The organism is Nocardiopsis sp. iso_186 (assembly GCF_056173365.1).
Window position 1 is genome coordinate 1091605 of record NZ_CM149670.1, and the last position, 114982, is coordinate 1206586.

Genomic DNA, 114982 nt, shown 5'->3' on the forward strand with positions numbered 1-114982 from the left:
GCGTTCGTGCAGCGTCATCTCGGCAACCAGAGCAAGCTCACACTCAGCCGCAACCCTGCCGGTTCGGTCCAGGCTCTGCTCGACGACTGTGTCTCGGCCGGAGTGGACTCCCTGGTCGCCGAGGCGGGAGGCCCGGTCTGGGACGCCGATGCGTACGCCAGGTTGCACGAACACGTACGCACGGGCCTGGTGGAGCGCACGATGGCCATCGTCGCGGTGGTCGAGAAGATTCTGGCTGCTGCGCAGACCCTGGAACGGGGACTCAAGGGCACCACGAGTCTTGCGGTGCTGCCGTCGTTGGCCGACATCCAGGCCCAGTTGGCCCGACTGGTTCGACCGGGGTTCGTCACGACCACCGGTTACCCGAGGCTGGCGGACCTGGTGCGCTACCTCAGGGCAGCCGACCGCCGGCTCGCCAAACTGCCGGAGAACCCGCGGCGCGACCAGGTCGGTATGGCCAAGGTCGAGCAGATGCGCCAGGCGTATCAGCGACTGGTGGACGGGCTCGCACCGGGAGTACCTCCCGGTCCTGCCCACGAGGACATTCGTTGGATGCTGGAGGAGTTGCGGGTCAGCTATTTCGCCCAAGAGGTGGGGACGGCCTACACGGTGTCGGAGAAGCGCATTCTCAAGGCCATCGAGCAGGTCCGGTAGATCTTTGGGCCGTGCGGGGGCGAGGTGCCGCGCGGCCTCGGCCGGACCTCGAACACCGGATGCCGTAGGCGTCACCAGGCTCCCACCGTTCGTGACATCGCAGGTGAAGGAGCGGTTGTCCGTTGTACCGGAAAATTCGCCGGTCGGACCGCGGTAGGGATTTTCCGAAGCGCCGACGTGATTGCGTGTCGGGTTGCGAAGGGGCGCCGAACCGCTTCGGAAGAATGCACCAAAAGACGGATGATGTTTTTTCGGAAAGATGAAGAGTGATTCGGCCTCACGATCCGCGTCGGTCGAATGGTAGAAAAAAGCCGTCCGGGGATTCGGGGGCCAAGGATCGGCGGGAGTGACGATCGTCACTCTTCATGAAAACCTAGAGTCCCTGCGGAGTGGGGCTTGCGTGGGCGACCCGCTCGGCGGCGGTGCGGAGGTTGCGCTTCGAGAGATGCGGGGCAAAGATGGCAAAAAGGAAGTTTAGGGGCTTTTGGTCGTTGTCTGCCCGGTACTTCGGAAAGCGTGCACTTCCCTGACCGGCTAAGGGTTTTTGTGCTAGTGTGACCGCCGATTCGGTTGTATATCGGCGGTTAAAGTCGGCGTTTTACCGACTGAGTGGTGGCGATCACCGTATGATCGTTAGTCCATTCCCGGTTCGGCGAACGTTCTCTACGTGGCCGGTGCACACCATCCCGGCTGATCGGGTGGGTCGTACCTGCGTGGAGACGGTGCCGTACCGCCGATTCACCGTCGTTGGTCAGCCCCCCTGTTAACTAACGAGGAGATGTGCTGTGGCACAGGCGCCATCACCGGCTCAGCGCACCGATCATCCACTGTCGCACCTGATGAAGGCCGAGTCTGGCGCCTCCAACGGTTTTCGAGGCAAGGCGCTGCGTCTTCTGCGCAGACTCGGTGCTCGCTCAGGTGGACCCTCGGCCGCCCCTCAGCCGCGGGAGCCGGAGCTGAAGGAAACACCGGCTTCGATCGGTATCGCCGAGCCCGTCGCACCGGAGCCTGCTGAGCCCGCCCTGGCGGCGCCCGGCGTTCCCAGTCGCGACCTGATCAGTGAGGCCCTCGCCAGCCTTGCGATGCGCGACCTCACCCTGGTCAACTCGTTGCTGGCAGTCGTCGAGAAACTCGAGGACACCACCGAGGACCCCGAACTGCTCGAACAGCTGTTCAAGATCGACAACCTCGCCACCCGTATGCGGCGAAACGGCGAGAACCTGTTGGTCCTCGCCGGGCAGGACACCGGTGACCCGAGCCTGGAGCCGGTTCCGCTGCTGGACGTCTCCCGTGCCGCGATCTCCGAGATCAGCGACTACGACCGGGTTCGCCTGGGGCGGCTGCCCGAGATCTTCATCTCGGGCCGCATCGCCGACGACCTCAGCCACCTGCTCGCAGAGCTGATGGACAATGCCACGGCGAAGTCCCCCGACCACGCGCAGGTCGTCATCAGTGCCCAGGCCATGGCCGGCGAGCGCCTGCTGCTCACGGTCGAGGACGAGGGGATCGGAATTCCCGAGGCCAACCTGGAGGTTCTCAACAAGCGTCTCAGCGGCAGCCCGGTCCTCGACGAGCAGACCATCCGACACATGGGCCTCTACGTGGTCAGCCGCATCGCGCACCGCTACGGGCTCGAAGTCCAGTTGCAGGCGCGGGCGTTCCGCGGAATGAGTGCCCACGTCGTCGTTCCCGCGGAACTGCTCAGTGAGACCGGTCCCGTACCCGTCGCCGAGCCCGAGGAGCAGGCCCCAGTGGTGGTTCCCGACCCGATCCGGCCCGCCCAGCCGCCGCGGATGAGCCAGCGCGCCAACCCCGATGACGCGTCCGCCACGACCTCGGCCGGCCTCCCGCGCCGTGGGTCCAACCGGCCCACCGGGCCGGTCCCGGTTCTGCCGACACCGGGCTCCGCAGATGACACCGCGCGGGAGCCCGAGGACGCGGAGAGCCGAGCCGAACGCATTCGCGCCGACCTCGAGGGCTTCCTCGAGGGCGAGCGCGCCGCAACCAAAGACGAGTAGCGGGAGCCGGTAAAACCGGGCCCTGCGACCTCCCTCGCCACAACCAGAAGCTGGACGGACATGGACAACCGCTTGAGTGAGAGCGCTGAGAACTTCACCTGGCTCATCTCCAACTTCGTCTCTGAGGTGCCAGGCGTCGAGCACGCGGTCGTCGTTTCCTCCGACGGGCTGCTCCTCACCGCCTCCCGAGACTTTCCCGAGGAACACGCCGAACAGCTCGCCGCTATTGCCAGCGGCCTGCAGAGCCTTGCCGACGGAACGGCTCGGATGTTCGGGAAAGGAGACTCGGAGCAGCTCATCCTGCGCATGAGACACGGCTATCTGTTCGTCATGTCCATCAGTGACGGTTCCTCGCTGGCCGTCCTGACCTCGGCAGAGGCCGACATGAAGATCGTCGCTTACCAGATGACGCTGCTCGTGGAGAGCGCCGGCCACGTCCTGACCCCGCAGTTGCGTACACAGCTGCGTGAGGTCGTCGTCCGTTGACCGCGCTTTTCAACGGTCTCCCCATCCCGGAGCGAATCATGAAGAGGTTGCACACCCTATGAGGAGCCATCGCAGGAGGCGGGGCACGCGGATCCGCCCCTACACCTTCACCGGCGGGCGAACCCGTTCGCGTCATCCGCTGATGGTGCAGACCCTTGTCTCCACCGCCGATCCCGCAAACGAGCCGCCGGCCAACCTGATGCCGGAGTCGCAGCGCATCTATGTGCTGTGCGCGGAAGCCCGCTCCGTTGCCGAAGTCGCCGCGGAGCTCAAGATTCCCTTGGGGGTGACCCAGGTGCTCCTGAGCGACCTGGCCGACCAGGGACTCGTTTACATTCACCCGACCATCACCGGGCACAGCCCGTCTGAGAACCAAGTTCTGGAAAGGGCGCTCCGTGGCCTCGAACGTCTCTTCCAATAGCGCTTCGTCGATGATGTCAACCAAGATCGTCATCGCGGGCGGCTTCGGCGCGGGCAAGACCACCCTGGTCGGCTCGGTGTCGGAGATCCCACCGGTCACCACCGAGGCGGTGATGACCGAGGCCAGCGTCAAGCACGACGACACGTCCAGTACGCCGGAGAAGGTCACCACCACCGTCGCCATGGACTTCGGTCGGCTCACGCTCGACCGCGAGCTGATCATGTACATGTTCGGCACGCCGGGCCAGGCGCGGTTCTGGTTCATGTGGGACGACCTGGTACGCGGTGCCGTCGGCGCGGTCGTCGTCGTGGACACCCGAAGACTGGCCGACTGCTTCGACGCGGTCAACTACTTCGAACGCAACCAGAACATCCCCTACGTCATCGCCTTGAACAAGTTCGACGGTGAGATCGGCTACACCATCGAGGAGATCCGCGAGGCCGTCGAGGTCGGGCCCGAGGTCCCCATCCTGGAGTTCGACGCCCGGGACCGCGCCTCCAGCGGCAACGTCCTCAAGACCCTGCTCTCCTACACGCTGTCGCGTCCGGCCCAGCCCGAACCCGTCGGCTGAGCCGTCCCGACCGGTATCCCCGGCCCCGAGGTCCGTTCCACGGCCTCGGGGCCGTTGCTCGTCCGGGAGGCGGGCCGCGCGTGTCGTCCGACGGCACGGAAGCAGGTGCCCGTGGGGGAGGGACTGGTGGCGGCGGTCGCGGTTCAGAGAAGATGTCCTGGCACGGAACCCGTTCTCACCCCCGAGGTTGACGAATGCCCCAGGCGTACACCATGAGCACCCAGCCCGGTCTCTACCGTTTCACCGGAGCCTCTGCCGGCGCGAACGCGAATCTCGTCTGCTTCTGCCATGCGGGAGGCGCACCCAACACCTACCAGTCCTGGGCGGCTCCCCTCGCCGGTCGTTTCCAGGTGTGGGCGGCCAGACTGAATCCGCGCGACTTCGCCGAACTGGGCTCTACCGGCTGGGACCGCTACGCCGAGCTCCAGGCCCAGGCGCTGCTCGCCGTCAACGGGCCGATCACGCTGTACGGGCACAGCATGGGTTCGATCGCGGCTTATGAGACCGCCCGCGCGTTGCGTCGGCTCGGCAGGGACATCGACCGGCTCGTGGTCAGTGGGAGGAACGCCCCGGATGCAGAGCACGACCACGACTTCCCCGATGACCCCATCGCCATGGTGCGGGCCGTGCACGACCGGTACGGCGGTATCCCGGAGCAGTTGTTCGACGAGCCCGAACTGATGAAGCTGTTCGGTACCGCGATGGTCGCCGACTTCCAAACGATCCGGGCCTACACCCATGTCCCGGGAGCTCCTCTTGCCGTGCCGCTCACCGTCGTCGCCGGCGAGTCCGACCCCGCGGTCACCGAGGAGGGACTACAGGCATGGTCGGCTCACACCAACGCGGAGTTTCGCCTGGAACGGGTTCAGGGCGGCCATTTCCTCACCGATATCGAACGGCCCGCGCTACTGGCCCTGCTGGACTGATCCTTCGCTGAAGGGGCGCCCGTTCCGGGGCGCCCGGGGCGACATACAGTGTCGCTGACGCCCCGGGACACCGGGGGACAGCGACGTGAAAGGCCCCCATGACCCAGCGGCTGCTTCTGTGGATCGGTTCCTACACCTCGGGCTCGGCCGCTGCGGCCACCGGTGTGCAGCGAGTATGGCTGGATCCTGCCGACGGACGGTTGAGCGGAGCCGGAACGGCCGCACCGGCAGTGGATCCCTCGTTCCTGGCGACCGACGGCGCTGGATGCGTCTTTGCCGTCAACGAAACGATGGAGGGAGGAGTCACCGGCTTCGTGCGGACAGGGGAGGCCGCCCTGGCCGAGTCGGGTGCGACGCACACCGGAGGCTCCTCGCCGTGCCATCTGCTCGTCCATCCGGCCGGGCGCCATGTGATCACCGCCAACTACGGTGACGGCAGTCTGAGCGTCCACCCGATCACCGCCGACGGTGTGCCCGGCACGTCCATCCAGCGTGTCGAGCACACCGGCAGTGGCCCCGACCGGCAGCGGCAGGAGGGGTCGCATGCGCACAGCGTCTGCCTCGCGCCGGGCGGCACCCACCTGCTCGTGGCCGACCTCGGCACCGACGAACTTCGCTGCCACCCCTTCGACCCCCGGTCGGACCAACCGTTGGGGGCCGGCCACCTAGCCGCACAGCTGGAGCCTGGGACCGGCCCCCGGCATCTGGCCGTGCACCGGTCGGGACACATCTACGTCGCCGGGGAGTTGGACGCGCGTGTCCACATCCTGCGCTGGGACCCCGACACGGCAACGGCGCAGCCCCTCGCCGCCCTGCCGGCAACCGAGGATGCCCCGGACGTCAACTACCCGGCCGAGATCGCGCTCTCCGCGGACGGATCGCGCCTCTACTTGAGCAACCGGGGCCCCGACTCCATCACGACCTTCGCCGTCACCGAGGACGGCGCCATGTTGACCAGGCTCGCACAAACCCCCACCGGTGGTACGTGGCCGAGGCACTTCGCCCAGGTCGGCGACTACATTGTGGTGGCCAACCAGAACTCCGCCACGGTCACCGTCCTTCCGGTCGATCCGGCGAACGGGATTCCCGGTCCGGTCCGGCACAGTCTGGAGTTGCCCTCGCCCGTGTGCGTCCTGCCCGCGGTGTAGTGCCGCGTCGGCGGTGCGCGCTCGGGGCCGTGCGCACCGCCTTTTGGCTGGTTCCCACAACTCCCGGTGGGGGAAAGCTGTCGTCTCGAACCCGGTCGCCCAACGCCGGCGTCCAGCAGAATTGGCGCGGACACTTCACCGCAAAATGGGCACTCACACAAGGACTGGATCCATGACCGACTCCCCCCGGCCGCGCTATCGTGGGCTCACCACCCGCGACCTCGCGCTGATCGCCCTGTTTGCTGCGCTGCTGGCGGCGCTGAGCATCGTTCCCGGAATCCCGGTCGGGCCCGCCCCGGTCACGCTCCAGACCCTCGGTGTCGTTCTCGCCCCCAGCATCTTGGGCGCCAAACGCGGGACGTTGGCGATCCTCACGTTCTTGGTGCTCGCCATCGCGGGACTGCCGATCCTCTCCGGCGGGCAGAGCGGACTGGCGGGTCTCGCCGGCAGCACCGGCGGTTTTCTGATCAGCTGGATCTTTGTCGCGCTGTTCATCGGCCTGCTCACCGACCGGATGCTTCCGCGCTACCGGTTGGTACCGGGACTGGCCGTCAATATCGCCGGGGGACTGGTGGTGTGCTATCTGATCGGCGTTCCGTGGATGGCAGTCGTGGCCGAGACGGGTGTTCTGGGCGCTTTGAAGATCATGCTCGTCTTCGTCCCCGGAGACATCGCCAAGATCGTCGTCGCGACCATGATCGCCTCCGGCGTGCACCGCGCCTACCCCGTCCCTCCGGCCGGCAACCGGGTCCCGTGACCACCGGCGATTCCATCGAGGTCCCCGTATGATCCAGCTTGAGAACGTGACCCACGCCTATGACGGCCGCGTGGTCCTGAACGATGTCTCGGCCACGCTCGCCGAACGCAGGATCGGTCTCATCGGTGCCAACGGATCGGGCAAGTCCACCCTGGCGCGCACCCTGAACGGCCTGGTCGTCCCCGACTCGGGGCGGGTGCTGGTCAACGGGGCGGACACCCGTGAGGATGTCCGGACGATTCGGCGCAGGGTCGGCTTCGTCTTCTCCAACGCCGACACCCAGATCATCATGCCCACGGTTGCCGAGGACGTCGCGATCGGCCTGCGCGGCAACGGACTGAACAGGGAAGAGACGGCCGACCTGGTCGATGCGATCCTGCGGCGCCATGGGCTGGCCGCGCACCGCGACCATCCCGCACACCTGCTCTCCGGCGGGCAGAAGCAGATGCTGGCGTTGGCGTCCGTGTTGGTCACCGAGCCGGAGGTGCTGGTCTGCGACGAACCGACCACTCTGCTGGACCTGCGCAACGTCGGAATCGTCACCGAAACGCTGCGGGCCCTGGAGCAGCAGGTCATCCTCCTCACCCACCACCTGGACACCCTTGTCGGCTTCGACCGGGTGCTGGTCATGGACGACGGACGGATCGTGTTCGACGGGGAGCCCAAGGCTGCCATCAGCCACTACGTGGATCTGATCGGGGCGCGACCGTGAGCATGATCGGTCTCTACGTCCCGGGGACCTCCCTCCCGTACCGGATGGGCGCCGGTACCAAGCTGCTCCTGCTGGTCGTGGTGGTCACCACGCTGCTGGCCCTGCGCGACCCGTGGGTCTCCCTCGGGACCGCTCTCGTCGTCCCGCTGCTCTACCTGGCCTTCGGCCTCTGGTCCCACTTGCGACACGCATTTCGCCCGGTCCTGCTCTTCCTGGTCCTGGTGGCGCTGTTTCACCTTCTGTTCACCGGATGGGAGGTGGCCGTCCGGGTCTGCGCCCAACTGGCAGCCGCGGTGCTGTTGGCGGGGCTGGTCACCCGCACGACCCCGGTCACCGAAATGCTCGACCTCTTCGCCCGCCTGGCCCGGCCGCTGCGGTTCGTCGGGGTGCGGCCCGACCGGGTGGCCCTGGTGCTGGCGCTGACCATCCGGTGCATCCCCATGGTGGCGACCGCGTGGACCACCTCCCGCGAGGCGTATCTGGCCCGGGGCCTGCGGGGCGGGCCCCACCGGATGGTGGTCCCGGTGATCGTCAACCTGATCCGCTCCGCCGAGGCACTGGGGGAGGCGATGAGCGCACGCGGGATGGACTAGTCCTTGTTCGGGCAGGTATGCGGACGGCGAGCGATCGTGGGCCTCTTCCGTCCGGGGAACACGCTCCGCCCGACGGGGCCACCGTGTTGACGGCCCGCTGCGGCTTAATATGAGATGTGACCGAATGGGGTTTTCGGCGGCTGCTCCTGAACATGTCCCGGTCATGGGCTGCCCGTGCTCCCCACCGCCGTCGCCGCTCGTCCTCTCCCGGTCACCACGGCGGCGAAAGGCGCCGGATCCGTGCGGCAGGTGTCCGCACACCGCGAGAGCACCATCGCGCAGGAGGCCCGAGAAGGGCGTTCGTCGCGGCACTGCTGTCCACGTTTCTCCTGACGGTGACCGCGCTCACCGCTCCTGTCCCGGGGGCCGGCCCGTACCCGGGAGGTCCCGATCGCTACCTCGATCAAGACCCCCGGTTTCTCGATCCCCGCCCGACCGAAGAGCCGCGTCCGCCGACCCTGCCGCTGGAGGAGGCCGAACGGCTCACCCGGGTAATCGACGCCTACCTCGCCGACCAGGAAGGGCGGTTGGCCATCTCGGTGCACGATCTCGCTTCGGGGGCGACCTATTCCTACGGCCCCCAGACGACGTTTCACACCGCCAGCCTGGCCAAGCTCAACATTCTCGTCCTGCTCCTGCTCCACGCCCAGGACGAGGGCCGTGTGCTCGCCGCCGACGAGCGTTCCCTGGCGGCCGACATGATCCGCTACAGCGACAACGATGCCGCCGATGCCCTCTACGCGCGCATCGGTTTCGAAGAAGGCCTCACCGAAGGAAACGATCGCCTTGGCCTGCACGCAACGGAGCCCGGGGCCCGCGGTGTCTGGGGCGCGACCCGGACCACCACTGCGGACCAGCTTCGGTTGCTGCGCGTTGTCTTCACCGGCCGCGGACCACTGTCGCGGAGCAACCGGTCCTACGTCCGTGAACTCATGGGTTCGGTCGCCCCCGAGCAGGCGTGGGGGGTCTCCGCCGCGGCGGGGCCGGTGGACGCCGTCGCACTCAAGAACGGCTGGATGCCGCGTGACGCCGACGGAGGCCGGTGGACGGTCAACAGCTCGGGACACGTTCTCGGCGCCGACCACGAATACTTGATCACTGTGCTCTCCGACCACCATCTCGACTCCTGGACCGGGATCCAGTGCGTCGAGCACGTGGTCGCCGAAGTGGTGGCCGCCATCGAGGACGGCCCTGTCTAGGCTGGGGCGCGGCAGTCACGACGGAAACGGGGAACTCCATGATCGACCTGAGGTCGGACACCATCACCAGACCCACCGCCCGGATGCGTCGGGCGATGGCCGAGGCCGAGGTCGGGGACGATGTCTTCGGGGAGGACCCGACGGTTCGCCGGTTGGAGGAGGAGACCGCCCGACTGTTGGGCAAGGAGGCCGCGCTCTACGTGCCGTCGGGACACATGTCCAACCAGCTCGCCATCTACGCCCAGGTCAACAGCGGCGACGAGATCTGGGCCCATCGATCCAGCCATATCCTGGCCAACGAGCAGGGGGCTACCTCGGTCCTGGCCAGGGCGCTGCCCCGCGCCTACGACGATCCGCGCGGCTACCCGGACCACGATCTCCTGGAGCAGTGGGCGGCGGGCAGCAACGACGTGCACCGTGCGAGGCCGCGGCTCATCTGCCTGGAGAACACCTTCACCGGTCGGGTGGTTCCTCTCACCGAACAGCAACGGGTAGCCGACTTCGCCCACGCACTGGGGATGTCCCTGCACATCGACGGAGCGCGACTGTGGAACGCGTCCGTCGAGCTCGGTGTCCCCCCTTCCGAGGCCGCGTCAGGCGCGGACACCGTCTCGGTCTGCTTCTCCAAAGGACTGGGCGCACCGGTCGGTTCGGCCCTTGCCGGTAGCGCCGAAACGGTCGATCGTGCCCGGCGTGCCCGCAAGCTTCTCGGTGGCGGGATGCGTCAGGCCGGGATCATCGCGGCGGGCGCCCTCCACGCCCTGCACCACCACCGGGACCGCCTAGCCGAGGACCACCGGCGTGCCGCCGAGCTGGCCGTGGCCCTGGACGCGCTGCCGGGAATGTCGGCACTGGCCCGAACCAACATGGTGGTGGTGACGACTCCGCCCGACGAGGCTGCCCGCTGGGCCCGCGCCTTCACCGAGCACGGGGTGGGTTGTGTCCCCATCGGCCCCGACCTGATCAGGCTCGTACTCCATCTGGAAGTCAACGACGCGATGCTCGACCAGGCGATCAAGCGGATTGCCGAGGCCGCGGCCGCTGCTCGGCGCTGAGAAGGGGGTCGTGTCCCGGCGGCGCGGCCGGGACACGGGACTCTGCGCCGGAGGAAGGTCCACCAGGTCCGCGATGCGGGCTCGGTGCCGGTCGGCCGCGCCCGGGGCGATCGCAACGCGGGGGGGGCATGGGGCCCTCCAGAAAGGGACGACATGTGGCGTGTGCCACATGTTCGGGCAATCCTGGTCGTCTCATACCGACCAGGTGGTAGGCAGGGCGGGTTCTTTCCGGTCAAATCCCGTACTCCACCCGTCCCGGAGGACCGCGCGGTACCGTTGCAGGGCGCCGTCCCTGAGTCGGTCCGAGCTGTCATGGGCAGGGGCGTCCCCCACTCCCCGATGGAGGAGAAGGCGTTGTTCGACGCTCACCTGCACATCATCGACCCCCGTTTTCCGCTGGTCCCCGATGCAGGCTTCCTGCCCGAGCCCTTCACCGTGGCCGACTATCGAGCGGTGGCCCACGAACTCGGTGTCACCGGCGGTGCCGTTGTCTCCGGCTCCTTCCAGGCATACGACCAGACCTACCTCGTCGAGGCGCTCCGCGAACTGGGCCCGGGATTCGTCGGGGTGGCGCAACTGCCTGCCGACACCTCCGACTCGCTGCTGCGCGACCTCCACGCCGCAGGGGTCCGGGGCCTGCGGCTCAACCTGAGGCGCGGTGTCGTCGGTGATGTCAACGCCATCGTGCAACTGGGGAGGCGTGCCGCCGACCTGCTGGGCTGGCACACCGAGCTCTACGTTGACTCCCGCGACCTGTCGGGACTGCGCGCCGCTCTGGCGCCCCTCCCGCGAATCAGCATCGACCACCTCGGCCTCTCCGGAGCGGGGCTGCCGGCGGTGCTCGACCTGGTCGCCACCGGAGCCCGGGTCAAGGCCACCGGATTCGGCCGTTTCGACGGCGACCTTGCGGCCGCGCTGCGTGCGGTCGCCGCGGTGAACCCCGGAGCGCTCATGTTCGGCACCGACCTTCCTTCCACCCGTGCGCCGCGTCCCTTCGCGCTGACCGATCGTGATCTCGTCGCCGGAATTCTCGGCCCCGACCTCGCCCGGCGCGCTCTCCGGTCGAACGCGGCGGACTTCTACGGGGTCCCGGAACCGGCACCCGCCGGGGGCGGCACGTGCGGTGCGGTGCAGGGGCCCGTGCGAGAAGTCGGTGCCGGTAACCGTTCGGAGCAGGGGTAGGGGGGCGGTGTCCTGGGAAGTCGGAGTGCCTGGGGAGGTCGATGTGCGTGAGCACCACCGTCGGGCCCGGGCAGTTGGCCGGAGGCACGGCACCGGATCGGGAGCGCGTTCCCATCCGACCGGCCACGGACGTGCGCCAGTGCGCGGTCGTGCCGCCGGTCTGGTACGGGTACGTCGTGTTTCGCATGGCTGGCCCCCGCGTGGTCGTTTCGGGGGGAAGGGGGCGCCGGCCGCGAGTGGACTCGCCAGTGTGGCCCTACTGCCAGACGGCGGATCCCCGTTGCCGGACGCATACCGGGCGAAGGGGGAGAAGGGCGATGCCCGGCGAGTCGCGAACGCCGGCCGTGTATCGACTCGAACCGGTCGGGTCGCACTCTGTGTAGCCGATTTCCCCCCTTGGGCACGGTATGGTGACGCTACGAGAACGTCCGCGTCTGCGTGCCGTCCGCTTTCGGCGTGGTCGCGCGCCGTCCCGTTTTCCGGCACTGCCTGCTCGTCCCGCCGTCACCGTACGTTGTTCGGGATCAGCCACAGTGATACCGGATGCGTCTGGAGAGCGGGGCCGCAGATCGCCCGCGCACTGCAGGAGGGATCAGCGGCGATGCCGAATCCGGGGAGCCAGAGGTGATCGTCGTCGCGCATCGCGGCGCTTCCGCCTATGCGCCTGAGAACACCCTCGCGGCGTTGCGCGAGGCGCACCGCCGCGGTGCTCACATGGCCGAACTGGACGTACGCCAGACCGCCGACGGGGAGTTCGTGGTCATGCACGACCCGACGCTGCGCCGTACCACCAACGTGGCCGAGGTGTATCCGAACCGTCGGTCCTGGCGGGTCGCGGATTTCACGCTCGCCGAGATCCGTCGCCTCGACGCAGGATCCTGGTTCGGTCCGGAGTTCGCCGGGGAGCAGGTCCCCACGTTTCTTGAGGCCCTGGCCGTGCTGGAGCGCGCCGGACTCGGCGCGCTGGTGGAGTTGAAGGTACGCCGCCGCGATCCGGCCACGGCCGACCGGCTGGCGGCCCTGATCGGTGCCGACCCTTATTGGCACGGTCATGGCGAAGCAGGACGGCTCATCCTGCAGAGTTTCGAGTGGACGACGCTCAAGCGGCTGGCCAGGCGACTGCCGGACGTGCGCACCGCAGTGCTGGGCAAGACCTACGGCAGCTTCGGTCTGCGCAGGGTCGCTCGGTACGCCCACCAGGTCAACCCGCACCACCTGCGCGTCAGCGCACCCTACGTGCGTCACGTCCACGAGCACGGACTCACCATGTTCAGTTGGACGGTCAACTCGCACTCGGCTATCCGGCGGGCCATCCGCGACGGTGTCAACGGAATCATCTCCGACTACCCGGACCGCGTCACCGGCCATCTGACCGTCGCTGCCTGACGTTTCCTGGCGAAAAGTACCCCTCCTTTACAGGATGGACGCAGAAACTGCGTCTTTTTTGTCCAGACTTCAACTGATGGATGGGCCTACATGTTCTAGGATTACCTCCATAGGACGCGTGCACGTGCATCCGGACCTTGCATTTGCATAATCCTCGAAGAACATCCGGCGTTGTGGCGCCGGCAGACCTGTGAGCGATCGAGACGACTGCAAGGGGATCGCGGTGACCGGACATTTTGCCCAGGAGTCCATAAGGGGGGTGCCCGGTTCGCAGTGGGCACCGGCAGCCACTCTTGAGGCAGGGGCAGTGCACTCCTGGTGGCTTCCCGCCCTCGAACACGGTGCGTCCCGCTGGGACGCCCATCCCGGCTCTGCAAGCCACGACAGCGTCTCCTGGGGGCTCGACCCCGACTACGGGGCGGTCAAGACCGCGCGCGAGCTCGTCATGGGCGTTCTGCGCGACTGGGGGATGGCCAGGTTGGCCGGAGACGTCGAACTGGTCGTGTCCGAGCTCGTCACCAATGCCCTGCGCCACGCCGAGACAAGTGCCTTCGACTCGCCCGGATGTGAAAGTGTTATCCAGATCAGTGTCATGCGCCGCGGAGGCGAGCTGATCTGTGCGGTTCGGGACTGCAGCGACGTGCTTCCGGCGCGGCGCGATCCCGACTTCATGGCCGAAACGGGGCGAGGGCTGCATCTTGTTTCCTGTTTCAGTCGCAGCTGGGGGACGGTTCCCGCCATCGCCGGCGGAAAGTTCGTCTGGGCCCTCTTTACCTGAGCCGGTCCGTCGTACCAGGGCCCGATAAGCTCACCGTTGCGGCCTCCGACAGTCGAATCGGGCTCTCCCATTGCCTTTTCGGAACCCACCGGGCCGATTGGCGGTCCGCTTCGGCTATATCGTGTAGGCGTCGGTACACGACGCGCGCCGGACGGAGCCCAGGGGAGGGGAACCGGGCCCGGCACGATAAAAGCGGGTTAGGGGAGGCAGCAGCGGTGAGCGTGGCTCAACCAGAGCCGGGCAGCGGCCCGACCGTGCGTCGAATCCTGCTCGGGTACCAACTTCGCAAGCTTCGCGAGGCCAAGGGAATCACCCGCGCTGACGCTGCTTACAAGATCCGCGGTTCGGAATCCAAGATCAGCCGGGTCGAACTCGGTCGGGTCGGTTTCAAGATCCGCGATGTCGAAGACCTGCTCACCTTCTACGGTGTCACGGACCAGTCCTTGCGCGAGGCGTATGTCAGCCTGGCCAAGGAGGCCAACGAACCCGGTTGGTGGCAGAAGTACGGCGACGCCCTGCCCGGCTGGTTCCAGTCCTACGTCGGGCTGGAAGAGGCCGCCACCCAGCTCCGCGTCTACGAGAGCCAGTTCGTGCCCGGCCTGTTGCAGACCGAGGACTACGCGCGTCAGGTCATCACGCGCGCGGGCAAAGTGCGCCTCGACCACGTGGCCCACGGCCGGATCGCCACCCGTATGCGGCGACAGCACAGGATTCGGGACAACTCCAAGGTCAAACTCTGGGTCATCATCGACGAGCCGGCGGTCCGTCGTCCCGTCGGCGATGCCGAGGTGATGCGCGGTCAGTTGGAGCACCTGAAGAAGCTCAGTCAGGAACCCAACATCACGTTGCAGATCGTGCCGTTCAGCCAGGGAGTGTTCGCCGCGGAGACCGGGTCGTTCACCATCCTGCGCTATCCCGAGTACGACCTGCCCGACGCCGTGTACCTGGAGCAGCTCACCGGGGGCAATCTCCAGGACCGGCGCGACGACGTAGAGGCCTACACCATGGCCTTCGAGTGGCTCGCCGTGGTGGCCGACCATCCCGAGCTGAGCCGGGCGCGGCTCGATCAGTTCATCGCTGAACTGGGCTGACCTCAAAGCGGGACAGCGTTCTCGCCAGCCGATCGGGAAGGGCCCCGTCGTTGTCAATGGCGGAGCCCGGTGTCGGCGTTAACCCAGCAGGTTGTCGAAGTCGCCGTCTTTGGCGCCGAGGATGAGGGCGTCGATCTCGGCCTGTGTGTAGACCAGTGCCGGGCCGTTGGGGAAGCGCGAGTTGCGCATCGCGATCGCGCCGTCGGGCAGCTTCGCCATCTCGACGCAGTTGCCGATCGAGTTGCTGCGGCGGCTCTTCTGCCAGGCCACGTCACCGAGCTCAGTGGCCGAAATGCCGTTGTACGTGCTCATGTACAAGCTCCCTCTTGCAGCCCTGTGTGGAACAGTACTTCGCGCGTGCTTTTGCATTCTCGAATGCACGTGCATGCGCACTGTAGTTTGGAGGATAGCGTATGTCTCTGGGAAAAATCCGAGAGGGCGGGAGCATGTAGGCGCTATGTAAGCAAGGCGGATTGATCCGACGCACGTACGCGAAAGGGTCCCGCCGAAAAACATCCGGGCGGGACCCTTCGGGCGGACTCAGGAGCAGTCGAGGGCGCTCCGCAGCGTTTCCAGGTTGGCGCGCATGACCGAGGGGTAATCCGTTCCGGACGACTCGTCGGTGATGCCTTCCAGTGGATCCAGTACCGCCGTCTGCACCCCTGCCTCCTCGGCGATGGTCTGTGCAACGGCCGGACTGACCAGCGTCTCGGTGAAGACGGTCGAGACGTCGCGTTCCTTGACCAGGCGGGCGACCTCGGCCATGCGGGCCGGAGAAGGTTCGGTATCGGGTTCGATCCCGGTGATAGCGGTCTGCTGAAGGTCGTAGTTGTCGGCCAGGTAGCCGAACGCCGCGTGGCTGACGACCATGTCCCGGGTCGCGCACTGTGCGAGGCCGCTCCGGTAGTCCGCGTCTATTTCGGTCAGTTCGGTCGCCACGCCGGCCGCGTTGGAGCGGTAGGTGTCAGCGTTGTCCGGGTCCACCTCTGCCAGCCGCTCGCCCAGTCCTTCGGCCACGGTTGACAGTCGATTCGGATCCAACCACATGTGCGGGTCGAGGCCGCCGCCGTTCTCCTCCGGGACCTCGCGCAACTCCACCAGATCGTTGACCGCCAAAGCGGCGTCGGCCGCTTGTTGGTGTACCGCGTCGTCCACTGCCGGCTGCATACCGTCGATGAAGAAGACGATGTCGGCCGAGCCCAATGAGCCGACCTGGCGGGCGGTCAGCTCCAGATCGTGCGGGTTGACCCCCGGCTGGGTGAGGTTGCTCAGCGCCACGGAGTCGCCGCCCACCCGCTCGGCCAGCCATTCCAGCGGATAGACGGTCGTGATCACGGACACGCCGTCGGAAGATTCTCCGCCGGTGGCCGAACAGCCGCCGACCGTACCGGCGGCCAGTATTCCGACCGCGCCGACCGCGGCCGCCCTCAATATCCCAGATCGCATGCCGTCCATCATGTGGACGGTGAAAACGATTGTCAATTCAGGATGGTTCGTCCGCTACCGCCCGTTCCCGGCGGTGGCGTTCAGCCCAACTCGGCAAAGCGTTCCACGGCGTCGGTCTTTCCGGCCACGATGATGATGTCGCCCTTCTGGGGAACCGTGTCCGTCGTCGCGTAGGTGAACGCCTCGCCGTGGCGCTTGATGGAGACCACGGTGATGCCGTGGGCCGAGCGCACCCTCGTCTCGCCGAGCCTGCGTCCGATGATCTCCTTGGGGGCGCGTGTCTTCCCCAGGGCGAAGTTCTCCTCGATCTCCACGTAGTCGAGCATGCGACCGGAGACCAGGTGTGCTACGCGCTCGCCCATGTCGTGCTCGGGCAGCACCACGTTGTGGGCCCCGATCTGCTGCAGGATCCGCCCGTGGCGTCGGCTGATCGCCTTCGCCCAGATGTGCGGCACGCCCATGTCCACCAGCAGGGAAGTGGTGAGGATGCTCTCCTCCAGGTGAGTGCCGATGGCCACTACCGCGCGGGTGAATTCGTGCGCACCCAATTGGCGCAGGGCCTCGTCGTCAGTGGTGTCGGCGACCACGGTGTGGGTCAGTGAGTCGGCGTACGCCTGGACCCGGCGCGGATTGTTGTCCACCCCCAGTACCTCCCAGCCGTGGGTGACCAATTCTTCCGACAGGGAGCCACCGAACCGGCCGAGCCCGATCACCAGGACCCGTTTGTCATTTGTCTTGTTACGCGGCACTGCGTCCTCCTGGCGGGGCGGGGTCACCCGATGATCGGTCGGGCCTCGGGCAGGTCATAGCGCCGGGTCCGCTCGCGCAGGGCCAGGGCGGAGGCAAAGGTGATGGGGCCGATCCGGCCGGCGAACATCAGTATCACGAGCAGTACCTGGACGTCTTCTGGAAGGTGGGGGGTGATGCCGGTTGACAGGCCCACCACTCCCGAGGCCGAGACCACCTCGAACATTACTTGTTCGAGTCCGTAGGAGGTCCGGATCAGCAGGTAGATGGTGGCGGTGGCGATCACGGTCATGGACAGGAAGGTCAGGCTGAGTGCCTGGCGGATCGCCCCGGAGGAGACCCGGCGTCCGAAGGCGTGCACGTTCGGGTGGCCGCGGATCTCGGCCCACACCACCAGTCCGATCACCGCGAAAGTGGCGGCCTTGATGCCGCCCGCCGTTCCGGCGCTGCCACCGCCCACGAACATCAGCATGATGGTGCAGAAGAGGGTGGAGCTCTCCATCGCGCCCACGTTGACCACGTTGAAGCCCCCACTGCGCGGCATGATTCCGTGGAAGGCCCCGTCGAGGAGCTTCTGCTGCCAGGGCATCGGTCCCAAGGTGTGCGGATTGCTCCACTCCAGCGCGGTCACCGCGATCATGCCGCCACCGAACAGGAGGGCGGAGGCGCAGACGGTCATCTTGGCGTGCAGGCTCCAGCGCTGCGGTGACGTCAGGTGCCGCCGCAGTTCCAACAGGACGGGGAAGCCCAGCCCGCCCAGCACGCTGGCCACAGCGGTGGGGACGAGGATCAGAGGATCCCCCGCGAACCGCGTCAGGCTGTCGCCGTAGAGGGACAGCCCCGCGTTGTTGAAGGCCGAGACCGCGTGAAAGGTTCCGCTGTACAGCGCGGTGTCCAGCGCCATATCGTGGCCCAGCCACATCCGCGGTACGAGGATCGCCGCGGTGACCGCCTCGCACGCCAGGCTCACCTTGAGAATGCGCACGACTATGCCGCGGGCGTCGCCGACGTTGAGCGTGCGCGACTCGGTCTGCACGCTCAATTGCATTCGCAGGCCGAACCGCCGAATGACCACGAGCCCCAGAACCGAGGCCAGCGTCATGATTCCCAACCCGCCGATCTGGATCAGCGTCAGGATGACGAGCTCGCCGAAGACCGACCAGTGCGCGCCGATGTCCACCACCGCCAGTCCCGCGACGCACAGGGCGGACACGGCGGTGAACAGCGCCTGCACCACGGTGGCGCCGTTCTCCTCCCCGTGGGCGATCGGCAGCAGCAACAGTCCGGTGCCGATGAGGGCGACGGTACCGAAGAGCATCACGAAGACCCGTCCCGGTTTGCTCCAGGACGAGCGGTGCCCCACGATTCCGGGCGGGGTCTCCGCACGCTCTCGGTGCAGTAATCGCATCAGCCAGCTGCGCAGGCCGTGCAGTCGGTCCCGCATGATCAGTCCGCCATCCCTCGTGTCGCGGCCCCCCGGCCAACCGGTCCACGGATGTCGAAGTTAGCGTCGGGGCGTTCGACACGCGAGCCGAACTGCGGAACCGAGTCGCTCTCGGGAGATCATCGCGGGTGCGAGGTGAAGATTCGGTCAGCCGGTCGGTGTGTGCGCGGTGCCGGCGTGCTTCCTGCGGTAGTGGGCGTTGCGGGTCAGAAGTACGCCGGAGGCGAGAACGGTGGCGATCAGCGAAGCGATCAACACCCCGCTCTTGGCGTGTTCCAGCACTGCTCCATCGGTGAAGGAAAGCTCGGTGATCAGCAGGGAGACGGTGAAGCCGATTCCGGCGAGCAGCGACATCCCGGCCAGGTCGATCCAGCTCAGAGCGGGGTTCAGTTCGGCCCGGGTGACCTTCGTGGTGATCCAGGATCCGCCGAGGATACCGATGAGTTTGCCCAACACCAGCCCGAGGATGATCCCGATGGCCGCGGTGTCGGTGAACACCGTGCCCAGTCCGTTGAAGACGACTCCGGCGGACATGAGCGCGAAGACCGGCAGGGCGATCCCGGCCGACCACGGGCGCAGCAGGTGCTCCACCCGATGACTCGGCGACTCGGAGGCTCCGTCGAGTGGCACGGTACGCATCAGCATGCCCATGGCCACACCCGCGATGGTGGCGTGCACGCCACTGGCGTGCATGAGCGCCCAGATGGTGAAGGCGAGAGGGAGATAGACGACCCAGTTGGGCAGCACCGAACGGTCGAGGGCTGCGGCCAGGCCCCGGCCCCGTTGGAGGTAACCGAACACCGCCAGAAGCGCGAGGGCGCCCAACAACGGGAGAAAGGAGAGGCCGCTGGTGTAGAAGACAGCGATGACGACGATAGCGCCGAGGTCGTTGACGATGGCAAGGGTGAGGAGGAAGGTGCGCAGCGCGGGAGGCAGGTGTCGTCCGATCACCGCGAGGATCGCAACAGCGAAGGCGATGTCGGTCGCCATGGGGATCCCCCACCCCTGAAGCGTCTCGGGGCGGTTGATGTTGACCAGGGCGTAGATGATCGCGGGGACGGCCATTCCGCAGATCGCGGCGATGATGGGGAGCATGGCCCGGCGGGGGTCGCGCAGCTCCCCGTGGGTGAACTCCTGTTTGAGCTCGTTGCCCACGATGAAGAAGAAGACCGCCAGCAGCCCGTCGGCCGCCCACGCCTGTACCGACAGGTTCAGGTGCAGTGAATCGGGTCCGAAGGTGAAGGACCGTACGGCCTCGTAGGTCGCGCCGAACGCGGAGTTGGCCCAGAGGAGGGCGACCACTGCGGCGGCGATGAGGAGGAATCCGCCGACCACGTCCCTGCGCAGCAGGTCGGGGATCGTACGAAGGCCGTACTGCTTGTGCTCGGTCATGGTGCTCCTGGAGAAGGGCATGGGCGATCCAATCGCCGACCAGACTTCCCGGCACACCAGGTGCGTGATGGCACGATCGCGGCCACCTGCGCAAAGGTCCGTGATCGGACCCTCAGGAGACTATGCCAGGCGTGCTCCTCGCTGTCCACGTCGGCCCCGGACCGACGGCATTCCGTGGTGCGTGACGCCGGATCACGTGTGCCGGGCGCCCTCGTGCGCATCGTGCCCGGCGGGCTCCAGCTGGAGGGTGGAGTGTTCGACGTCGAAGTGCCCGGAAAGGCACTCGTGCAACTCGTCCAGGATGCGGCCGGTGTCGGTGAGCCGTTCGTCCTCGACCACGACGTGTGCGGAGAGCACCGGCACGCCCGAGGTGATCGTCCAGGCGTGCAGGTCGTGCACGCCCAGCACTCCCGGCTGCTTCAGCAGATGGTCGCGCACCTCGTCGAGGTTCATGCCGCGCGGCACGGCTTCCAACAGGATGTGCAGCGCCTCGTTCAGCAGGTTCCAGGCGCGCGGCACGATGAAGGCGGCGATGGCCAGCGACACGACGGAGTCCGCCCGCTCCCAGCCGGTGGTCCAGATGATGGCGCCGGCGACGAGGACACCCACCGACGACAGCATGTCGCTGAACACCTCCAGGTAGGCGCCGCGCATGTTGAGGCTCTCGCCCTGCGCCCGTTGGAGCACGACCAGGCCCACCACGTTCACCGCGAGACCCAGCGCGGCCACGACCAGCACGATCGGTCCGGACACGGGGTGCGGGTCGAGGAGACGGTTGATCGCCTCGTAGGCGATGTAACCGCAAAGGACGAAGAGCAGGATCGCGTTGGCCGCCGCGGCCAGGATCTCCGCGCGCTGGAAACCGAAGGTGCGCGTGGAATTGGAGGGCCGGGCGGCGATCCACACGGCGAACAGCGCCAGCACGATACCGAACGAGTCGGCCGCCATGTGCCCGGCGTCGGCCAGCAGCGCCAGACTGCCCGCGCTCACCCCACCGATGACCTGGACGACCATCACGCTGACAGTCAGGCACAGGACGAGTACGAGTCGTCCGCGATGTTTGGCCGCGGCTGTCTGGTGCCCGTGTCCGTGGTCGCCCATGGGTCCTCCCGAAGTGGCCGCCGGGAACGTCCTGTACCCGTGACTGTTCAGCCTCCACTGTTTATACAGCCCCGACTGTCAATACAGCAATTCGTGTACAATGATTTTCATGTTGACCTCCGAGCAGCGTCTCTCCGCGATCCAGCGTCTCGGCCGGGCCCTGGCCGATCCCACGCGGTGTCGTCTGTTGTTGGCGCTCTTGGACGGGCCCGCCTACCCGGCCCAGCTGGCGGACCAGCTCGGCCTCACCCGCCAGAACGTCTCCAACCACCTCGCCTGTCTGCGTGAATGCGGGCTGGTCAGCACGGCGGCGCACGGCCGGCAGACGAGTTATACCCTCGTGGACGATTCGTTGCGCCACGCGTTGGATGATCTGCTTCGCGTGGTCTGGGGCGTGGCGGCCGAGCACGTGCCGCCGGGGGAGGCGGAACCGGTCGTCACCGGTTGAACGGTCCGCCCGGCTCCGGCGTGCGGCAAGGATGCGGCGACCCGCTTCGGTACCGTCTGCCCGCTCCGCGTGGCCTGGCCTTTCCGCCGGGCCGGTAGTCGCCGGACGCGTCGGGAAAGACCTCAGGACGGCAGGTCGTCCCCGGTGCACTGGGCCTCCATGGCAGCGTGCAGCGCCGCTACGCCGCGGACCAGTCCGCGCAGCGTCTCCACGTCGAGCGCACTGAGCGCGCTCCAACTCCGTTCCTGGCCGGTGCCCCACATCTCCGCGATCAGTGCGCGTCCCTCCTCGGTCAGGTCGATGCGGCGCACCCGTCGGTCCCTGGCATCCTCGCGTCGGACGACCAGCGACCGTGCGGCGAGCCTGTTGACTATCCCGGTCAGTGTGGCGACCCCCACACCGATGCCCTCGGCGAGTTCGTGTGCGGGCATGTCCCCGTCGATGGAGAGCAGGACCAGCACCTTCAGCTGCTGGATGGTCAGGGTCGTGGTCAGCAGGGGAAGCGACCGGTCCCGTGCGAACCTGCGGACCTGACGCAGCTCCAAGTCCCTGAGCTGGGAAATCAGCTCGTTCTTGATTGCAGCGGCGTCGTTGCCCGTGGTCATCTTTGTCGCGCTCATCCCTGATATGTCGGCGGTTGTCCCTGACTTACCCCTGATTTCTATCATTCAGGTCAGAAGTTCAATGTGACACGAAGTATTCTGAGTGATGCGTGCCCGGCAAATCACCACGAACATCCGTAAAAGGACTGCGTGGAACGCGGCGTTCCCCACCGCTCTGCCGCTCGTCGAAGCGGCGCCGCGTCCACCGCGAACACTCTTGTTGAGGAGCACACTCTCATGTCCAGATTGGCCAAGCTCAGCCTTGGCAACCGGGCGCTCATCCTGTTGATCACCCTCTCCTCGATCGTCTTCGGCGTCATCGCCGCGGGATCGATGAAGCGTGAGCTGCTGCCGTCGCTCGAACTGCCCATGGCCGTCGTGGCCGCCCAGTACCAGGGCGCCTCGCCCGAGGTCGTGGAAACCGAGATCACCCAGACACTGGAACAAGCGGTCAAGGGCGTCTCCGGGGTCACCGGCTACACCTCGACCTCCAGCACCGGGTCGGCCCAGGTGATCGCCGAGTTCGACTACGGAGATTCCACCGACGACGTCATCCGCTCCCTGCAGCAGGCCGTCAACCAGGTCCAGCCGATGCTGCCCGACGACGTGGACCCCGTCGTCCGCGCCTTCAGCATCGACGACTTCCCGGTCGTCACCCTGGCCGCAGGGGCGGGGGACGGTGATGAACAGGCCCTCGCCGAGCCGATCCAGGAACAACTCGTCCCCGAGCTCGAGTCCATCCCCGGCGTGCGCGGCGTCAACGTCTCCGGTGTGCGCGACTCCACCGTCGTCATCACCCCCGACGAAGACGAGTTGACCGACGCGGGTTACACCGTCAACGACCTCACTTCTGCTCTCCAGGCCAGCGGTTCGCTCTCTCCGGGCGGGCAGCTGACCGAGGACGGCAGCACCCTCAGCGTCACCACAGGGGGGAAACTGAACTCGGTCGAGGACGTCGAGAACATTTGGTTGGCCCCCACGTCCGCACCCGCACCCGCGATGCCCGGAGCGCCTCCCGCAGCGGCTCCCGACCCGGTCCGGCTCGCCGACGTCGCCGACATCGACCTCGTTCTCGACGAGGTCACCAGCATCACCAGGACCGACGGGCAGCCCAGCCTGGGTGTGTCCATCACGAAAACCCCCGAAGGCAACACCGTCGAGATCTCCGAGGCGGTCCGGGATAAGATCGACCAGCTTCAGGAGCAACTCGGTTCCGAGGCGACCATCACCGTCGTCTTCGACCAGGCCCCGTTCATCAACGACTCCATCGTCGCCATGGCAGAGGAAGGGCTCCTGGGCCTGGCCTTCGCGGTCATCGTCATCCTGGTGTTCCTGCTGTCGATCCGTTCCACGGTCGTGACGGCAGTGTCCATCCCGGTTTCGCTGCTGATGGCGCTGCTGGGGATGCAGTTGTTCGGCTACAGCCTCAACATCTTCACCCTGGGCGCGCTCACCGTCGCCGTGGGGCGGGTCGTGGATGACTCGATCGTCGTTCTGGAGAACATCAAACGCCACCTCGGCTACGGCGAGGAAAAGTACACAGCGGTGTTCACCGGCGTGCGCGAGGTCGCGGTGGCCATTACCTCGGCCACGCTGACCACGATCGCCGTCTTCCTGCCGGTCGGCTTCGTGGGCGGTCAGGTCGGTGAGCTGTTCCGACCCTTCGCGGTCACCGTGAGCATCGCACTCGCCGCCTCCCTGCTGGTCTCGCTCACCATCATCCCGGTGCTGGCCTACTGGTTCATGCGTCCCAAGGTCGTTCCGCCCGAGGATCTGGAGCGGGTCAAGGCCGAGGAGTACCAGCGCGAACTGCGCAGCCCGATGCAGCGCGCCTACCTCCCGGTGATCCGATGGGTCACCCGCCACCGGGTCGTCACCCTGGCGGTCTCGGTGCTGCTGCTCGCAGGAACGCTGGCGATGGTCCCCTATCTCAAGACCAGCTTCCTGGACGACCAGGGCGAGAACTCCATCAACGTGACACAGGAGCTCCCGGTCGGCACGTCGCTGGACGACGCCGACGCCGAGGCCGCCAAGGTCGAGGAGCAACTGGCCGAACTCCCCTGGATCGAGTCCTACCAGGCGTCCTTCGGCGCGGGGGACTCCGTCGCAGCGATGTTCGGTGGCGGGGGATCGGACTCGGTCTCCTACACGGTCACCACGGACCCCGACGGCGACCAGGAGGAGTACCGCACCAAGCTGCGCGAGACCCTCGACGGTATCGACACCGACTCCGAACTGCAGTTGCAGAGTGCACAGGGAATGGGCGGGACGTCCCTGTCGGTCGAAGTCCGGGCCGACGACCCCGCGACCCTTCAGGATGCCGCGGTCCTGGTCGAAGAAGCCGTCCGCGACGTTCCCGGCGCGGCCGACGTGACGAGCAGCGTTGCCGCCGAGCAGCCCGCCGTCGAAGTCCGGGTTGACGGTGAGAAAGCCGCGGACGAGGGAATGAGCGAGGGCCAGGTCGCACAGGCCGTGACCGCTGCCTTCCAGGGCTCCAACGTGGGCACTGCCACGATCGACAGTGTCGAGCGCGACATGGTGGTCCGTGTGGAGGACGCCCCCGGCAGCCTCAAGGCACTGCGCGAACTCGCCATTGCCACTCCCATGGGTGACGAGGTCGAACTCGCCGACATCGCCGACGTCGAGAAGGTGCTCCAGGCGCCCTCCCTGAGCCGTGACGGAGGGTTCCGCAGCGCCACGATCTCGGCCGTGCCGACCGAGGGCGACCTCGGCCAGGTCACCAGGGACCTCACCACGACAGTGGAGGAACTCGACCTGCCCGACGGTGCCACCGCCTCCATCGGTGGTGTCAGCCAGGAGCAGAACGAGGCGTTCGTGCAGATGGGCATCGCGATGCTGGTGGCCATCGCGATCGTCTACCTCGTCATGGTGGCGACCTTCAAGAGCCTCATGCAGCCCCTGGTCCTGCTGGTCTCCATCCCGTTCGCGGCGACCGGAGCGCTGGGACTGCTGCTGGTGACCGGGATCGCGCTGAGCCTTCCCGCGCTGATCGGCATGCTCATGCTGATCGGGGTGGTGGTGACGAACGCGATCGTCCTGATCGACCTGATCAACCAGTACCGCGAGGAGGGGATGGGCCTGAGCGAGGCCGTCGTCGAGGGATCTCGGCACCGGCTCCGTCCGATCCTGATGACCGCCCTGGCCACGATCGGCGCGCTCACACCGATGGCGTTGGGCGTCACCGGTGGCGGTGCGTTCATCTCCCAGCCGCTGGCAGTGGTGGTCATCGGTGGCCTGGTCAGCTCCACGCTGCTCACCCTGATCCTGGTCCCGGTGCTCTACACCATGACCGAAAGCGCCAAGGAACGCCGAGGCGCGCGCCGCAACGCCAAGCGCGAGGCCAAGTTGGCACAGGCGCGCAAGCAGCAGTCCGCGGTCGGCGATGGGGAGAAGGACTCCGCCGAGGTCCAATAGCGAAGAAACGAATCACGGTGCCGTGTCCGCTTCCCAGCGGGCACGGCACCGCCGTTCCCGGGCGCGGTGCCCGAATCGTTCTCATGAACGCTGCCCGACGACCGTGCTTTGACGCACGACGGTGGGCGCGCCGATTTGTTAGAAGCAGGTAACGGAGGGCAAGCTTCGCCATATGGATAGTAACCATACTGACCTTGACGAGCTGGTTCGCGAGGAGCTCGGCGAGGAGCCGTCGCAGGAAGCCAAGGACTACGCCCGCCGGCTCTACGAGAAGTACCGCCTGCCCGACGGTCCGGTCGTCCCGGCGCCGCCGGGTGAGACAGCCGGCTGACACCCTGTGGTCCTCAATGGGGCCTCCCGCCGGGAGGTCCCATTCCTGTCCTGTCCTGTCCGGGAGACGGTCAGGGCGGGGAAGAGGAGATCTCCCAGATGAGCTCGAACCAGACCATCCTGCCCATGCCGTCCCTGCGGGGTTCGGTGCCCCACTTGGCGGCCAGCGCCTCGACGAGGTCCAGACCTCGGCCGTGCTCGTTGGTGTCGTAGGGGTCGCGGTGCTGCGGACACGGCAGCTCGGGGCTTCCCAGATCCCGAACCTCCACGCGGCTCCAGCCGACAGCGGTATACACCGTCACCTCGAATTTTCCGCCAGGAGTGCCCGAGGAGCTGTGTGTGACGGCGTTCGTGGCGATTTCGCTGGTCAACAAGGTGGCGGTGGGGGTCTCGGGTGAGGTGCCCAACTGTCGTTCCACGAAGCGCCGGGCGTGCTTGATCTGACTCGCCCGACCGGGGAATCGACGCCGCACCGGATCGCCACGGGAGTCGGAGTGTTGCGGTGCGCTGTGCTCGTTCATGGGACTCGCCGGGACTTCGGAGGGCGGATGGGCGGCAGTGGCCGCGCGTGACGGGGGGACCGGGGCAAGCACAAGGGGCCTGGCCGGGTACCGCGCAGGAGGGGCATCGGTCATGGTGATCACTCCCCGGCGGGATGAGTGAGGACTCATTTCCGCCGATCAAGCCGCTGTGACGTACGAGGAGACCAGCCGCCATGGTGTCCATGCCCTGCCAGGGTCACGGCGCGGGAAACACGGCGGATCTCTTCGGGGCAGTGCGTGCGCTTGCGGTGGTGAGTGTCGCGGCTGTCGGAATCGGGTTGTCCACGGCAAGGATACGCGCGCCGACAAGTCTTCGACCAGGTGGGGGGCGAACTGTGCCGAAACTGTGGAAAACCTGCCGGACCTGCTTTTTCGGCATCCCGGTTGCCCAGAGGCCCCACGCGATTGGCCGCAGAGCGGATTCGCCGTGTTCACCATGCATTCACGGCGTGGTCGAGCTGCTCCGGGAAGGTCGCGGGACCAGGCCGCCCCGTTGCCCGCGAATCCAGAGGCCAGGCCCCCTTTCGCCTGATACCGCGCCCCGCTCGGGAGCGGCACGACCGCCGCTTCCAGCTCACGTTCAGGAGGACCAGTGACCGACCCCGCACGCCGACGCCTGCTCCCGCTCATCGGGCACCCCGGTGGCCGCTCCCGTGCCACCTGCCGGTTCCGCTGCGGCGACGCCTGCTTCCACGACGCCCCCAACACCAGCGACAACCCCTACTTCGGGGACGTCTATTCGGGCGTGCTCTCCAGGCGCGGCGCCCTCGCAGCGGGCCTCGTGACCGCGGGCGTCTCCGCACTCGTCGCCGTCCCGGCCGCTCCGGTCCTCGCCGGAGCCGACCGGGGTGCGTCCCGGGGCCGTCCCGGTTTCGTCCCGGTCGCCCCCAACATCGACGACGTCGTGACCGTCCCCGCCGGATACGACCAACGCGTGGTCGTCCGCTGGGGCGACCCCGTCGTCCCGGGAGCACCGGCCTTCGACTTCACCGCGCAGACCGCCGAGGCGCAGGCCAAGCAGTTCGGCTACAACGCCGACTACGTGACCTTCGTCAAGATCGACGGGCGTCGCGGCCTGCTGTGGGTCAACCACGAGTACACCAATGAGAACCTGATGTTCTCCGGTTACACCGACGGGGCCGACGCGGACTTGGAACAGATCAAGATCGCCATGGCCGCGCACGGCGGCTCCGTCGTGGAGGTCGAGCGGGTCGGGCGCACCGGTGCCTGGAAGCTGGTCACCAAGGGGCGCCGCCCCTTCAACCGGCGCATCACCGCCACCACCCGCATGCAACTGACCGGTCCGGCCGCGGGGGACCGTCTGCTGCGCACCCACGCCGACCCCAGGGGCACCACGGTGCTCGGCATGCTCAACAACTGCTCGGGCGGTACGACACCGTGGGGCACCATCCTGACCGCGGAAGAGAACTTCAACCAGTACTTCGTCGGTGGCGAGGGGGTCGCGGAGCAGGCCAAGCCCGCGCTGAAGCGGTACGGCATCGCCACGTCGGGAGACACCCGCTCCCACAACCGTCGCTTCGACCGGGTGGACGAGCGCTTCGACCTGTCCAAGCATCCCAACGAGGCCAACCGGTTCGGCTACATCGTCGAGATCGACCCCTTCGACGCCTCCTACGTCCCCCGCAAGCGCACCATGCTCGGCCGCTTCAAGCACGAGGCCGCCAACACCAGGACCACCACCGATGGCCGGGTCGCGGTCTACATGGGGGACGACGAGCGTTTCGACTACATCTACAAGTTCGTCACCGCGAAGAAGCCCCGCAAGGGATCGCGTCGGCACAACGACACCCTGCTCGACTCGGGAACCCTCTACGTCGCCCGGCTCACCGGGAACAGTCCGGCCGAGGAGATCGACGGCTCGGGTGCGCTTCCCTTTGACGGAGACTTCGACGGCTCGGGGGAGTGGGTGCGGCTCTGCGACTCCACCCGCAGTTACGTGAAGGGCTTCACCGTCGCCGAAGTGCTGGTGCACACGCGTCTGGCCGCCGATGCCGTCGGCGCGACCAAGATGGACCGTCCCGAGGACTTCGAGGCCAGCCCGGTGACCGGCAAGGTGTACTGCGCACTCACCAACAACTCTGCCCGCACCCCCGAACAGGCCGATGAGCCCAATCCCCGTGCGGCCAACAAGTTCGGCCACATCCTGGAGCTCACCGAGCGCAGGGGCGACGCCGGTGCCACCAGCTTCGGCTGGAAGGTCCCCCTGGTCTGCGGTGACCCCGAAGACCCGGCCACCTACTACGCCGGCTACGACAAGTCCGAGGTCGCGGCCATCTCCTCCCCGGACAACCTCACCTTCGACCGGCACGGCAACCTCTGGATCTCCACGGACGGACAGCCCGGCACCATCGGTACCAACGACGCCCTGCACGTGATGCCGGTGGAAGGACACGCCCGCGGCGCGCTCACGACCTTCGCGACCGTCCCGGTCGAAGCGGAGTGCTGTGGCCCCTTCATCACCCCCGACCAGAAGACCGTGTTCCTGGCTCCCCAGCACCCGGGGGAGGACGGAACGGTCGAGGCGCCGACCAGCACCTGGCCGGACGGGGACTTCCCCCGCCCGGCGGTGGTCTCGATCTGGCACAAGGGCGGCAAGGACATCGGTTCCCGGTAGCCGGCCGACCCCCGGCGGCACCCCGGCCCGGGGTGCCGCCCCACCGCACCGACGCCCTGTTCCGTCCCTGTCGTGCCGTGTGCGAGGATCACGTTCATGGTGCACAGAGGCGATGTTCCCCGGATCGACGTCCCAGCGGCGGGGGTCTACGCGGCCGATCCCGACCGCTACGACCAGCGGATGCCCTACCGCAGGACCGGACGCAGCGGGCTGCTCCTTCCGGCGGTCTCGCTGGGGCTGTGGCACAACTTCGGCGACGATCGCGCACTGTCCACCCAGCGCGCCATCCTGCGCCGCGCCTTCGACCTCGGCCTGACCCACTTCGACCTGGCCAACAACTACGGCCCGCCCGCCGGATCGGCGGAGTTGAACTTCGGCCGGATCATGCGCGAGGACTTCCGGGCCCACCGCGACGAATTGGTGATCTCCACCAAGGCCGGCTGGACGATGGCACCCGGTCCCTACGGCAGCGGCGGGTCGCGCAAGTACCTGCTGGCCAGTCTCGACCAGTCGCTCGCCCGGATGGGCCTCGACCACGTCGATATCTTCTACAGCCACCGTTTCGACCCCGACACCCCCGTCGAAGAGACAATGTCGGCACTGGACCAGGCGGTGCGATCGGGCAAGGCGCTGTACGCGGGGATCTCCTCCTACTCCCCGGAGAACACCCGAAAGGCCGCCGCCATCCTGCGGGAGATGGGCACGCCGCTGCTCATCCACCAGCCTTCCTACTCCATGGTCAACCGGTGGATCGAAGAGGACGGTCTGCTGGACGTCCTGGCGGACGAGGGCGCGGGGTGCATCGCCTTCTCCCCGTTGGCCCAGGGCATGCTGACCGACAAGTACCTGGACGGGATCCCCGAGGGTTCCAGGGCCGGTGCCGGCAAGTCGCTGTCGCCGGCCTGGCTCAACGAGGACAACCTGGCCCGCATCCGTTCCCTTGACGGGGTGGCCCAGCGGCGTGGCCAGTCCCTGGCCCAACTCGCCCTGACCTGGGCACTGCGTGATCCCCGGGTCACCTCTGTGCTCATCGGGGCCAGCAGTGTCGCCCAATTGGAGGACAGCCTGGCAGCCACGCGCGCCCAGCAGCTGACCGACGAAGAACTGGCCGAGATCGACACGCTCTCCGCCGACCTGGGCATCGACATCTGGCGCAGCTCCAGTCGCCCGTGATCCCGAACCGGCACGCAGTGCCGACCGGCCGGGATGGGACGATGAACCGGTGACGACAATACGGGCGGCCCGGCAGTCCGACGCCGAGTCGATGGGAAGAATCTTCCACGCGGCCGCGATGGCCGGATGGTCGGGTTTCCTGCCCGTGGAGGAGCTGGCTGCCCGGAAACCGGACGGCACGCCCTACGTCCAGGCGATCCGCGCCCTGGAAACCACGGTGTTCGTCGCCGAGAACACCGACGGAGAGGTCGTCGGGTTCGCGATCACCCGACAGTCCCTGGACGCCGACGCGGCCCGGGGAACCGCAGAGCTGCACATGTTCTACGTGCACCCCGACCACTGGGGACAGGGGGCCGCGCGGCACCTCATGGCCGAGGTCCTGCGGTCCTTCCAGGAGCAGGGCTACCGTGAGGCCACCCTGTGGACCGCCCTGGACAATCATCGCCCGCGTGCCTTCTACCGAACCAGCGGGTGGTCGCTCGACGGCCGGCGCCGCTCGACCACCCGCTACGGGGTGACGTTCACCGAGTTGCGCCATCGAATCCACTGCGTGGCCTGACGGGAGAGCGCACCCTGGGCAACCCCGCGGGAGCGAGCACGCATGGGTCCTGCCCCCTCCGCGGGGCCATCTCCGGGGCGGCGAAAGCACATACGCGGCCCTGACCGCCGGATCACCCGGTGTCCGTCACTGATTGTGGCTACTCTGCACGTGAGGTCTCCGTCCGTAGTGTCCAAAGAAGTCCCGTGACGCTTTCTTGACATCTCGGTAACCGGTTGGTGTCGGAAAGTGCGCAAACTCGTGGACATTGGGCTTGCTGACCGTGGGCCGATAATCACAATACGTCTCAGTAGCTCATCGCAAATCCCATCAAAATGTCACTCTCCGTAATTAAATGGTGTGATCTGCTCGGGGATGGTGGTGAGGGCCGAGACCACTGAAGCGCCCAACAGGCGAAGGCGGGAGGCCCCACATGGGGATGTTCCTGGTCAGGCGACTAGCGAACTACGTGGTTCTGGTGTTCTTGGCGACCACATTCGCCTACCTGCTGGCCGCGACCACGCTCGATCCGCGCGCCAACTTCGAGCAGATGCAGCCGCCGCCCTCGCCGGAGTCGGTTGACGCCCGGCTCTACCAGCTCAACCTCAACGACAAGACCCCGTTGGCGGAGCGCTACACGACATGGGTCACCGGCGTCGCCACCGGCGACTTCGGGCAGACCATCCAGGGCAAACCGGTCAACACCGAGATCGCCCGCAAAGCCGGGGTGACCCTGCGCCTGATCATCGCCGGCACGATCATCGGCTGCACCACCGGAGTCGCCATCGGCGCCTACTCCGCGGTGCGCCAGTACCGGAAATTCGACAAGACGGCCACGGCTGCCGCGTTCTTCGTGCTCGCCGTGCCCACGGTCGTCATCGCGGTGACCCTCCAGGTCGCGGCGGCCTCGATCAACCAGGCGACCGGTGTGCAGATATTCCAGTACGGCGGTGAGTACACCTCAGGCCTGGACGCGGGGTTCTGGGGGACACTGGGCAACCGCCTGCAACACATGGTCCTGCCGACGCTCACCCTGGCCATCGCCCTCTTCGCGGCGTTCAGCCGCTACCAGCGCAACATGATGCTCGACGTCCTCGGGTCGGACTTCGTGCGCACCGCCATGGCCAAGGGGCTCACCCGCCGGGCCGCTTTGTTCAAACACGCGCTGCGCACCGCACTCATCCCCACCGTCACCTACTTCACCTTCACGTTCGGCATCCTGTTGGCCGGGACGACCTTCACCGAGAAGGTCTACGGCTGGAACGGGATGGGGGCCTGGGTCGTCAACTCGATCTTCACCAACGACGTCCACGCCGTCGCCGCAGTCTCCTGTTTCATGGCCGTGTGCGTCATGGCGGCCTCTTTCTTCTCCGACATCCTCTACGCCTGGCTCGACCCGCGGGTGAGGGTGGGCTGATGGCCGATCAGGCGCAGCCCGCCACCGTTTCCTGCGCGACTGTCCGCACCACGTTGGAGAAGAACCGATGAGCATGTCCGCTGAGCGCGTAGCGCTCGAAACCTCGACCGGACACGAAGGCGGCAGTGACGAGACCCGGGTCCCCGGCCGCTGGTCCGGGGTCCTGTCCCAGATGCTGCGCACCCGCCGCGTGGTCGTGGGACTGGTCATCCTGGCGCTCATGGCCGCCGCCGCGTGGCTGGGGCCGCTGATCAGCCCCTGGGAATTCGGAGAACGGGACTTCTCCAGCTTCCTCAAACCGCCCTCGCCCGAACACTGGCTCGGCACCGACAACACCGGTCGCGACATCTTCACCATCACGATGTCCGGTCTGCAGAAGTCGCTGATCATCGGCTTGCTCGTCGCGGTCATCACCACCACGTTCGCCGCCGTCGTCGGAGCGTTCGCCGGCTATTTCACGGGCGTCAGCGACCGGGCGCTCATGTGGATCACCGACCTCGCCCTGGTGCTGCCCAGCTTCCTGATCCTCGCCATCCTCTCCCCGGTACTGCGGACCAGCGGCTGGCTCGTCTTCGTCCTCCTGCTCGCCGCGTTCGGCTGGATGGTCACCGCCAAGATGATCCGGGGCATGACCATCTCGCTCAAGGAACGCGAGTACGTGCACGCCGCGCGCTTCATGGGCGTCCCGGCCTGGAAGATCATCTTCCGCCACATCATTCCCAACATGTCGTCGCTGCTCATCGTGGACGCCACCATCAACGTCAGCTCCGCGATCATCGCCGAGACGGCCCTGTCCTACTTCGGATTCGGTGTCCAGCCGCCCGACGTCACCCTGGGCTCCCTCATCGCCGTGGGCGCGCGCCAGGCCGTCACCCACCCGTGGACCTTCGTCTTCTGCACCGGCCTACTGGTCCTGCTCGTCCTGGCCGTCAACATGATCGGCGACGGGCTGCGGGACGCACTCGACCCCCAGTCCAAGTCCCGCCGGGCCTAAGGGAGGGAACCCCGATGAACAACACCGAGACCACGACCGCGCCCGACCCGGCCCCGACCCGGTCCGGCGACGTTCCCGTGCTCGAAGTCGACAACCTGCACGTCACCTTCCCCGGGGTGAACAAGGCCCCCGACATCAAGGCCGTGCGCGGTGTCAGCTACCGGCTCAACCGCGGCGAGATCCTCGGGATCGTCGGCGAATCCGGTTCCGGGAAGTCGGTGTCGTCCCTGGCGGCGATGGGGCTGCTCCCCGAGTACGCCGAGGTGACCGGTTCGGTCCGGCTCAAAGGCCAGGAACTGCTCGGCCTCGACGACCAGCGCCTTGCCAAGGTCCGCGGCAAGGTCATCTCGATGGTCTTCCAGGACCCCCTCTCGGCGCTGACCCCGGTCTACACCGTCGGCGACCAGCTCGCCGAGGCCGTCCGGGTGCACGACTCCACGGTCTCCAAACAGCAGGCGCTGACCCGGGCGGCCGAACTGCTCGCCCTCGTGGGCATCCCCAACGCGGCCCAGCGCCTCAAGGCGTTCCCGCACGAATTCTCCGGCGGTATGCGCCAACGGGTCATGATCGCCATGGCCATGGCCAACGACCCCGACGTCATCATCTGCGACGAGCCCACGACCGCACTCGACGTCACCATCCAGGCCCAGGTCCTCGAACTGCTCAAGACCGCGCAGCGCGAGACCGGCGCCGCCATCGTCATGATCACCCACGACCTCGGCGTCGTGGCGGGCTTCGTGGACCGCGTCCTGGTCATGTACGCAGGGCGCCCGGTCGAGATGGGAACCGTCAACGAGGTCTACTACCGCACGCGCATGCCCTACACGATGGGTCTGCTCGGAGCGATCCCCAGGCTCGACCTGGAGGAGAAGACCCCGCTGGTGCCCATCAAGGGCAACCCGCCCTCGCTGGCCGCGTTGCCCCCGGGCTGCCCCTTCGCTCCGCGGTGCCCGATCGCCCTGCCCCAGTGCTCCGCCGGAGAGCCCCAGCTCCTCACCATCGGAGCCCAGCCCAGCACCCCGGAGATCGACGCGGTCGGCCAGTCCCAGGCCGCCGCGTCCGAGCCGGCACGGAGCAGTACGGTCGAACACCGTTCGGCCTGTATCCGTTCCGGGGAGATCGACACCGAGAACTGGACCGCCGCCGACATCTACCCCCTGCCCGAGATCCCCGCTGACGCCGTCGCCCGGCTCCCCCGCGCGGACCGTCCGGTGGTGCTGGAGGTCAACGACCTCATCAAGCACCACCCCCTGCTCAAGGGAGCGCTGTTCAAGCGTCGTGTCGGCACGGTGTACGCCGTCAACGGCATCAGCTTCGACATCCGCGAGCGCGAGACCCTCGGCCTCGTCGGGGAGTCGGGGTGCGGCAAGTCCACCACGCTGATGGAGATCCTCAGCCTGGACCGACCCGCGCGCGGGAAGGTCGTGGTCCTTGGCAAGGAGTCGGGACGGCTGTCCAGGCGTGAGCGCTTCAAGATCCGCCGCGACATGCAGGTCGTCTTCCAGGACCCCATGTCCTCGCTGGACCCGCGGATGCCGGTCTTCGAGATCATCGCCGAGCCCCTGCGCACCCACTCCTACCCCAGGAGCAGGCTCAACGCGCGGGTCCGCGAACTCCTGGCCCTGGTGGGCCTCGACCCCGCGCACGCCTCCCGTTACCCGGCGGAATTCTCCGGCGGCCAGCGCCAGCGCATCGGCATCGCCCGCGCGCTCGCCCTGGAGCCGAAGGTCCTCGTCCTGGACGAGCCCGTCTCGGCACTGGACGTGTCCATCCAGGCCGGTGTGGTCAACCTGCTGGAGGAACTCCAGGCCAGGCTCGGCCTCGCCTACCTCTTCGTCGCCCACGACCTGTCGGTCATCCGGCACCTGGCCGACCGGGTCGCCGTCATGTACCTCGGCAAGATCGTCGAGATCGGCGACGTCCACTCCATCTACACCGAACCGGCCCACCCCTACACCCAGGCGCTCCTGTCGGCGATCCCCATCCCCGACCCGGAGAAGGAGCGGAGCCGGACCCACATCGTGCTGGAGGGTGACCTGCCCAGCCCGGCGAACCCGCCATCGGGATGCAGCTTCCGCACCCGCTGCCCGAAGTTCCAGGCGCTCCCGGAGAGCGACCGGCGGCGCTGCCTCTCCGAAGAGCCCGCCATCCGGCCCTTGACCGGAGACGACCACGCCACCGCGTGTCACTACGCGCAAAAACGCGTCGTCGTCTGACCCCACTCCCGGTTCCCGCGTGTACGCGGTGGACCGGTAACCCCCGAGGAGGAACTGCATGCGATTCAGGAAGAGCGCGGCGCTGACCGCACCGGTGCTGGCACTGGCGCTTCTCGCCAGCGCCTGTTCCGGCAGCGGCGACGGCAACGAGAACGGTGGCTCCGAGGAGACCCTCGCCGACATCCCCGCCCAGGACATGAACCCCCAGGAGCGCGACGCCGTGCAGGACGGCGGGACGTTCAAGTGGGGCCTCAACGAGTACCCCGCTCAGTACAACATGTGGCACCCCGACGGCAACCTCGCCAACGTCCGCAGGATCGTGTCCGGGGTCATGCCCATCGCCACCCTCTACGACGAGGCGGGTGCGTTCAGCGCCAACACCGACTACATCGAGGAGTACGGGGTCAGCGAGGACGGCCTCACGGTTGACTACACGCTTAACCCCGACGCCGTGTGGTCCGACGGCGAGCCCATCACCTGGGAAGACTACAAGGAGCAGGCCGAGGCGGTCGGCGGCGCGAAGGGCGACGACTACCTGGTCGGCAGCACCGACGGCTACGAGCAGGTCAAGGAGGTTCGCAAGGGCGACGACGAGTACTCCTTCTCGCTCGTCTTCGACGAGCCCTACGGCGAGTGGCCCAAGCTGTTCGACCCGCTGTACCCCAAGGAGTACATGACCGACCCCGACAAGTTCAACGAGGGCTACGTCAGCGAGCTCCCCGTGACCGCCGGGCCCTTCGGCGATGTCGAGTTCGACGACACGGCCGAGACCGTCACGGTCACCCGCGACGAGGACTGGTGGGGCGAGCCGGCCAAGCTGGACAGCATCATCTTCCACAACTACGCCAACGACGCTCTCGCCCAGGTCTTCAACAACGACGAGCTCGACGGGTTCTACCTCGGTACCGACGCGGCCGGCTACGCGCTGCTCAAGGACAAGGAGAACACCCGTCTCACCAAGGCCGTCAACAACGGCTACCGCTTCATCCAGCTCAACGGCGCCAGCCCCAAGCTGGAAGACGTCCGGGTCCGTCAGGCCGTCGTGCACGGCATCGACCGCTCCGCCCTGGCCCAGGCCTCGCTCGAAGCCGTCGAATGGACCACCGACCCGCTGGTGAACCGACTGCTGCGTTCCAGCCAGAACGGCTTCCAGGACAACAGCGAAGGTTTCGGCGAGTACGACCCCGAGAAGGCCGGGCAGCTTCTCGACGACGCGGGCTGGGTCCAGGAGTCCGAGGGCGCAACGCGTACCAAGGACGGCGAGCCCCTGGAGATCCGCTGGGTCGCCTCCGCCGACCTGCAGGTCGCCAAGGACGAGGCCGAGATCGCCCAGGCCATGCTCAAGGACATCGGCGTGGACGTCAAGATCGAGGCGGTCCCGGGCAACTCGCTGTTCACCGAGTACGTCATCCCCGGAAACTACGAGGCGGCCACGTACGTCCTCACCGGAACCAACCCGTTCGCCGGCGACTCCTACGGCAACTACGGCGGACCGTTCGGTGAAACCGAGGAGGGCGAGCCCAACTGGGGCAACAACACCGCCAAGATCACGACCGACGAGGTCAACGAGAAGTTCGACGCGTTGAAGAAGGAGACCGACCCCGAGCGCTACGCCGAACTCGCCAACGAGATCGACCGCGCCCTGTGGGAGAACGGCCAGGCAGTGCCGTTCTTCCAGCGTCCCGGCCTCTACGCGGTCAACGCCGACATCGCCAACTGGGGCGAGCACGGACTCGCCTCCCTCATCTACACCGACATCGGCTGGGTCCAGGAGTAACCGAAAAGACCATCCGCAGCCGGACGACGAAGGGCCCCGCGCGACGAGCCTCGCGCGGGGCCCTTCCGCGTTACGACCGGCGTGCCGCGCGCACCAACAGCCATCCCGCTACGGCTCCGAGCAGGGAGATCACCGCGCAGGCAAGGAACAGGGCCGGGTCGGGGTCGGGAGCGACCGCCGTCAGCGCCCCGTCCAACAGGGTCAACAGAACCGGTGCGCCCAGTACCGCCAGCGCGTTGCGCCCGAGACGGCGCCGTTCCGGAGCACGGTGCGCGAGGCCGGCCACCACCGCGACCAGCAGATAGCACACGAAGCCGATGCCGCCGTTCCACAGCACCGCCCCCTCGAAACTGCTCAGTTCCTCGGGAGAGGCGAGCCACACCACCGCCACGGTGCCGGCCACCTTGAGGGCGAACCACGACACCGATCCCACCAGCCACGAGACAATGACGTCCATTCCGTTTCTCCTTGCTCACGCACACTCGGTGTAGTCAACGTACTGGCGCTCGTCACCGTTCGGGGCCCCCAGGTACTCGGCGTCGGTGACGGTCATCGAGGTGTCCCCCCAGGTCCCGCCCAACCCCAGGCCCACCCCGACCTTCACGCTGGCCGCCACCTCCTGGATGTTGTTCTCGTTGGCGTACTCCGTGCGCGATGTCCGCCCGTTCTCGAACACCCACCGTTCGAACGGGCTCGGATCGGTCCCCAACTCGGTGGGGGCCATGGAGTCCCAGGTCAGCGGAATCACCTGATCGTCCACGATGAGCCCGATCCAGGACTCCACCATCGCGCGCTCCTGCGCCGTCTCGACCGGGAGTTCGGTCGTGGTCACCGTCAACCCGCTGCCTTCCGTCGCGACCTGTGACAGCGTCAGACCGGTGATCCGGCCCTCGGCATCGCGGGTCACGCTCATCAACCCGGTCCGCCCGCCGACCGGTTTCCAGCGACCGACCACCCAGTTCGCGCCCACACTCGCCGAACCGTTCAACTCGTAGGTGGTCGTGACGCTGCCGTCGCGGTGGTCGGTGGACTCGTTGAGCGCGGCGGTCACACCGACGGCACCGTCAACCTTGAGCTTCGGGCTGATCGACCACCCCTCGATCCCGTCGTCACCGGTGGAGCCGGTGCCGCCACCGTCCGTCCCGGACCGTTCTCGGTCGTTGCCGATGCTCAGACCGGCCTCCGCGGTCGCCCGCACCCCCGACTCGATCCCGGAACGGGTGATGTGCGGGTCGGGGATGTCCGGCCCGGCGACCCAGTCCGTGATCCATCCGGCGATCGGACTGACGCGTTTGGTGAGGTCGATCTTCTGCTTGGTCCGCAGGTCCTCGGCGAGTTGGGCAGCCTCCTCCGGGGAGTCGAAGACCCAGGTCGAACCGTTGGGAAAACTGAGGTTTCCGGTAACGCCGACTTCGGCGCCCAGATTGAACGCCTTGGTGACGTTGATGCTGGCCCCGGCGCCGAGAGTCGCCTCCAACCTGGCCGTGTTGACGAGAGTCAACTGCGTGCGGCCGTCGGAGAAGGTCTCGGTGATGAAGGAGAACTCCTCGCCGAGGGTGATGAGCACCTCGACGCTCATCCCGCCCATCTCGGTTATACGGCTCTGCAGGCAGCGCTCCGGCCGGTAATCGGCATCGGCGGAGGGAGCCGGCTCCGGGTCGCAGCCACCGAGGTCGAGTGCCAGGCACACCGACCGCCGGATCGAGTCGGTGATCGGTCCCGGGGCGAGGGCGACCACGAGCGCGGACAGGACGAGGGCGGCGAGCAGGATGACGGCGACGTACTCGATGAGGCTGCCCCCGGCGTCGTCGCCCCGTAGGCGTTGCATACCGTGGACGCTAAGGAATCGGACCGCCGGGCGAACAGAAACCTACGACCCCATCCGGACCGGGCCCCAGGGCCCAAGCGCCTCAAAGGGCGCGGCTCACCCGAACCCTCCGGCGACCTCGGCCGCCAGTTCCAGGTAGGCCAGCCGGGTCGCCGGGCGCAGCCGTTCCAGTTCGATCGACGAACCCTGCTCCAGGTGCGGATCCTCCGGGACGCGCACCACTCTGCGGCACCGTCCGGCGAAGTGTCCCTCCAACTGGCCGATGTCCACGGTCGCGCCCTTGCCCGCTCGGGAGATCACCACGACGGCGTTCTTGGCCAGCAAGCCGTGGTCGTGCGCCTCCAGCCAGTCCAGGGTTGCCGAAGCGCTGCGCGCCCCGTTGACGGACGGCGGGCTGACCAGCACCATCTGGTCGGCCAAGGCCAGGATCTCGTTCATCGCGGCGTGCAGCATCCCGGTGCCGCAGTCGGTGATGCAGATGGAGTAGAACCGCTCGACGATCGCCGCGACATCGCGGTAGTCCGTCCCGCTGAACGCCTCGCTCACCGCGGGGTCCACGTCGGAGGCCAGGAACTCCAGCCGCGACACGGCCTGGCTGGTGTAGCCCCGTACGTCGGCGTAGCGGCGTACGTCCTGCTGGTTGTTGAGGAGGTCACGGACGGTGCGTTCGGTTCGCAGTTCGGCCGGGAGGCGGTCGGTGAGGGTGCCCCGGTCGGGGTTGGCGTCCACGGCGATCACCCGGTCGCCCCGTTCGGAGGCCAGTACCGATCCCAGGCCCACGGCCGTGGTGGTCTTGCCGACCCCGCCCTTCAGGCTCAGGACGGCGACCCGGTGGTGTCCACCGGCGATGGGGGACCGCGCCTGGCCGCGAAGTGCCCGCCGGTGCAGTTCGGCTTTGGAGTCCCCCGGGTTGATCAGTCCCCTGCTGGCGGTGAACAACGCCCGCCGCCATCCGCCACTGGGAGGCCTCTTGGCCGGTTTGAGCAGGTTCTCCGGGGTCAGGTCCGCCGTCGAACCGACGAAGAAGGCCGACGCGGGTGCCTGGTGCGGATTCGGGCGAGGAGCGGGGGAGGAGAAAGACACCGTTGCGCTTCCTAACACTGCTGTCGGCAAAGCGTGGGCATTGGACGCCGACCTGAATCCTACGCAGCGAGATGGGCCTGACACGAACCGAGCGGAGATTGGGCCCGGCAAGGAACCATTGGGCCCAACGCAGGGCCCTAAAAAGCTGGGCCCCCTTTGAGAAAGAAACATCGAAATTACCCCGCCGCCCCCGCCCCACACCCACCGCGAGGTAGTCGCATGTCGTTCCTCCGGCCGTCGCGTCCACGGCGAGAGACGGGAGCTGGGTTTCTGGAGTACACCGGCATTGCCATCGCCGCGGCCGTCATCTTCGCGGGCGGAGGCACCGTCGCCACGATGATCGGCGACGGTGCCCAGGGAGCTGCGTGCACCGCACTGGACCTTGAGGGCTGTGACACTGCCGAGCCGATGGGCGGTGTTGCAGAGACCCTGGACCTCGACTCCAGCCCGGCGGCCCCGGAGAAGGCATTGTCATGCTGGCCGTTCATTCGGCCCCCCTGGACGATTGCGATCCAGGCGGGAACGGAGCCTTTTTCATTCTGAAGGTGCAGGTCGCAGCCCCGTACCGGTCTCCCCGCGCCTCTTCCGAACAGCAAGAAGCCCCTGGCAGGTGGGTTAACAACCACGAAAACCTGCCACACCAAGGGCTCTGCATGCTGTTCTACCGCTCCGCGCTGCCGTTGTCACGCCGCCCCCTCAACCTGACCGCCCGCACCATCCGCACCCACCGCGCCACGACCGGGCCCCGACGGCGGCGCCCAGACCCGGCGCAACAGGCCCTGCTGGTCCTGGTCCACCTGTACAAGGGTGAGCCCTTCGCCCCCCCTCGCGGCCGGGTTCGGCCTCGACACCACGACCGCCTGGAGGTACGTGCGCAAGACCACGGCCCTGCTCGCCGAGCAAGCGCCCACCCCGGAACAAGGGCTGCGCCGCGCCCGCCGGAAAGGCTGGGGGTACACGATCGTGGACGGCACCCTCATCGCCTGCGACCGGGTGGGGGCCGACCGGCCCTTCTACCCCGGCAAGCACAAGCAACACGGCATGAACATCCAGGTCGTCGCAGCCCCGGAGGGCGAACCCCTGTGGACGTCGTGGTCGCTGCCCGGCGCGGTGCACGACACCCGCGCCGCCCGGGGCTAAAAGATCGCCGAGCGGATCGAGGCCGTGGGCCTCCTCGGGCTGGGCGACAAGGGCTGCGTCGGGCTCTAGGACGTGGTGTTCTGCCCGTTCAAAGGGCGCGGCAAGCCACAGTGGAAGAAGGACGCCAACTCCGCCCACGCCAAGCTCCGCTCACCGGGCGAACGCGTGATCGCCCAGCTCAAACAATGGGACATCCTGCGCCGCCCGCGCTGCTGCCCGCAGCGGGCCGGCCAGATCACCCGCGCTGTTCTGGTCCTCCAGCTCCGAGAAACAGGATGAAAAAGGCTCACTTGGTTGCGCAAGGTTCGTTGCCCGTGAATCCGACGCACCGAACGGTCATCGAGGGTGATGGGCTTCCCATCGGCCCGGATTCTCTGATCGTCACCCGACTTGCCTCCTATGAGGTCGATGGCCGTGGCGAAAACGCCGGTCCCACGTTTTCTACCTTCTCGGGCGGGCCCGACATCCTTTTCACAGCTGCAGACTTCGCTGCTGTCTTTTCCGGTGCTGGTGATGTAGGTAACGACTGGAAGAACGGGACCAGACTGATTGCGTCAGGATCTGGTCCACCGGTTTCCGGGGAGGGTTCCTCTAGTCAGGACACTGCGACCGTGCACGTTCTCGACATCCTTGACCACTATGTGGCTGGCCAGACCGTCCCAGGTGAACAGGTTGAGTCGGCCGGCGCCCTCTCCGGTGTGGACGTCACCGATAACAGGCACCCCAAAACCGTTTCGACAGAAAATCCTGTTCCTGAACAACTGGAGGTAATCACTCTCATCGAAGGAGGTGGAGAGCCGGTCAGGGATGGCGATCGGATCGTTGTCCAGTTCGCGGGTGTCACGTGGACTACCGGAGAGGTCTTCGACAGCACCTGGAAGTGGAATGGCCGCCCCAGTGCCTACTCCATCGGTACCGGACAGATTCTTCCCGGATGGGATGAGGCCCTTCCCGGTGTCCCGCCGGCAGCAGGGTCCTGTTGATCCTTCCTCCGGAACTGGCGTTCGGTGACGCCGGAAATCCGGATATCGGAGTCCCGGCCGATGAGCCGGTCCTGTTCACCGTCAACATCCTTGGCCGACATTGACGAGGAGCCGCGTGCTGTGTCTGGCTATTCGCCCTCCGCCCAGGGAAGCGGACCACTGCCGAACTCGTAGCACGGAGCCTCGTACATGGTGACCGGTTCCGGGTACGACTTTCCGCCGTCGGTGCTCTCCGTGCAGCGCCACGGTTGGTAGCTCGCGCTCTCCGGATCGAACCGGTGGAAGAACTTCACGTACCGCTGCGCCCAGTCGGGGTTGTCGCCGCCGAGATATCCCACGATCTCCGTATCGCCATCGTCGTCCAGGTCCTCTGTCTCCACGCTGCGCTGTCCGGCTGTGGGGGGCCCGACGAGGCCGAAACCCTCGATGCTCTCGGGGAGGTCCGGTTTCAACCAGGACACCTGCTGCATTCCGGCGACCCCGCTGTACCTGGTCAGTAGTAGGAAGGTGCCGTCGTCGGCCAGGGTCCAGCTGTCGTCGAACTCGGCTGGGGGAAGGGGGACGAAGCCGGTCGGTGCCTCGTTGAGGTTGCTGGCCACGACTTCGTCGTCACTGTCGCGCACCAGGAAGACCCGGGTGGTCCGGGTGGCTCCGCTGACCGGATGCGCCTCGAGTTCGGCCTGGGCGATGAGCAGGCTCGCCGCGGCACCGTCGTGGGTCAGTCCCGGGACGACGTGGACGTCCTCGGCGCAGCTGCCGCAGCCGAGGTCCCTGACCCGTTGCGCTTCGGGGGACAGCGGTGCTGCGGACCGCTCCTGGGAGGCCGGGCCGCTCGAAGCGGAGCATCCGGTCAGGACGGCGAGGAATACTGCCGCGGCGGCGACGTGCGAACGGGAGGAGACCATGGGCTTTCTCGGGACGGTGGGTGGCTCGGGCAAAGACCGCGGACAGGGGATTTCCGCATCCCCCCTGCTCCGTTCACGAAAGAGCGCCTGTCCGGTGGGCCGACGGATCACTTCTGGGGAACGCGGCCTGCCCCCACCCACCGGGACTCCCAGTAGGGGTTGCCCAGGACCTGGGCCACGTTCACCGGGTTTCCCGCGTGCACCATCTTTCCCTCGCCGATGTACATGCCGACGTGGGTGGGCGGCGGTCCGGGGATGGTCTGGAAGAAGATCAGGTCGCCGGGCAGCAGTTCGGCCTTGCTCACGGCGGGCAGCGCCGCGTGCTGCGGCCAGGTCGTGCGCGGGATCTGCACACCCGCTGCCGCCCAGGCTCCTTGCACGAGGCCGGAGCAGTCGTAGCCGTTGGGGCCGGTTCCGCCCCAGACGTAGGGCAGGCCCTGTTTGGACAGTGCCCACTCGATGGCGACCCGGGCCTCGCCCGAGCCCAGCACCTCCCCGCCGTAGTAGCCGGCGAAGTTGAACTCGTACTCTTCCGGCTCCTCGGGGCGCTCGATCTCCGTCCAGGTCTCGCCCTCGCATTCGGGGCCGTCCACGAGGCAGACCATCTCGCGGACGTTGTCATGGAAGGTTGCGCCAACGGGGGACTGCAGGACCGCGGTGATGATCCCGGCCGCGAGCATCGTCACGACCGAGACCTCGATGAACGACGCGCCACGGTCGTCCGTCGATCCGTCCCGGGAGGGGGTGTTCGGGATTCTCGCCACCGGAAAGCTCCTTGTGCCTCTGGCAGTTCAGCTGACGGGAACATCCTTGATCGGCAGGAAACCGGGGATCTCCACCGTCACTTTCTCGGTTTCGGCGGAGAGCCGGTAGGAGGCCCAGTAGGTGTTCTGGGAGCCAGAACTGGTGATCAGTCTGAACATGGTCGGTGCGTGATCTGCTCCAGCACAGACGCAGTCCTGATCCGAATCGATATAAGGATTGAATCGAGTTCCTTGTTGTTCGTCGAGAAGTACCAGACCGCTTCCAGTGGATGAGCCCGGATAGATATAGGTCGTGTTCTGGAGTTCGCCCAGGCCGATATCACTGGAGCTTTTATTCTGCAGCGTCCAGATGAGCTGGGCGTAATCCCCTGTTTTGTTGCGCTTCAGTTCCCTGATCTCGATAACTGCCCCATCCCAGGTGCTCTTGCTGGCCTTGCTGGAACCCAGCAGAGGTTGTCCTGTTGAGTCAGAGGGAGAGGAAACAGGCGGGGAAGCGGTTTGGTCAGCATGTGAGACGGAGCCGGTTAGAAAGGCTGCGATCACAGCTGCCAGCAGGCCGGCCGTTGCGTGGGACAGAAATCGATGCAAGACGGTACCCCTACTTGGCGAAGGTGATGGTGACGCGACGGTTCTTCTCTCGACCTTCGTCGGTGGTGTTGTCGCCTACCGGATCGCTGGAACCGTGACCGGCGGTCTCGAAAGTGATTCCGCCACGCGTGATGAGCCGGCCGAGTGCCTTCTCCACAGCCGAGGCACGATCTTTGGACAGGGGGTTGTTGATGGCGTCGGTACCGCTGTTGTCGGTGTAGCCATCGATCCGCACAGTTGTGGCGGAAGAGGCGTCGATTTCTTCGGCCACCAGGGACAGTGCCTCGTCCGCGTCGGGAGTCAGAGCCGATTCGTTCAGCTCGAAGAGGACGTCGGAGGAGAGGAGGACCTGGGTTTCGTCACCCGATTCCGAACGGGAGGAACCGTCGTCGATGTCGTCCTCGAACGCCCTGATGTCCAGGATCCGGGGTTCGGCCACCGGCGCCTCCGCAATCGCGTCGTCGGGGGCGGCCGCAGTGGTGATCGGGACGTCCAGGAAGTCCGGGGTGACCGGGGTGGTGACGACGACCTGCTCCACCTCCGGGGGCGGGGCGGGAAACGCCACCCAGGTCTCGATCGTCGCGCCGGGGGCCAATGACTCGCTCCCCGCCCAGGACGAGCAGTGGCAGGTCGTGCCGTCGGTGAGTTTCAGCGGCATGTACCGCTTCTGGGCCTCGGTGTCGACCAGCGAGACGCCGTCGGGGGCGCTGGCCTGGCCACCGAGCTCGGTGAGGCTGTGGATCACGAAGGCGTTCTCGGAGCCGTCGTTGGTGACCGCCAGGCTCAGTACGGCCATCGCGTCGCCGTGGCGTTCCAGCGAATAGAGGTCGAACCGCAGATCGCTGCCTTCGGCACTGGCGTTGTACGACGAAGTGGCGATGGGGTCCCGTGCCTCTGTCGGGGCCTCGCCGTCGGGAGCGGCGCTTCCCTCGGATTCGGGTGGGGGCGTGGGGTCGTCCGTACCGGACACGCAGCCGGAGAGCAGGATCGCGCTCAGCGCGATCGGCAGGCACAGCCCGGCCGCGCGGAGAGCACCGGGGGCGGGGGGCGGACGGTCCACGGTACAGCCTTCCGAATGGGGGTGCGTCAACCGGTCAGCCTAGCCAACCGCGTGGAATGCGGTCTATAGCGGATGCGCGGTGGGAAAAACGGCGACCGGTGCCGGCCACGATAAAAGAGGCGGGAAAACGGTGCGGTGTCGATTCCACGATAGCGAGTGTCATGGGGACGGTGAAGCGGTTGGTTCCGGTTGGAATTCCTCCGCCGCACCGAAGGGTTTGTAGATGTACTGTCCCTCTTCTCCGGTGAGCCTGATCGTGATCAGTCGCCGAGCGTGCTGCTCGCTCTGGATGACCTGGCCGTCGCACTCCACCCCGACCACCCGGTATTCCACCCCGAAGACGTAGCTGCAGTCCGGCATCACCATCTCGGCGATCGCCGACGCGTTGCCCATGCTCCCCAGGCCCTCGTCCGCGTCGGGGTCCCGCTCCTCCTCCGGCGGGCAGAACAGGTCCGACCAGGCCCGGCTGCCGTCCTCGAGGAGTTCCTGGCGGCACTCGGCGCCGCGGGTCTCCACCCGCACGAAGTTGCCCAATTGGCCCAGGGCGTTGTCGCTGGCCCGGATGTTCTCCAGGACCGCGCCGTTCCTGCGGGCGTACCGCTCGGCCGAGGTGCGCCCCCGAGCGGGCTCGTAGAGCCGGGCGGCCGGGATCTGGTTGCCGGCCAGCATCTCCGCCGCGTTGTCGCGGGCGACGGTCACCGCGGCCAACGCGGCGGCGTCGGCCGCGGTCTGCGATCGTCCACGCCACTGGTTCGCGTCGCCCAGCCGGACGAAGAGCATGGTCAGGGCGAGGAGTGACAGCGTCAGGCCGATGAGCAGGAACAGGTTGGCCTGTCCGCGCTCATCGGCTGGAACCGCTCGGGGTCGAGACTGCATAGGGCAAGGACCGTCCAGAAAAAGGAGACCCGATTAGAGGAAAAGCCTTCCAGCTGCTACCCAGGGAAATTTTGATTCGCGGGAATCGTGGGAGTTCCCCCGCCGAGGATTTGCGCGACCGTGTTCGTCAGGCTGGTCGCGATCGTCTGTCCGATGTTCGTGGCGAAGATCGCCGCGGCGATGGCCGCGACCAGGACGATGACGGCGGCGTACTCCACGAAGCCCGCACCCCGGTCGCCGCGCCCGCGCAGGGAGTCGATCCGGTTCGCGACAGCGGACCGGGTGGTGAAGTAGAGGGAGATCATCGGGTTCTTCATGCGTCCTCCTGGGGAAACGATCCCCTGCGCTGATCGCGTCTTCGGTGTCGAGTATCAATCTAGGCAATGGCGGATCGGGCGGATAGGGTCCGCGGGCCCAATTCGGTGGGCCCAACCGGACACCGGTGGAAACGGTTCGGCTAGGCGGACGAAAGGGGAGTTCCGTGCCCGTTCCAACGGGCGATCGCCGCCGAACGGGTGCTGACGTCGAGTTTCCGGAAAATTCGGTTGATGTGGTTTTTCACGGTCTTTTCGGAAAGGAATAGGTCCTTGGCAATGGCGGCGTTGGACAATCCACGCGCGGCGGCCCCGAGCACTTCGGCCTCCCGTTCGGTCAGTCCGAGGTCGGTCGCACCGACCGCGCCCTGACTGGTCGGCGCCGACCGCATGAAGGTGAGCAGCGCGGTCGCCGCGACGGGGGACAGGGGACTGCCGTCGCGGTGCACGACCTCGTGCAGTGCCCGGGTGAGTTCGTCCAGGGTGAAATGGCCGTGCACCAGGTAGCCGCAGGCGCCCCTGCGCAGTGCCGTCTCGATGGTCCGCGCGTCCTCGGTGTGGGTGAGCATGACGACCTTGGTGATCGCGGCGAGCTCCTCGACCGAGCTGACCCCGTCGCGGACCGGCATCCGGACGTCGAGGAGGACGACGTCGGGACGCAGCCGGCGGGCCTGCTCGACCGCTTCGACACCGTCGCCCGCCTCGCCGACGACCCGGATGCTGTCGGACGCCTCCAGGAGGGAGATGAGACCGGCGCGCACGACGATGTTGTCGTCAACGGCGAGGACGGTGATCGGGGGCATCAGGCGTGGCCCTTTCCGTGTGCGGGGTGGGATTTCCCCGAGGTTTCGTGGGCGGGGCCGGCGAGCGGGACGCGCAGGGTAAGGACAGTGCCCGCGCCCGGGGCCGAGGCCAGGGTCAGGTGGCCGCCCGCGCGGGCGGCGCGCTCGCGCATACCGACCAGGCCGTAGTGTCCTGGGATCGCAACGGTCGTGTCGAAGCCCGATCCGTCGTCGCGCACGACCACGACCAGGTGGTGCGCTTCCTCGGCGAGGTCCACGGTGACGGTGCCGGCAGCCGCGTGGCGGTCGATGTTGGTGAGTGCCTCACGCAGGACGGCGACCGTCTCGTGCCGGGCGATCACCAGCAGCGGCAACGAGCCGTCCGGGGCGTTCAGCACGGTCTCGACCCCGGTCTCCGCCGACCAATCGCGCAGCACCTCCGCCACGCTGGCCGCGATGGGTGACTCGGAGGTGTCCTCGCGAAGGTCGGCGATGAGCTCCCTGGCCTCCTGCGCGGCCACCCGGGTGGCCGCGGCGACCTGCGCCGCGGTGGCCACCGCGCGCTCGGGGTTCTTCTCCAGCCAGAGGGGGAGCGCCTGGGCGGCCATGGCCGCGCCCTGCAGGGTTTTGGCCACCGAGTCGTGCATGTCCCGGGCCAAGCGGGAACGCTCCTCGGCGGTCGCGGCCGCATGTTCGGCGAGACGGCGTTTCTCCTGTTCCAGGGCGAGCTCGGTGAACAGTCCGCGCAGTCGGCGGCCGATGGAGCCGGCGACCGGGTACAGCAGCGGTTGCACGAGGACGATCTGGAAGCCCACCTGGATGCTGCCGGTGGAGGTGCCGGGCAGCGACAGATAGGCCAGCAGCGCCACCAGGTAGCCGATGATCTGCATGCAGGAGACCCCGATCAGGCCCCTGGTGCCGTACAGCACCCCGGCGGTGGTGCTGGTGAGGACCGTGGCCAGGAAGAAGGCCCCCGAGGGCCCGTCCACCGCCAGGATCGAGGAGGCCACGGCCACGTCCGCGACCACCAGTAACGGGTGGCGCAGGATGTAGGGCGACAGCCGGTCCCAGTATCTGGCGAGCAGTCCGGAGAGCACCGCGTAACAGGCCAGCATGACGATGACGTTCGGCGACAGCCGTTCGGCGGGCAGGAGGAGCAGCGCGATCCCGGTCAGCAGGAAGCGCAGTTGGATCAGCAGCCGGGCCAGCCGGGTGAGCCGCTCCAGCGCGGTGTCGCCGTGCGCGTTCACCGGCTCACCCCAGAATCGCCGAGAGGTCGATGTCGGACCCGAAGAACATGCCGCCGCCGATGAGCAGCAGCAGACCGGGCAGCATGGTCGCCGCGGTGATCCCGGTGACCCGGGGGTTCAGCCGTTGCGCCCGGCGTCGCAGGTATTGGGCGTCCTCGCGGCGCATGTCCTGGCCGATGCTCTGCAGTGTCTGGGTGAGCGGTGCTCCGAGTTCCTCGGCCTGCTGCAGGGCGGTGACGAAGCGCCCCAGCGACTCGTTGGAGTTGCGCCTGCGCATCGCGGAGAACGCCTCGCGCCGGCTGGTGCCCAGCTCCATCTGGTGCAGGGTGAGGCGGAACTCCGCGGCCAGCACCCCCGGCATGGAGTCGGAGACCCTGGACAGCGCCTGCCGGAAGGCCAGCCCCGATCCGACCGTCACCGCGAGCACGTCCAGGAAGTCGGGGAGCTGCTTCTGGATCTCCTCCTGTCGCTGCCGGGTGGCGCTGTACAGGGAGAGGTCGGTGAGCAGACCGAACGCAAGGATCACCGCGGCGAAGATCGGTGAGCCGTTGACGAGGAAGAACAGGCCGATGCCCCCGTAGAGCAGAACCTCCCCGGCCTTGCGTTGCGCGTACCGTTGCACGGTGAGCCCTTCGGGGCGTCCAGCCGATTCGATCCTGAGCTGGATCTTGGCCTGTCGCTCCTCCCCGAGCCACTCCACCACCACGGGGCCGAACGGCCGCCCGATCAGTTCGGTGATCCGGTGCAGGATGAAGGTCTCGTCCGCCTTCTTCTTCGGGGGTTCGATGATGAACTCCCCGGTCATGTCGCTCTTGCGGGTCACCAGGTGCGCGCCCCAGAAGAACAGGGCGACGGACAGCGCGCCGGCCAGGCCCACCACCAGGGTGAGCGCGGGGCTGAGGACGATGTTCATGGAACTCCAGGCTTCTCGGCGCGATCCGCTAGAAGTCGATCCGGGACATGCGGCGGATCGTCACGAAACCGATGGTGAACAGGGAGAGCGAGACACCCAGGATCGCGAGCCCCGCCGGGCTGGCGGTCATCCGGCCGACTGCTCCCGGCATCATCAGGTTCAGGAGGAACAGCGACCCCACCCCCATCGTGAGCAGCGCCCACGCGGTGTTCGTGGTCTCGCTGAGGATGGTGCGGACCTCGCGCCTGGTCTCCTTGCGGTTCTCCAGGGTCTCGGAGATGGAACGCAGGGCCGTCACCAGGGCTCCACCGGAGCGGGCGGAGACCAGCAGGGTGGAGATCAGCACGCCGATCTCGCGTGAGGGCATCCGGTCGCGGAGGTCGGACACGGCACTCTCGAAGGACTGGCCGACCTTCATGGACCGGGCGACCCGGCGTAGTTCGGAGCCGGCAGGGTCGTCGAGTTCGTCGGCGGCCATGTCGATGGCGGTCGGCAGGGCCAGGCCGGCCTGGGTGGCGTTGGAGAGGACCCGGGCGAGTTCGGGGAGCTGGGCGGTGAACGCCTCCTTGCGCTTCTCCTCCTGCTGACGCAGATAGGCCAGGAACAAGAACCCCACCAGACCGGCCGCGAGGACGCCCAGGATCGGGGCGAGGATCTGCCAGACCAGGACCACCGCGCACACCGCCGTCGCGCTCAGGGCGACCACGAACGTGGACACCTTGACCTTCACTCCCGCGCGCGCCAGACGGATCTCCATGCGTCTGCCCAGTTCCGAGCGGCGCAGCCACACGTCCAACCGGGCCATCGGCGTGTTGGCGCGGCGCTCCACCTCGGACAGCGTGCCGCGCGCGGCCAGCAGCCGCCGCTGTCCCACCCCGTCCATGTAGACGACGAAGCCCCACACGGCCACGATCAGTGACGCCATGGTGACGAGCAGGATGACCAGCGTGTAGTTCACAGCGATCCTCCCGGGTACTGGTGGCCGGTGGGGGAGTGCGCGGCGTGTGCGGCCTTGACGACGCCGAAGGTCGCGGGGACGGTTTCGCCCGCGCTGTGGACGCGGGCGGCGATGTGGCGGGGCAACGGGAACCGGTGGAAGTCGCCGGTGACCGCCTGGTCAACCTCGTAACGGTGCGCTTCGAACTTCAGGAGCGGGTCGAGCCGGAACTCTTCGCGCCGGTTCGAGGCGACCACCGCGACTTCCGCCACCCGCCGGGACCCGTCGGGGTAGCGGGACAGGTGCACGATCACGTCGATCGCCGCGTTGATCTGGTCACGGATCGCCTCGAACGGGATGGTGATCTCGCTCATCGAGGCCAGGGTCAGGAGTCGGTGCACCGCGTCCTCCGCGGAGTTGGCGTGCACGGTGGCCAGGGAGCCGTCGTGGCCGGTGTTCATGGCCTGCAGCATGTCCAGGGTCTCGGCCCCCCGGACCTCGCCGACGATGATCCGGTCGGGACGCATACGCAGGGAGTTGCGCACGAGGTCGCGGATGGTGATGGCACCGGCCCCCTCGATGTTGGGCGGGCGCGATTCCAGCCTCAGCACGTGCTCCTGGCGGAGTTGCAGTTCTGCCGAGTCCTCGATCGTGACGATGCGCTCATGGGAGGGGACGAACGCCGACAAAGCATTGAGGAACGTGGTCTTCCCGGTACCGGTTCCACCAGAGATGACCACGTTGAACCGGGCCCGGACCAGAGCGGACAGCAGCACGCCGGTCGCCTCGTCGAGGCTGCCCTTGGCCACCAGCTGTTCGACACTGAACGGTTTGGGGAACCGCCGGATCGTGATGATGGGTCCCGACAGGGACAACGGAGGGACGATCACGTTGACGCGTTCGCCGGTGGGCAGCCGGGCGTTGACCATCGGGCTCGACTCGTCCACCCGCCGGTTGACCGTGGAGACGATGCGGTCGATGGTCTGGTACAGCTGTTCCTCGCTGGCGAAGGTGGTCTCGATGCGTTCGACGCGGCCGCGGCGCTCGACGAAGACGTTGTCGGGACCGTTGACCATGATCTCGGTGATGCTCTCGTCCGCCAGGAGCGGTTCGAGGACCCCGAGGCCGAGCGCCTCGTTGACCACCCGCCGGATCATGTTCCCGCGTTCGCGGTCGGACAGGACCGGCCCCTCGCGCGAGATGAGGTGGCCGACGACCTTCTCCAGGCGGATGCGGCGCTGTTCGAGGCTGAGCATGGCGAGGTCGTCGAGGTTGACCTCGGTGAGCAGACGCTGGCGCCAGTGGGCGACACTGCCGCGGTCGGAGTGCTGGTCGGTGAGGCGATCCTCGTTGAGGCGGTCTTTGAGAGCCATGGGCCTTACCTGGTGCGGTCGTCGGGGGTGTCGGGTCTGTACTCGGGGTGCCGGGGGACTAGACGGCCATCTCCACCCGGCGGACGACGGTGTAGTCCAGGGCGGCGATCGTGAAGACGACGGGAACTCCGATACTGACCTCGGAGAAGACGCCGCCGTCCTCGGTGTAGCCGGTGCTGACCCGGGCAGCGCCCATCCAGGTCGGAAGCGCTCCCTCGGCCGCGGACAGCGCTGTCGCCGGGCCCTGCTGCTCGGCGACCCGGGCTCCGATCCTGGCCGCGTTCTCGGCCTGTTCGACTGCGACGAACGAGATGAAGACCTCCAACGCGATCACTGCCATCAGCAGGAACAACGGCAGGTAGGTGGCGAACTCCAGGATCTGTGATCCGCGGTCGTCACGACGGGCCCATCGATTCCGGCCGTCTGGCCGCGGCCGGGCGGGTGCCGGTGGATCCACGCTCATGCCTCACCCCTCGCGAAGGACCTGGGACTGGCTGCTGATGTTCCACGGACTGTCCATGCCGGGCAGCACCGCGGGCATCGCGATGGTCACCCGGATGTAGCGGCGGCCGTCCTCCACCAGGTTCTCCAGGGTGAAGGTCTCCTCCTCGTCCCAGGGGGCGCGCACCCGTTTGGCCGCCTCCTCCCGGATCCGCTCCTCGTCGCTCGGGGTGATCGACGCCTGGCGCGCGCCTTCGCTGGCCGCGTGGGAGGCGTACATCCCGGTGAGTCCGATCAGTACGATCTGCCAGGTCAACAGCAGTGCTAGTCCGAGAAACGGGACGAGTGCGGCGAATTCGACGATCGAGGCACCGGAGTCGCCGCGGGTGCTGCGCGAGCGGCGACTCTGGGCGATCATCGCCGCGGCGGCTTCTTTCGTTGAGGAGCCGTTGCCCTGCTGCTCCTCATCGGGTGTCGCCGCGGTGATGCCCAGTTCCGCGGCCAGCCGGCTGAATGCTTTGAGCAGGGCCTCGTCGGTGAGCCTGCCGGGGACCCCGGTGTTGGACGCCTCCTCCAGGGCACGATAGGCGGCCGGTACGGCCGTGCGCAGCGTTTCCGTGCCGAGCAGTTTGCGGGCGAAGTCCGGCTGGATCTCGTTCCTCCGGCTGTGCCGGGTGATCAGCGAGGTCACGTTCTTGGCCTCGCGGACGTGCAGCCGCTCCCACATGGCGATGAGGCGCTGTGCGCCGCGCAGGGCCGGAAGGTCCGGGGTGACCAGCACGATGGCTGTGTCGGAGAGTTCCACGGCCACCGCGGTGGCGTCGTTGATCGCCGAACCGCAGTCCACGATCACCTGGTCGTAACGTGACCGCAGCGCCCCGAGGATCTGTCGTGCCGCACGCGCGTTGACGTCCTCGCTGTGCTCGCCGTGTTCGGGGGCGAGCAGGATGTGCGGACCGTCGTGGTGGACGTAGAGGGTGTCGGCGAGCATGGCCGCACTGATGTCGTCGGCGGCCTCCACCAGGTCCACGATGCTGCGGCGGTGCTTGAGGTCGTAATATCCGGGGACGTCGCCGGACTGCAGGTCCAGGTCAACGAGGCAGACGGTACGTCCGGCCTTGGCCGCGATCCGGGACAGTTGGATGGCGGTCGTGGTGGTTCCGACACCGCCCTTGGCACCGGTCAGTGTGATGATCTGGCCGCGGCGCCCCGAAACCGGAACGTCGAGGGAGGCGGCCTCCAGGTGGCGGCGCAGGGTCCGCGACCAGTCCGCCGCCGTGGTGACCCTGGCGCTGAGCTGTTCGATCGTGGCGTCTGCCTGGAGCAGTCCGCGTGCGCCCGCCTCCATGGTGTTGGTGAAGGTGTCGGGTTCCACCTCGGACACGATCAGGATGATCGCCAGTTGCGGCTGGTTCCGGGAGATGTCGCGGATCAGGTCCAGGACCGGGAGCGGTCCGAGGTCCTCGTGGATCAGTACGACGTCGAGGCCGGGCAGTTTGCCGACGGTCTCGCTGACCTCGCGGGAGGTGCGGTGCACGCTCACGACCTCGGCCTCGGCCAGTTCCTCGAACCTGGCCGTGAGCGCGTTCTCCAACTCGTCGGTGGGGGCGCCGATCAGGACCTGGTAAGTGCTCATCTGTTGCCGCCCCGACGGAGGAGAGGAGTGGGAGGGGTGTCCATCAGTTGCCGCCGCCCTGGCCGGAGAGGGCGGCGGCGAGCTGGTCCTCGGCGCAGAACCGCGCCTCGCCGGGGTTGCCCGACCCCTCCGCGCTGATCAGGGCCAGGCGCAGCTTGGTGGCGAACGCCTCGGCGTAGCTCAGCTCGAGGGCCTGCTCGGTGGTGAGTTTGAAGGTCACCGGGACCACGGAGTTGGTACCACCGGTCTGGGCGTCAACCTGTGCTCCGATGTCGCCGATCTCCAGCACCTCCACGTCGGTGAGGACCCGGATCGTGCACGCGTCGGAGGAGTCGTTGGGCTGGAAGGAGGCGTAGATGTCCACGCGGGACTGGCGGGCCACCTTGCCGGCCACGCCCGTCTCGGCGTTGACCATGATCGCGATCTCCCGCTCGCCCGTCTCCAGGGCCGGGGCGGGCACGACCATGCTCTTCTGGAGAAGCGTGCCCGCCTGCAGGAAGGTGGCGGAGACGGCGCGGCTGCCCGGGTTCGCCAGCGCCTCGTTGGCGTCCTCCAGACTGCTCAGGAAGGTCTCCTCGTCGAAGAACCTCGCCGGGACCTCCTGGGACTCCACCATCTCCGCGGTGATCGGCTGGTAGGGGTTGACGTCCTGGGTCAGCCGCAACACCGTTCGGTAGGTGCCCATCTCGCTGTTCAGCGTGTTCACGTAGGAGACCACCGTGAAGAAGACGGTGACGGCGCCGAACGCGGCGATGATCATGAGCAGAACACCGCGCCGTTGACGGGGGTTCATGACGCTCCATTTCTAGCCGTGCGATGGGGAGACGGCGGCGGCACCGAGCGGCCAGGCCTCAGCGGCGGGTCGGGTGGTGGGGACGGGTTTCTCCAGGGTCGGTGCCGTCGCCAAGGGAAGGGGAGAACGATTCTGGAGCCTGTGGATAACTGGTGATTCCGGACACCGAGCCGTAGCCGGGAGGAGGAGTTCCCCGGGCCGGTGTCCCGGCGGGTCGGGGGGCTTCGGGAGGCGCGGCCCGGGGGGCCGGACGGGCAGGGGGGCCGGAGCCCTGTGCGGGCGGGGGGACGAGGGCCGTCGGTGTCGGCACCTGGACGGCCCGGGAGTACGTGGGCGGGCGTCCGACCGGAGGCTGGTTGGCCGCGCCGCAGAACGGGCAGTGCGTCTCGGCCACGGGTTCACGGCACCACGCGCAGGTGGTCGGCCGGATCGCCCGTACCGGTTGGGTGAGTGCGTCCTGGTGGGCGCTGAAGACCACGAACTCGACGTACTTCGTGGTCCCCCAGTAGGCCGGGCCCAGCGGCTGGTCGGGGAGGTCGTGCGAGGAGACCGGCTGTATCGCCGGTATGAACTGGGCGTCGAAGTGCGACTGGTCGGCGTCCCGGCCGGCCGAGACCAGTACCTGCACCGGGTTCACCGGGTGGAAGGGGATGTTGGGCGCGGGGTTGGACCGGCGTACCCGTCCGACGCGCTGCACGGGCGCGCAGAAGGCGAGGAAGGCCGTTCCGGGAACGAGCGACCCCATGTGCTGGCGGACCGAGATCGGGATGGTCGCCAGGCTCGCCACGCTCTTGACCCAACCGCCTGCCAGCATGTGCTCGGGCAGTTCGGCGGCCAGTGCCGCCACGAGCCCCGACGGCAGGTAGGGCGCGAGATAGGCCATCTGGTCGGCCACCAGGGACAGCGCCAGGGGGGACAGGTCCATGGGCACGGCCGCGACGTGATCGGTCCGCAGCGCTCCGCGGGCGAACTGGACCGCCCGCTCGGCCCGGCCGGATCGCCACCGGGGGTACAGGGCCACGACCTTCTTCCCCTGTGCGATGTTCTCCCGCGCGAAGTCGAGGAAGCCCGCGGACTGTCCGGCGAGGTCGTCGCCGTCCAGGGCGAAGCGCCGTGCCCGGGCGTTGCCGAGGTGGCCCGTGCTCGGCACATCGGCGAGCAGGGCGACGACGCTCACGGACCTCGGGCGGTCACTGGACACGGGGCAAGCTCCCTGGGGGTGAGACGCTTGGGGGTCGGCTGCGGTTCGTGGTCACGGCCAGCAGGTGATTCTATGCGGACGTATCGTAACGAGTCTGCGCTGGGTCTGGAGTGTCCACGCCCCCAAATTTCCCAGGACCGTCACCCTGTTCTACGTTGCGTTATCCCGATCGGTACTAAGGTCCCGATTTTTAGCGGAACGTAATCGCTATTGGCAGTTGGCCGATATCGGACAGCTGGCTCGGGGGACACACCTGATCGCCCCACGCCGCACGTCCGACGCTCTTCGGCGGGAGGGGAACGATTGGTGGAGCGGGTGCGTCCCAGCGTCCGGGCGGGACCCGGCTACCGGTGACATCCGCCGACCGCTCCGTGACTCGCCCCGGGGGGTCGGCGGCGATGGGAAGAGACATGGTCCTCAAGCGTTTGCTGGCGGGAATCGGTTTCGGCGGGGCGTCGGTGGAGACCGTCCTGCACGTTGCCGAGGTCCCGCCGGGCGGAGCGGTGCGCGGGATCGTGCGCATCCAGGGCGGCGACGTCAACCAGCAGATCGAAATGCTCACTGTCGGTCTCCAGGCGCGGGTCGAGGTCGAGTCCGGCGACAGCGAGCACGCGCAGGACGTCGAATTCCACCGCAGCACCCTCGGCGGACGCCTGCACCTGCCGCCCGCCGAGCGCATCGAGGTCCCCTTCGAGCTGGCGGTTCCCTGGGAGACGCCCATCACCGGCTGCTACGGGCATCCCCTCCCGGGGATGAACATCGGGATCAATACCCGGCTGCACATCGCCGGTGCCGTCAACCCCGGTGACCTCGACCCGGTGGGGGTGCTGCCGCTTCCCGCCCACCAGGCCGTCCTCGATGCCCTGTTCCGGTTGGGATTCCGCTTCAAGCACGCCGATATGGAGCGCGGTCGGCTGTCCCGTACCCGCCAGCGCCTGCCCTTCTACCAGGAGATCGAGTTCCATGCGCCGAGTCGCTACCAGGGGCTCGGCGAGTTGGAGCTCTCGTTCGTCACCGACGAGCGAGGCGTGGACGTGGTCCTGGAGATGGACAAGAAGCCCGGCCTGCTGTTCAGCGAGGGAAGCGACACCTTCCACTCCTTCAGCGTCGACCACCGCGCGGCAGCCGGTACGGACTGGGCGGACTACCTCCACCGGTGGATCGACGCGACCGCGGGCCGCCGCCGGTGGCTGTGAGCACGGCGGACCGGACGTGGTCGGGAGGCGGGCCTGCCTCCCAACGCGTTGGAGGGCCCCGAAGGTAACGAGGCCCCGGTCCGTACTTTCGATCTGGAGTGAGTGCCGGGACTTGAGCTCGCCGGGCAGAAAAATCTGAACTGCGTTTTTGCTTCCCCGGGCTGGCTGTCTGCGGTTGTGGGTTCCGGGTTCGGTCGTGATGGTCCGCTGCTTCAGGACGGGGTGGGCCACCGGGGCCCACCCCGTCTCGACTGTGCAACGGGTGCGGCCAAGACCTGAAGGGTGGGCCGGCGGGTCACAGTGTTCGTCGAGGCCGTCGCAACTCGCCCATCGCCTCTGGTCCCGAGGGCGCACTCTCACCGCGCTCAACGCCACCGTCACCTGGCGAGGACACATCCCCTCTGCATCACCGCCTCTACCGCCTCCGACGACATCGTGCTGCGCTCCGCCGAGGCGATCAGACCGGCCGGGTCATGTGCACCGCCGAAACGTCACTGTGGTGGCACGCACCTCATCGAACTGCAGCCGCTGCCTACGAGGGGACGTCTGTCCTCAAGTCATCCACCGCCACTGCCACCGGCCCCGTCGTCACCGAGCAACCCCTGCCCGGTAGGTGAAGCCGGACGGACGCGTCCCGGGCCCCGATGGCGGTCGGGGCGCCTGCGATCGTCGTTGTCCCGGCCTTCGGGCCGTTCATGGCCGGCCGCTTCCACCGCCAGTTCGGAGGACACGGCCCTGTTGCGGTCGGTGAAGGTCTCGCACTCACGGGCCGTAGCGGTTTCCGTCCGGGCGCTACTTGATGCGGTGGCGCTTGGTCTCGCCGCTCAAGGTGCGGGGTCCGATCTGCGTCGTGCGCGACATCATCACTGGATGTGGTGCGGCCTAGGGAAGGCGCGGTGACCTCCGCAACGACGAAGCCCCGGCCCGCGGAAGTCGTCCGCAGGCCGGGGCCTGTTTTCATTTGGGGTGAGTGACGGGACTTGAACCCGCGACATCTTGGACCACAACCAAGTGCTCTACCGGCTGAGCTACACCCACCATGACCGCCGGGCTGAAAACCATCAGCGCCTGCGTTCAGAAATGATACTACCGGTTCCCGCGAGTGATTCGCGCCTTCATTTCCGGGGTGTGGACTCGGGGGCGTCGAGTTGTCCGGTTCCACCGGAGACGACATCGGCGGCGATGGCACGCGCGGTGGGGGTGTCCGGACCGGGGGCGGCGACGAAGGCGGCCGCCCGGAAGTACCGGAGTTCCTGGATGCTCTCGACGATGTCGGCCAGCGCGCGGTGGCCCCCGTGCTTCTCCGGACTCGCGAAGTACACCCGCGGGTACCAGCGGCGCAGGAGTTCCTTGATGCTGGAGACATCCACCATCCGGTAGTGCAGGTGCTCGTCGATGAGCGGCATGTCGCGGGCGAGGAAGGCACGGTCCGTGGCGATGGAGTTCCCGCACAACGGGGTCTTCTTCGGCTCGGGGACGTAGCGCCTGATGTGGTCGAGGACCATCTCCTCGGCCTCGGACAGCGTCACCCCGTTGTCCAGTTCCGTGAGGAGGCCGGACGTCGTGTGCATCTGGGTGACGAAGTCGCCCATCTGGTCGAGTGCCGCCTGCGGTGGTTTGACGACGACGTCGATGCCCTCGTCGATCTGGTTGAGGTCGCCGTCGGTGATGACACAGGCCACCTCGATCAGCGCGTCTTTGTCGAGGTCGAGCCCCGTCATCTCACAGTCGATCCACACCAGGCTGTCGTTCATGGGGCTAGCTTAGGGCGCTTTGCGCACCTGCAACGTCTTCACGGGCGGCGGGACGCCGGGCAGGGGCGCCGGTGGACGGGGCGCAGGGCCCCGTCCACCGGCGTCTGCCGAACGTCGAGCGGCTAGAAGGGGGGCGGGCCGAAGATCGCGACCATGAGTGTGGAGTAGTCCAACCAGAGGTACGTCACCACACCCACGAGCGCCAGGATGACGAGCAGGAAGAACAGGCAGCCACAGCCACAGCCGCTCTTCTTCTTGCGGGGTCTGGGCGGAGGCGCGGGGTAAGGGGGGCGTCCAGGGCCGCCCTGGTGGGGCCCCCAGGGGGACTGCCCGCCGGTGCCGGGGTAACCGCCCGGCTGGCCGTGGCCTCCACGGACCTGGGGTGGCGGTTGGCCGCCCTGCTGCGGGTAGCCGCCGGGATAGCCCTGAGGAACGGGCGGCTGGGCGGCGGCCCGCCGTTGCCGCCGTGACTTCGGTGGAGCCGGCGGCTGGGCCGGGCGCTGCTGGTACTGCGGGGGGTAGGGCTGCCCCGGGTAGCCGGGGGCGGCGCTGTGCTGGGGGCCGGTCGGCGGCATGTAGGGCGGCGCCTGTTGCGGCTGTCCTGGACGGAGGGCCTGGTGCGGGGGCTGCGGATAGCCGGTCCCTGCCTGCCCCGGAAACGCTGCGGGTCCGGCCGGGTTCGCGCCCGTTCCCGGTTGAGCGGGGTGGGCGGAACCGGGGTCGCCCGGCCACGGGCGGCCGGGGTTCTCCGCCTCCCAGGCGCGGCGCTCCTGTTCCTGCCGTTCCGCGCGCTCCTTGAGCTCCTGTGCTTCCCGCTCCTCGCGCTCGCGCCGCTCCTCGGCTTCCTTCGCCTGCTGCTCGGCCCGGATCCGGGCTTCTTCCGCGGCCTTGGCGCGCTGCTCCTCCTGGCGTTTCTTCCGTTCCTCGGCCAGTTCGGACCGGTATTCCTGGAGCCCTTCCCTGAAGTTGCCGAGGAACTTGTTGAACTTGCCGTCTTCCCCGCCCTCTTGCCCTTCGCCGCCTCCGGAAGGAATCGCCCCGGTGAACCCCGGGTCGTCGGGGTTGAAGACCGCGGTCCGTGGGGCATCGTCCCCGCCGGGGGAAGCGGGGGCGCGCGTTGCGGGTGCGTCGTCCCCGGTCCGGGGAGTGATACGCATGGTCGCGTCCGGTGGGCCCGGTGCGTCGAGATCGGGCTGGGTGCGGTCGGCGCCCGCGGGGCCGGTGCCCAGGTTGACGGTCGCGCCGTCGGGGGCCGCGTGGTCGCTGAGGTCCGCGGTGGGTTCGTCGTCCTCGGGTGTGGTGGGGCGGGAACGGCTCGGCGGGTCGATGCGCGTGGTGGCGCCCGCGGGGCCGGTGCCCAGGTTGACGGTCGCGCCGTCGGGCGCTGCGTGGTCGCTGAGGTCCGCGGTGGGTTCGTCGTCCTCGGGTGTGGTGGGGCGGGAACGGCTCGGCGGGTCGATGCGCGTGGTGGCGCCCGCGGGGCCGGTGCCCAGGTTGACGGTCGCGCCGTCGGGCGCTGCGTGGTCGCTGAGGTCCGCGGTGGGTTCGTCGTCCAGGTCGGTGGGTGCGGGGCCGGTGCCCAGGTTGACGGTCGCGCCGTCGGGCGCTGCGTGGTCGCTGAGGTCCGCGGTGGGTTCGTCGTCCAGGTCGGTGGGTGCGGGGCCGGTGCCCAGGTTGACGGTCGCGCCGTCGGGGGACTCCTCGGCCGGAACACGGCCGAGGAGCCCGCTCAGGTCGGTTGTGGCCTCGATGTCGGATTCGCCCTGGCGGTCCCCCGGTGCGGGGGAGCCGGGTTCGCCGCTGAGTTCGGCCAGCGAGCGGACGTGCTGCGTCCAGTCACCGCCGTCCCACCAGCGGAGCTGATCCTTCGCTCCCTCGGGGTCCGCATACCAGCCTGGTTCGATCGATCCACCCATGCGCGACAGACTAAACGGTTTTCGGTCCCAAAAGGACCTCGGGGCAGGATCGCCTCGACCGTGACGTCCGATCAGGACGGGCTGGTCGTCGCATGTGGACGCGTGCCGTTGTGGCTGCGCCAGACCGGTTGGGGCGAGGTGCTCGGGGCCTGTTCCGGGCGGGGCCGGGGGATCGCCGCACCGCGCATCCGCTCGATGTCGATGGCCCCCGGCCCGTCCGCCTTTGAGCCGGGAACCTGCGACTGGCCGAAATGCCCTCCCTGGGCCCACAGCCGCACGCTTCTCGGACGAGGGAGCGAAGCGGGCCGGGGGATCGGGGACCCGGCCGGCCAGTGGCGCGGGACGCCCCAGGAGTCGAGCCATTCGAGAATACGATCCAGGCCGATGAGCGGGCCGTTCGTGAAGGGGAAGGCAGAATGTCCCAGGACCAGCACCCGCACGCAGACGCGTCCTTCCTGGGCCCAGTCGGTTGCGGTGCCCTGAGGGCGCCTGGTCGCCGCGGCCGTCGCGGGAAGCAGTTGCACGATCTCACCGTTGACGGGATTCCAGACCAGGTGAGCGGCTCGCTCGTCGTCGCCCAACTCTCGGGCGATTGCTCTCGCGGACAGTTCTTTCGGGTCCGATTCGGTTGTGTGCCAGACGGCTCTCGGCGCGCCGCCGTGCAGGCGGCCTCCAGTGATCGTGCCGTCCGCCCGTTCGACACCAGGCATCCACGCGTTGGCCACAGCGGCCACCTCTCAGCGAGTTCCCAAGTTCCTGTTCCGCACCGCACCCTTTTGCGTACGCGAATAAGTCGGGTAAGTCCATAGGCGGCACTCGATGGGCAAGTATGATCTATCTGTCCGGTATGGCTGATTGCCTCTTCGCCCAGTACCCGCGGCCGGATCCGGCCATTCGTCGTCCCCCGGCGCGCAATGGGGTCAGGGCGTCTCCTCGCCTCCGATCCGCAGGGCGAAGGACTGGAGGAAGATGTCCCCGATTTCGGTGGGGTCGTTCGTGAAGTAGGCCGCGCCGTTGGTCGCCGCGGCGATCTTCTGGAGGGGTTTCGGGTCCAGGCCCGGCCCGAAGGAGATCGAGACGACGGCTACCGGACGGTCCTCCATGAACTCCGCTTCCAGGGTGCTCAGCAGCTCGTTCAGGGAGATGCTGTTGTCGTCGTCGTTGTTTCCGTCGCTCAGCACCAGGATCGTGTTCACCCGGTCGGGCTTGTAGGTACGCGACATCTCCCGGTGCGCGGCCAGGATCGAGTCGTAGAGTCCGGTGTCCCCATCGGGTTCGGGGGTGATCCGGTCCAACGCCTTGGCAAGGGCTTCCTTCTGGGTCTGCTCGCCGACTTCGGCCGAGAGCGGCCTGATCGGAACGGTTTCCCGGTAGTCCAGGTCGTTGTTGATCCGGACCGAGAACTCCCATACCCCGATTTCGGAATCCGGTTGGAACAGGCTGAGCCCTTGGGCCGCGGCCTTGGTGGTCACCTCCATACGGTTCAGCCCGGTGCCCGGGACGGGTTCGGCCATCGAACCGGACACGTTGACCAGCGTCAGCAGCCGGGTGCTGAGTTTGAGCTGGTTCCATGACGAGGTCAGCGACCCCAGGGCCGTGTCGCTGGGAGCGGGCAGGCTGTCGGGGGCCTCGGCTTGGAAGCCGGCATCGGGGTGGAGAGTCCCGGAGTCGGCGCCACCGTCGGGCGAGCGGAACCCTTCGGCGCGGATCGCCGCGTGTGCTTCGTCCGTCACGAGCGATTCGCGGAAGAGTTCGATGGCGCGCAGGGTGAGCGCGTCGCCGGAGCGGACCACATAGGGGTAGTCGAGGACGTAGGTCCCGCTCTCGGGGTAGTTGACCCGGACCGGGGCGTCGGCGTGTTCGACGTTGTAGCGCCAGGCCGCCTGTTCGCTCAGGACCAGCACCGGATCGGGGCCCTCTTCCTCGCTGTCGCTGAGCGTGTTGAAGGCGCTCTCCTCGTCGATAGAGACGGTCTGCTGGAGATTTTGCAGCGCGGCGATGAGTTTGGGCTTGCTGGCCTCGTCACTGCCGATCGCGTCGCTGATCAACGCGAGTGTGGCCAATCCGGACGCGCTGCGCCCGGGGTCCACCAGGCGCACCCGATAGGCGGGGGTCTTCCCGGAGCCGGGGGCTGCCGTCGGAACCAGGGTCTGCCACGAGAAGGCTTCTCCCGCCTCCTCCGCGTCGGCCGCGGCCTCGGCCGGCATCGTCAGCACCAGGGGCGAACGGGCGACCGATGTCCCGGTGTCGGTCAAGGTGGTGCTGCCTGCGTCGCGCTTGGCGATCCTGGGCCACAGGTTGGAGTCGGGGATCCACACATCGGAGTCGGTGTCGCCAATGGTCGGCCCGGCACCGGTGATCCCGTAGGCGACGTTGGCCGAGTCGATGCCGCGCACGTTGACGCGCACACAACGGCCGTCCACGACGCGCTTCTCCCCGTTGAAGGTCCCGGCGAGTTCGGTGAGGACAGGGGCGATCTCGGGGGAGGCCGCGACACCGACCGGTAGCTCCTGACCGCGGCACCCGTCCTGACCGCCGAAGACGAACCAGCCGGTCACCCCGAGGCCGAGGAGGATCGCGACGGCACCCGCGAGTGCGACGAACGCGCGACCCCTGCCGCGATTGCGTCGCTTCCTGCTCGAACGAGGGCGGGGATCGTAGGCGTCGTCGTCGCCGTTTTCGCGGTGGCGTCCCAAGATGTCCTCACTGGGGGAAGTTAGGTATCCATTGGTGTGGGATGGAACGGTACCCACGCCCGCATCCGCGTGGAAGGGCCGAAAGGCGGGTTCGGATCCCTTGGGGGGAAGACCCGGACGGGGCGCGGACGTGGGACGGGTGACGTGCCGATGGGGTCGGGGAGGAGGGTGAGCGCGGCGGGGAGAGCCCGACCCCCCCTCTTCTCGTGATTCGATTGTGATCTGCGGGTGGGGTCCGCCGCCGTCCTCCGGTCGGGCCGCGTCGTTTCGCGGACGTCGTCCTGGCTGCGACGGAGCGGGGGAGTGCGTCGGACGGCTCGGGTGTCGTCCCCGTCCGGCCGGCTTGATCTCAAGGTGCCGCTGTCGGGCAACGCCGCTAGAATGTCGCCGCTCGCGCCAGTTGTTTCTGGAACGCGCGTGCCGGATGTGTGGTCGTTGTCAACGTGCCGCGGGGGCGGCCGGACGACCCGTCGCACCGGGGCGTGCCGGGGGTCGCGGGATCGGAGAACGGACGGGGATCCCCGTTGACGTTCTCCGCGATCATCTGACTTCGTAGAGCGGCGGCCATGTCCAAGCTGAACCCCCGTCGAGGCTTCCTCGGCACGATCGGCACCGTGGTGCTCGGATCACTCTGCCTCGGAGGCGCGGTTGCCTACACCGCTGTTGTGGGGACCTCTCTGGTGGGTCTCCCCGAGACCATGCCCGAAGCACAGGAGCTGCACACCATCAGTGGTCTCACCGACCTTCCTCCCGCCCCGGTGGCCTTCCTCAGCGTAGAGGTGGTCAACGGTGAGGACAGCTACGAGCGGACGCTCAGCTGTTTCGGTGATCCCCTCAGCGACCCCGCCTCCTGCGGAGAGCTCGCCCAGGCCGCGGAACAGGAAGACCCGGCGGGGCCCTTCGAGGAGGTCTCCAGCGGTTCCATCTGCACCGACGTCGTCTACGGTGCCGAGCATGCCACCATCACCGGGACCTGGGAAGGTGTGGAGATCGCCACGGAGGTGACCCGTGAGGGCTCCTGCCACGAGGCCCGCTGGCAGCGGCTCACCGCGCTGACCGACCGCCCCGAGTAGCGCGGCGCTCCGCCGGAGTCGGCGAGAATGGGGCGGTGAACGTCATCGAGGTCCCAGACGCAGCCGACGAACGGCTTGCCGACTACGTCCGACTGCGCGACGTCAACCTTCGTAAGAGCCTGGAGTCCGAGCACGGCCTCTTCATGGCCGAGGGGGAGAAGGTCGTGCGTCGCGCCCTGCGCGCCGGATACCGCCCGCGCTCGTTCCTGCTGACTCCCCGTCGCCGTGCCGCTCTGGCCGACCTGGTCGAACAGATGACGGCTCCGGTCTACGTCGTCGCCGATGAGGTCGCCGAGGCGCTGGTCGGTTTCGACCTTCACCGCGGCGCTCTCGCTTCCTTCGAGCGCAAACCCCTCCCGGGGATGGACCAGGTACTCGACGGTGCCCGTCGTGTGGTGGTGTTGGAGGACATCGTTGACCACACCAATGTCGGGGCGATCTTTCGCAGCGCTGCCGGACTGGGGATCGATGCCATCGTGCTCGCGCCCCGTTGCGCCGATCCCCTCTACCGGCGTTCGGTGAAGGTCTCCATGGGAGCCGTCTTCACCCTGCCCTACACGAGGCTGCACGATTGGTACGGCGGTCTTGCGGATCTGCGCGAACGCGGGTTCCAGCTGTTGGCGATGACGCCCGCCCCCGGCTCCGTCCTGCTCGCCGATGCACTGGCCGCCGCCGACGGCGACCGGCACGCCCTGCTGCTGGGAACCGAGGGCGACGGGCTTTCCTCCCGCTGGATGGAACAGGCCGACGTCCGTGTGCGCATTCCGATGGTCCAGCGTGACGTTGACTCCCTCAACGTCACCGCGGCCGCGGCCATCGCCTGTTACGAGATGGTGCGGGGGCACTCGGTGGATCGTGCGGACGCGGGGACGGTCTAGACAGAGGAACCGTGCGGTGCGCCGGAGGGGACGACGAACGTCCATGCGCCGGGCAGCACATGCCAACTGCGTGCGGTGACGTTCTCGAAGAGCTCACCGTCGTTGCTGGCCGTCACCGATTCGCAGACGAGTGTGACGCTGCGGGCCTGGCGCCGGTAGACGTCGATCTCCATGGGGTGGGTGCCCCGGTGGAGCCGCACCGCGTGTGCGGCCCGTCGCCAGAACCCGCGCGAGCGCGAGACCACCAGGTTGATCGTTCCGTTGTCGGCCCGCGCGTCGGGATCGAGCGTCCCCGAGCCGCCGCCGATGAACCGGCCGTTGGCCAGCCCCGCCATGAGGACCTTGTGGCGCGGGCCGATCACCAACTCGTCGTCGGCTTCCACCATCATGCGGTAGCCCTGCGCCGCCCACCCCGCGATCAGCCCGCCCACCGGGAAACTGACCGGGCCGAGGACCTTTTTCCACTTCGCTGCTTCTTTGGTGGAGTCCGCGCCTATCCCCACGTGCACCGCGTTGACGGTCACCTCTCCGGTGTCGTCCACGAACAGGTCCAGGGGGGTCGGCGTCCCGGCGAGGAACGCCCGGGCCGCGCCCACCGGGTCGAGCGGGATTCCCAAGCCGCGCGCGAAATCGTTGCCGGTCCCCAGAGGCAACAGTCCAACGGTGCGTTCGCCCAGCTCGCCGCGGCGGTAGAGGGCGTTGGCCAGGGCGTGCAGACTGCCGTCGCCGCCCGCTACCAGAAGTGTCTCGTGCCCGCCGTCCAGCACCTCTTCGAGCTCCTTGGCGTCGCTCGAGTAGGCGACCTCCACCGCTTCTGCTCCGGCGATCGTGAGCTCGCCCACCGCGATGCGCAGTTGGGTGTCCTCGTTCGTTCCTGCCTTGGAGTTGCTGATTACGAGCATGAGGTCGTTCCTCGGGGTGCGAAAGTGAGCCGGCGGAGGCCGGTTGAGGGGAGACGGACACGCTTCGCGTGGGACGGCGTTCCCCTGGACTTCCTCATACTCCCCCGGAGCGGGCGGATCACACGCCCGAGCAGGAACGGACGCGTTCCCTGCTGGTAGTTTCGGTCCGATCGTGGTCCAAGCGTGGGTGAGTCGGAGAACGAGGTGGGTGCGGCGTGACCGGACGGGTGCTGGTTCCGTGGACGCAGAACCGGGACAACGCTCCCGACGGACTGCGGGTCGAGGTCTACGACGGAAGCGCCGAACCTCCCGTGGATCTCGACGACGTCGTCTTCTATGTGTTGCCCTACGGGGCCGAGCCGGTGGACCTGATGCGGCGGATGCCCCGGTTGCGTGCCGCGCAACTGCTCACCGCCGGCTACGAGCACGCGGTGAACGCGTTGCCCGAGGGGGCCTCCCTGTACAACGGTCGCGGCCTGCACGACGCCAGCACGGCCGAGCACGCACTCGGCCTGATCCTGGCGGCCCAGCGGGAGCTTCCGCTGTGGGCGGCCGAGCAGTCCCGGCACTCCTGGGACCCGCACTACACCCGCTCGCTCGCCGATTCCCGGGTGCTGATCGTTGGGTACGGCAGCATCGGGGAGGCGGTCGAGGCCAGGCTGCTGCCCTTCGAGACCGATGTGGTCCGCCTTGCCCGCCGGCCCCGCCCCGACGCCGATGTGTACGGCATCGACGCGTTGCACGGGCTGTTGCCCGAGGCCGATGTCGTGGTGATCGTCGCGCCGCACACACCGGCCACCGAAGGACTCGTCGGAGCGGCCGAGCTCGCGTTGCTGCGCGATGACGCACTCGTGGTCAACGTCGGCCGCGGTCCGGTCCTGGACACCGCCGCGCTGCTGGCCGAGAACGGTCGGATCCGCGCCGCGCTGGACGTCACCGACCCCGAGCCGCTTCCCCCGGGCCACCCCCTGTGGGATGCCCCGGGCGTCTACCTCACCCCGCACGTGGCCGGCGGCTCCGCGACCTTCTATCCCCGGGCGAGGCGTTTCGTGGACGAGCAGTTGCGCCGGTGGTCCGTCGGCGAGCCACTGCTCAACCGGGTGGCCCTCGACCACGGGTGACGTCGCGTCGTCGAGGGGCGCTCTCCTCACCCGCGGTCCTGACTGTCGGGGCGGGGGATCCGCGCTCAGGGGTGCAGCCGGGCCCGTTGCTTCTCGCTCTCCCGGACGAGCCAGGGCTCCGTCAGTCGCGCGTCCGCGCAAGGGCTGTTGCGCCGTAGCCCGTCGAGGTAACGGCGGTCCGCCGCCACCCGCTCGTGGAACGCCGTGGCGTCTCCCACCGATCCGTGGCCGCACACCACGTGGCGCACCGGCAGTGCGGCCAGCCGGTCCAGGCCGGCCGAGTAGTCGCCGAGCGGGTCGGCCCCGGTCAGGTCCAGCAAGGGGATCTCGATGTCGGAGCACATGTCCCCGCAGATCAGCACCCCCGTATCGGGGAGAAACAGTGCGGCGTGTCCGGCGGAGTGCCCGTCATGAGCCACGACGGCCGCCTCCGTGCCCGGCCAGGGAAGGCGGTCGGCCCCTTCGGGCAGTGGGGTGAGCGCGCCCACCAGCCGCAGGTCATGGCCCGGCGCGTCCGCCGCCAGTTCGGCGAGCAGTTCCGCGCGGTTGGTGTGTGCGGCTTCCACGGCCCGCGCGGTCGCGTACCGTGGGACCTCTCCCAGGTCGGAGTGCCAGAGCACGTGGTCCCAGTGCGCGTGTGTGGAGAAGCCCGCGGTTACCGTCAGCCCGTGTCCGCGCACCGCAACGCCCAGTGCCACTATCTCGGCCACCGCGACCCCGGGGTCCACCACCAGGCACTCGTTCCCGGAGACGATCACTGTCGAATTCGTCCGGCACCACGGGGAGGTGCCCACCAGCACACCGGGTGCGATCTCGCTCAGCATGACGCCATCCTGGCATCCGCGCGTGTGGCGGCCTGCGATCCGACCGGGCGATTGTCACCGGCGCACAGCAGACTGGGGGCATGCGCATCGCGGTGGTCCCCGACTTCGAGGGTGGGGGCCGGTTGCAGGAGATCAGCTCCGACGGAGGCTCCGTCGGTCCGGTCCGAGAGGTCGCCGACCTCGTCGGTACCGTCGCCGACTACGAGCGCGCGTCCGGTCCAGCGCCCCGCTGGGTGTGGGCGGCGACCGACGAGGTCTATCCGCCGCTGGTCGAACGGGCGTCGCGGGTGGGGCGCTGCCACGACATCGGCCTCGTCGAGACACTGCTGTTGGGCTACCACGGCAGATTCGGCGAGGCCAGGTCGCTGGGCGCTGCCTGGGCCCGATTGCGCGGTCTGGAGGTTCCCCCCGATCCTCCCACCCGTTCGGGCACGGGGGCCGAACCCCCGCTGGCTCTTTTCTCGGTGGACCGGTCCACCCTGCCCTCCGGCACCGATCAGCTCGATGCGCTGGTCCAGGTGCACGCCGACCAGCAGCGCCGGATCGGTCGGCTGCCCGAGCCGGAGAAGTTCGCCCTCCTGGCCGCGGTGGAGTCCGCTGGTGCGCTCGCCGCTGTGGAGATGGCGCACGACGGTGTCCCGTGGCGCGCCGAGGTCCACGACGAGGTCCTCACCGCTCAGCTCGGCCCGCGTCCCGTAAGGGGAGTCCGCCCCCGGGTGCTCGCCGAACTCGCCCGTGCCGTCGGGGAGGCGTTCGGCCGCGAGGTGAACCCGGACTCGCCCGCCCAACTGCTCAAGGCGTTCGCTGCGATCGGCCACCCGGTGGCCTCGACCCGTTCCTGGGAGATCGGCCGGATCGATCATCCGGTCGTGCCGCTGTTGCTGCGCTACAAGGAACTGGCCAGGTTGTACTCGGCGAACGGCTGGACCTGGCTGGACGCCTGGGTGCGCCAGGGCCGCTTCCGCCCCGACTACGTGGCCGGCGGCGTGGTCTCCGGTCGATGGGCCACCCGCGGCGGAGGCGCGCTTCAGATCCCCAAGATCGTGCGCCGCGCGGTGTGCGCCGATCCGGGGTGGACACTCGTCACCGCCGACGCCGGGCAGCTGGAGCCCCGAATCCTCGCCGCGGTCTCCGGCGACCGCGCCCTGGCGGCCGCGGCCGGGAGCGAGGATCTCTATGCCCGGCTCGGTGCGGTCTTCGGCGCGCGCACCGTCGGCGACGAAGCGGGCCGTCAACGGGCCAAGATCGGCATGCTTTCCGCGATGTACGGCCAGACCGGCGGGGACGCCGCACCGTTGTTGCGCACGATGCGGCAGGCGTTTCCCCGGGCGCTGGACTACGTGGACGCAGCGGCACGGCAGGGGGAGCAGGGGCGGTTGGTCCGCTCCTGGTTGGGACGAACCTGCCCGCCGCCCTCACCCGCCTGGCGGCGCGCGGTCGCCGGGGACGGCGGGGAGGATGACGCGGCGACCCGGCGGAGCGTCCGGGATCGTGGCCGCTTCACCCGCAACTTCGTCGTCCAGGCGACCGCAGCGGAGTGGGCGCTGGTCTTCCTGGCCGGGGTCCGGCGTCGTCTCGCGGCAGCGGCCCGCAACGACGGTGAGGCGCAACTGGTGTTCTTCCAACACGACGAGTTGGTCCTGCACGCCCCGGTGTCGATGGCGGGTGAGTGCGTGGAGTTGCTCAAGGAAGCGGAGGCCGAGACCCGGTCGTTGCTCTTCGGGAAGACAGAGGTAAGATTTCCGCTGGATATCGCTGTGGTCGAGTGTTATGCCGATGCTTGAACGTGGGCTTTCAAGGGCAACTCGTCGATTCTTGTTTGCTTAGCACGCTTGAAACAAACGGACTTAAGCCCCATTGTTGTACACGACAAAACAGGCCACTGAAAGGTGAGACCGTGGCGGTTCGGCAGCGGCTGACGGTTTGCACGGGAACGACAGTGGCCTTCGTGGTGGCCTTCAGTGCTTTCGGTGCGCCTGCCTGGGCCGACCCCCGGCCCAACGTGGCGGACCGGCCCCCGGTCAGCGTCTCCGTCCCTTCCGGTGGGGGAGTCAACCGCGACCAGACCCCCGCTCCGCGTTCCTCGCCCCCGGTCGCCGACGAGGACGCGCTCACGCGCGACATCCGCGTCGAGGACTTCGCGGAGGCGCGTTCGCGCGAATACTTCGTTGCCGCTCCCGATTCCCTGGACGACGCGATCGTCGCGAAAGTGCGCGCGCTGAAAGCAGTGGACGCGGTCGAGGTCGTCAACGCGGCCCGGGTCGAGGTCAACGGCAAGGCGACCTCGGTCCTGGGCGTCAACCCCTCCACGTTCCGCAACTACGCCCCCGAGCCGTCCGCCAAGTCCGATGAGATCTGGCAGGGCATCGCCGAGGGGCGGATCGCGCTGTCCGACGAGGTCGGAAAGCAGCGCAAGCTCGAACTGGGCAGCACCGTCACCATTGCCGGCGGCAAGGGGCGGGTGGACAAGGAGGTGTGGACGCACGCCACCTCCGGGGTTGCCGGTATCGACGCGCTGATCTCCAGGGATTCCGCTGAAGAGCTCGGCTTCCCCACCGGGAACGGACTGGTCGTCTCCGCGCCCGATGCCGACCTGTGGGACCTCAGGGACGAGCTGGAGAAGGTCCTCGGCGAGGACGCCGGGCTTCAACTGCTTGCCGAGGAGCCGGAGCCGCGTCCCTCTGACGCCGCCGGCAGCGCGGTGGGCGACGCGATCGTCGAGGACATGATCTCCGCCGCGCGGACCCAACTCGGTGTTCCCTATGTCTGGGGAGGGATGACCCCCGAGGGCGGGTTCGACTGTTCCGGCCTGGTGCAGTGGGCGTTCGGCCAAGCGGGGGTCGCGGTGCCGCGCGTCACCCACGACCAGTGGTGGGCCGGCGAGCACGTTGACTACGCCGATGCCAAGCGTGGGGACCTGATCTTCTGGCGCAGCGACCCCAGTGCCCCCGACTACATCTCGCACGTGGCGATTCTGCTGGGCGACGGCACGATGATCGAGGCGCCGCGCACCGGTGACGTCGTGAAGGTCACCGACGTCCGGCTGCGCAACCTCGCCGGTGTGGTCCGGGTCCACGTCGGCGACTAGCGCCGGGGCCGACCGGCCGCAACAGAGACGGGGCCGCACCGCGCCGGTGCGACCCCGTACTGTCTCCTGGCGTTGAGACCAGCCGGGAGGGGAGGGCTGGCTCGGCAGGAGGGGAAGGCAGGGAGTGGCTCGCTGAGGGAGGGGGTGTTCAGCGGGACGATCCCTGCGTAAGGCTCATTCGATTATCGGTCGATGCCTTCGTATATGGAACAGCTGTTTCCCATGCGCAAACATAAGCCGCGAGTGGTCTTTTTGGCAAGGCCGAGTCGGCATCACCACTATGGATCTTAAAATAGCCGAAAAAGCGGCAGCTCATGGCAAATCAAGCATGATCTCGCGGGCTGCGGCCCGGACCCGGAGCCCCAGTTCTGCGCGTTCCTCGGGGGTGAGCGCAGGTGCTTCCAGGTAAACCACCGACACGGCGGCCGGACCCGCCGTCGAGGTAATCGGAGCCGCTACCGACGACATGCCGGGTAGGACCTCGCTGCGGGAGTAGGCCCACCCCTGTTCGCGCGCGCGGGCCACCTCGGGGCGCTCGCCCTGGCGCGGCGGCCAGGCGGACAGCAACGCCATACCGGGGGCGCCCTGTTCCAGGGGGTGGCGCATACCCGGTGCGTAGGCGATGTGGGCAACGGACTGGCGGGGTTCCACCGACAGCAGTGTGATCGCCTCGCCACCACTGGGGACGACCAGGAAAGCCGTCTTGCCGGTTTCGTTGGCCAGGAGCGACATCGCCGGCAGTGCCGCCGACTGCAGACCGGGGGAGACGCCACGGGCCAGGACGGGGAGTCCGAGCCCCAGTTCGTAGGAGCCTTCGCCGGTCCTGCCGACGAGGCGGTGGTCCTCCAACGTGCGCAGGATCCGATAGATGATGGATCGGTGCACCTTGAGTTCGCCGGCCAGGCCGGCGATGGTCATCGGAGCCCCGGCCTCGTGCAGAATCTCCAGGACCCGGATTCCCCGGTCGAGCGTTTGGGACCGGGTTCCGGGGAAGTCCGGCCGCGGACCACGGTCGCCCCCTGGGGCGGGTTCCGTCATGCGCGTTCTCCTCAGCACTCTGGTCCGGTCCCCGTGGGGCGAACCTTGCTCGGTTAACGAGTCGTGCGATCAATAGTCGCACAGCGCAAGAACCTCGGAAGGTTTCATGGTGTCCTGAATCACATTTTCTGCTGTTGTTGGGCAGCCTATCGACCCACCGCGTACCCCTGCGAACCCCGCGGATTCGCCGCCGCGGAGAGCGCACCGGTATCGGGGTCGCGGCGCACGGCACTGAGCCGGCCCAGTGACCAGGGGCCCGACTCGACTACTCGGTGGCCGCGGCGGCGCAGCTCGGCGATCTCCTGGGTCCCCATCCTCGACTCCGCCACCATCTCGCCCGGCACGGTCTCGCGCGGGTGGAAGGAACTGGGGAAGGCGTTGGTGTGGAACATGGGAGCGTCGATCGCCTCCTGCAGGTCCATGCCCCCGTGCGCCAGACGCAGGAAGAACGTCAGTGACCATTGATCCTGCTGGTCGCCGCCCGGGGTTCCCAGTGCGAGCACACCCTCTCCCTCCCGGGTGACCAGGGTGGGCGTCAGCGTACTGCGCGGTCGTTTTCCCGGTGCCACCACGCTGGGCGAACGGGGGTCCAGCCAGAACATCTGCGCCCGGGTCCCCAGGGGAAAGCCCAGTTCCTCGATCACAGGGGAACTGGCCAGCCATCCGCCGCTCGGGGTGGCCGAGACGAGGTTGCCGTTTCGGTCGACCACGTTGACGTGGCAGGTGTCGCCGCGGTGCTCGCCGGTCGCCCCGAGCGTCGGCTCGCCGCCGGCGCGGTCGATCGCCGCGGTACTGCCGCTCAGGTAGCGCTCGGGCAGGTACGGCACCCGCCCATCGGGGGACCCCGGGCGCAGTTCCAGCGATGCGGTCTCGCCCACCAGGGTGGCCCGTTGCTCGGCGTACTCGGTGCTCAGCAGCGTTGCGAGCGGTACGTCGGTGAAAGCGGGGTCGCCGTACCACGCCTCCCGGTCGGCGAAGGCCAGCTTGGCGGCCTCGGTGACAAGGTGGGCGAACTCGGGCGAGAGTACGTCCGCCTTGCCGGTTTCCAGCGCCTCGGCCAGTGTGAGTTGTTGAAGGAACACCGGCCCCTGCCCCCACGGTCCGGTCTTGTGCACCGTCAGCCCGTTGTGCTGCACGCGGGTGGTCTCTTCGTAGCCGGCCCGCCATTGGGCCAGGTCGGCTCCGGTGAGCAGGGCGCGGCGCGGTATCCCCGAAGCGTCGGGTACGGGGGCGGAGAGAAAACCGGTGATCGCCTCTGCCACGAAGCCCTCGCGCCAGATCCGGCGGGCCGCGTCGATCTGCCCTTCCCGGGTCCGCGCCGCCGACCGCGCCTCGCTCGCGATCCTGCGATAGGTCGCGGCCAGTACGGGGTTGGTCTGCCAGGTCCCGGGGGCGGGGGCCCGGCCGTCCCGCAGGTACAGCCGGGCCGATCCGGGCCACCAGCGGGTGAACACCTCCGACAGCTCGTTGATCTTCGCCGAGATCTGCGCGAGAACGGGGAAGCCGTGTGCGGCGTAGCCGATCGCCGGTTCCAGGACGTCTTCCAGCCGCATCGTGCCGTAGTCGCGCAACAGGAGCATCCATGCGTCGAACGCGCCGGGCACGCACGCGGCCAGTACACCGCTGCCGGGGATGCGATCCAGCCCGTCGAAGGCGGCCGGGACGGCCGCTGCCGGAGCCGGTCCCTGGCCGCACAGCACCTGGGGAGACTCCCCGGCCTTGTGGAAGAGGACGGGCACTTCACCGCCCGGGCCGTTCAGGTGCGGTTCGACCACCTGCAGGGTGAAGCCGGCGGCCACTGCCGCGTCGAAGGCGTTTCCGCCCCGCTCCAATGCGGCCATTCCCACCGAACTCGCCAGCCAGTGTGTGCTGGCGACCATGCCGAACCTGCCGCGCAGCTCCGGTCGGGTGGTGAATCCGGGCATGGACGCCTCCAGGGGGTGCGGGGACGGGCGTTTCTCGTGGGCGAGCGGCCAGGTTACGCAACCGTGCCGCGGGCGCGGCAACCCCGCCGACACCCCCTTGTCGGTGTTCCATGTCACATCTATGATCGTTCTAAATAAGAATGATGTGTTCGATATCCGATCTAAGGGTGGCCGCACATGGGTAAGCCGTTCGCGAGTTCAGCCGATCTGGAAGACAAGCAGCAGACCCTGGAGGTCCTCGCCGAAGGCGTGTACACGCTCACCGCAGAGGGGGACCCCAACGTCGGAGCCGTCGAGGGGGAGGACTTCCTGGTCTGCTTCGAGGCACTGGCCACTCCTGCCGCAGCCCGGGACTGGCTGGCCAAACTGCGCGAGCACACCGACAAACCCATCCGCTACCTGGTGCTCTCCCACTACCACGCGGTCCGCGTCCTGGGGGCCAGTGCCTTCGACGCCGACGTCGTCATCGCCCACGACAACACCCGCCTGCTCATCGACGAGCGCGGCAAACAGGACTGGGACAGCGAGTACGGGCGCATGCCGCGGCTGTTCAAGGACCCCTCCTCCATTCCCGGCACGACCCACCCCGACGTCACCTTCGACGACCGCCTCACCATCGACCTGGGCGGCGATCGCGGCGACCTGGTCCTGCAGTACTGCGGCCGGGGCCACACCGAGGGGGACGTCGTCGCCTGGCTTCCCCGCCACCGCATCCTCTTCGCCGGTGATCTCGTCGAGGCCGAGGCCGCGCTCTACACCGGTGACGCCTTCCACCACGACTGGGCCGGGGCCACCCTCGACCGGGTCGCCGCCTTCGAGGCCGAGGCACTGATCGGGGGACGCGGCCCGGTCGTCAGGGGGCGTGCGGCCGTGGACGCGGCCATCGCCCAGACCCGCGGTTTCCTGGACACCATGCGCGAGCAGGTCGGTGGCGTGCATCGGCGCGGGGGCACCCTCAAGGAGGCGTTCACCGCCGCTCACGCCGCGCTCGCTCCGCGTTTCGGCGGATGGCCCATCTTCGAGCACTGCCTTCCCTTCGACGTGGCCCGCTTGTGGGAGGAGTACGAGGGGCAGGAGCGGCCCACGATCTGGACCGCCGAACGCGACCGGGAGGTGTGGGAGCAGTTGCAGGGATGACGGTGACCGCCCGCTGTCCAGCGACCGAACGGGAGGAACCATGACCCCCGCCGTGCCCGCCCCCGCTTCTCACCGGTCCCGTCGTCCGCCCGTCCTCATCAGCGGTGCCGGCCCGGTCGGACTGGCCACTGCCTTGACCCTCGCCCGGTTCGGTGTGCCCAGCACCGTCTTCGAGGCCCGCGCCGAACCCGACGCCGAGCACGCCGTCCGCAGCGGTTCCAAGGCGATCTGCTTCCAACGCGACGTCCTCGACGTCCTCGCCCGCCTGGGGGTGGCAGAACCACTGCTCGCCGAGGGCACCACGTGGACGACCGCGCGCACCTACTACCGCGGGCGCGAGGTCCGCACGGTCGCCTTCCCCGGCGCGCCGGCGCGCGCCGGCCTTCCGGCCCCGCTGCCGCCGTGGATCAACATCTCCCAGGCCAGGGTCGAACAGGAACTGCTGCGCGCGGCAGCGGTGCAGCCACTGGTCACGGTCCACTACGGCCACCGCGTCACCGCGGTCAACCAGGACACCCGCGGAGTGACCGTGCGCACCACCGGTGGCGGCGGCGCCCGGCTCGCCCACGGCACCCACCTGGTGGGAGCGGACGGGGCGGGCGGCGACGTGCGCAAGCTCCTGGGGGTCGGCTTTCCCGGTGGCTCCTTCGACGACCGATTCCTCATCTGCGATATCCGCGCCGGGCTGCCGTTTCCCAACGAACGCCGGTTCTATTTCGACCCCGAGTGGAACCCAGGACGCCAGGTCCTCGTGCACCAGTGCCCCGACTCGACATGGCGTATCGACTGGCAGGTGCCCGCGGACTACGATCTCGATGCCGAGCGCGACAGCGGAGCCCTCGACCAGCGGATCCGCACGATCGTGGGGGACCGGCCCTACGATCTCGTATGGTCCTCGGTCTACCGGTTCCACGAGCGCTGCGCCGAACGTATGCGTTCGGGACGGGTGCTGCTCGTCGGGGACGCCGCCCACCTCTACGCGCCCTTCGGGGCACGCGGCCTCAACTCCGGCATCCACGACGCCGAGAACGCCGGATGGAAGATCGCCGCAGCCCGTGGAGCACGCCCCGGCCCGGCCGATGCCCTGTTGGAGAGCTACCACATCGAGCGCTGGGCCGCCGCCCAGGAGAATCTGCGGGTCACCGGCGCCACCATGCGTTTCCTCGTACCGCAGGACGAGCAGCAGGCCCGGTTGCGGCGAACGACACTGGAACTGGCCGTGACCGATCCCGCTGCGCGCGATCGCATCGACTCCGGGCGACTGGCCGAGCCCTACTGGTACCCCCGATCGCCGCTGACCACCCCGCCTGCGGTGCCGTCCGCTCCGATGGCGACCGGCGGTCAGCACCCGCCCGTTCCAGGAGTGATATGCCCCGACGGTCCCTACTTCCCGTCGGGAGAGACCGAGCCGGTTCGGATGCGCAGCGTGCTCGGGCCGGGCCTCACCGTCATCGTGGCCCGTGCGGACCAAGCCCGCGCACTCGCCGACGTGGGAGCCGGACTGCCCGTTGCGGTGCGCATCTTCGTTCTGGACGACATCGACCCCACCGGCACCCTCGCCGCGGCGTTGCGCTGCGACGGCAGTACCGCCCACCTGGTCCGTCCCGACGCGCACCTGTGCGCGGTGCTGCCGGCCGGTGACGGCGCCGCGGTCCGTGCGGCTCTGCGGCGAGTGTGCGGGGACCCGCCCGAGGGCCCGCCGCGGCCCGGAACCGGAGAGCGTTCGGCAGGGCAGGCCCCTGCCCCCGTGGAGCACTGAGGTGCCGTTCGACGGCACTGACGAAAGGAGCGTCCGATGCCCTACTACCGCGCGGTCGGGGAGATCCCCCGCAAACGCCACATCGTCTTCCGCAAACCCGACGGTGGTGTCTACGCCGAAGAGCTGATGGGAGAAGAAGGCTTCTCCTCGGACTCCTCACTGCTCTATCATCGCCATCTCCCCACCGCCATCGTCGGCGCCGAACCGGTTGCCGAGGCCGGGGACGGGGCGGCACAGCCCAACCTGCCGCTGTCCCCGCGGCACTTTCGTACCGGGGACCTGCCTGCGGGAGGGGACCTGGTGACAGGGAGGCGCCTGCTCGCGGCCAACGCCGACGTGCGCATCTGTCTGGCCACCACCGGTCAACCGAGCGAGCTGTACCGTAACTCGATGGGCGACGAGACCGTGTACGTCCAGTCGGGGGCGGCCCGGTTCGAGTCAACCTATGGTGTGATCGATGCGGTCGAGGGCGACTACGTCGTCATCCCCACCGGAACCATTCACCGCTGGGTCCCCCGCGAAACGGTCACCGCGCTGGTCATCGAGGCGGCAGGGCACGTCCGGCCGCCCAAGCGCTACCTCTCCGCCAACGGTCAGCTCCTGGAGCACGCGCCTTACTGCGAGCGGGATCTACGCGGCCCGGTGGAACCGTTGGTGGTGGAGGGTGACGAGGCGGTGGCCCCCACCCCGGTACTGGTCCGGACCCGCGGCGGCCTCACCCGGCTGACGTTCGCCCACCATCCCTTCGACGTGGTCGGCTGGGACGGCTACCTCTATCCCTACGCCTTCAACATCAACGACTTCGAGCCCGTGGTGAAGAAGACGCACGCGCCGCCGACGGTCCACCAGACCTTCGAGGGGCCGGGGTTCGTGGTGTGCTCGTTCTGCCCACGCCCACTCGACTTCCACCCCGATGCGGTCCCCATCCCCTACAACCACCACAACGTGGACTCCGACGAGTTCATGTACTACGTCGGCGGGGACTACGCGGCCCGCAAGGGCTCGGGAATCGACGTCGGATCGGTGTCCCTGCACCCCGCCGGGTTCACCCACGGCCCGCAGCCGGGTGCGGTCGAAGCCGCGCTGGGCGCCGCCCGGACGACGGAGATGGCCGTGATGATCGATACCTTCCGGCCACTCGACCTCGGTCCGGCGGCGCTTGAGTGCGAGGACCCCGGTTACGCCTGGAGCTGGGCCCGCTGATGGCAGGAGCCGCCGTCCTGTTGCGCGGCCTCGTCAACGACGCGGGCCTGTTCCCCCCCACCGCACTGCCGATGGGGCAGGCGTTGGCACGCCACCGGGCGGACCGCATCGTGGCCGACCCCATGCTCACCGGGCGTTTTCTGTGCCCAGTGAGCCGGTGGGACGAGTTGTGCGCGGGACTCGGGCCCGGGGAACAGGTGGACGTCGGGCTGATCCTGGACACCGAGCAGGCGCTGCTCGGCGGGGTCGCCGTCGCCGATTCCCGGGTTCGGGTCACGCACTACGAGGTCAGGGCCCCCGGAGCCGGTATCGGCAAGGCGCTCCGTCCCCTCGTGCGTACCGGTGCCGACGGGCGGGGCACGTCAGGGGAGGGCCGGGTGCGGCTCCCGGTCTATTTCGAGTTCGACCGGGGGCCGGAGGGCCGCGGCAACCTCGCGGGGCTGGCCGGCGCCGCCGGTCTGCGGGCCAAGGTCCGGTGCGGCGGCGCACGCGCCGACCTGTTCCCCGGCGCTACGGAGCTCGCCGCGTTCATCTGCGAGTGCGCCGAACACGGGGTGCCGTTCAAAGCCACCGCGGGGTTGCACCACGCTGTACGCCACACCGATCCCTCGACCGGGTTCGTGCACCACGGCTACCTCAACCTGCTGTCGGCCACTGCCGCGGTGCTGGTCGGGGAAGGCGAGGAGGGGGCCCGCCGGGAACTGCTCTGCGATGACCCCGCTGCTCTCGCCGAGCGGGTCCTGGCACTGGACGAGGACACTGCCGTCGAGGTCCGGGAACTGTTCATCGGGTACGGCTCGTGCAGTACGCGCGATCCGGTGACCGATGCCCGCGAACTCGGCCTCCTCGATCCGCCCCGGTGACCGGAAGCCGGCGGTCGCCGGTCCGCCGTCCGGCCGGCATGCCCGACCCAGCAGACTGGGCTGACCCGCGGTCGGCGAGCGCGGGCTCCCGGCGGCCCGCGGAGCGGCCGGCCGCAACGACTACCAAGGAGAATCGTGACGAACAGTTGGGTTCCCGGAGCCGACGAGTCGGGTTTCGGCGCCGACAACCTGCCCTACGGGGTGTTCTCCCGTGCGGGTGCCCCGCCCCGGGTGGGGGTGCGTATCGGTGACTACGTCCTCGACCTCGCCGGGGCGCTGGGCGATTCCGAGTTCTTCGCCGCATCCCTCAATCCGTTCATGGCCCGTGGTTCCACGGTGTGGCTGGCCACCCGGGCCAAGGTCGCGGGGATGCTCACCGCCGAACAGGGCCGGGCCGTGGCCGAACCGAATCTCGTTCCCCTCGGCGAAACCGTGCTGCGTCCGCCGTTCGAGGTCGCCGACTACGTCAACTTCTACTGTTCACTGGAGCACGCCTCCAACGTCGGGGCGATCTTTCGCCCCGGTGACGAGCCGCTGAAACCCAACTGGCGTCACCTTCCGGTCGCCTACCACGGCCGATCCGGCACCGTGGTCGCCTCCGGAACCGACATCGTCCGGCCTTCCGGCCAACGGCTGCCTCCCGGCGCAAAGGAACCGGTGTTCGGGCCCAGCACCCGCCTCGACATCGAGGCCGAACTCGGGTTCGTGGTGGGCACCAGGACCGCTTTGGGGCGGTCGGTCTCGGTCTCCGACTTCGCCGAGCACGTGTTCGGCGTCGTCCTCGTCAACGACTGGAGTGCCCGCGACATCCAGGCGTGGGAGTACGCCCCGCTGGGACCGTTCCTGGGCAAGTCCTTCGCCACGTCGGTCTCGCAGTGGGTGGTTCCCCTGGACGCTTTGGGGGCGGCCCGTTGCGCGGGTCGGGAACAGGATCCCGCGCCTCTGCCGCACTTGCGTCGGCTCGCGGACTGGGGGCTCGACATCACCATGGAGGTGCGGCTCAACGGGCAGGTGGTGTCGCGCCCGCCTTTCGGCGCGATGTACTGGACGGCCGATCAGATGCTGGCCCACCTCACCAGCAACGGCGCCGCGCTGCGCACCGGCGACCTCTACGCCTCGGGAACGGTCTCCGGTCCCCGGAAGGACCAGCGGGGTTCCCTCCTGGAGCTCACCTGGGGCGGCAGCGAGCCGATCACCCTGGGCGACGGGAGTACGCGCACCTTCCTGGAGGACGGTGACACCGTCACCGTCACCGCTCGCGCTGCGGGTATGGCCGGGGCGACCATCAGTCTGGGGGAGGTTACCGGGACCGTCCGGGCCGCACTCTGAACCCGCCCCGAGAACGAGGGCCCCGCCGGCTGTCGCGACGGGGCCCTGCTGATTTCTCGGGTCACCCGGTCACAGCCACGGCAGGAGGTCCCACAGTCCCCGGCCCTGCTGCGGTTCCGCGGCCGGTTTGCCGCTCGCCTCCGGCTTGTTCGCTTCCGGCTTGTCCTGCGGTGCGTTCGCCTCGGGCCTGCTGGCCTTGGTCGATGGGGAGGGGCTCGCCGCGGGCTCCTTCGTGTCCTCCCCGCTCAGGTTCAGCACCATCTCGTCGATCTGCCACTTCTGTACGTCGAAGGCCGCGGCGCACTCGGTCACCGCCGCGGTGCGCGCCGACTCGTCGGTCCGCAGCCACGTCTGTGTGTCCCACCCGGGGATGGTCGCCCCGCTGGAGGTCACCACGCTGGAGACACCACCCGGGTCGTCCGTCTCGTCCTCGGTGGTCTCCTCGGACGGGCTCACCCCACTGATCAGGCAGCTGGAGATCTCGGCGATCATCGCTTCCGAGAGTTCTTTCTCCCCGTCCTTCTGAGGCTGCGTGGAGGGTCCTCGCGACGGCTGGGCGCCCGGCCCGCTCGGAGCGGGAGCGGCCGGGGACGGCTTGGCCACCGGTGCCCCCGTATTGCCCGGCGGGACGACCGGAGGCTCCAAGGGCGGTTTGGCGACGGGTGCGGCCGGTGCCGCAGGAGCCTCGGCCGGGGGTTTCGGCGCAGTGGCCTCGACGGGTTCGGCCGGCGTGGCCGGCTCGGCAGGTTCCGCCGGCACAGCAGGCTCGGCGGGCTTCTGCTGGACGGGCTGCTGGGCACCCGGCGGTTGCGCGGGTTCGGCCGGCTTCTCGGACTGCCCGTCGCCCGGCCCCGCGGACGGCCGTGCCGAGGGCACCGCGGAGGGAAGAGTGGAAGGAGCCGCCGAAGGAGTCGGCTGGCCGAATTCGAACGGGAGCGTGAACGGAGGGATGAGGCCCGGGAAGATGTTGACGGGAGTGGCGGTGCTGCCGCTTTCCCGCGCGGTCACGCCCTCGGCCATCGCGGTCAGCTCGGCGCGCTTCCACCGCTCGGGCTGGAGGAAGAGTGTGACCGCGACCCCCTCGCGGTCCAGCCAGAATGCGTCCCCGGTGGCCTCTGAGACGTAGGCGTCCCGGCCGTTGACGGCGGTTTTCTCCAGGTGTTGGGGTGCCAGGTGCGAGTAGCGCGCGTCGCGCACCTTGTCGAGTTCGGTGAGCTTGTCGTCTCGGACCACGGTCACTTTGCCGTAGACGACGCCCGGCCCCTGGACCCAGGAGACGTGCGAGGTCCGGTTGCCCCGGCGGTCGGTCGAGCTCTCGGCACTGATGCCGTACCGGTCCAGTCCCGGGGGCAGGTAGTTCACGTCGAACCCGTCGAGCGAGTAGGACGATGCTTTCTGTTGGACGACTGGCCAGGGCAAGTGCGGCGGCTGGTCGCCGGCCGCCGCAGTATTGCCTGCGGCGCCGAACGCGGCCAGGGAAACAGTGGCCGCGCCCGCCAGCGCGGTCCACCTCTGGGGCTTGCGCATCTTCGACCTCTCCTGGGACTACTCTGGGTATTCAAGATGGGACCCTCTGTGGTTTTAGGTGCCACCTGACCCAAAAATCTCACACGAAGTGACCAATTGATGACAGTAGGTCGCCCGTGTCGCTTAAAGGAAGTGCGCGGATTGAGTTGGGTGGAGGTGTGGTTCTTCGTGTTTTCGACATCGGATGCTCTCCTCGTGGGGAAGTATTCGTAACCAACAGTCACGATCGTTGAGCCTGACGTGACGCCGGTCGTGACTATCGAGGAGCGCAATGTTCACGCGTTTGTGTGTGGCCGCCGCTGTTTTCGCTATCACCCTTGCTGGAACCGCCCCCGCTGAAGCAGCCGCACTCCGTCTCGGCGGGGAGGTGGTGGCCGTTGCCCACCGGGGGGCGTCCGCCTACGCCCCCGAGAACACCATCGCCGCCATCGACGAGGCCCGGGCCCGCGGAGCCCGAACGGTCGAGCTGGATGTCCAGCAGACCAAGGACGGTGCACTCGTGCTCGTCCACGACACGACGCTTGTGCGCACCACCGATGTCAAGAAGGTCTTTCCCGGCCGGTCCTCCTACCGGGTCTCCGACTTCACCCTCGCCCAGATCCGCCGCCTCGACGCCGGGGCCTGGTTCGATCCCGCCTACGCGGGTGAGCGCGTCCCCACCCTCAAACAGGGCCTGGAGCGGCTGCGTCGTCACCGGTTGAGCCTGCTCCTGGAACTCAAGTCCCCCGCCAGTTATCCGGGGATGACCGAGCAGGTCGCCAAGCTGCTGCGCAGTGAGCAGTGGTGGACGGGGCCCGGGGCCACGGCCCGCGGACGCCTCGTGGTGCAGAGCTTCGACCACGAGGCCACGTATCTTTCGCACACCCTGCTGCCGGGGGTCGCGCACGGTGTCCTGGGGAAGGTGCCTCGGGAGCAGATCGCGGACTACGCGACCTGGGTCAACCAGATCAACCCCAACCACACCTCCATCGACGCCGCGTACGTGCGGGCCGTGCACGACGAGGGGGTGGAGGTATTCGTCTACACCGTCAACGAGCCGGCGCAGATGCGGTCCGCGATCGCGAAAGGGGTCAACGGGATCATCAGCGACCGGCCCGACGTGCTGCTCAAAGTGATCGGGGAGAGCGGCTGACCGGGGCCGCTCCGAGCGGCCCCGGTCGTGGGAGGGCTAGTCCCGGCCGGGAATCCCGGGGCGCCGCTGCCAGGGCAGCGGGCCCTCCAAGGGCCGGTACTCCACGCCGATGGCGTCCAGTCGGTCCAGGTGCCCCTGCAAGCGGGGCAGGAACTCCGCGAAATCGCGTTTCTGCGCCGACCACACCGTCTCGGCGAACGCCGACAGTCGTGGGAAGACCATGAAGTCCACCGTGCGCGGGGAGTCCATGTGCTCGGTCCACACGTTCACCTGGGCGCCCAGGACGTGTTCCGCTTCGGTCGGGGAGAGCTCCACCGGGACCGGCTCGACGGCGTAGACATCGGCCAGCGTCAAGACGGTCCCCACCGGGATCGGCTCGTCGGGCGAGTCGGACTGGCGGTAGTCGAGGTAGGAGGTCCGGGTCGGGCACATCACCACGTCGTGTCCGGCCCGCGCGGCGGCGATACCGCCTTCGGTGCCCCGCCAGGAGAGCACCGTCGCCCCCGGGGCCAACCCGCCCTCAAGGATCTCGTCCCAGCCCAGCAGGCGTCGGCCCCGGCCGGTCAGGTATTCGTCGAAGTGCCGGATGAACCAGCTCTGCAACCCGTCCTCGTCCGAGAGTCCTTCCGCCGAGATCCGCTCCTGCGCCGACTCGCTGGCTTGCCACTGCCCCTTGGGGCACTCGTCGCCGCCCACACAGACGTAGCGGCTGGGGAACAGCTCCAGCAACTCGTCGAAGACGTTGCGGTAGAACTCCAGCGTCGTGTCGGAGACGTTCAGGACGTTCTCGATGACCCCCCACTCGCGTCCGACTTCGAGGCGTTCGCCTTCGCCGAGCTCGGGATAGGCGGCGATGGCGGCCTGGGAGTGGCCTGGGACGTCCACCTCCGGGACCACTGTGATGTGCCGGGCGGCGGCATAGGCGACGATCTCGCGGATGTCGTCCTGGGTGTAGAACCCGCCGTGCGGCCTTTTGTCGAACGCCTTGGGCCCGGCCGCCCCGACCTGGCTCTCCCGCCGCCAGGAGGCGACCTCGGTCAGTTTCGGGTAGCGCTTGATCTCCACGCGCCAGCCCTGGTCATCGGTCAGGTGCAGGTGCAACACGTTGAGCTTGTGCAGGGCGAACAGGTCGATGAGGCGCAGCACTTCCCGTTTGGGCAGGAAGTGCCGGGCCACGTCGATCATGCATCCGCGCCACCGGAAGCGCGGCTGGTCGGTGACGTGTACGGCGGGCAACGTCCAGCCGGTGTCCGTCGGGGAGCGCCGGTAGGCGGCCGGAGGAAGCAGCTGGCGCAGCGTCTGCGCGCCGTAGAACACTCCGGCCGCGTCGTTGCCGACCACCAGCGCGCGTTCGGCGTCCACGCTCAGCCGGTACCCCTCGGCGGCGAGCCCGGAGCGGGCGTCCACCCGCAACTCGATCCGGGGGCCCTCGGTTCCGGGGGCGAGGCCCAGCCCGGTCGCGGCCCCGAGTTCGGTGCGCAGCCAGGCCGCGGCGCCCGCCGAGGCGTCGTCGGCGGCGATGCGGGTGTCAGGGGTGAGGGCCAGCCCGGGCTCGTCGGTCACGACGAGTTCGGCGGGGCGCGGCACCAGTGAGTGCACAGGCACGGAAGGGGCTCCTAGCGGTCCAGGCCACGGTCGCGACAATGCTGTCACGGCCGACGATAAAAGGACACCTTCTTTACAGTTCGATCGTGGGGTCGCTCGACCTGCTGTGCCGGTGGTCCGGGCGCAACGGTCGCGATTCGGTCCGGTTGCCTATTGCTTTAGGGGAGTGACACAGGGTTGTGTGATGTAGATCTCAGTCACGCCTCTCGTGGCTCGCGAAGCTGGTGGACAGCGCGATTCGGGACTGACTTACCTCTTGGGGGCATTCTTCGGCACTGTTCTCCGCCCGTTGCAGGAGGTACTTTTCTGAAGTGTTGACCGTTGCTTGACCTGGCTCGATGGAGGTGGCTAGTGCCTGATCCCCGCGTGGTTATCACTGACACCGGTTCCTTCGACCCAGAGCCCGCGCTCAAGCTTCTCGGTGACGCCGGTTTTCGGACCCGGGTGCTGGGCACTCGCGACCCGAAGCGCATCGCCGCAGAGGCTTCGGACGCCATCGCGCTCATCGTGAACGAAACCCGGGTGGACGCCGAACTTCTGGACGCCCTGCCAGGGCTCCGCCTGGTCATGGCCATGCGCCCGGGCTCTTCCCGGATCGACATGGTCGAGGCGGAACGCCGTGGCCTGTGGGTGTCGGAGCTGCCCCGCCGAGAGAACGTCGAGCAGGCTGCCAACCGCGCGCTCGCGCTGGCCCTGGTCCAGTTGCGGCGCATCGCCCACCACCGCGAGACCTCGTTCGCCCCGCCCCCGCGCGCCCGTGACCTCACCCTGGGCCTGGTTGGGATGGGACAGGTGGCCACCAGACTCGCCGACTGTGCAGCGCCCCTGTTCAAGCAGGTCATCGGCACGGGATCACGGCTGAGGCAATGGCCGCGTGGCGTGGGTCGCACCGGCTTCCGCGAGCTTCTGCGCACGGCCGACGTCATCTCGCTGCACGTCCCCCTCACCCCCGGGACCAAGAGCCTGATCGGTGCCCCGGCCCTGGCCGCGATGCGTCCGGGGACGGTGCTCATCAACCTCTCCAGCCCCGGACTGGTGGACCGCAGGGCGTTGCTCACGGCCTTGGACACCCACCACCTGGCCGGGTACTCCGCCGGCTACGCCCTTGAGGACGACCGCACCCACTTCACCACGCGCTGTGCGCTGCGCAACCACCCGGCGGTGCGCTTCGCCCCCGACAACGCCGACCAGTGCCAGGATCGCCTCGCAGTGCTGGCCCGCAATATCGTGACCTGGCGCGATCGCGGTTTTCCGGTGGCCACGGTGGCCAGGACCGGGCCGTTCTTCCCGGACGCGGCGCGGTCGGACTAGCCTTCGGCCGGTCTGTCCAACGGAGCGGTCCGTCTGCGTTGCGCCCGGTCGATCCGCCGACGAAGTCGCCGCGCCAGGTGCAGTGCCCGGTCGCGATCCTCCCGGGCGTTCCACCATCGGGTGTACGCCTCGATGCGCGCCTGCCTGATGGTCTCAAGCTGCGCCTCTAGTTGCCGTACCTGCTGTTCGAGTTCGATGCGGTCGCGCTCGTAGCCGACCAGCACCTGACCACAGGCCTCCACCTGGTGTTCGACACGATCGGCCTCGGCGGCCAACCCGTCCAACACGAATGGCCTCCGGGGTCGATTTTCTCCGACGAACCACATGTCCCTCTGTTTATCCCGAATGGCGCCGGAGGCAGCAAAACGGAGGGCAAAAAGCATGGAAAGCGACTTAAAGTCAACGGTGCGGGCAGAATTAGGACCGATCTACCCGCACCAGTATTTTCTCGGCTCAGGCGGCTATTGCATTGCGTCGCCGCGTTTGGGCGGGACGCTGGATCGCTCGGCTCGACAGCGCCGGCGCCGGGTCGGGCCGCACCTGGTCGTAGATCTCCTCGAACCGGTCGAGCGAGCGCCGGTGGTCGTGGGTCTGGGCGATCTCCCGGCTGGCAGCGCCCATCGAAGCGGTGCGCTCGGGAGACTCCAGTACGGCCAGCAGCCGCTGGGTCAGGGTCGCCACGTCGCCCGGCGGGTACAGGTAGCCGTTGCGTCCGGAGCGCACCAGGTGGGGGAGCGCCAGCGCGTCGGCGGCCACCACCGGCAGCCCGGTGGACATCGCCTCCAACGTCGCGATGCTCTGCAGCTCCGCGACGCTGCCGATCGCGAACAGGTCGGCGGCGACGTAGACCAGCGGCAGCTCCTCGTCGGAGACGAACCCCAGGAATCGCACGCGCTCGGCCACTCCCAGGTCATCGGCGAGCTGCTGGAGCTCGGCGCGACGCTGCCCGGTCCCCACCAGCGCCAATTGGACATCACGGTGGTTGAGCAGCCGGGGAAGAGAACGGATCAGGTCGTCGATCCGCTTCTCCTCGTCCAGGCGCCCCACGAACACCATGGTCTCGCGGTTGGGGAGGCCCAGGTGCAGACGCGCCGCCGCGCGCTCCCGCGGGCGCGGCTGGAAACGCTCCAGGTCGATGCCGCAGGACACCGACTCGATGGGGCGGTCGAACCCCTTTCCCGAGAGGAGCTGTGCCGCCCGGTCGGTGGGGGTGGTGACGTAGTCGGCCTCATAGGCCACCTGGATCATGTCGCGCCACGCCAGCGAGCCGGTGACGGTGTGCAGGGGCGCCGGGATGTGGGCGTGCGCGAACAGGTTGTCGGGCATGAAGTGGTTGGTCAGCACGACGGGCGTGCCCGATCGGCGCCCGCAGCGAATGGCCGCCCGGCTGATGGTGAAGTGGCTCTGGGCGTGGACCACGTGGGGGGCGAGCCGGTCGATCAGCCGGGCCACGTGCCCGGTCACCCCGAGCGGGACCGCGGTACGCATCGTCGGGTGGACCAGTACCGAGGCGGAGCGGAGCCGGTGCAGCGTCACCCCGTCCTGGTACTCGATGCGGGGGGCGCCGGAGGCCGAGGCACAGACCACGTGCACGTCGTTGCCGCGTTCGGCCAGTCCCGTGGCCAGCCGGTAGGTGAAGTACCCGGCCCCGTTCACATCCGGTGGGTAGGTGTCGGTCCCGATCAGGATGCGCCGGGGTTTGCTGGACGTGCGCACGCGATTGGTCGGCAGGCTCATTTGGCGTCTCCTGAAGAAGTCGTGTCAACGAGTTCGGGCCCGGGGCCGTTCCCGTGCCGGTTTCCCGCTTCGGGGTTGCGGTTCTTGGCCCGTGCCAGCACGGCCGTTCCGGCAATGGCCAGCGCGGCGGCGCCGGTGGCCAGGAGCTGGTCGGCCAAGGTCGTGGGCAGCCCTTCGCCCAACACCAGCGCGCCGATCCCCGCCCCTGTTATGGGGTTGACGACCAGCAACGTTGCGTAGGCAGCGGCGAAGTGGCCGGTGCGATAGGCGTTCTGCTGGAGGAGGCCGCCGAACAGGGCGACGGCCACCGCCAGTACGGTCAGCCAGCTGAGTACCGCGATCGGATTCGATGCCGCGGCGGCGGCGACCACCCGGGCCAGGGCCGAGGTGGTACCCAGCGCGATGCCCCCCATGGTGGCCAGCAGTACCGCCCGTGCGCCCACAGGGACCCAAGGGGCAGCGAAGTAGACGGCCAACCCCACGACGGCCACCGTTCCGGTGAGCGCCAGTGCCGCGGGCAGCGGCAGTTCAGGGGCCGACGAGGTGTGGTGCGGGAAGAGGAACAGGACACCGGCCAGACCGACCATGACGGCCAGCCCCGCGAGGATCTGACTGGACCGCACCCGTGTGCGGTTGAACACCGCCGACAACACGATCGCGAACAACAGGCCGGTGACACCGATGGGTTGGATGATGGTCAGTGGAGCACCGCTGAGCGCCACCAGGTGCAGGCCGACCCCGGCTCCCACCGCCAGTGTGCCGAGCACCCACCGCGGGCTGCGTGCCAGATGCAGCAGGAAACCCAGCCTGGCGACACTGTGCCCGGGAGCGCGCACCGTGTCGCGTTCCTGGAGTGCCGACCCCAGTGCCATGCAGAACGCCCCGCACAACGCGATTCCGACGGACCAGAACATCATGAGGAGACCACTCCCCGGCCGTCCGCTCGCGGAGTGGTCGCCACGGTGCGTCTCCTCTTCCTCGGTGCGGCGTCCGAGACACGCCGCGCATACTGATGACGGTACGGATCGGCTGCTGCCCCGATCGATAAGGCCAACACCCGAACAGGGGTGGTGGCAGCTCTACCGGTAGCGGGATGGGTGGCCACATATCCGCACCGTGCGTGTGCCGGTAATGGCGTCGGACCTGCGCGCATTTCAGCCTCCTGTCGGCAGGTCCGCCGTTTTTGCGTGAATGCCGGTGGAATCGACGAGGTTTTCCTTCTCCGAACCGTAGATATCCCCAGTTGGTTTCGCGTCGCCCAAAATTCTGGGATTCCATGGAGAAATCTTCGCCAAAAGTTGGCAATAGGCGTACTCTTCGCCGCCCTCGCCGTTCAGAGGGCACGGCAGGGCGACGGGACGGGTGAGGCGACGGGACGGCGGGGGAGGCCGTTGAGCGGGCGCTGCCCGATCAGGTCAGGTAGGGGGTGAGGAGCTGGTTGACCGGTGCGTAGTCGTCGGTGAGGACCTGGCCCTGCGCCGACCAGCGGTCCAGGAGCGCGGGACCGGCGAGGGCGCCGGGCTGTTCGGCCCCGGCCAGCAGCGGTTCCAGCGACGCGGTGTCCAGCGGGGTGTTGGAGGCGATGACCACGTGGTTGCCGCCCACCGCCGAGTCGAGGCCGTCGCGGTCGGCCACCACGGCCACGTGCGCGAAGACCTCTTCCAGGGTCGCCACCTCGGCGGCGACGAAGGAGCGCGGGCCCCGATCGATGATGTTGGCCAGGTAGAGACCGTCCGGGCGCAGCACCCGGTCGATCTGCTCGGCGAATTCCAGGGTGCTCAGGTGCCAGGGCACACTCAACCCGCCGAACGCGTCACCGATGACGACGTCACGGCTTGCGGTGGGCGCCGCGGCCATGGCGGTGCGCGCGTCCCCCTCGACGACCTCCAGGTCCGGCCCGGTGCGCAGATCCAGTTCGTCACGGGCCATCCGGGTCACCGCCGGGTCCACCTCGAACACCAGGCTGGTCGAGCCCGGACGCGCGCTCGCCAGCCAGCGGGGCATCGTGTAGGCCCCGCCTCCGACGTGCAGGGCGGCCAGCGGTCCTTCGGGCGGCAATGCCTCCAGGGCCGCGCCGAACCACTGCGTGTAGCCGAACTCCAGGTGCAGTGGGTCGGACACGTCCACGTAACCGTGCCGTAGATCGTCCAGCAGGAGAACCCGGCCGCTCGCGCGCTCGGGGTCGGGGAGCACCCGCGCGCAGTAGTACGCGGTCTCGGCGTCGCAAGGGGACTGCACGCGTACCAGCATCGTGGCGCCCAGGACGCAGACCAGCAGGGCGCACAGCGTCTGGCCTGGCGTGGTCACCAGCCGTCCGCCGCGCACCAGGAACGGTGCGCCCAACAGGACGAGGGCCCCGCCGGTCACCAGCAGTACCATCGACACCGGTAGGGCGGCGATCAGGACGTAGCCGGTCAGGAAGGTCCCGGCCAGCGCACCCAGCGTGCCCCACGCGCTGAAGCGTCCGATGATGCTGCCGCTGTGCTCCAGGTCCGCCAGCTGGGTTTTGACCACGACCGGGGTCACGGCGGACAGCAGTGCAACCGGTACCGCGATGCTCAACGCCACGAGGAAGAGGGCGGTGAAGGGGCCGGCCCCGCTCAGCGAGGGACCCAGCAGCAGCACCAGGGGACGGGCCAGCAGGGTCGTCCCGCCTCCGAAGACCAGCAGCACGCCCAGGACCGGTCCGGTGCTCCAGCGGTCGGCCGCGTCTCCGCCGGCTTTGGCCCCCAGGGCGATCGCGCCGAGTGCCACTCCGATGGCCGCGGTGTAGGTCTCCAGGGTGTCACCGGCGTAGGGGGCGACGAGCCGGGTCACCGCCACCTCCAGGACCAGTACGACCGCTGAGGAGAAGACGACGACCACCGTGGCGAGGATTCGGTTCACGCCAAGCGAGCGTAGTGGAGTTGCGCTCCCGGCGGGGTGCCGACCGGTCGAGGCGAGGGCGGGCCGCTCGAAGCGGAAGGGAGCGGCCCGCCCCGCCGTCAGGGTCAGCGTAACGCGGATCAGGGGTGCGAAGGGGAGACGGGGACGAGGCTGTCACTGGGGGCGGTTACCGCACGGTAGTGCCGGATCAGCAGTGCGTTGACCGATTCCCAGGTCCGCGCGCTCACGCTGGGCCGGGCGGCCGCGGCGAGCCTGGACCGCACGTCCGTGTTGTGCACCAGACGCCCCGCGGCCAACCGCAACCCGCGCACCGAGTCCGGTGCGTAGCGCAGTCCGTTGCAGCCGTCTTCCACCAGGTCCAGGGGGCCGCCCGCCGCCGGGGCCACCACCGGTACCCCCGAGCTCAGCGCTTCCTGGAGGGCCTGGCAGAAAGTCTCGTCGGCACCCGTGTGCACGAAGACGTCCATGCTGGCGTAGAGCCGGGACAGGTCGCTGCCCGTGCGCTGCCCGGTGAAGACGGCCCCCGGGAGTCTGCGCCGCAACCGCGCGCGGTCGGGGCCGTCCCCCACGACGACCAGCCGGACACCGCGAAGTTTCGCCACCTCCGCGAGCAGTCCCACCCGCTTGTCCCGGGACAGCCGCCCCACGTATCCCACGATCACCTGCCCGTCAGGGGCGAGCCGGCGGCGCAGTGCCTCGTCCCGGTGGGCGGGGTGAAAGCGTTCGGTGTCCACTCCGCGCGGCCACAGGCTCAGGCGTGGAAAGTCCCGCGCGGTCAGCAGCTTCAGCGTGGCGGTGGAGGGGACCAGGGTGCGGTCCACCGCCGAATGGAGCCGGCGCAGGTAGGGCCACAGCGCGCCGGCCCCCGGGATGTTGTAGCGGCCGGCGAAGCCGACCAGGTCGGTCTGGAAGACCGCGACGGTGGGAAGCGCCCACCGCCGGGACACCTCCACCGCGGTGTGTCCGAGCAGGGCGGGCGAGGCCAGGTGGACGACATCGGGGGAGAACCCGCGGAGCGCGGTGGTCATCAACCGGCGCGTGGGAAGCCCGGCGGAGAAGGACCGGTAGCCGGGCAGGGGGACGCCGGGGAGCCGGATCACGGGAAAACCCGCGTAGTGGGCCGGTCCGTGGCCCGGAGCGATGATCACCGCCTCGTGGCCGTCTGCGGCGAGGTGGTCGGCGACCCGGCAGACCGAATTGGTCACGCCGTTGACCTGGGGCAGGAAGGATTCGGTGACGATGGCCACGCGCAATGGCGCGCCACCGTCGGCGGGAACGGGAGGCATTGGCTTCTCCCCACGGGAGCGAGGTCCGGCCGGGCCGCGCCCGGCCTTGCGCTCCCGACGCTAAGCGGCTGTCGTGAACCCGGCCCGCGCGCGGGGTGAACACCGGATTGAGTCCGGTGAACGCCGGTACCGCTTTCCGCCGTGCCGCCTGTCCGATCGGTCGCCTTCCAAGGCAGTATTGTGCCCGCTACCTGCCCGTCGTCGTGAAAGGAGTCCGTACGGTGACACTCACCGAATGGGCGCGGATCGTCTGCGCCGAACTGGGGATGCCCGAGGAGATGGACCGGTCCGATGTGGACCGTATCCTCGACCTCGCCCGGGACGCGGCGCATTCGGTGGCCCGCCCGGCGGCGCCGCTCACCACCTACCTGCTGGGTATCGCGGTGGGCCGGGGCGCCGACCCGGCGCAGGCCGCTGCCGTGCTGAGCAGGCTGGCGCTCGAACAGGCATCCGACCCCGATGCGGATCGGTAACCGGCCCCGAGACCGTCGTGCTGACCGACCGTGACTCGACGGTGACGAATCGGTGGGACTCTGGACGCTTGCCCCAGTAGGCCACCGGCGACGTCCCCGACATCCGGTCCGACCCCCGACCCCGGTCAGGACCGCAGACGAACCGGGTGCGGACGGTGTATCCGCGCCCGTAGAACAGGAACCCAGACCGTGCAAGAACTTCAGGCGATCCTCGATACGGCGGTCAAGACGATTTGGGGGCCGCTCGTCCTCATCCCGTTGTTGCTGCTGACCGGACTGTTTCTGACGATCCGGCTCGGCGGCCTGCAGTTCCGGACGCTCTTCCACGCGCTGTGGCTGGCGCTGGTGCGCCGTGAGGAGAAGGGCTCCGCCGAGGGCGACGTCTCGCACTACAAGGCACTGGCCACCGCAATGGCCGCCACCATCGGTGTGGGCAACATCGCCGGTGTGGCCACCGCGATCGGCCTCGGCGGCCCGGGCGCGCTGTTCTGGATGTGGATGACCGGCCTCGTGGGCATGGCCACCAAGTACAGCGAGGGCCTCCTCGGCGTGATGTACCGCCGCCCCGACGCGAAGGGCGAGATGAGTGGTGGCCCGATGTTCTACCTGCGCAGGGGGGTCGGCGGTAACTTCGGGAAGGTCCTGGGCGTCGCGTTCGCCGTCTTCGGCGCCCTCGCGGCGTTCGGCATCGGCAACATGGTGCAGTCCAACACCGTGGCCGCCCAGCTGGAGTCCACCTGGCAGGTCGAGCCGTGGATGACCGGCGCGGCCCTGGTGGCGGCCACCGCCGTCGTGGTCCTGGGCGGGATCAAGAGCATCAGCAACTTCGCCGCCGCGTTCGTGCCGTTCATGTGCGTCGCCTTCATGCTCAGCAACATCGTCGTCCTGCTGGTGTTCGTCGACCAGCTCCCCTCCGCGCTCGCCCTCGTCGTCACCGACGCGTTCACCGGCACCGCGGCGGTCGGCGGTTTCGCCGGCTCCGGCATCATGATCGCCATCCAGATGGGGGTGGCGCGCGGGATCTTCTCCAACGAGTCGGGTCTGGGCACCGGGGCGATCGCCGCGTCCGCCGCCAAGACCAGCCACCCGGTGCGCCAGGGCATGGTCTCCATGACCCAGACCTTCATCGACACCCTGATCATGGTCACGCTCACCGCGCTGGCCATCATCGTCACCGGGGCGTGGAAGGTCGAGGGCCTGGCGGGAGCCCCGATGACCTCCTGGGCACTGGACCAGGCGCTCCCCGGGAGCTGGGGCAGCTACACCATCGCCCTGGGCGTCATGGTCTTCGCCTTCACCACGATCCTGGGCTGGTGCTACTACGGCGAGCGCTGCATGGACTTCCTCTTCGGCCGGGTCGCGGTCCTGCCCTACCGGCTGATCTTCGTGGGCGCGGTGTTCGTCGGCGCGGTCTGGGAGCTCGACGTGGTGTGGGCGTTCAGCGACATCGCCAACGGACTCATGGCGCTGCCCAACCTGGTGGGCCTGCTCCTGCTGTCGCCGGTCATCGTGGCCGAGACCAAGAAGTACTTCGCCAACCCCAACTGGCGCGACCCCGACAACCTGGTGGACGTGCGCTCCTAGCGCCGTTCGCCGTCGGATGGCAGGACGGCGGCGCCGCACCCCAATGGGGTGTGGCGCCGCCGTTGCGTTCGCCCCGCCGCGCGGACGGGGCGGGACGCGTTCGGGACCGGTGCCGGACGAAGCGGTTAGGAGCCCGACGCCTTCTTCTCCTGCCACCACGCGTAGAAGTGGTGTACGGGGCCCTTGCCGTGACCCACGTCGAGTTCGTCGGCGTGCCGCAGGGCCTCGGTGAGGTAGGACTTGGCGTCGCGCACCGCCGAGGACCAGTCCGGACGCTGGGGGCGCAACGCGGCGATCGCCGAGGACAGCGTGCACCCGGTCCCATGGGTGTTCTTGGTGTCGACCCGGGGCGCGGTCAGCGTCTCGGGGGGCGCCTCCGGGGCGAGCAGCAGGTCGGTGCTGGTGGCACCGCGGAGGTGTCCGCCCTTGAGCAGCACTCGTGCGGGGCCCAGCTCCACCAACCGGTGCGCCTGCTCGGCCATCTCCGCCAGGTCCACGGCCTCGGCGCAGCCGAGCAGGTCGGCGGCCTCGGGAAGGTTCGGCGTGATCAGGTCCGCGCGCGGCAGCAGCTGCGAGCGCAGGGCACCGACGGCTTCCTCGGCCAGCAGCCGGTCGCCGCTCTTGGCGACCATCACCGGATCCAGGACGACGTTGGGCAGCCGGTAGGCGTCGATGGCGTCGGCCACCGCGCCGATCACCTCCGCGTTGGAGAGCATCCCGATCTTGACGGCGTCCACGCGCACGTCCCGCAGCAGCGTGTCCAACTGGCTGGTCACGAAGCGCGCGGGAACGTCGTGGACTTCCGTCACCCCGGTGGTCGTCTGCGCGACCAGGGCCGTCACCACGGTCATCCCGTACCCGCCCAGCGCCGAGAACGCCTTGAGGTCGGCCTGGATGCCCGCGCCCCCACTGGGGTCGGTCCCTGCGATGGACAGGATGTTGAAGCTCAAGGGGACGTCCCTTCGCCAGGTGGTGCCGGCATCGACTGCGGTATCGGTGGAGCGGCCGCGCGGGCCGGCCGTCAGGAACTGCGGTGCTGACCGGAATCGACCGGTTCGGACTCCACCGCCACCGGAGCGGGCTTCTTGACCAGGTGTTCGAGCACCATGATCCCCACCACGACCACGAATCCGACGGCCATCAGGCCGAAGGTGACCGCCGCTGCCTCGGTGGGCAGGGTCAGGCCGCGGGCATCGTCCTGCCAGGGCCACAACGCGCGCAGCGAACCGGCCATGACACCGGTCATGATGACCAGTGTCATGTGCCTGCGGTTGTCCAGCAGCCATTGCAGCAGTTTCACGAAGCAGGCCAGCCCGACGATGGCGCCCGCGGCGAAGGTGGCGATGTAGCCGAGGTCGCGCTCGTTCAGGGCGTTCATCGTCGGCCCGTACAGGCCGAAGGTCAGCAGGATGAACGACCCGGACATGCCCGGGATCACCAGGGCGCAGATCGCGACCGCCGCGGCCACCGCGACGACCAGCGGGACCGGCTCCACGTGCGCCGGCGGAACCCCGGTGAGGATGAACGCGATGACCGCGAAGAGTAGCGCGACGGCGTAGTCGTAGGAGCCCCAGCGCCGGCCGGACATGGAATAGGGCACCCAAAGCGAGGCCAGTACCAGGCCGAAGAACAGACCGTAGGACTCGATGGCGTAGGTCTCCACCAGCGGTGCGACGAATCGGGCGGCCAGGACCACCGCCACGGCCATCCCGGCGAGGACGGTGAGGATCAGCGTCCAATCGGCCTGGCCGAACTCCGCCTTGGCCCGTCCCAGCCCCTGCTTGCGGGGCAGGTCCGCGACGGCCAATCGGATTCCGCTGATCGTGTGCCCCGCGGACTTGACCAGCCCCTCGTAGACCCCGACGATCAGCGCGACGGTGCCGCCGCTGATTCCCGGGACGACCTCGGCGGTGCCGATGAGAGCGCCGCGCACGGTGTTGAACAGATGGGTGACAGGGGAGTTCGCCATAGTCTGCGTTTCGTGTGGGGGTCGTGGAGCGTCGCGGTCGCACGCGGCGGGTGAGCCGGGGCCGGGTCCGCGTGGCCCGCGCGGTCCCCAAGTCTAGGGCCGATCGTCATGGGCCCAGTGGCCGCGCGCCCGCGGCCGGTGTGCCGGGCGGGTCAGCGCTGTTCGGAGACCGGCGACGGACCGCGCGCCACGCGCGCCGCCCAGCGGTAGTCCTGCTTTCCCACGGCCGTTCGCTTGACCTCGGAGACCACGTGGATGCGGCGCGGTACCTTGAACCCCGCCAGCCGGGTGCGGCAGTAGTCGCGCAGTTGGTCGTCGGTGGGCCGCTGCTCCGATACGAGCGAGACCACGGCGGTGACCCGTTGGCCCAGTCGCTCGTCGGGGGCGGAGACCACGATGGAGTCGCTGATGTCGGGATGCGATTTCAGCACCGACTCGACTTCCTCCGGGTAGACCTTCTCGCCGCCCGTGTTGATGACCGCGGATCCGCGGCCCAGCAGCTCGATGGATCCGTCGGTGGCGATCGTGCCGAAGTCGCCCGACATCGCCCAGCGCCGACCCTGCTCGTTGACCGGGAAGGTCGCGGCCGTCTTGACGGGGTCGTTGTAGTAGCCCATCGGGATGCGTCCGGTGCGCGCGATCCGGCCGACCTGTTCGGACCCCGGAGGCAGCGGGCGCAGCCGGTCGTCCAGCACGCAGACGCTCGCTCCCATCGCGAAGCGCCGGGCCCCGCTGGTCAACCCCTTCGCCGAGCCGGCGACCGAGGCGCCGCACACCCCTGTCTCGGACCCTCCGTAGCTGTCGTTGAGGGTGATCGAGGAGCGCCAGAGCCGCCACATCTCGCGCACCGCCGGCGTCAGGGGAGTGCCGCCCGAGTTGACCGCCGAGAGCCGCGGGCAGTGCTCGGGGTCGGACAGGAGCGCGTGGGCGAGGGGGCGGGCCATGGCGTCGCCGACGCACTGCACGATCTCCACGTCCTCACGGTCCGCCAGGTCCACCACCCGGCCGGGATGGAAGGTGCGGTCGGTGTTGAGCACCACGGTGGAACCCTTGAACAACATGCTCAGCGCGTTCCACTGGCCTGCGGCGTGCATCAGCGGACCCAGGACCAGCATGCGTCGCGCAGAGCACTCCGCCGCGCGTGCCCCCACCTCGGCGCTTCCGGTGGACCGGGGCCGGTCGGGGCTTCGCCGCTCCAGCGCGACCCGGAAGATGTCCTCGTGGCGCCACATCACGCCCTTGGGGTAGCCCGTGGTGCCGCCGGTGTAGAGCATGTAAAGATCGTCGCCGCAGGTGGGGGGAAGGGCCGCGGTCGATTCGGCTGCCGCCTCCACCGCCTGCTCGTAGTCCGCGCCGGGCAGTGCGGCCGGGCCCGAGCCGTCGTCGAGCAGGAGGACGTGGCGCAGCAGGGGGAGGCGTCCGCGTACCGCGGCCACCGGTGCGGTCAGGGAGTTCTCGGCGATCAGCGCCACCACGTCGGCGTCGTCGAGCACGTAGTGCAGTTCCGCGGCCACGTAGCGGTAGTTGACGTTGACCGGGACCGCGCCCGCACGCCAGACCCCGAAGACGGCTTCCAGCCACTCGGCCCGGTTGAAGGAGAGGATCGCGACATGCTCGCCAGGGGTGATGCCCGCGTTGACCAGGTGGCGGGCCACCCGCGTGGCGCGTGCGTCGAGGGAGGCGTAGGACAGTCGGTGCTCACCGGCGACGACGGCCAACCGGTCCGGCACGGCGGCGGCCACCGAGCTGAGCAGACCGGGCAGCGAGAAGTCCGCCCCCGTGGAGTCGGTGGCGGTGCTGTCAAGACATCGCGGTTCCGTCATGAAGCGCCCCTTGATCGCGGTCTTACCCTCGCGTGGGTATGAGGACCGATCCTGCAGGTATGGGCCACGTCACTCGCAGGCGGGGGTCGGTATCGCCAAAAGCCCTTCCCGGTGAACAAAAGCCCAGCTCAGAGAGTTTTAACCTGCCGGAAACATTGGGTGGCGGTCAAGGATCGGGAGTGGTGTCGGGCCGACATGTGTCCGAGCTCACCGAAAGGGCAAGGGGACGGTTGCCCTGCCCGTCCCCTTCGTGCCTGGTGCGACCCGTGGCCGGATCGGGCGGTGCGCTCGATCACCGTGGACCGAGAGCGGTACCACCGTGCCGATCTCCCGCACATCCGACCTTTCGGCGCAAGGGCGTGAACCGCCAACCCGCCCGGCCCCACTTGGGCACCGCGCCTCCCTTGTATCCCGGTCGGCCCGTCTGTTCCACTTCTTGAGGTCACCTGCTTTGTGCGTTATCCGAGCGGGTATCCAAAGATCGAACAACGGTCAATGGCGATCGGAGCAACTGGATGAGCAATACGCGCAGTCTGGGATCCGACACGGTGCACAGCGGCGATCCCGCGAAGCCCGTCGTCTCCACCACCCGTCACATCGAACTGGCCGGAACGCATTCGGCCCACAACTACAACCCCCTGCCGGTCGTCATCGCCGAAGGGGAGGGGGCCTGGGTGACCGACGTCGAGGGCCGTCGCCTCCTGGACTGCCTGGCCGGGTACTCGGCGATGAACTTCGGCCACCACAACCCCGAACTGCTGGCCGCGGCCCACCGCCAGCTCGACCGGGTCACGCTCACCAGCCGCGCCTTCTACAACGACCAGTTCGCGCCCTTCGTCACCGCTCTGTCCGGGCTGGTCGGCAAGGAGCAGGTCCTTCCGATGAACACCGGCGCCGAAGCGGTCGAGACCGGCATCAAGGTCGCGCGGAAATGGGGCTACCAGGTCAAGGGAATCCCCGCCGATCAGGCGACCATCGTGGTCGCCGGCGGCAACTTCCACGGCCGCACCACCACGGTCATCTCCTTCTCCGACGACCCCGAGGCCTACGGCGGCTTCGGCCCCTACACCCCCGGTTTCCGGGTCGTGCCCTACGGGGACGCGGACGCCGTCGCGGCCGCGATCGACGCCACCACCGCTGCGGTACTGATCGAACCGGTCCAGGGCGAAGCCGGGGTCATCGTGCCCCCGCAGAGCTACCTGCCGCGCGTGCGCGAGATCTGCGACCGCGAGAACGTCCTCTTCATCGCCGACGAGGTGCAGTCGGGGCTGGGGCGTACCGGAACCGTCCGGGCCTGTGAGCACACCGGCGTGGTGCCCGACCTCTACCTGTTCGGCAAGGCGCTGGGCGGCGGGATCCTCCCGGTCTCGGCGGTCGTGGCCGACGCCGATGTCCTCGACGTGATCGAGCCCGGGCAGCACGGCAGCACCTTCGGAGGAAACCCGTTGGCCTGTGCCATGGGGTTGACCGTTGTGGGCATGCTGCGGGAAGGCCCCTACCTGGACAACGTCCACAGGCTCGCCCCTGTGCTCGACAGCCGGCTCAAGGAGTTCGTCGGCAAGGGGGTGGTCGCCGCGCGCAGTATCGGCCTGTGGGCGGGCATCGACGTGGACGAGTCGTTGGCCACCGGCCGGGAGCTGTGCGAGCGTCTGTTGAAGAGGGGGGTCCTGGTCAAGGACACCCACGGTTCGACCATCCGGCTCTCTCCGCCGTTGGTGATCACCGAGGACGACCTGAACTGGGCGCTCGACCAGGTCGGCGAGGTCCTCGCCGATTTGCGGGCCGGTCGCTGATCCGGTTGCCGGGGTCCGCTGTTAGCGGGCCTCGGCGGCCAGGACGTCCTGGCTGGCGTTGCGCACGGTTTCGCGGGTCGCGTAGAAGGGGCGGTCGGGCCCCTGGGCCAACTGCGCCCCCACGAGTTCACCGACCGCGCCCTGCCCCTGGGCGTTGGGGTGGAAGGTACTGCGGTCGATGGCGACGCCCCTGCTCAGGTCGCGCAGCAGGACCCCGTTCACCCACGGCTTGTCCGCGCCGATCTCGTGGCCTTCGAGAGCGTCGTAGGCGTCCACGAACTCAACACTTCCCACCTGCCCGGAGTCGGCGATCTCGGCGTCGGCCTCGGCCACCGCCTCGCGCAGCTGCTTGTTGAACCCGAGAATGGTCTTGTTCAGCCAGCGCTGATCGCTGGGGGTCAGCGTGTAGTACATCCCGGTGGGTTCCTGGGGGAAGAGCCGCGGATACCCCACGACGACGATCCGGGCGTCGGGTGCGCGGTCGCGCACCTCCTGCACGACCCCGTCGAACGTCGCCTCGAACGTGCGCATCCGTTTGGCGACGGTGTCCTCCTGGCCGATGCACGCGCCGCTCTCCAGCAGCGGGACCCGCATCATGCAGGTTTTGAGCACCGAGGTGAAGCCCAGGTCGTTGCCGCCGATGCCGACCGTGACCAACGAGGTGTGCGGGGTGACCTCGTCCAACTGGGACTCCGCCGACTCCAGGGACTCCAGCAGCTTGTTGCCGCGTTGGCCGCTGCAGGCCAGAAAGTTGAGACTGCCCGCGAAATCGTAGGACTCGGCGAGTCGTTCGGGGTAGGCGTTGGCCGAGCGCCAGCACCCGCCCTGCACCCCGGTACCGGCGAGGTAGTCCCCCGCGCCGTCGCCCGAGGAGTAGGAGTCCCCCAACGCGTAGTAGTTGCCCCAGGTCGCGGCCTCGACCGGCCCCAGGTGCAGCCGCCAGCCGCCGCCGTCGGCGCGATCCTCGGGGTTGACCGGGACGTTGGCACACCACGTCCGGGTGACATCGCACCACACCTGTTGTACGGCGATCCGACTGGTCGGTACCGCCAGTGTCGCTCCGACGGCCACCACGAGCACCGCGGCGATCGTCCCCAACAGGAGTGTCCGTCTCTTGGCGGCTGGTCTGCGCACGGCCCCGCCAACTCCCCACCACGCTTGTCAACCTGCGATTACCGGCCAAAGAGTACCCGCAGCGCCGGCTCGGGCGCTGACGGGCGGTCCTCACCGCTTCCGAGGTTATCCGCCTCCCACCGGTGGTTGCCGGTGCGGTGCGGGCCCTGGTGGCGGCCCCGGCACGATGTGCCGCGTTGCGGCCATGACCGGATCCCACAAAGATCGGGACCGCTTCTCTGGGGGATCCGGCCTGTCCGCTTCCGGGCCAGGTCGGCAGCATTGGTCCCGTGCCCCTTCGGGAACGGACCGTTGGCCGGGGCCCACGGCGGCAGGAATACCGGCCGCGATGCGAGGACGGTGGGGAAGGTGCGCGAAGAAATGGTGTCGGGTGCTCCGATAGCGGTTTCCTCACCGGGCGGGACCGATGCGTTGACCGGCCGGCTGAGGGGATGGTCGGCCGGCCCCGGAGCCCTCTACCGCAAGCTCGCCGCCGCACTCGCCCGGTTGGTGGAGGAGGGTTCCCTTGCGAAGGGGGAGCGGCTTCCGTCCGAGCGGGTGTTGGCCACGGCGCTCGGGATCAGTCGCACCACCGTCGTCGCCGCCTACAACGAACTGCGTGCCGCCGGGGTCCTGGACGGACGCAAGGGAAGCGGGGCCCGGGTTGACCGCCACCGGTGAGCACCCGCCACCCGGCGTCGGGCAACCTCTCGACAGGGTCCCGTCCCGCGCTACGGCCGGTCAGGACCCCGTCCCGGTCAGTCGGAGTCGTCGGTACCGGCCTGCGCCGGGGCGAGGTAGCCGCCGATGAACCCGAACAGGCCGAACGTGGCCGCGGCCGCGATCGTGGGAACGAAGAACAGCGCCTCGCTGCCCTCGATCCAGGCCGGCCGGGCGGCCAGCACGCCGGCCAACTGCCCCAGGACCAGGAGCGTGCCCAGGATGAAGCAGACGATGAGACTGATCTTGAACAGCAGCCTGACGCCGAGATATGCGCGGTTCGTTGTCTCGTTCATTGTCAGACTCCGAAGATCGGGAGGACGCCCCAGCCGATGAGGCAGCCGATGAGGAAGATGGGGATCATGTAGTAGCCGATGAGCGGCATGAAGGTGCTTTCGGGGCGTGCCCCCGTGAGGCCGGCGGCGACGAAGATCGACCCCGACGCCGGAGGGGAGGCGCCTTCGGTGGAGGCGAACACCAGGATCGCGATGACGGCGAGGAGCGGGTTGACCCCGACCCCGACCAGCGCGAGGAACGAGATCTGGCCGACGGCGGTCAGTGTCGCGGTGGAGGAGAGTGGGCCGGCCACCAGGGTGACCACGAGGCCCACGACCACCACCATGAGGTAGCGGTTGACCGGCAGGCTCGCCAGGACGCCGTTGACGTCGTCGGCAAGGCCCAGGTCTCCCAGGATCTCGCTGGCGGCGATGGCGAAGAACAGCAGCGCGCCGATGGTGGCGAACCTGGGCATGGCCCCGTCCAGCAGCGCCGACCAGCCCCGCAGCGATCCCGGCAGTCGGCTCCGGCCCGCGATCAGCGAGAATCCGATGATCATGATCGGGATCCAGGTCAGCAGTGAGATCGATCCGAGCGCGTCGCCGATCGGGGTGGACTCGGTCAGGAAGTCCGCCAAGGGGCCGACCGTGACGAGGATCGGGATGAGCGCGCCGAGGAAGATGCACAGCGCGCCGCCGCCCTCCCTGAGCGACTGGCGCAGGGGGACGATCTCCTCGTCGGAGGCCTTCGCGATCTTGTCCTTGCGGGTGAAGTAGGTGACCAGCAGGACGCGCAGCACGACCTGGTAGGCGCCGGCGGCCAGCAGCCCCATGTAGACCCCGCCGGTCGAGACGAGACCCCCGGCGAAACCGATCATGATGACCATGGAGGCGCTCGGCGGCAGGGCCGCTCCCATCCCGCCGTTGCCGGCGAGGACGGTCGCCGCCCGGGTCGGGGTCCACCCGGTGCGCACCATCCACGGACCGGTGAAGGAGCCGCTCGACGCGGTGTTGGCGGAGTTGGACCCGGACAGGGAGCCGAAGACGGCCGATCCAGCGGTGTCGATGTAGGCGGGGCCGCCCCGGATACGCCCGAACATCGAGTTCAGGATCGCCAGGATCTTCTGGATCAGACCCGTGACGTCGATCAGGTAGGCCATGAAGACGAAGGCCAGGGCGGCGTAGAGGACGTCGTGGGTGAGGGCGTCGGTGAGTCCCCGGAGCAGGTACTGCGGTGCCTGGGCGCCGGCGAACAGGGAGGTGACGATCAGGCCGAGGAGCATCGCCTCGCCCATGTTGCGTTTGATCACCACGTTCCACACGATGATCACGGTGATGAACGCGAGTAGGGCTATCAGTCCGGTGGGCATTGGTCGGCCTTCACGTCAGGGGTCTCGATAATCGGGGAACGGGCCGTGGAAACGGTTCCGGAGCAGGTCATCGGCGTTCTGCCAGGATCGCGGTCTTGCGCTGCCGCTCGTCGGCAACGACCGCGCGGGCCGCCCCCAGGGTCTGCTCGGCCTGGAGGAGCGGGACGATGATGACGCCGTCGCCGTCGGCGACGACGATGTCCCCGGTGGCGCAGACGGTGTTGCCCACCGCGATGGGTGCGCCGATGCGGCCGGGGCCGGTCTTGTACGGGCCGGCGGGCGAGACGCCGGCGGCCCATACCGGGAAGCCGGCCGCGCGCAGCTCCTCCGCGTCGCGCACCGCGCCGTCGATCACCATCGCCGCGATGCCCTTGTTGATGGCGCGCTCGGCGATCAACTCGCCGATGAGGGCGCGTGAGGTGTCGCCGCCGCCGTTGACGACGATGACGTCGCCCTTGCCCGCGACCTTCAGCGCGTCGTGGATCGCCAGGTTGTCACCGGGACGGGTCAGGACGGTCAGGGCCCGCCCGGAGACGTGCGGCCCCGGCCACACGCTGCGCACCCGGCTGTTGACGAACCCCAGCCGATCGAGGCCGTCGCCGATGGCGGCGGTCGGGACGTCGGCGAACGCCTCGGCCAGGGACGCCCCGTCGCCCGCGGCCTTGCGGGCCAGCGCGAGGTGGCGTTCGGCGGCGGCGCTGCTGACCGGTGTCTCCACGCCGAGGCCGGTGAGGAGGTCGATGCTGGCCCGGAGTTCGTGCGCCCGGCGCAACGCGTGCAGGCGGGTCCCGTTGTCCAGCCGGTCCAGGGCGGCTTCGCCGTCGGTGATCGCCTCCGCGATCTGGGCGCGCATCCACTCCGTCTCGCCCGCCGCGGCGCCCGCGTCCATGCCCTCGGTGATCAGTGCGCCGAGGCCCTTCATGAAGACGCTGCGCAGTAGTTTGCGCCTGGAGGCGTCCCCGACCGCGCCGCCGATGGCCGTCGCGTCCGAGCCGACCGGGGCGAGGAGCGCGGCGGCCCGTTCGGAGCCCGGCCCCGACAGCAGCACGGTGACCGCCGCCCCGTACTTGACCACCGAGCCGATGATCGCGCCGTCCACGGTCTGGCCGGTGCCGCCCAGCTCCGCGGCGACCAGGGCCTTCAGTTCCGGGGAGCCGGCGTTGAGGTCGATGTAGACCGCTTCGGCGCTCAGGGCGGGGGCGGCGTCCCGGGCGGCGGACACGGCGTGGGCGGCCGTGGTCAGTGCGAGGACCAGGTCGGCCCCGTCAACGGCGTCCGCCGTCGAGGTGGTGCGCTCCACTCCTTCGGGGGTCGGTGCGCCCCCCGGGTCGAAGCCGGCGACCGTGCACCCGGCGCGGGCGAACGCCGCCGCGTAGGTGGCGCCGGCCTCGCCGAGTCCCAGTACCGCAACCTTCATCGCACATCCTCGCTATCATTGAGTGATAGTTAATCTTGCCAGTTGATAGCGAGTGTGACCTGCGTCGCTTGGGCTGTCAACCGGCCTTCAACGCCTTCGATACGTTGTTGACGTACTGGTGATGGCGGGAAGCCCACCGCGGCAGGCCCAGCCGACGCGGACGGCCTCCGCGCGGCGCCGAAAAAAACAGACGGGAGCGGGTTCTACGTGAGTACAGCGACCGGTGGGTCGAACCAGGGCCGCACGATCGAGCGCGCACTGGACGTCCTGGAGTCCCTGGAACGCGCCCGCGGCCCGCTCCGGCTCAGCGAGATCGCCAGGAGCGTCAACCTGCATCTGGCCACCACCCAGCGGACGGTCAACCTGCTGGTGCGCCGCGGATACATCCAGCAGGACCGCCACGGCTACTCCCTGGGACCGGTCGCCCTCTCCCTCGCCCACGCGTTCGTCCTCAACGACAGGCTGAGCACCGTCGCCACCCCCATCCTCGGCGAACTGTCGGCCACGACCGGACTCACCTCCTCGATCTTCGTCCGCTCCGGCGACGAGCGGATCCTCGTCGCCCGCGTCAACGGCGCCAACCCCCTGCGCTACCAGTTCCCCATCGGGCGCCGCGTCCCGCTGAACCTCGGCGGGGGCAAGGTCCTGCTCGCCGACCTCGACGCCGCCGACCTGGACGCCTTCAACGAACGCGTCGGTCCCGCACGACTGGCCTCCGGTGCGCTCCAGGACTCCGCCGACCTCGCGGCCCAACTCGCGACGGTGCGCCGCAACGGCTTCCACCTCGCCCAGTCCGAGCGCGAACTCGGCGCCCTGAGCCTCACCCGGGCCATCCACACCGAGAGCCGCGAGGCGATCGGCGCCGTCAACCTGGTCACCACCACCGAGCACACCACCCCCGACGCCCTCGTCGCGCTCCTGCCCGAACTCGCCCGCGCCTGCGCGGCCATCGCCGAACGCGTCTGAGGAGGGCCGCACCGCCCCGACCCGGCGCCCCGGTGCATGTCGCCCTTGCTGTTAGATGGCAGCATCCGTAGCCGGGGGCGCGCCGACCTCAGGTCGGCCCGGTAGCGCCCCGACACGACGTGGAAGGCGCGAGAATGTCCCAACGCCCGCAGCCCCCCGTGCTCTGGGAGCCCGACGCCGCCCAGATCGAGCGCGCCAACATCACCGCGTTCGCCCGTTGGGCCGCTCGCAACCGGGGGGTGGAGGCAGCCGACTACGACGCCCTGTGGCGCTGGTCGGTCACCGACCTGGACGGTTTCTGGTCGGGGATCTGGGACTACTTCGGTGTCCGCGGCGCCACCCCCTACGAACAGGTCCTGGCGGCCGAGACGATGCCGGGGGCGGTGTGGTTCCCCGGCGCCACCCTCAACTTCGCCCAGCACGTCTTCCGCGACCGCGACCCCGCGACCGTGGCCATCCGCCACTCCTCGGAACTGCGGGTCCTGGGGGAGTGGACCTGGGGCGAACTGCGACGGCGCACCGCCGCGATCGCCGCCGGCCTGCGCCGGCTCGGGGTGGGGCCCGGCGACCGCGTCGTCGCCTACCTGCCCAACATCGCCGAGGCGGTCGCGGCCTTCTACGCCTGCGCCGCGATCGGCGCCGTGTGGTCCTCCTGCTCCCCGGACTTCGGCGTGCGCAGCGTCACCGACCGCTTCGCCCAGATCGAACCCAAAGTGCTCCTCGCGGTGGACGGCTACCGCTACGGCGGCAAGGACTTCGACCGCAGGGACGTGCTGTCGGCGCTGCGCACCGGGCTGCCCACCCTGGAACACACCATCGTGCTGTCCTACCTCGACGACGACCCGGTCGAGGGCGCGCTGGACTGGGCGGAGTTCGAGGCCGCCGGGGAGGGCGCCGAACTGACCTTCGAGCAGCTGCCCTTCGACCACCCGCTCTGGGTGCTCTACTCCTCGGGCACCACCGGCCTGCCCAAGGCCATCGTGCACGGGCACGGCGGCACCCTGCTGGAGCAGCTCAAGAACCTCAACCTCCACCTGGACGCCCACGCCGACGACCGCGTCTTCTGGTTCACCACAACCGGCTGGATGATGTGGAACTTCCTGGTCAGCGTGCTGCTGACCGACGCCTCCATCGTCCTTTTCGACGGCAGCCCCGGCCACCCCGACCTGGGGGCACTGTGGGACCTCGCGGAGCGCACGGGGACCACCGTCTTCGGAACCAGCGCCGGCTACCTGGCCACCTGCATGAAGGAGGACGTCCACCCCGCCCGGGGACGCGACCTCTCCGCCCTGCGCGCCATCGGCTCGACCGGCTCCCCGCTGTCACCGGAGGGCTTCGCCTGGTGCTACCGCGAGTTCGGCGCCGGGCTGTGGCTGTTCTCCACCAGCGGTGGAACCGACGTGTGCAGCTGCCTGGTCGGCGGGGTGCCCACCCTGCCCGTCTTCGAGGGGGAGATCCAGGCCCGCTCCCTGGGGATGGCCGTGGCCGCGTGGGACCCCGACGGCAACGAGGTGCGCGGTGAAGTGGGGGAGCTCGTCGTCACCCGGCCGGCCCCCTCCATGCCGATCTACTTCTGGGGCGACCCCGACGGCGAGCGCCTGCGCGACAGCTACTTCTCGACCTACCCCGGTGTCTGGCGCCACGGCGACTGGATCGAGATCACCGAGCGCGGCACCGCCGTCATCTACGGGCGCTCCGACTCCACCATCAACCGCGGCGGCGTGCGCATGGGGACCAGCGAGATCTATCGCACGGTCCTGGCCATCGAGGAGATCACCGACGCCCTCGTCGTGGACGTGCCCCAGCACGACGGCGGGTCGCGCATCGAACTGTTCGTGGTGCTGCGCGCAGCCGCCTCCCTCGACGACGAACTGGTCAAACGGATCGCGCGCGGCATCCGCGCCGACTGCTCCCCGCGCCACGTCCCCGACGCCGTGCGGGTCATCGACGCGGTGCCGCGCACCCTCTCGGGCAAGGTCCTGGAGGTCCCGGTCAAGCGGATCCTCATGGGCGAGGCGCCCGAACGGGTCGCCAGCAGGGACTCCCTGGCCAACCCCGAGGCGCTGGACTACTTCGCCGGCCTCGCGAAGGACTAGCGGGCCCGCCCCGATCCGGGGGTTTTAGGGCGTACCGACACAACACGCCTTAACCTGGACGGCGTGTCGTACGCAACGCCCGGGACGGGCTTCCCACAGGCGGCCCCGCCGAGGGCCGATCGGATCACCGGGGTCAACCTGGCCAGGGCCCTGGCGGTGTTCGGCATGTTCACCGTGCACCTGGGGGTCGGGGCGATCGGCCTGCTCGGCGGCGAGGCCGCCGAGACCTTCCACGCCCTGACCCGGGGGCGCTCCTCGGCGCTGTTCGCGCTCCTGGCGGGGGTGTCGCTGGCGCTGCTGTCGGGCAGGACCGTCCCCCTGCCGACGCCTGAGCGCCGCCGCGCCGGCACCAAGATCCTGGTGCGGGTGGTCGCGCTGGCGCTGATCGGCGCGATCGTGGACCTGCTGGGCGCGCCGATCGCGATCATCCTGGTCTACTACGCCGGGTTCTTCCTGCTGGCGCTGCCGCTGCTGCGCCTGCGCGCGCCCGCGCTCGGGGTGATCGCGGCGGCCGTCGCGGTGCTCGGGCCCCTGCTGTCCTTCGTGCTGCGGACCCTGCTGGGCGACCCGGGGACCCCCACGGGCTCCATCGACGGATTCACCGCCTTCTTCCTGTCCGGGTACTACCCCGCGTTCAGCTTCATGGCCTTCGTCGTGGCCGGGATGGCGGTGGGCCGCCTCGACCTGCGCTCCGGCGCGGTGCGGGCCGGGCTCGCCGGGGGCGGCGCCTTCCTGGCGCTGCTGGGGTACGGGGGGTCGTGGCTGTTGTTGAACCCGCTGGGCGGGATCGACCGCATCACCGAGGCGACCGCCGCGCAGGTCTACGGCACTCCCGCCCAGGGCACCCTCGACGCCGAGACCCTTTCCCTGCTGCGCGACTACACCGTCTCCCAGATCGACTCGTTGCACGGAAACGTGCCCACCGACACCCCCTACTGGCTGCTGGTGGCCTCCCCGCACAGCGGCACCGGGTTCGAGATCGCGGGCGCGGTGGGCACGGGGCTGATGGTGCTCGCGCTGTGCCTGGTGCTGGGGGACCTGCTGGGCCGGGCCCTCTTCCCGCTGGCGGCGGCGGGCTCGATGGCGCTGACCGTCTACGTGGGCCACATCGTGGTGATCGCCGGGCTCGGCGGTTCCGCGCAGGACCTCGCCCCCTTCCGCCTGGAGTCGTTCGTCCTCGGGGCCCTGCTGTTCGCGACGCTGTGGCGTCTGCTGCTGGGCCGGGGGCCGTTGGAACGCCTCCTGGGCTGGACGGCCGACGCCGTGGTCGCGCGCGCCCTTCCCCCGCAGCCCGTTCCCTCCCCGCCGCGCGTCGCCCCCTGCCCCGACCCCGCCCCCGAACAGGTCTGCACCCCAAGGGAGGGCCCGCCCGCCTGACGGGCCGGGCCGGAGCGCGGCGAAGAGACGAGGAGCGCACCCTGTCCGGTTTGCCGGTTTCTCGGGAAGTGAATGAAAAGGCGGTTACCCGCTGGTAGAGTCCCAGGTCAGTAAGTGTGCTCCCCGCGTACGCGGGGATGGTCCCCGCCTCACCCGCTTCTCCGGGCACGCTCAACTGTGCTCCCCGCGTACGCGGGGATGGTCCCGATCATTGGGTTCTCCTTCTTCTCCGGGGGTCGTGCTCCCCGCGCACGCGGGGATGGGCCGGCGTTATCGGTGAGCCAGGGGCCTTCCCCGGTCGTGAGCCCCACGCGCGGGGTTGACCGAGGGTGAGGCCGACGCCATCGCGGTGATGCGGGTGAGCCCCTCGCGGAGGGCAAAGCCTCCGTCGCTCCTGGATTGACAGGAGTCGGAGTGGCGGGGATCACACGAATAGTTCTTGCGGTGGCGGGTGGTTTGCGGCCTAACCTTGGTTTTCTCGGGACAACCGCAGGTTTTCCCGCTTTCGATTCGAGGCTGAGTCCACTCGCCCCGAACTGCTCGGGTCCGGATGTCGTCGGTGCGCAGGATAGGGGGCTTCGCGAAACCGTGAGTGCCTTCGCCCCCGCCAATAAGGCGATCCCCGCGCCGATCGGCCCGGCCCGCCCCGCTGCACGCGATGCGGTTGCCGCCGCCCACCGGCGCGCCTGGTTCACCGAACGGCACAAGCTGCCCGTCGGCAACCCCCGCCCGCACGGCACCAACGGCTACACCACCTCGTGGGGCACCAACGCCCACGGTGAGTTGAGCGCGTGCCCGCCGGGACCCGCCTGACCTCTCCACGCGTTTTCAGCTGACCGCGGTCTCCGCGCCGCCTTGATACGTCCTGCCCTCCGGCCGGTCGTGGTCGAGGCGTGCCGGTGGCGCCGCGTCGCTTCTTCCTGACCTCTTGCCGCCTCACGCCCGTGCCCTTCGAGCGCGGGTGGTCGAGGTGCTGCGCCGTGCGCCCCTGAGGCCACGGCCCATGTCGTGAAAGGACAGTGGCATGGTGCTGCCGCTGGTCATTGCCGTGCTCGCCGTGGCGGCGTCGAGCACGCCTTTGCTGGACCGGGTTCTCGGACGCGCTGCGGGATGGCCCCTGGCCGCGGTGTTCGCGGTCCTGTTCGGAGTGGTCGCCGCCCAGGCACCGCTCGTCCTGGCGGGTGGGACGGTCGAGTTCTCCCGGCCCTGGATGCCTGCGATCGGCGTCGGCTTCCACCTGGTCCTGGACGCCACCGCCTGGCTGTTCTGCATGCTGGTGCTGGGGGTCGGCGCGCTGGTCATGGCTTACTCGGCCCGCTACTTCCCGTCCGGGAGCCGCACCGGTTTCTACCTGCTGATGACGGCGTTCGCCGCGGCGATGCTGGGGCTGGTGCTGGCCGACGACGTGGTGCTGCTCTTCGTGTTCTGGGAGCTGACCACCATCTGCTCCTTCTACCTGATCGGTCTCTCCGGGCCGGCCGCGCACCGGCCGGCCGTGCGCACGTTCCTGCTCACCGCCTTTGGCGGCCTGGCGCTGCTGACGGCTGCGGTCCTGCTGATGGTGCGCACCGGCACCAGCCGCGTGAGCACGATCCTCACCGACACCACCTGGACGACCGATCCCGTGTTCACCTCGGTGGTGGCGCTCCTGCTGGTCGTGGCGGTGTTCACCAAGTCGGCGCAGTTCCCCTTCCACTACTGGCTCCCCGACGCGATGGCCGCCAGCACCCCCGTCAGCGCCTACCTGCACGCCGCGGCCATGGTCAAGGCCGGGATCTACGTGCTGATGCGCTTCTCCCCGGCGTTCGGCTCCGTTCCGGTGTGGAACGCCATGCTCATCGGTTTCGGTCTCCTGACGGCGGTGATCGGGGCACTGTTCGCGTTGAGGCGCCACGACCTCAAGGAACTGCTGGCCTACTCCACCGTCAGCCAACTGGGATTCCTCGTCGCGGTCATCGGCGTGGGAACCCCGGCCGCGCTGGCCGCAGCCGCGGTGCACACCCTGGCCCACGCGCTGTTCAAGGCGGCGCTGTTCATGCTCGTGGGCGTCATCGACACCCACAACGGCACCCGTGACATCCGTGAACTGCGCGGTCTGCGCGGCCGTATGCCGGTCACCGCCGCCCTGACGGTCCTGGCCGCGGCGTCGATGGCGGGCATCCCGCCGCTCCTCGGGTTCGTCAGCAAGGAGAGCGTCTTCGCGGCCCTGTTGGATGCACCGGGCGCAGCCTGGACGGGTGTCGCGGCCGCGGCGGTCGCCGTCGCGGCGGCCGGACTCACCGTCGCCTACGCCGTTCGCATCGTGCTCGGCGCGTTCGGCGGCCCCACGGGGCAGGGGCCGCGCGAGGAGCCGTCGGCGGCGTTCTTGTCCGCCCCCGCTCTCGCGGCCCTGGGCGGTCTCGGGTTGGGGGTGGCGGCGCCGTTGCTCAGCCCTGTCGTTGACCGTGTCGCGGAGGACTCCACGCACCGGCGGGTCGCGAGCGACCTCGCGTTGTGGCACGGGTTCACCCCCGAACTGCTCATGTCCGCACTCGCCGTCTCCATCGGCGCGTTCCTCGCCTGGCGCGGCGCCCACGTGCACCGCCTCCTCTCCCGTCGTCCGCTTCCAGTCGCAGGCATCACCGTCTTCGAGGCGCTGCACCGGGGAGTCATCGCGTCCGGGGTGCGGGTGGGGGCGATCACCCGCACCGATTCCCCGGGGGCCCACCTCGCGGTCCCGCTGGTGGTGGTCGGCGTGCTCGCCGCAGCCGTGCTCTCCTCGGCGCCGGTGCTCCCGCCGCTGCCCTCGGCGGCCACCCGCCCCCTGGACTGGCTGCTGGTCGCCCTCACGGTGGTCTCCGTCGCCGGGGCCGTGACCAGAGCCTCACGGCTGGCCGCGCTGGTACTGGTCGGGGCGGCCGGCTTCACCGTCGCCCTGTGGTTCTTCTTCCTCGGGGCCTTCGACGTCGCGCTGACCCAACTGCTCGTGGAAGTCCTCACGGTGGTCGTGGCCGTTCTCGTCCTGCGGCGCCTGCCCCGCCGCTTCCACCCGGTGAGCCGCGGCCGCAAGGGCATCGCCGCGCTGATCGCGCTGGTCGCGGGTGTCAGTGCCGCACTGGCCGCCTACGCCCTCACCGGGCGCCGCGACATCTCCACCGCGGCCCAGTACTTCCTGGACGAGGCCGAGAACGAGACCGGCGGCACCAACGTCGTCAACACGATCCTGGTTGACTTTCGAGCGCTGGACACACTCGGGGAGCTCACCGTCCTGGGGGTGGCCGGGCTCGTGGTCATCTCTGTTCTGAACTCCAGCGGTCTCACCCCCGGACGCCTGCCGTCCACGGTCCGCTCCTTCACCGGTACCGCGGTCCACCCCGCCGGGGACAACTCGCTGCTCGTGCGCACCGTGGGCCGCCTGCTCATCCCGCTTCTCGTGATCTGGTCGGTCTACCTGCTGCTTCGGGGACACAACGAACCGGGCGGCGGGTTCATCTCCGCGCTGGTGGGCGGTTCCGGGTTCGCGCTGGCCTACCTGATGGCTCCCGACGCGGCGCGCGCCCCCGTCAGATGGCCCTATCCGCTGCTCATCGCTGTCGGAATCCTCATCGCCGTTGCCACCGGCCTCGCCGGCTACGCCGACGGATCGTTCCTGCGTCCCCTGCACGCCGACATCTGGCTGCCCGGCGGCGGCTTCCACTTCACCACCGCCCTGGTCTTCGACGTCGGCGTCTACCTCGCCGTGGTCGGTGTGCTGCTCACCGCGCTCAACCGCCTGGGGACCGAGGACGACATCGTTCCCGGTCCGCAAGCCGACCTCCTGCCGTCAGCCCCGTCTCAAGCCGCGTCCGAAACCGCGGCCCCCACCGACCCGGTAACCGGAGGAACCCGATGACACTCGCCATCTGCATTGGCGTACTCGTGGCCGGCGGCGTCTACCTCATGCTGCAACGCGGCATGGTGCGCATCGTCCTGGGCTTCGTGCTCCTCGGGCACGCCGTGAACCTGCTGCTGATGGCGGCCGGCGGCACGGCCCGCCGCGACCAGCCCCTCATGGACCTGGTCAGCCCCCGGACCGCCGCCGATCCACTGCCCCAGGCGTTCGTGCTCACCGCGATCGTCATCGCCTTCGCCATCACCGTCTACATGCTCACCCTCGCCGCCACCGGTGGCGGCGACGACACCGAGGACGCGTCATGACCGCCGCGCTACTGCCCCTGATCGCGGCCGGGCCCCTGCTGGTGGCCGCACTCCTGGTCCTGGTGCGCCCACCGATCGTGCGCCGTGTCCTGCTGTTGGCCACCAGCGCCGCCGCCCTCACCGCAGGAATCCTGCTCATCCGGACCACCCGGGACGGCTCGATCCTGTCCCACAACGTGGGGGCGTGGCCCAACGGCATCGCCATCCCTTTCGTGGCGGACACCCTCAGCGCGCTGATGATCACCACCACGGCGCTGTTGACCCTGGTGTGCTCGGCCTACGCAGCGGCGACGGCCGAGGACGAGGCACGCTACTTCGCTCCGCTGGTCCTCGTGCTCTCCGCGGGTGTCTACGGCGCGCTGCTCACCGGAGACCTGTTCAACCTGTTCGTGTTCATCGAGGTCATGCTTCTGCCCTCCTACGGACTGCTGGCCATGGCCGGAGCCCTCACCCGTCTGCGCGCCGGCCGCCTCTACGTCACCGTCAACCTCCTCACCTCGACGATCTTCCTGGCCGGCGTCGCGTTGGTCTACGGAGTCACGGGCACGGTCAACCTCGGGGAACTCGCCGGCGCGGCCAAGGACTCCCCGCTGGTCGCCGCGGCGGTCGGCACGGTCCTGGTCGCACTGTCGGTCAAAGCCGCTGTGGTCCCGGTGCACGGGTGGCTGACCCGCACCTATCCCTCTGCCTCCCCGGCGGTGACCGCGCTGTTCTCCGGTCTGCACACCAAGGTCGCCATCTACGCGATCTACCGCCTCTACGCCCTGCTCTTCGACGGCGACGCCACCTACCTGTGGATCGGTGTGGCCGTGGTCTCGGCCACCATGCTCATCGGCGTGCTCGGAGCGGTGGGGGAGGACACCACGCGCTCGATCCTGGTCTTCCACATGATCAGCCAGATCGGCTACATCCTGCTCGGCGCGGCCCTGTTCACCACGCTCGGCCTCACCGCCGGCATCTTCTACCTGATCCACCACATGATCGTCAAAGCATCGCTGTTCCTGTCCACCGGCGCCATCGAACACACCTACGGCTCCAACCGCCTCGACCGCCTCGGAGACATCGCCCGTCGAGAACCCCTGCTGGCACTGGTGTTCATGGGAGCGGCCCTGTCCCTGGCCGGCCTTCCCCCGTTCTCCGGGTTCGTCGCCAAACTCACCCTGGTCACCGCCGCCGTCGACGACGGCCAGTGGATCGCCGTCGCCGTTGCCGTGGCCGTCAGCCTCATCACCCTGATGTCGATGCTCAAGATCTGGGGCGGCGCGTTCTGGGGACCACCGCCCGAAGAACCTCCCGAGAAACATGGCGATTCGCCGGTGACCACCGCCACCGGTGTCCGCGTGCGTCCGGTGGTGCTGGCGCCCGCCCTGGTGCTGACCGCAACCACTCTGGGGCTGGGCCTGGGGGCCCAGGTCCTCCTGGAGCTCAGCGCTCAGGCAGCCGCCGGACTCCTCGACACCACCGGCTACGTCCAGGCGGTGATCGGCCGATGACCCCCCACCTGCGCTGGGCGGCACGCCTGCTGTTCTTCCCCTGCTACTACGCCCTCGAAGTACTCAAGTC

Annotated in this window: 100 protein-coding genes, 1 tRNA gene and 2 pseudogenes (2 of these 103 running past the window's edge); 54 read left to right on the forward strand and 49 right to left on the reverse strand. The window is 68.8% G+C overall.

Annotated features, from left to right (window positions below; genetic code table 11):
* The 16 genes from hrpA to AC0VYP_RS05015 all read left to right on the forward strand — a co-directional run.
* On the forward strand, nt 1–654 hold the 3' portion of the coding sequence (gene hrpA / locus AC0VYP_RS04940) for an ATP-dependent RNA helicase HrpA (RefSeq protein ID WP_475472726.1). 3300 nt of this gene lie to the left of the window's left edge; 654 of the gene's 3954 nt are visible here — the last part of the coding sequence; its start codon lies beyond the left edge, outside the window; its stop codon occupies nt 652–654.
* Nucleotides 655–1439: 785 nt separating this feature from the next.
* A complete protein-coding gene (locus AC0VYP_RS04945; RefSeq protein ID WP_475472728.1) occupies nt 1440–2672 on the forward strand; it encodes a sensor histidine kinase in 1233 nt (410 codons plus the stop codon).
* A gap of 60 nt (nt 2673–2732) precedes the next feature.
* The gene (locus AC0VYP_RS04950; RefSeq protein ID WP_285758942.1) at nt 2733–3158 is read left to right on the forward strand and encodes a roadblock/LC7 domain-containing protein; all 426 of its coding nucleotides are present in this window, start codon (nt 2733–2735) and stop codon (nt 3156–3158) included.
* Between the two features lie 58 nt (nt 3159–3216).
* Entirely contained in the window at nt 3217–3579 is a 363-nt protein-coding gene (locus tag AC0VYP_RS04955; RefSeq protein WP_285758943.1) for a DUF742 domain-containing protein, read from the forward strand.
* A gap of 13 nt (nt 3580–3592) precedes the next feature.
* Nucleotides 3593–4150 carry a GTP-binding protein gene (locus tag AC0VYP_RS04960; protein ID WP_475474163.1) on the forward strand — a complete coding sequence of 186 codons (558 nt, stop codon included), beginning with the start codon at nt 3593–3595 and terminating at the stop codon, nt 4148–4150.
* 194 nt (nt 4151–4344) lie between these two features.
* Nucleotides 4345–5076 (forward strand): thioesterase II family protein, encoded by a 732-nt coding sequence (locus AC0VYP_RS04965; RefSeq protein WP_475472730.1) that lies wholly within the window; start codon nt 4345–4347, stop codon nt 5074–5076.
* A 98-nt stretch (nt 5077–5174) separates the two neighbouring features.
* On the forward strand, nt 5175–6224 hold the full coding sequence (locus AC0VYP_RS04970) for a lactonase family protein (RefSeq protein ID WP_285758945.1): 1050 nt from the start codon (nt 5175–5177) through the stop codon (nt 6222–6224).
* A 172-nt stretch (nt 6225–6396) separates the two neighbouring features.
* A complete protein-coding gene (locus tag AC0VYP_RS04975; RefSeq protein WP_285758946.1) occupies nt 6397–6981 on the forward strand; it encodes a biotin transporter BioY in 585 nt (194 codons plus the stop codon).
* A 28-nt stretch (nt 6982–7009) separates the two neighbouring features.
* On the forward strand, nt 7010–7693 hold the full coding sequence (locus AC0VYP_RS04980; protein WP_475472733.1) for an energy-coupling factor ABC transporter ATP-binding protein: 684 nt from the start codon (nt 7010–7012) through the stop codon (nt 7691–7693).
* Nucleotides 7690–8286 carry a CbiQ family ECF transporter T component gene (locus AC0VYP_RS04985; RefSeq protein ID WP_285758949.1) on the forward strand — a complete coding sequence of 199 codons (597 nt, stop codon included), beginning with the start codon at nt 7690–7692 and terminating at the stop codon, nt 8284–8286. Before AC0VYP_RS04980 ends, AC0VYP_RS04985 begins: the two co-directional genes overlap by 4 nt.
* 335 nt (nt 8287–8621) lie before the next feature.
* Nucleotides 8622–9485, forward strand: coding sequence for a serine hydrolase (locus tag AC0VYP_RS04990; RefSeq protein ID WP_475472735.1), 864 nt, complete (start codon nt 8622–8624; stop codon nt 9483–9485).
* 38 nt (nt 9486–9523) lie between these two features.
* Nucleotides 9524–10540: a threonine aldolase family protein gene (locus AC0VYP_RS04995; RefSeq protein ID WP_475472737.1), complete on the forward strand. Its 1017-nt coding sequence runs from the start codon at nt 9524–9526 to the stop codon at nt 10538–10540.
* Between the two features lie 312 nt (nt 10541–10852).
* Nucleotides 10853–11722, forward strand: a complete 870-nt coding sequence (locus AC0VYP_RS05000; RefSeq protein WP_475472738.1) for an amidohydrolase family protein — start codon at nt 10853–10855, stop codon at nt 11720–11722.
* A gap of 543 nt (nt 11723–12265) precedes the next feature.
* Nucleotides 12266–13108: a glycerophosphodiester phosphodiesterase gene (locus tag AC0VYP_RS05005; protein WP_475472739.1), complete on the forward strand. Its 843-nt coding sequence runs from the start codon at nt 12266–12268 to the stop codon at nt 13106–13108.
* A 223-nt stretch (nt 13109–13331) separates the two neighbouring features.
* Nucleotides 13332–13886 carry an ATP-binding protein gene (locus AC0VYP_RS05010; RefSeq protein ID WP_475472741.1) on the forward strand — a complete coding sequence of 185 codons (555 nt, stop codon included), beginning with the start codon at nt 13332–13334 and terminating at the stop codon, nt 13884–13886.
* A 215-nt stretch (nt 13887–14101) separates the two neighbouring features.
* Nucleotides 14102–14977, forward strand: coding sequence for a helix-turn-helix domain-containing protein (locus tag AC0VYP_RS05015; protein ID WP_285758959.1), 876 nt, complete (start codon nt 14102–14104; stop codon nt 14975–14977).
* Nucleotides 14978–15055: 78 nt separating this feature from the next.
* Here AC0VYP_RS05015 and AC0VYP_RS05020 read toward each other — a convergent pair whose 3' ends face one another.
* The 6 genes from AC0VYP_RS05020 to AC0VYP_RS05045 form a co-directional block, all read right to left on the reverse strand.
* The gene (locus tag AC0VYP_RS05020; RefSeq protein WP_285758960.1) at nt 15056–15289 is read right to left on the reverse strand and encodes a DUF397 domain-containing protein; all 234 of its coding nucleotides are present in this window, start codon (nt 15287–15289) and stop codon (nt 15056–15058) included.
* Between the two features lie 228 nt (nt 15290–15517).
* Nucleotides 15518–16423 (reverse strand): metal ABC transporter substrate-binding protein, encoded by a 906-nt coding sequence (locus AC0VYP_RS05025; protein ID WP_475472743.1) that lies wholly within the window; start codon nt 16421–16423, stop codon nt 15518–15520.
* Between the two features lie 80 nt (nt 16424–16503).
* On the reverse strand, nt 16504–17172 hold the full coding sequence (locus AC0VYP_RS05030) for a potassium channel family protein (protein ID WP_285758963.1): 669 nt from the start codon (nt 17170–17172) through the stop codon (nt 16504–16506).
* Nucleotides 17173–17195: 23 nt separating this feature from the next.
* Nucleotides 17196–18614 carry a TrkH family potassium uptake protein gene (locus AC0VYP_RS05035; RefSeq protein ID WP_475472744.1) on the reverse strand — a complete coding sequence of 473 codons (1419 nt, stop codon included), beginning with the start codon at nt 18612–18614 and terminating at the stop codon, nt 17196–17198.
* A gap of 147 nt (nt 18615–18761) precedes the next feature.
* Complete coding sequence (gene nhaA, locus AC0VYP_RS05040) at nt 18762–20006, reverse strand: Na+/H+ antiporter NhaA (RefSeq protein WP_475472746.1); 1245 nt, start codon at nt 20004–20006, stop codon at nt 18762–18764.
* A gap of 192 nt (nt 20007–20198) precedes the next feature.
* Nucleotides 20199–21107, reverse strand: coding sequence for a cation diffusion facilitator family transporter (locus AC0VYP_RS05045; RefSeq protein ID WP_285758968.1), 909 nt, complete (start codon nt 21105–21107; stop codon nt 20199–20201).
* Between the two features lie 109 nt (nt 21108–21216).
* Here AC0VYP_RS05045 and cmtR point away from each other — a divergent pair, with 109 nt between their 5' ends.
* Nucleotides 21217–21555: a Cd(II)/Pb(II)-sensing metalloregulatory transcriptional regulator CmtR gene (gene cmtR / locus AC0VYP_RS05050; RefSeq protein WP_285758970.1), complete on the forward strand. Its 339-nt coding sequence runs from the start codon at nt 21217–21219 to the stop codon at nt 21553–21555.
* 122 nt (nt 21556–21677) lie between these two features.
* Here the strand turns inward: cmtR and AC0VYP_RS05055 are convergent, their stop codons facing one another.
* A complete protein-coding gene (locus AC0VYP_RS05055) occupies nt 21678–22160 on the reverse strand; it encodes a MarR family winged helix-turn-helix transcriptional regulator (RefSeq protein WP_475472749.1) in 483 nt (160 codons plus the stop codon).
* Between the two features lie 234 nt (nt 22161–22394).
* On the opposite strand from AC0VYP_RS05055, the gene AC0VYP_RS05060 reads away from it, so the two are divergent.
* Both AC0VYP_RS05060 and AC0VYP_RS05065 read left to right on the forward strand, forming a co-directional pair.
* A complete protein-coding gene (locus AC0VYP_RS05060; protein ID WP_475472750.1) occupies nt 22395–25592 on the forward strand; it encodes an efflux RND transporter permease subunit in 3198 nt (1065 codons plus the stop codon).
* A 172-nt stretch (nt 25593–25764) separates the two neighbouring features.
* Nucleotides 25765–25923 carry a hypothetical protein gene (locus tag AC0VYP_RS05065; RefSeq protein ID WP_475472752.1) on the forward strand — a complete coding sequence of 53 codons (159 nt, stop codon included), beginning with the start codon at nt 25765–25767 and terminating at the stop codon, nt 25921–25923.
* Nucleotides 25924–25993: 70 nt separating this feature from the next.
* On the opposite strand, the gene AC0VYP_RS05070 is transcribed toward AC0VYP_RS05065, so the two are convergent.
* On the reverse strand, nt 25994–26443 hold the full coding sequence (locus AC0VYP_RS05070) for an ATP-binding protein (protein WP_285758977.1): 450 nt from the start codon (nt 26441–26443) through the stop codon (nt 25994–25996).
* Between the two features lie 613 nt (nt 26444–27056).
* Here AC0VYP_RS05070 and AC0VYP_RS05075 point away from each other — a divergent pair.
* From AC0VYP_RS05075 to AC0VYP_RS05105, 7 genes are all read left to right on the forward strand, one after another.
* Nucleotides 27057–29099: a PhoX family protein gene (locus tag AC0VYP_RS05075; protein WP_285758978.1), complete on the forward strand. Its 2043-nt coding sequence runs from the start codon at nt 27057–27059 to the stop codon at nt 29097–29099.
* Between the two features lie 96 nt (nt 29100–29195).
* Nucleotides 29196–30272 (forward strand): L-glyceraldehyde 3-phosphate reductase, encoded by a 1077-nt coding sequence (mgrA, locus tag AC0VYP_RS05080; protein WP_285758979.1) that lies wholly within the window; start codon nt 29196–29198, stop codon nt 30270–30272.
* 49 nt (nt 30273–30321) lie between these two features.
* Nucleotides 30322–30831 (forward strand): GNAT family N-acetyltransferase, encoded by a 510-nt coding sequence (locus AC0VYP_RS05085; protein ID WP_285758981.1) that lies wholly within the window; start codon nt 30322–30324, stop codon nt 30829–30831.
* 412 nt (nt 30832–31243) lie between these two features.
* Entirely contained in the window at nt 31244–32227 is a 984-nt protein-coding gene (locus AC0VYP_RS05090) for an ABC transporter permease (protein ID WP_475472754.1), read from the forward strand.
* 67 nt (nt 32228–32294) lie between these two features.
* A complete protein-coding gene (locus tag AC0VYP_RS05095) occupies nt 32295–33221 on the forward strand; it encodes an ABC transporter permease (RefSeq protein WP_285758983.1) in 927 nt (308 codons plus the stop codon).
* A gap of 14 nt (nt 33222–33235) precedes the next feature.
* Nucleotides 33236–35437, forward strand: a complete 2202-nt coding sequence (locus AC0VYP_RS05100) for an ABC transporter ATP-binding protein (RefSeq protein ID WP_475472755.1) — start codon at nt 33236–33238, stop codon at nt 35435–35437.
* Nucleotides 35438–35495: 58 nt separating this feature from the next.
* The gene (locus AC0VYP_RS05105; protein ID WP_285758986.1) at nt 35496–37214 is read left to right on the forward strand and encodes an ABC transporter family substrate-binding protein; all 1719 of its coding nucleotides are present in this window, start codon (nt 35496–35498) and stop codon (nt 37212–37214) included.
* Nucleotides 37215–37284: 70 nt separating this feature from the next.
* On the opposite strand, the gene AC0VYP_RS05110 is transcribed toward AC0VYP_RS05105, so the two are convergent.
* From AC0VYP_RS05110 to AC0VYP_RS05120, 3 genes are all read right to left on the reverse strand, one after another.
* Entirely contained in the window at nt 37285–37671 is a 387-nt protein-coding gene (locus AC0VYP_RS05110) for a hypothetical protein (protein WP_285758987.1), read from the reverse strand.
* 15 nt (nt 37672–37686) lie between these two features.
* A complete protein-coding gene (locus AC0VYP_RS05115) occupies nt 37687–39042 on the reverse strand; it encodes a hypothetical protein (protein ID WP_475472758.1) in 1356 nt (451 codons plus the stop codon).
* 96 nt (nt 39043–39138) lie between these two features.
* Nucleotides 39139–40125 carry a MinD/ParA family ATP-binding protein gene (locus AC0VYP_RS05120; protein ID WP_475472760.1) on the reverse strand — a complete coding sequence of 329 codons (987 nt, stop codon included), beginning with the start codon at nt 40123–40125 and terminating at the stop codon, nt 39139–39141.
* Between the two features lie 219 nt (nt 40126–40344).
* On the opposite strand from AC0VYP_RS05120, the gene AC0VYP_RS05125 reads away from it, so the two are divergent.
* The 3 genes and pseudogenes from AC0VYP_RS05125 (at nt 40345) to AC0VYP_RS05135 (ending at nt 42352) form a co-directional block, all read left to right on the forward strand.
* Nucleotides 40345–40668: a hypothetical protein gene (locus AC0VYP_RS05125; RefSeq protein ID WP_475472761.1), complete on the forward strand. Its 324-nt coding sequence runs from the start codon at nt 40345–40347 to the stop codon at nt 40666–40668.
* Nucleotides 40669–40778: 110 nt separating this feature from the next.
* Nucleotides 40779–41544, forward strand: a pseudogene (locus AC0VYP_RS05130) (transposase family protein).
* Nucleotides 41541–42352, forward strand: a pseudogene (locus tag AC0VYP_RS05135) (FKBP-type peptidyl-prolyl cis-trans isomerase). Before AC0VYP_RS05130 ends, AC0VYP_RS05135 begins: the two co-directional pseudogenes overlap by 4 nt.
* Before the next feature lie 24 nt (nt 42353–42376).
* On the opposite strand, the gene AC0VYP_RS05140 reads toward AC0VYP_RS05135, so the two are convergent.
* From AC0VYP_RS05140 to AC0VYP_RS05210, 15 genes are all read right to left on the reverse strand, one after another.
* Nucleotides 42377–43153, reverse strand: a complete 777-nt coding sequence (locus AC0VYP_RS05140; RefSeq protein WP_285758994.1) for a hypothetical protein — start codon at nt 43151–43153, stop codon at nt 42377–42379.
* A 107-nt stretch (nt 43154–43260) separates the two neighbouring features.
* Entirely contained in the window at nt 43261–43917 is a 657-nt protein-coding gene (locus AC0VYP_RS05145) for a C40 family peptidase (RefSeq protein WP_285758997.1), read from the reverse strand.
* Between the two features lie 27 nt (nt 43918–43944).
* Nucleotides 43945–44505 (reverse strand): hypothetical protein, encoded by a 561-nt coding sequence (locus tag AC0VYP_RS05150; protein WP_475472763.1) that lies wholly within the window; start codon nt 44503–44505, stop codon nt 43945–43947.
* A gap of 10 nt (nt 44506–44515) precedes the next feature.
* Nucleotides 44516–45565 (reverse strand): OmpA family protein, encoded by a 1050-nt coding sequence (locus AC0VYP_RS05155; RefSeq protein WP_475472765.1) that lies wholly within the window; start codon nt 45563–45565, stop codon nt 44516–44518.
* 159 nt (nt 45566–45724) lie between these two features.
* Nucleotides 45725–46441 (reverse strand): pilus assembly protein TadG-related protein, encoded by a 717-nt coding sequence (locus AC0VYP_RS05160; protein ID WP_285759002.1) that lies wholly within the window; start codon nt 46439–46441, stop codon nt 45725–45727.
* 56 nt (nt 46442–46497) lie between these two features.
* Entirely contained in the window at nt 46498–46758 is a 261-nt protein-coding gene (locus tag AC0VYP_RS05165; protein WP_475472766.1) for a hypothetical protein, read from the reverse strand.
* Between the two features lie 140 nt (nt 46759–46898).
* Complete coding sequence (locus tag AC0VYP_RS05170; RefSeq protein ID WP_475472768.1) at nt 46899–47558, reverse strand: response regulator; 660 nt, start codon at nt 47556–47558, stop codon at nt 46899–46901.
* Entirely contained in the window at nt 47558–48787 is a 1230-nt protein-coding gene (locus tag AC0VYP_RS05175; protein WP_285759006.1) for a sensor histidine kinase, read from the reverse strand. The genes AC0VYP_RS05170 and AC0VYP_RS05175 overlap by 1 nt, the downstream gene beginning before the upstream one ends.
* A gap of 4 nt (nt 48788–48791) precedes the next feature.
* Nucleotides 48792–49700, reverse strand: coding sequence for a type II secretion system F family protein (locus AC0VYP_RS05180; protein WP_475472770.1), 909 nt, complete (start codon nt 49698–49700; stop codon nt 48792–48794).
* 28 nt (nt 49701–49728) lie between these two features.
* Nucleotides 49729–50658: a type II secretion system F family protein gene (locus AC0VYP_RS05185; RefSeq protein WP_285759010.1), complete on the reverse strand. Its 930-nt coding sequence runs from the start codon at nt 50656–50658 to the stop codon at nt 49729–49731.
* The gene (locus tag AC0VYP_RS05190; protein ID WP_475472772.1) at nt 50655–52010 is read right to left on the reverse strand and encodes a CpaF family protein; all 1356 of its coding nucleotides are present in this window, start codon (nt 52008–52010) and stop codon (nt 50655–50657) included. The genes AC0VYP_RS05185 and AC0VYP_RS05190 overlap by 4 nt, the downstream gene beginning before the upstream one ends.
* A 58-nt stretch (nt 52011–52068) precedes the next feature.
* On the reverse strand, nt 52069–52473 hold the full coding sequence (locus AC0VYP_RS05195; protein WP_475472773.1) for a TadE/TadG family type IV pilus assembly protein: 405 nt from the start codon (nt 52471–52473) through the stop codon (nt 52069–52071).
* A 3-nt stretch (nt 52474–52476) separates the two neighbouring features.
* Nucleotides 52477–54087: a CpaE/TadZ family protein gene (locus tag AC0VYP_RS05200; RefSeq protein WP_285759013.1), complete on the reverse strand. Its 1611-nt coding sequence runs from the start codon at nt 54085–54087 to the stop codon at nt 52477–52479.
* Nucleotides 54088–54130: 43 nt separating this feature from the next.
* Nucleotides 54131–54880 carry a Flp pilus assembly protein CpaB gene (cpaB, locus tag AC0VYP_RS05205; protein WP_475472774.1) on the reverse strand — a complete coding sequence of 250 codons (750 nt, stop codon included), beginning with the start codon at nt 54878–54880 and terminating at the stop codon, nt 54131–54133.
* Between the two features lie 58 nt (nt 54881–54938).
* Nucleotides 54939–56081 carry a hypothetical protein gene (locus tag AC0VYP_RS05210; RefSeq protein ID WP_285759016.1) on the reverse strand — a complete coding sequence of 381 codons (1143 nt, stop codon included), beginning with the start codon at nt 56079–56081 and terminating at the stop codon, nt 54939–54941.
* 410 nt (nt 56082–56491) lie between these two features.
* Between AC0VYP_RS05210 and AC0VYP_RS05215 the strand changes: the two genes are divergently transcribed.
* Nucleotides 56492–57277 (forward strand): sporulation protein, encoded by a 786-nt coding sequence (locus tag AC0VYP_RS05215; RefSeq protein ID WP_475472776.1) that lies wholly within the window; start codon nt 56492–56494, stop codon nt 57275–57277.
* Nucleotides 57278–58239: 962 nt separating this feature from the next.
* Here AC0VYP_RS05215 and AC0VYP_RS05220 read toward each other — a convergent pair.
* The 5 genes from AC0VYP_RS05220 to AC0VYP_RS05240 all read right to left on the reverse strand — a co-directional run bounded on the left by AC0VYP_RS05220 (nt 58240) and on the right by AC0VYP_RS05240 (nt 63643).
* Nucleotides 58240–58315, reverse strand: a tRNA-His gene (locus AC0VYP_RS05220).
* 77 nt (nt 58316–58392) lie between these two features.
* Nucleotides 58393–59031, reverse strand: a complete 639-nt coding sequence (gene orn, locus AC0VYP_RS05225) for an oligoribonuclease (protein WP_285759019.1) — start codon at nt 59029–59031, stop codon at nt 58393–58395.
* A 122-nt stretch (nt 59032–59153) separates the two neighbouring features.
* The gene (locus AC0VYP_RS05230; protein WP_475472778.1) at nt 59154–60947 is read right to left on the reverse strand and encodes a DUF2510 domain-containing protein; all 1794 of its coding nucleotides are present in this window, start codon (nt 60945–60947) and stop codon (nt 59154–59156) included.
* 71 nt (nt 60948–61018) lie between these two features.
* Nucleotides 61019–61672 (reverse strand): hypothetical protein, encoded by a 654-nt coding sequence (locus AC0VYP_RS05235; RefSeq protein WP_285759025.1) that lies wholly within the window; start codon nt 61670–61672, stop codon nt 61019–61021.
* 195 nt (nt 61673–61867) lie between these two features.
* On the reverse strand, nt 61868–63643 hold the full coding sequence (locus AC0VYP_RS05240) for a substrate-binding and VWA domain-containing protein (RefSeq protein WP_475472780.1): 1776 nt from the start codon (nt 63641–63643) through the stop codon (nt 61868–61870).
* A gap of 566 nt (nt 63644–64209) precedes the next feature.
* Here AC0VYP_RS05240 and AC0VYP_RS05245 point away from each other — a divergent pair.
* Both AC0VYP_RS05245 and AC0VYP_RS05250 read left to right on the forward strand, forming a co-directional pair.
* Nucleotides 64210–64716 (forward strand): hypothetical protein, encoded by a 507-nt coding sequence (locus AC0VYP_RS05245; RefSeq protein WP_475472781.1) that lies wholly within the window; start codon nt 64210–64212, stop codon nt 64714–64716.
* 35 nt (nt 64717–64751) lie between these two features.
* Nucleotides 64752–65594, forward strand: coding sequence for a TrmH family RNA methyltransferase (locus AC0VYP_RS05250; protein WP_475472783.1), 843 nt, complete (start codon nt 64752–64754; stop codon nt 65592–65594).
* Here AC0VYP_RS05250 and AC0VYP_RS05255 read toward each other — a convergent pair.
* Nucleotides 65591–66496 (reverse strand): diacylglycerol/lipid kinase family protein, encoded by a 906-nt coding sequence (locus AC0VYP_RS05255; protein WP_285759032.1) that lies wholly within the window; start codon nt 66494–66496, stop codon nt 65591–65593. The two genes, AC0VYP_RS05250 and AC0VYP_RS05255, sit on opposite strands and share 4 nt — an antisense overlap.
* A gap of 215 nt (nt 66497–66711) precedes the next feature.
* On the opposite strand from AC0VYP_RS05255, the gene AC0VYP_RS05260 reads away from it, so the two are divergent.
* Nucleotides 66712–67617 (forward strand): 2-hydroxyacid dehydrogenase, encoded by a 906-nt coding sequence (locus AC0VYP_RS05260; RefSeq protein ID WP_475472785.1) that lies wholly within the window; start codon nt 66712–66714, stop codon nt 67615–67617.
* Between the two features lie 65 nt (nt 67618–67682).
* On the opposite strand, the gene AC0VYP_RS05265 is transcribed toward AC0VYP_RS05260, so the two are convergent.
* Nucleotides 67683–68441: an MBL fold metallo-hydrolase gene (locus AC0VYP_RS05265; protein WP_475472786.1), complete on the reverse strand. Its 759-nt coding sequence runs from the start codon at nt 68439–68441 to the stop codon at nt 67683–67685.
* Nucleotides 68442–68521: 80 nt separating this feature from the next.
* Between AC0VYP_RS05265 and AC0VYP_RS05270 the strand changes: the two genes are divergently transcribed.
* Together AC0VYP_RS05270 and AC0VYP_RS05275 are read left to right on the forward strand one after the other, a co-directional pair.
* Nucleotides 68522–70225 carry a bifunctional 3'-5' exonuclease/DNA polymerase gene (locus AC0VYP_RS05270; protein ID WP_285759037.1) on the forward strand — a complete coding sequence of 568 codons (1704 nt, stop codon included), beginning with the start codon at nt 68522–68524 and terminating at the stop codon, nt 70223–70225.
* A gap of 113 nt (nt 70226–70338) precedes the next feature.
* Entirely contained in the window at nt 70339–71529 is a 1191-nt protein-coding gene (locus tag AC0VYP_RS05275) for a C40 family peptidase (RefSeq protein WP_475472789.1), read from the forward strand.
* 312 nt (nt 71530–71841) lie between these two features.
* Here the strand turns inward: AC0VYP_RS05275 and AC0VYP_RS05280 are convergent, their stop codons facing one another.
* Together AC0VYP_RS05280 and AC0VYP_RS05285 are read right to left on the reverse strand one after the other, a co-directional pair.
* Complete coding sequence (locus AC0VYP_RS05280) at nt 71842–72567, reverse strand: IclR family transcriptional regulator (RefSeq protein ID WP_285759039.1); 726 nt, start codon at nt 72565–72567, stop codon at nt 71842–71844.
* Between the two features lie 146 nt (nt 72568–72713).
* Entirely contained in the window at nt 72714–74492 is a 1779-nt protein-coding gene (locus AC0VYP_RS05285; protein ID WP_475474164.1) for a gamma-glutamyltransferase family protein, read from the reverse strand.
* Between the two features lie 177 nt (nt 74493–74669).
* Between AC0VYP_RS05285 and AC0VYP_RS05290 the strand changes: the two genes are divergently transcribed.
* From AC0VYP_RS05290 to fahA, 5 genes are all read left to right on the forward strand, one after another.
* Nucleotides 74670–75629: an MBL fold metallo-hydrolase gene (locus AC0VYP_RS05290; RefSeq protein ID WP_285759041.1), complete on the forward strand. Its 960-nt coding sequence runs from the start codon at nt 74670–74672 to the stop codon at nt 75627–75629.
* A gap of 40 nt (nt 75630–75669) precedes the next feature.
* A complete protein-coding gene (locus AC0VYP_RS05295; protein ID WP_475472791.1) occupies nt 75670–77388 on the forward strand; it encodes an FAD-dependent monooxygenase in 1719 nt (572 codons plus the stop codon).
* A 36-nt stretch (nt 77389–77424) separates the two neighbouring features.
* A complete protein-coding gene (locus AC0VYP_RS05300) occupies nt 77425–78591 on the forward strand; it encodes a homogentisate 1,2-dioxygenase (RefSeq protein WP_285759045.1) in 1167 nt (388 codons plus the stop codon).
* Nucleotides 78591–79454 (forward strand): hypothetical protein, encoded by an 864-nt coding sequence (locus AC0VYP_RS05305; protein WP_475472793.1) that lies wholly within the window; start codon nt 78591–78593, stop codon nt 79452–79454. Before AC0VYP_RS05300 ends, AC0VYP_RS05305 begins: the two co-directional genes overlap by 1 nt.
* 135 nt (nt 79455–79589) lie before the next feature.
* Entirely contained in the window at nt 79590–80783 is a 1194-nt protein-coding gene (gene fahA, locus AC0VYP_RS05310) for a fumarylacetoacetase (RefSeq protein WP_475472794.1), read from the forward strand.
* Between the two features lie 69 nt (nt 80784–80852).
* Here fahA and AC0VYP_RS05315 read toward each other — a convergent pair whose 3' ends face one another.
* Nucleotides 80853–82310, reverse strand: a complete 1458-nt coding sequence (locus AC0VYP_RS05315) for a hypothetical protein (RefSeq protein WP_475472796.1) — start codon at nt 82308–82310, stop codon at nt 80853–80855.
* Between the two features lie 271 nt (nt 82311–82581).
* Here AC0VYP_RS05315 and AC0VYP_RS05320 point away from each other — a divergent pair, with 271 nt between their 5' ends.
* A complete protein-coding gene (locus tag AC0VYP_RS05320; RefSeq protein ID WP_475472797.1) occupies nt 82582–83442 on the forward strand; it encodes a glycerophosphodiester phosphodiesterase in 861 nt (286 codons plus the stop codon).
* Between the two features lie 36 nt (nt 83443–83478).
* On the opposite strand, the gene AC0VYP_RS05325 is transcribed toward AC0VYP_RS05320, so the two are convergent.
* Nucleotides 83479–85047 (reverse strand): beta-N-acetylhexosaminidase, encoded by a 1569-nt coding sequence (locus AC0VYP_RS05325; protein ID WP_285759054.1) that lies wholly within the window; start codon nt 85045–85047, stop codon nt 83479–83481.
* Between the two features lie 351 nt (nt 85048–85398).
* On the opposite strand from AC0VYP_RS05325, the gene AC0VYP_RS05330 reads away from it, so the two are divergent.
* Nucleotides 85399–86358: an NAD(P)-dependent oxidoreductase gene (locus AC0VYP_RS05330; RefSeq protein ID WP_475472799.1), complete on the forward strand. Its 960-nt coding sequence runs from the start codon at nt 85399–85401 to the stop codon at nt 86356–86358.
* Here the strand turns inward: AC0VYP_RS05330 and AC0VYP_RS05335 are convergent.
* The 5 genes from AC0VYP_RS05335 to AC0VYP_RS05355 all read right to left on the reverse strand — a co-directional run bounded on the left by AC0VYP_RS05335 (nt 86355) and on the right by AC0VYP_RS05355 (nt 92267).
* Nucleotides 86355–86645, reverse strand: coding sequence for a hypothetical protein (locus AC0VYP_RS05335; RefSeq protein ID WP_432707463.1), 291 nt, complete (start codon nt 86643–86645; stop codon nt 86355–86357). The two genes, AC0VYP_RS05330 and AC0VYP_RS05335, sit on opposite strands and share 4 nt — an antisense overlap.
* Nucleotides 86646–86811: 166 nt before the next feature.
* On the reverse strand, nt 86812–88095 hold the full coding sequence (locus tag AC0VYP_RS05340) for a glycosyltransferase (protein WP_285759057.1): 1284 nt from the start codon (nt 88093–88095) through the stop codon (nt 86812–86814).
* Nucleotides 88092–89012 (reverse strand): DMT family transporter, encoded by a 921-nt coding sequence (locus AC0VYP_RS05345; RefSeq protein ID WP_475472800.1) that lies wholly within the window; start codon nt 89010–89012, stop codon nt 88092–88094. The genes AC0VYP_RS05340 and AC0VYP_RS05345 overlap by 4 nt, the downstream gene beginning before the upstream one ends.
* A gap of 493 nt (nt 89013–89505) precedes the next feature.
* A complete protein-coding gene (locus AC0VYP_RS05350) occupies nt 89506–90981 on the reverse strand; it encodes a fused MFS/spermidine synthase (RefSeq protein ID WP_475472801.1) in 1476 nt (491 codons plus the stop codon).
* 119 nt (nt 90982–91100) lie between these two features.
* Nucleotides 91101–92267 carry a glycosyltransferase family 4 protein gene (locus tag AC0VYP_RS05355; protein ID WP_475472803.1) on the reverse strand — a complete coding sequence of 389 codons (1167 nt, stop codon included), beginning with the start codon at nt 92265–92267 and terminating at the stop codon, nt 91101–91103.
* 221 nt (nt 92268–92488) lie between these two features.
* Between AC0VYP_RS05355 and AC0VYP_RS05360 the strand changes: the two genes are divergently transcribed.
* Nucleotides 92489–92740 carry a DUF6457 domain-containing protein gene (locus tag AC0VYP_RS05360; protein ID WP_475472804.1) on the forward strand — a complete coding sequence of 84 codons (252 nt, stop codon included), beginning with the start codon at nt 92489–92491 and terminating at the stop codon, nt 92738–92740.
* Nucleotides 92741–92929: 189 nt separating this feature from the next.
* Nucleotides 92930–94324, forward strand: coding sequence for an alanine/glycine:cation symporter family protein (locus AC0VYP_RS05365; protein ID WP_475472805.1), 1395 nt, complete (start codon nt 92930–92932; stop codon nt 94322–94324).
* A gap of 125 nt (nt 94325–94449) precedes the next feature.
* On the opposite strand, the gene thiD is transcribed toward AC0VYP_RS05365, so the two are convergent.
* The 3 genes from thiD to AC0VYP_RS05380 all read right to left on the reverse strand — a co-directional run bounded on the left by thiD (nt 94450) and on the right by AC0VYP_RS05380 (nt 98116).
* Complete coding sequence (thiD, locus tag AC0VYP_RS05370; RefSeq protein ID WP_475472807.1) at nt 94450–95274, reverse strand: bifunctional hydroxymethylpyrimidine kinase/phosphomethylpyrimidine kinase; 825 nt, start codon at nt 95272–95274, stop codon at nt 94450–94452.
* A 71-nt stretch (nt 95275–95345) separates the two neighbouring features.
* A complete protein-coding gene (locus tag AC0VYP_RS05375) occupies nt 95346–96293 on the reverse strand; it encodes a DUF368 domain-containing protein (RefSeq protein ID WP_475472809.1) in 948 nt (315 codons plus the stop codon).
* A gap of 152 nt (nt 96294–96445) precedes the next feature.
* Nucleotides 96446–98116: an acyl-CoA synthetase gene (locus AC0VYP_RS05380; protein WP_475472810.1), complete on the reverse strand. Its 1671-nt coding sequence runs from the start codon at nt 98114–98116 to the stop codon at nt 96446–96448.
* A 515-nt stretch (nt 98117–98631) separates the two neighbouring features.
* On the opposite strand from AC0VYP_RS05380, the gene rocD reads away from it, so the two are divergent.
* Nucleotides 98632–99909 (forward strand): ornithine--oxo-acid transaminase, encoded by a 1278-nt coding sequence (gene rocD, locus AC0VYP_RS05385; protein ID WP_475472811.1) that lies wholly within the window; start codon nt 98632–98634, stop codon nt 99907–99909.
* A 21-nt stretch (nt 99910–99930) separates the two neighbouring features.
* On the opposite strand, the gene AC0VYP_RS05390 is transcribed toward rocD, so the two are convergent.
* Nucleotides 99931–101043: an SGNH/GDSL hydrolase family protein gene (locus tag AC0VYP_RS05390; protein ID WP_475472813.1), complete on the reverse strand. Its 1113-nt coding sequence runs from the start codon at nt 101041–101043 to the stop codon at nt 99931–99933.
* A 348-nt stretch (nt 101044–101391) separates the two neighbouring features.
* Here AC0VYP_RS05390 and AC0VYP_RS05395 point away from each other — a divergent pair, with 348 nt between their 5' ends.
* Complete coding sequence (locus AC0VYP_RS05395) at nt 101392–101703, forward strand: GntR family transcriptional regulator (RefSeq protein WP_475472814.1); 312 nt, start codon at nt 101392–101394, stop codon at nt 101701–101703.
* Nucleotides 101704–101780: 77 nt separating this feature from the next.
* On the opposite strand, the gene AC0VYP_RS05400 is transcribed toward AC0VYP_RS05395, so the two are convergent.
* The 3 genes from AC0VYP_RS05400 to AC0VYP_RS05410 all read right to left on the reverse strand — a co-directional run bounded on the left by AC0VYP_RS05400 (nt 101781) and on the right by AC0VYP_RS05410 (nt 104804).
* Complete coding sequence (locus tag AC0VYP_RS05400) at nt 101781–102038, reverse strand: hypothetical protein (RefSeq protein WP_285759075.1); 258 nt, start codon at nt 102036–102038, stop codon at nt 101781–101783.
* Between the two features lie 2 nt (nt 102039–102040).
* Entirely contained in the window at nt 102041–103387 is a 1347-nt protein-coding gene (locus AC0VYP_RS05405; RefSeq protein ID WP_475472815.1) for a TRAP transporter large permease subunit, read from the reverse strand.
* Between the two features lie 67 nt (nt 103388–103454).
* Nucleotides 103455–104804 carry an RraA family protein gene (locus AC0VYP_RS05410; protein WP_475472817.1) on the reverse strand — a complete coding sequence of 450 codons (1350 nt, stop codon included), beginning with the start codon at nt 104802–104804 and terminating at the stop codon, nt 103455–103457.
* Nucleotides 104805–105011: 207 nt separating this feature from the next.
* Between AC0VYP_RS05410 and AC0VYP_RS05415 the strand changes: the two genes are divergently transcribed.
* The 8 genes from AC0VYP_RS05415 to AC0VYP_RS05450 form a co-directional block, all read left to right on the forward strand.
* Nucleotides 105012–105770 carry an IclR family transcriptional regulator gene (locus AC0VYP_RS05415; RefSeq protein ID WP_475472819.1) on the forward strand — a complete coding sequence of 253 codons (759 nt, stop codon included), beginning with the start codon at nt 105012–105014 and terminating at the stop codon, nt 105768–105770.
* A gap of 134 nt (nt 105771–105904) precedes the next feature.
* On the forward strand, nt 105905–107866 hold the full coding sequence (locus tag AC0VYP_RS05420; protein WP_285759083.1) for an acetoacetate--CoA ligase: 1962 nt from the start codon (nt 105905–105907) through the stop codon (nt 107864–107866).
* A gap of 63 nt (nt 107867–107929) precedes the next feature.
* Nucleotides 107930–109243 (forward strand): heparan-alpha-glucosaminide N-acetyltransferase domain-containing protein, encoded by a 1314-nt coding sequence (locus AC0VYP_RS05425; protein ID WP_475472820.1) that lies wholly within the window; start codon nt 107930–107932, stop codon nt 109241–109243.
* A 588-nt stretch (nt 109244–109831) separates the two neighbouring features.
* Nucleotides 109832–110056: a hypothetical protein gene (locus tag AC0VYP_RS05430; RefSeq protein ID WP_285759087.1), complete on the forward strand. Its 225-nt coding sequence runs from the start codon at nt 109832–109834 to the stop codon at nt 110054–110056.
* Between the two features lie 211 nt (nt 110057–110267).
* Complete coding sequence (locus AC0VYP_RS05435) at nt 110268–113114, forward strand: DUF4040 family protein (protein WP_475472822.1); 2847 nt, start codon at nt 110268–110270, stop codon at nt 113112–113114.
* Nucleotides 113111–113419 carry a sodium:proton antiporter gene (locus AC0VYP_RS05440; protein WP_285759091.1) on the forward strand — a complete coding sequence of 103 codons (309 nt, stop codon included), beginning with the start codon at nt 113111–113113 and terminating at the stop codon, nt 113417–113419. The genes AC0VYP_RS05435 and AC0VYP_RS05440 overlap by 4 nt, the downstream gene beginning before the upstream one ends.
* Nucleotides 113416–114912 carry a monovalent cation/H+ antiporter subunit D family protein gene (locus AC0VYP_RS05445; RefSeq protein WP_475472824.1) on the forward strand — a complete coding sequence of 499 codons (1497 nt, stop codon included), beginning with the start codon at nt 113416–113418 and terminating at the stop codon, nt 114910–114912. Before AC0VYP_RS05440 ends, AC0VYP_RS05445 begins: the two co-directional genes overlap by 4 nt.
* Nucleotides 114909–114982 carry the 5' end (the start) of a Na+/H+ antiporter subunit E gene (locus tag AC0VYP_RS05450; RefSeq protein ID WP_475472826.1) on the forward strand. Its footprint extends 322 nt past the window's final position, so only the first 74 of its 396 coding nucleotides appear in the window; its start codon is at nt 114909–114911; its stop codon lies beyond the right edge, outside the window. Before AC0VYP_RS05445 ends, AC0VYP_RS05450 begins: the two co-directional genes overlap by 4 nt.

Excerpts from the sequence above, each read along its gene's own strand:
- AC0VYP_RS04950 (WP_285758942.1), top strand. The coding sequence starts at position 2,733 with ATGGACAACCGCTTGAGTGAGAGCGCTGAGAACTTCACCTGGCTCATC.
- AC0VYP_RS04955 (WP_285758943.1), top strand. The coding sequence starts at position 3,217 with ATGAGGAGCCATCGCAGGAGGCGGGGCACGCGGATCCGCCCCTACACC.
- AC0VYP_RS04960 (WP_475474163.1), top strand. The coding sequence starts at position 3,593 with ATGTCAACCAAGATCGTCATCGCGGGCGGCTTCGGCGCGGGCAAGACC.
- AC0VYP_RS04965 (WP_475472730.1), top strand. The coding sequence starts at position 4,345 with ATGCCCCAGGCGTACACCATGAGCACCCAGCCCGGTCTCTACCGTTTC.
- AC0VYP_RS04970 (WP_285758945.1), top strand. The coding sequence starts at position 5,175 with ATGACCCAGCGGCTGCTTCTGTGGATCGGTTCCTACACCTCGGGCTCG.
- AC0VYP_RS04975 (WP_285758946.1), top strand. The coding sequence starts at position 6,397 with ATGACCGACTCCCCCCGGCCGCGCTATCGTGGGCTCACCACCCGCGAC.
- AC0VYP_RS04980 (WP_475472733.1), top strand. The coding sequence starts at position 7,010 with ATGATCCAGCTTGAGAACGTGACCCACGCCTATGACGGCCGCGTGGTC.
- AC0VYP_RS04995 (WP_475472737.1), top strand. The coding sequence starts at position 9,524 with ATGATCGACCTGAGGTCGGACACCATCACCAGACCCACCGCCCGGATG.
- AC0VYP_RS05000 (WP_475472738.1), top strand. The coding sequence starts at position 10,853 with ATGGGCAGGGGCGTCCCCCACTCCCCGATGGAGGAGAAGGCGTTGTTC.
- AC0VYP_RS05005 (WP_475472739.1), top strand. The coding sequence starts at position 12,266 with ATGCGTCTGGAGAGCGGGGCCGCAGATCGCCCGCGCACTGCAGGAGGG.
- AC0VYP_RS05020 (WP_285758960.1), bottom strand. The coding sequence starts at position 15,289 with ATGAGCACGTACAACGGCATTTCGGCCACTGAGCTCGGTGACGTGGCC.
- AC0VYP_RS05025 (WP_475472743.1), bottom strand. The coding sequence starts at position 16,423 with ATGCGATCTGGGATATTGAGGGCGGCCGCGGTCGGCGCGGTCGGAATA.
- AC0VYP_RS05035 (WP_475472744.1), bottom strand. The coding sequence starts at position 18,614 with ATGCGGGACCGACTGCACGGCCTGCGCAGCTGGCTGATGCGATTACTG.
- nhaA (WP_475472746.1), bottom strand. The coding sequence starts at position 20,006 with ATGACCGAGCACAAGCAGTACGGCCTTCGTACGATCCCCGACCTGCTG.
- AC0VYP_RS05045 (WP_285758968.1), bottom strand. The coding sequence starts at position 21,107 with ATGGGCGACCACGGACACGGGCACCAGACAGCCGCGGCCAAACATCGC.
- cmtR (WP_285758970.1), top strand. The coding sequence starts at position 21,217 with ATGTTGACCTCCGAGCAGCGTCTCTCCGCGATCCAGCGTCTCGGCCGG.
- AC0VYP_RS05055 (WP_475472749.1), bottom strand. The coding sequence starts at position 22,160 with ATGACCACGGGCAACGACGCCGCTGCAATCAAGAACGAGCTGATTTCC.
- AC0VYP_RS05060 (WP_475472750.1), top strand. The coding sequence starts at position 22,395 with ATGTCCAGATTGGCCAAGCTCAGCCTTGGCAACCGGGCGCTCATCCTG.
- AC0VYP_RS05065 (WP_475472752.1), top strand. The coding sequence starts at position 25,765 with ATGGATAGTAACCATACTGACCTTGACGAGCTGGTTCGCGAGGAGCTC.
- AC0VYP_RS05070 (WP_285758977.1), bottom strand. The coding sequence starts at position 26,443 with ATGAACGAGCACAGCGCACCGCAACACTCCGACTCCCGTGGCGATCCG.
- mgrA (WP_285758979.1), top strand. The coding sequence starts at position 29,196 with ATGGTGCACAGAGGCGATGTTCCCCGGATCGACGTCCCAGCGGCGGGG.
- AC0VYP_RS05090 (WP_475472754.1), top strand. The coding sequence starts at position 31,244 with ATGGGGATGTTCCTGGTCAGGCGACTAGCGAACTACGTGGTTCTGGTG.
- AC0VYP_RS05095 (WP_285758983.1), top strand. The coding sequence starts at position 32,295 with ATGAGCATGTCCGCTGAGCGCGTAGCGCTCGAAACCTCGACCGGACAC.
- AC0VYP_RS05100 (WP_475472755.1), top strand. The coding sequence starts at position 33,236 with ATGAACAACACCGAGACCACGACCGCGCCCGACCCGGCCCCGACCCGG.
- AC0VYP_RS05105 (WP_285758986.1), top strand. The coding sequence starts at position 35,496 with ATGCGATTCAGGAAGAGCGCGGCGCTGACCGCACCGGTGCTGGCACTG.
- AC0VYP_RS05110 (WP_285758987.1), bottom strand. The coding sequence starts at position 37,671 with ATGGACGTCATTGTCTCGTGGCTGGTGGGATCGGTGTCGTGGTTCGCC.
- AC0VYP_RS05115 (WP_475472758.1), bottom strand. The coding sequence starts at position 39,042 with ATGCAACGCCTACGGGGCGACGACGCCGGGGGCAGCCTCATCGAGTAC.
- AC0VYP_RS05125 (WP_475472761.1), top strand. The coding sequence starts at position 40,345 with ATGTCGTTCCTCCGGCCGTCGCGTCCACGGCGAGAGACGGGAGCTGGG.
- AC0VYP_RS05140 (WP_285758994.1), bottom strand. The coding sequence starts at position 43,153 with ATGGTCTCCTCCCGTTCGCACGTCGCCGCCGCGGCAGTATTCCTCGCC.
- AC0VYP_RS05160 (WP_285759002.1), bottom strand. The coding sequence starts at position 46,441 with ATGCAGTCTCGACCCCGAGCGGTTCCAGCCGATGAGCGCGGACAGGCC.
- AC0VYP_RS05165 (WP_475472766.1), bottom strand. The coding sequence starts at position 46,758 with ATGAAGAACCCGATGATCTCCCTCTACTTCACCACCCGGTCCGCTGTC.
- AC0VYP_RS05170 (WP_475472768.1), bottom strand. The coding sequence starts at position 47,558 with ATGCCCCCGATCACCGTCCTCGCCGTTGACGACAACATCGTCGTGCGC.
- AC0VYP_RS05180 (WP_475472770.1), bottom strand. The coding sequence starts at position 49,700 with ATGAACATCGTCCTCAGCCCCGCGCTCACCCTGGTGGTGGGCCTGGCC.
- AC0VYP_RS05190 (WP_475472772.1), bottom strand. The coding sequence starts at position 52,010 with ATGGCTCTCAAAGACCGCCTCAACGAGGATCGCCTCACCGACCAGCAC.
- AC0VYP_RS05195 (WP_475472773.1), bottom strand. The coding sequence starts at position 52,473 with ATGAGCGTGGATCCACCGGCACCCGCCCGGCCGCGGCCAGACGGCCGG.
- AC0VYP_RS05200 (WP_285759013.1), bottom strand. The coding sequence starts at position 54,087 with ATGAGCACTTACCAGGTCCTGATCGGCGCCCCCACCGACGAGTTGGAG.
- cpaB (WP_475472774.1), bottom strand. The coding sequence starts at position 54,880 with ATGAACCCCCGTCAACGGCGCGGTGTTCTGCTCATGATCATCGCCGCG.
- AC0VYP_RS05215 (WP_475472776.1), top strand. The coding sequence starts at position 56,492 with ATGGTCCTCAAGCGTTTGCTGGCGGGAATCGGTTTCGGCGGGGCGTCG.
- orn (WP_285759019.1), bottom strand. The coding sequence starts at position 59,031 with ATGAACGACAGCCTGGTGTGGATCGACTGTGAGATGACGGGGCTCGAC.
- AC0VYP_RS05230 (WP_475472778.1), bottom strand. The coding sequence starts at position 60,947 with ATGGGTGGATCGATCGAACCAGGCTGGTATGCGGACCCCGAGGGAGCG.
- AC0VYP_RS05245 (WP_475472781.1), top strand. The coding sequence starts at position 64,210 with ATGTCCAAGCTGAACCCCCGTCGAGGCTTCCTCGGCACGATCGGCACC.
- AC0VYP_RS05255 (WP_285759032.1), bottom strand. The coding sequence starts at position 66,496 with ATGCTCGTAATCAGCAACTCCAAGGCAGGAACGAACGAGGACACCCAA.
- AC0VYP_RS05265 (WP_475472786.1), bottom strand. The coding sequence starts at position 68,441 with ATGCTGAGCGAGATCGCACCCGGTGTGCTGGTGGGCACCTCCCCGTGG.
- AC0VYP_RS05270 (WP_285759037.1), top strand. The coding sequence starts at position 68,522 with ATGCGCATCGCGGTGGTCCCCGACTTCGAGGGTGGGGGCCGGTTGCAG.
- AC0VYP_RS05280 (WP_285759039.1), bottom strand. The coding sequence starts at position 72,567 with ATGACGGAACCCGCCCCAGGGGGCGACCGTGGTCCGCGGCCGGACTTC.
- AC0VYP_RS05285 (WP_475474164.1), bottom strand. The coding sequence starts at position 74,492 with ATGCCCGGATTCACCACCCGACCGGAGCTGCGCGGCAGGTTCGGCATG.
- AC0VYP_RS05290 (WP_285759041.1), top strand. The coding sequence starts at position 74,670 with ATGGGTAAGCCGTTCGCGAGTTCAGCCGATCTGGAAGACAAGCAGCAG.
- AC0VYP_RS05295 (WP_475472791.1), top strand. The coding sequence starts at position 75,670 with ATGACCCCCGCCGTGCCCGCCCCCGCTTCTCACCGGTCCCGTCGTCCG.
- AC0VYP_RS05300 (WP_285759045.1), top strand. The coding sequence starts at position 77,425 with ATGCCCTACTACCGCGCGGTCGGGGAGATCCCCCGCAAACGCCACATC.
- AC0VYP_RS05305 (WP_475472793.1), top strand. The coding sequence starts at position 78,591 with ATGGCAGGAGCCGCCGTCCTGTTGCGCGGCCTCGTCAACGACGCGGGC.
- AC0VYP_RS05315 (WP_475472796.1), bottom strand. The coding sequence starts at position 82,310 with ATGCGCAAGCCCCAGAGGTGGACCGCGCTGGCGGGCGCGGCCACTGTT.
- AC0VYP_RS05320 (WP_475472797.1), top strand. The coding sequence starts at position 82,582 with ATGTTCACGCGTTTGTGTGTGGCCGCCGCTGTTTTCGCTATCACCCTT.
- AC0VYP_RS05340 (WP_285759057.1), bottom strand. The coding sequence starts at position 88,095 with ATGAGCCTGCCGACCAATCGCGTGCGCACGTCCAGCAAACCCCGGCGC.
- AC0VYP_RS05345 (WP_475472800.1), bottom strand. The coding sequence starts at position 89,012 with ATGATGTTCTGGTCCGTCGGAATCGCGTTGTGCGGGGCGTTCTGCATG.
- AC0VYP_RS05355 (WP_475472803.1), bottom strand. The coding sequence starts at position 92,267 with ATGCCTCCCGTTCCCGCCGACGGTGGCGCGCCATTGCGCGTGGCCATC.
- AC0VYP_RS05375 (WP_475472809.1), bottom strand. The coding sequence starts at position 96,293 with ATGGCGAACTCCCCTGTCACCCATCTGTTCAACACCGTGCGCGGCGCT.
- AC0VYP_RS05380 (WP_475472810.1), bottom strand. The coding sequence starts at position 98,116 with ATGACGGAACCGCGATGTCTTGACAGCACCGCCACCGACTCCACGGGG.
- rocD (WP_475472811.1), top strand. The coding sequence starts at position 98,632 with ATGAGCAATACGCGCAGTCTGGGATCCGACACGGTGCACAGCGGCGAT.
- AC0VYP_RS05400 (WP_285759075.1), bottom strand. The coding sequence starts at position 102,038 with ATGAACGAGACAACGAACCGCGCATATCTCGGCGTCAGGCTGCTGTTC.
- AC0VYP_RS05405 (WP_475472815.1), bottom strand. The coding sequence starts at position 103,387 with ATGCCCACCGGACTGATAGCCCTACTCGCGTTCATCACCGTGATCATC.
- AC0VYP_RS05410 (WP_475472817.1), bottom strand. The coding sequence starts at position 104,804 with ATGAAGGTTGCGGTACTGGGACTCGGCGAGGCCGGCGCCACCTACGCG.
- AC0VYP_RS05420 (WP_285759083.1), top strand. The coding sequence starts at position 105,905 with ATGTCCCAACGCCCGCAGCCCCCCGTGCTCTGGGAGCCCGACGCCGCC.
- AC0VYP_RS05435 (WP_475472822.1), top strand. The coding sequence starts at position 110,268 with ATGGTGCTGCCGCTGGTCATTGCCGTGCTCGCCGTGGCGGCGTCGAGC.
- AC0VYP_RS05440 (WP_285759091.1), top strand. The coding sequence starts at position 113,111 with ATGACACTCGCCATCTGCATTGGCGTACTCGTGGCCGGCGGCGTCTAC.
- AC0VYP_RS05445 (WP_475472824.1), top strand. The coding sequence starts at position 113,416 with ATGACCGCCGCGCTACTGCCCCTGATCGCGGCCGGGCCCCTGCTGGTG.